102 protein-coding genes, 1 pseudogene and 1 riboswitch (2 of these 104 only partly in view) are annotated in these 113,996 nt (G+C 70.9%); of the genes and pseudogenes, 36 read left to right on the top strand and 67 right to left on the bottom strand.

Annotated features, from left to right (window positions below; all coding sequences use genetic code 11):
* The 3 genes in view from AC3RX1_RS11320 to AC3RX1_RS11310 are tightly spaced (at most 1 nt apart) and all read left to right on the top strand, a layout consistent with a single transcriptional unit that may run on beyond the window.
* A protein-coding gene (locus tag AC3RX1_RS11320) for an alpha-ketoacid dehydrogenase subunit alpha/beta (protein WP_491501335.1) crosses the window boundary here: on the top strand, nt 1-1,688 show its 3' portion. 268 nt of this gene lie to the left of the window's left edge; only the last 1,688 of its 1,956 coding nucleotides appear in the window; its start codon lies off the left edge, out of view; the stop codon is at nt 1,686-1,688.
* A 1-nt stretch (nt 1,689) separates the two neighbouring features.
* The gene (locus AC3RX1_RS11315) at nt 1,690-2,001 is read left to right on the top strand and encodes a hypothetical protein (protein ID WP_491501334.1); all 312 of its coding nucleotides are present in this window, start codon (nt 1,690-1,692) and stop codon (nt 1,999-2,001) included.
* A 1-nt stretch (nt 2,002) separates the two neighbouring features.
* On the top strand, nt 2,003-2,647 hold the full coding sequence (locus tag AC3RX1_RS11310) for a DeoR/GlpR family DNA-binding transcription regulator (protein ID WP_491501333.1): 645 nt from the start codon (nt 2,003-2,005) through the stop codon (nt 2,645-2,647).
* Between the two features lie 70 nt (nt 2,648-2,717).
* Here the strand turns inward: AC3RX1_RS11310 and AC3RX1_RS11305 are convergent, their stop codons facing one another.
* On the bottom strand, nt 2,718-3,563 hold the full coding sequence (locus tag AC3RX1_RS11305; RefSeq protein WP_491501332.1) for an alpha/beta fold hydrolase: 846 nt from the start codon (nt 3,561-3,563) through the stop codon (nt 2,718-2,720).
* 157 nt (nt 3,564-3,720) lie between these two features.
* Between AC3RX1_RS11305 and AC3RX1_RS11300 the strand changes: the two genes are divergently transcribed.
* From AC3RX1_RS11300 to AC3RX1_RS11275, 6 genes are all read left to right on the top strand, one after another.
* Nucleotides 3,721-4,107 (top strand): MarR family winged helix-turn-helix transcriptional regulator, encoded by a 387-nt coding sequence (locus AC3RX1_RS11300; RefSeq protein ID WP_491501391.1) that lies wholly within the window; start codon nt 3,721-3,723, stop codon nt 4,105-4,107.
* A gap of 5 nt (nt 4,108-4,112) precedes the next feature.
* Entirely contained in the window at nt 4,113-5,486 is a 1,374-nt protein-coding gene (locus AC3RX1_RS11295; RefSeq protein ID WP_491501390.1) for an MFS transporter, read from the top strand.
* A gap of 7 nt (nt 5,487-5,493) precedes the next feature.
* A complete protein-coding gene (locus AC3RX1_RS11290; protein ID WP_491501331.1) occupies nt 5,494-6,426 on the top strand; it encodes an alpha/beta hydrolase in 933 nt (310 codons plus the stop codon).
* A gap of 123 nt (nt 6,427-6,549) precedes the next feature.
* Entirely contained in the window at nt 6,550-8,028 is a 1,479-nt protein-coding gene (locus AC3RX1_RS11285) for an MATE family efflux transporter (protein ID WP_491501330.1), read from the top strand.
* Nucleotides 8,029-8,078: 50 nt separating this feature from the next.
* Nucleotides 8,079-9,626, top strand: a complete 1,548-nt coding sequence (locus tag AC3RX1_RS11280; protein WP_491501329.1) for a molybdopterin-dependent oxidoreductase — start codon at nt 8,079-8,081, stop codon at nt 9,624-9,626.
* Between the two features lie 122 nt (nt 9,627-9,748).
* A complete protein-coding gene (locus AC3RX1_RS11275; RefSeq protein ID WP_491501328.1) occupies nt 9,749-11,752 on the top strand; it encodes a prolyl oligopeptidase family serine peptidase in 2,004 nt (667 codons plus the stop codon).
* 178 nt (nt 11,753-11,930) lie between these two features.
* Here AC3RX1_RS11275 and rocD read toward each other — a convergent pair whose 3' ends face one another.
* The 6 genes from rocD to AC3RX1_RS11245 form a co-directional block, all read right to left on the bottom strand.
* A complete protein-coding gene (gene rocD, locus AC3RX1_RS11270; protein ID WP_491501327.1) occupies nt 11,931-13,154 on the bottom strand; it encodes an ornithine--oxo-acid transaminase in 1,224 nt (407 codons plus the stop codon).
* Entirely contained in the window at nt 13,151-14,032 is an 882-nt protein-coding gene (ddaH, locus tag AC3RX1_RS11265; RefSeq protein ID WP_491501326.1) for a dimethylargininase, read from the bottom strand. Before ddaH ends, rocD begins: the two co-directional genes overlap by 4 nt.
* Before the next feature lie 172 nt (nt 14,033-14,204).
* Nucleotides 14,205-14,615 (bottom strand): type II toxin-antitoxin system VapC family toxin, encoded by a 411-nt coding sequence (locus AC3RX1_RS11260; protein ID WP_491501325.1) that lies wholly within the window; start codon nt 14,613-14,615, stop codon nt 14,205-14,207.
* 20 nt (nt 14,616-14,635) lie between these two features.
* Nucleotides 14,636-14,905: a ribbon-helix-helix protein, CopG family gene (locus AC3RX1_RS11255; protein WP_491501324.1), complete on the bottom strand. Its 270-nt coding sequence runs from the start codon at nt 14,903-14,905 to the stop codon at nt 14,636-14,638.
* A gap of 70 nt (nt 14,906-14,975) precedes the next feature.
* On the bottom strand, nt 14,976-17,954 hold the full coding sequence (locus AC3RX1_RS11250; RefSeq protein ID WP_491501323.1) for an alpha-mannosidase: 2,979 nt from the start codon (nt 17,952-17,954) through the stop codon (nt 14,976-14,978).
* A 370-nt stretch (nt 17,955-18,324) separates the two neighbouring features.
* Nucleotides 18,325-22,026 (bottom strand): proline dehydrogenase family protein, encoded by a 3,702-nt coding sequence (locus AC3RX1_RS11245; protein WP_491501389.1) that lies wholly within the window; start codon nt 22,024-22,026, stop codon nt 18,325-18,327.
* A gap of 134 nt (nt 22,027-22,160) precedes the next feature.
* Between AC3RX1_RS11245 and AC3RX1_RS11240 the strand changes: the two genes are divergently transcribed.
* Nucleotides 22,161-23,042, top strand: coding sequence for a LysR family transcriptional regulator (locus AC3RX1_RS11240; protein WP_491501388.1), 882 nt, complete (start codon nt 22,161-22,163; stop codon nt 23,040-23,042).
* 167 nt (nt 23,043-23,209) lie between these two features.
* Here AC3RX1_RS11240 and AC3RX1_RS11235 read toward each other — a convergent pair whose 3' ends face one another.
* Entirely contained in the window at nt 23,210-23,770 is a 561-nt protein-coding gene (locus AC3RX1_RS11235; RefSeq protein ID WP_491501322.1) for an acyl-CoA thioesterase, read from the bottom strand.
* 98 nt (nt 23,771-23,868) lie between these two features.
* Nucleotides 23,869-25,341 carry an HNH endonuclease signature motif containing protein gene (locus AC3RX1_RS11230; protein ID WP_491501321.1) on the bottom strand — a complete coding sequence of 491 codons (1,473 nt, stop codon included), beginning with the start codon at nt 25,339-25,341 and terminating at the stop codon, nt 23,869-23,871.
* A 144-nt stretch (nt 25,342-25,485) separates the two neighbouring features.
* Between AC3RX1_RS11230 and AC3RX1_RS11225 the strand changes: the two are divergent.
* From AC3RX1_RS11225 to AC3RX1_RS11215, 3 genes and pseudogenes are all read left to right on the top strand, one after another.
* Nucleotides 25,486-26,348 (top strand): annotated as a pseudogene (locus tag AC3RX1_RS11225) (restriction endonuclease); the annotation flags it as partial.
* Between the two features lie 383 nt (nt 26,349-26,731).
* Nucleotides 26,732-27,238: a GNAT family N-acetyltransferase gene (locus tag AC3RX1_RS11220; RefSeq protein ID WP_491501320.1), complete on the top strand. Its 507-nt coding sequence runs from the start codon at nt 26,732-26,734 to the stop codon at nt 27,236-27,238.
* 1 nt (nt 27,239) lies between these two features.
* Entirely contained in the window at nt 27,240-28,019 is a 780-nt protein-coding gene (locus tag AC3RX1_RS11215; protein WP_491501319.1) for a coenzyme F420-0:L-glutamate ligase, read from the top strand.
* Between the two features lie 137 nt (nt 28,020-28,156).
* Here the strand turns inward: AC3RX1_RS11215 and AC3RX1_RS11210 are convergent, their stop codons facing one another.
* The 6 genes from AC3RX1_RS11210 to AC3RX1_RS11185 form a co-directional block, all read right to left on the bottom strand.
* Nucleotides 28,157-29,041, bottom strand: a complete 885-nt coding sequence (locus tag AC3RX1_RS11210) for a DUF4097 family beta strand repeat-containing protein (RefSeq protein WP_491501318.1) — start codon at nt 29,039-29,041, stop codon at nt 28,157-28,159.
* A complete protein-coding gene (locus AC3RX1_RS11205) occupies nt 29,038-29,715 on the bottom strand; it encodes a response regulator (RefSeq protein WP_491501317.1) in 678 nt (225 codons plus the stop codon). Before AC3RX1_RS11205 ends, AC3RX1_RS11210 begins: the two co-directional genes overlap by 4 nt.
* On the bottom strand, nt 29,703-30,971 hold the full coding sequence (locus tag AC3RX1_RS11200; protein ID WP_491501316.1) for a sensor histidine kinase: 1,269 nt from the start codon (nt 30,969-30,971) through the stop codon (nt 29,703-29,705). Before AC3RX1_RS11200 ends, AC3RX1_RS11205 begins: the two co-directional genes overlap by 13 nt.
* A 183-nt stretch (nt 30,972-31,154) precedes the next feature.
* The gene (locus AC3RX1_RS11195) at nt 31,155-32,237 is read right to left on the bottom strand and encodes a cytochrome b/b6 domain-containing protein (RefSeq protein WP_491501315.1); all 1,083 of its coding nucleotides are present in this window, start codon (nt 32,235-32,237) and stop codon (nt 31,155-31,157) included.
* Nucleotides 32,238-33,004: 767 nt separating this feature from the next.
* Nucleotides 33,005-33,970 (bottom strand): electron transfer flavoprotein subunit alpha/FixB family protein, encoded by a 966-nt coding sequence (locus AC3RX1_RS11190; RefSeq protein WP_491501314.1) that lies wholly within the window; start codon nt 33,968-33,970, stop codon nt 33,005-33,007.
* A 10-nt stretch (nt 33,971-33,980) separates the two neighbouring features.
* Nucleotides 33,981-34,757 carry an electron transfer flavoprotein subunit beta/FixA family protein gene (locus AC3RX1_RS11185; protein WP_491501313.1) on the bottom strand — a complete coding sequence of 259 codons (777 nt, stop codon included), beginning with the start codon at nt 34,755-34,757 and terminating at the stop codon, nt 33,981-33,983.
* Between the two features lie 99 nt (nt 34,758-34,856).
* Between AC3RX1_RS11185 and AC3RX1_RS11180 the strand changes: the two genes are divergently transcribed.
* From AC3RX1_RS11180 to AC3RX1_RS11160, 5 genes are all read left to right on the top strand, one after another.
* Complete coding sequence (locus AC3RX1_RS11180) at nt 34,857-35,393, top strand: MarR family winged helix-turn-helix transcriptional regulator (RefSeq protein ID WP_491501312.1); 537 nt, start codon at nt 34,857-34,859, stop codon at nt 35,391-35,393.
* A 165-nt stretch (nt 35,394-35,558) separates the two neighbouring features.
* Nucleotides 35,559-35,963, top strand: coding sequence for a PadR family transcriptional regulator (locus tag AC3RX1_RS11175; protein WP_491501311.1), 405 nt, complete (start codon nt 35,559-35,561; stop codon nt 35,961-35,963).
* Nucleotides 35,960-36,328 carry a DUF1048 domain-containing protein gene (locus tag AC3RX1_RS11170; RefSeq protein ID WP_491501310.1) on the top strand — a complete coding sequence of 123 codons (369 nt, stop codon included), beginning with the start codon at nt 35,960-35,962 and terminating at the stop codon, nt 36,326-36,328. Before AC3RX1_RS11175 ends, AC3RX1_RS11170 begins: the two co-directional genes overlap by 4 nt.
* A complete protein-coding gene (locus tag AC3RX1_RS11165) occupies nt 36,325-37,143 on the top strand; it encodes an ABC transporter ATP-binding protein (protein ID WP_491501309.1) in 819 nt (272 codons plus the stop codon). Before AC3RX1_RS11170 ends, AC3RX1_RS11165 begins: the two co-directional genes overlap by 4 nt.
* Nucleotides 37,140-37,904: an ABC transporter permease gene (locus AC3RX1_RS11160; RefSeq protein ID WP_491501308.1), complete on the top strand. Its 765-nt coding sequence runs from the start codon at nt 37,140-37,142 to the stop codon at nt 37,902-37,904. Before AC3RX1_RS11165 ends, AC3RX1_RS11160 begins: the two co-directional genes overlap by 4 nt.
* A gap of 27 nt (nt 37,905-37,931) precedes the next feature.
* On the opposite strand, the gene AC3RX1_RS11155 is transcribed toward AC3RX1_RS11160, so the two are convergent.
* Nucleotides 37,932-38,459: a winged helix-turn-helix domain-containing protein gene (locus tag AC3RX1_RS11155; RefSeq protein WP_491501307.1), complete on the bottom strand. Its 528-nt coding sequence runs from the start codon at nt 38,457-38,459 to the stop codon at nt 37,932-37,934.
* Between the two features lie 51 nt (nt 38,460-38,510).
* Here AC3RX1_RS11155 and AC3RX1_RS11150 point away from each other — a divergent pair, with 51 nt between their 5' ends.
* Nucleotides 38,511-39,806 (top strand): MFS transporter, encoded by a 1,296-nt coding sequence (locus tag AC3RX1_RS11150; protein WP_491501306.1) that lies wholly within the window; start codon nt 38,511-38,513, stop codon nt 39,804-39,806.
* 113 nt (nt 39,807-39,919) lie between these two features.
* Here the strand turns inward: AC3RX1_RS11150 and AC3RX1_RS11145 are convergent, their stop codons facing one another.
* From AC3RX1_RS11145 to AC3RX1_RS11120, 6 genes are all read right to left on the bottom strand, one after another.
* Nucleotides 39,920-40,696 carry an enoyl-CoA hydratase-related protein gene (locus tag AC3RX1_RS11145; RefSeq protein WP_491501305.1) on the bottom strand — a complete coding sequence of 259 codons (777 nt, stop codon included), beginning with the start codon at nt 40,694-40,696 and terminating at the stop codon, nt 39,920-39,922.
* Nucleotides 40,697-40,836: 140 nt separating this feature from the next.
* Nucleotides 40,837-41,976 carry an acyl-CoA dehydrogenase family protein gene (locus tag AC3RX1_RS11140; RefSeq protein ID WP_491501304.1) on the bottom strand — a complete coding sequence of 380 codons (1,140 nt, stop codon included), beginning with the start codon at nt 41,974-41,976 and terminating at the stop codon, nt 40,837-40,839.
* A gap of 136 nt (nt 41,977-42,112) precedes the next feature.
* Nucleotides 42,113-43,303 (bottom strand): bifunctional 2-methylcitrate synthase/citrate synthase, encoded by a 1,191-nt coding sequence (locus AC3RX1_RS11135; protein WP_491501303.1) that lies wholly within the window; start codon nt 43,301-43,303, stop codon nt 42,113-42,115.
* A gap of 7 nt (nt 43,304-43,310) precedes the next feature.
* Complete coding sequence (gene prpB / locus AC3RX1_RS11130; protein ID WP_491501302.1) at nt 43,311-44,210, bottom strand: methylisocitrate lyase; 900 nt, start codon at nt 44,208-44,210, stop codon at nt 43,311-43,313.
* Nucleotides 44,210-45,736, bottom strand: coding sequence for an MmgE/PrpD family protein (locus tag AC3RX1_RS11125; RefSeq protein ID WP_491501301.1), 1,527 nt, complete (start codon nt 45,734-45,736; stop codon nt 44,210-44,212). Before AC3RX1_RS11125 ends, prpB begins: the two co-directional genes overlap by 1 nt.
* Nucleotides 45,737-45,754: 18 nt before the next feature.
* Nucleotides 45,755-46,411 (bottom strand): GntR family transcriptional regulator, encoded by a 657-nt coding sequence (locus AC3RX1_RS11120; RefSeq protein ID WP_491501300.1) that lies wholly within the window; start codon nt 46,409-46,411, stop codon nt 45,755-45,757.
* 121 nt (nt 46,412-46,532) lie between these two features.
* On the opposite strand from AC3RX1_RS11120, the gene AC3RX1_RS11115 reads away from it, so the two are divergent.
* Nucleotides 46,533-47,726 (top strand): thiolase family protein, encoded by a 1,194-nt coding sequence (locus AC3RX1_RS11115; protein WP_491501299.1) that lies wholly within the window; start codon nt 46,533-46,535, stop codon nt 47,724-47,726.
* Nucleotides 47,727-47,928: 202 nt separating this feature from the next.
* On the opposite strand, the gene AC3RX1_RS11110 is transcribed toward AC3RX1_RS11115, so the two are convergent.
* Nucleotides 47,929-49,395, bottom strand: coding sequence for a dicarboxylate/amino acid:cation symporter (locus AC3RX1_RS11110; protein WP_491501298.1), 1,467 nt, complete (start codon nt 49,393-49,395; stop codon nt 47,929-47,931).
* A 152-nt stretch (nt 49,396-49,547) separates the two neighbouring features.
* Between AC3RX1_RS11110 and AC3RX1_RS11105 the strand changes: the two genes are divergently transcribed.
* From AC3RX1_RS11105 to AC3RX1_RS11095, 3 genes are read left to right on the top strand one after another with little or no spacing between them, the layout of a single operon-like run.
* Nucleotides 49,548-50,489: an ABC transporter ATP-binding protein gene (locus tag AC3RX1_RS11105; protein ID WP_491501297.1), complete on the top strand. Its 942-nt coding sequence runs from the start codon at nt 49,548-49,550 to the stop codon at nt 50,487-50,489.
* Nucleotides 50,486-52,105: an ABC transporter permease gene (locus AC3RX1_RS11100; RefSeq protein WP_491501296.1), complete on the top strand. Its 1,620-nt coding sequence runs from the start codon at nt 50,486-50,488 to the stop codon at nt 52,103-52,105. The genes AC3RX1_RS11105 and AC3RX1_RS11100 overlap by 4 nt, the downstream gene beginning before the upstream one ends.
* An 11-nt stretch (nt 52,106-52,116) precedes the next feature.
* Nucleotides 52,117-52,590: a GbsR/MarR family transcriptional regulator gene (locus AC3RX1_RS11095; protein ID WP_491501295.1), complete on the top strand. Its 474-nt coding sequence runs from the start codon at nt 52,117-52,119 to the stop codon at nt 52,588-52,590.
* A gap of 133 nt (nt 52,591-52,723) precedes the next feature.
* Here AC3RX1_RS11095 and AC3RX1_RS11090 read toward each other — a convergent pair whose 3' ends face one another.
* From AC3RX1_RS11090 to AC3RX1_RS11060, 7 genes are all read right to left on the bottom strand, one after another.
* A complete protein-coding gene (locus tag AC3RX1_RS11090) occupies nt 52,724-54,811 on the bottom strand; it encodes an ABC transporter ATP-binding protein (protein ID WP_491501294.1) in 2,088 nt (695 codons plus the stop codon).
* Nucleotides 54,808-56,535: an ABC transporter ATP-binding protein gene (locus AC3RX1_RS11085; protein ID WP_491501293.1), complete on the bottom strand. Its 1,728-nt coding sequence runs from the start codon at nt 56,533-56,535 to the stop codon at nt 54,808-54,810. The genes AC3RX1_RS11090 and AC3RX1_RS11085 overlap by 4 nt, the downstream gene beginning before the upstream one ends.
* Nucleotides 56,536-56,641: 106 nt before the next feature.
* Nucleotides 56,642-57,100 carry an NUDIX hydrolase gene (locus AC3RX1_RS11080; protein ID WP_491501292.1) on the bottom strand — a complete coding sequence of 153 codons (459 nt, stop codon included), beginning with the start codon at nt 57,098-57,100 and terminating at the stop codon, nt 56,642-56,644.
* Between the two features lies 1 nt (nt 57,101).
* Nucleotides 57,102-58,109: an aldo/keto reductase family protein gene (locus tag AC3RX1_RS11075; protein ID WP_491501291.1), complete on the bottom strand. Its 1,008-nt coding sequence runs from the start codon at nt 58,107-58,109 to the stop codon at nt 57,102-57,104.
* Between the two features lie 40 nt (nt 58,110-58,149).
* Entirely contained in the window at nt 58,150-59,820 is a 1,671-nt protein-coding gene (locus tag AC3RX1_RS11070; protein ID WP_491501290.1) for a DUF4407 domain-containing protein, read from the bottom strand.
* Nucleotides 59,821-59,887: 67 nt separating this feature from the next.
* Nucleotides 59,888-61,129 (bottom strand): dual-specificity RNA methyltransferase RlmN, encoded by a 1,242-nt coding sequence (gene rlmN / locus AC3RX1_RS11065; RefSeq protein ID WP_491501289.1) that lies wholly within the window; start codon nt 61,127-61,129, stop codon nt 59,888-59,890.
* Nucleotides 61,130-61,357: 228 nt separating this feature from the next.
* Nucleotides 61,358-62,098: a sulfite exporter TauE/SafE family protein gene (locus AC3RX1_RS11060; RefSeq protein WP_491501387.1), complete on the bottom strand. Its 741-nt coding sequence runs from the start codon at nt 62,096-62,098 to the stop codon at nt 61,358-61,360.
* Between the two features lie 63 nt (nt 62,099-62,161).
* On the opposite strand from AC3RX1_RS11060, the gene AC3RX1_RS11055 reads away from it, so the two are divergent.
* Nucleotides 62,162-62,734, top strand: a complete 573-nt coding sequence (locus AC3RX1_RS11055; RefSeq protein WP_491501288.1) for a phosphorylase family protein — start codon at nt 62,162-62,164, stop codon at nt 62,732-62,734.
* Nucleotides 62,735-62,885: 151 nt separating this feature from the next.
* Here the strand turns inward: AC3RX1_RS11055 and AC3RX1_RS11050 are convergent, their stop codons facing one another.
* The 4 genes from AC3RX1_RS11050 to AC3RX1_RS11035 form a co-directional block, all read right to left on the bottom strand.
* Nucleotides 62,886-63,767 (bottom strand): SDR family oxidoreductase, encoded by an 882-nt coding sequence (locus tag AC3RX1_RS11050; protein WP_491501287.1) that lies wholly within the window; start codon nt 63,765-63,767, stop codon nt 62,886-62,888.
* 26 nt (nt 63,768-63,793) lie between these two features.
* The gene (locus AC3RX1_RS11045) at nt 63,794-64,630 is read right to left on the bottom strand and encodes an enoyl-CoA hydratase/isomerase family protein (RefSeq protein ID WP_491501286.1); all 837 of its coding nucleotides are present in this window, start codon (nt 64,628-64,630) and stop codon (nt 63,794-63,796) included.
* Nucleotides 64,627-65,388: an SDR family NAD(P)-dependent oxidoreductase gene (locus AC3RX1_RS11040; protein ID WP_491501285.1), complete on the bottom strand. Its 762-nt coding sequence runs from the start codon at nt 65,386-65,388 to the stop codon at nt 64,627-64,629. Before AC3RX1_RS11040 ends, AC3RX1_RS11045 begins: the two co-directional genes overlap by 4 nt.
* Nucleotides 65,389-65,543: 155 nt before the next feature.
* A complete protein-coding gene (locus tag AC3RX1_RS11035; protein WP_491501284.1) occupies nt 65,544-65,897 on the bottom strand; it encodes a hypothetical protein in 354 nt (117 codons plus the stop codon).
* A gap of 243 nt (nt 65,898-66,140) precedes the next feature.
* On the opposite strand from AC3RX1_RS11035, the gene AC3RX1_RS11030 reads away from it, so the two are divergent.
* Complete coding sequence (locus AC3RX1_RS11030) at nt 66,141-66,686, top strand: Dps family protein (RefSeq protein WP_491501283.1); 546 nt, start codon at nt 66,141-66,143, stop codon at nt 66,684-66,686.
* A 65-nt stretch (nt 66,687-66,751) separates the two neighbouring features.
* Here the strand turns inward: AC3RX1_RS11030 and AC3RX1_RS11025 are convergent, their stop codons facing one another.
* Both AC3RX1_RS11025 and AC3RX1_RS11020 read right to left on the bottom strand, forming a co-directional pair.
* Complete coding sequence (locus AC3RX1_RS11025) at nt 66,752-66,934, bottom strand: CsbD family protein (protein ID WP_491501282.1); 183 nt, start codon at nt 66,932-66,934, stop codon at nt 66,752-66,754.
* Between the two features lie 164 nt (nt 66,935-67,098).
* The gene (locus AC3RX1_RS11020) at nt 67,099-68,373 is read right to left on the bottom strand and encodes an HNH endonuclease family protein (RefSeq protein ID WP_491501281.1); all 1,275 of its coding nucleotides are present in this window, start codon (nt 68,371-68,373) and stop codon (nt 67,099-67,101) included.
* A 108-nt stretch (nt 68,374-68,481) separates the two neighbouring features.
* Between AC3RX1_RS11020 and AC3RX1_RS11015 the strand changes: the two genes are divergently transcribed.
* Nucleotides 68,482-69,207 carry a phosphotransferase gene (locus AC3RX1_RS11015; RefSeq protein WP_491501280.1) on the top strand — a complete coding sequence of 242 codons (726 nt, stop codon included), beginning with the start codon at nt 68,482-68,484 and terminating at the stop codon, nt 69,205-69,207.
* A 52-nt stretch (nt 69,208-69,259) separates the two neighbouring features.
* Here AC3RX1_RS11015 and AC3RX1_RS11010 read toward each other — a convergent pair whose 3' ends face one another.
* The 4 genes from AC3RX1_RS11010 to AC3RX1_RS10995 all read right to left on the bottom strand — a co-directional run bounded on the left by AC3RX1_RS11010 (nt 69,260) and on the right by AC3RX1_RS10995 (nt 73,707).
* On the bottom strand, nt 69,260-70,711 hold the full coding sequence (locus tag AC3RX1_RS11010) for a sugar porter family MFS transporter (RefSeq protein WP_491501279.1): 1,452 nt from the start codon (nt 70,709-70,711) through the stop codon (nt 69,260-69,262).
* Between the two features lie 70 nt (nt 70,712-70,781).
* On the bottom strand, nt 70,782-71,564 hold the full coding sequence (locus AC3RX1_RS11005) for an energy-coupling factor transporter transmembrane component T family protein (RefSeq protein WP_491501278.1): 783 nt from the start codon (nt 71,562-71,564) through the stop codon (nt 70,782-70,784).
* Nucleotides 71,561-73,051 carry an ABC transporter ATP-binding protein gene (locus AC3RX1_RS11000; protein WP_491501277.1) on the bottom strand — a complete coding sequence of 497 codons (1,491 nt, stop codon included), beginning with the start codon at nt 73,049-73,051 and terminating at the stop codon, nt 71,561-71,563. The genes AC3RX1_RS11005 and AC3RX1_RS11000 overlap by 4 nt, the downstream gene beginning before the upstream one ends.
* Nucleotides 73,052-73,059: 8 nt before the next feature.
* On the bottom strand, nt 73,060-73,707 hold the full coding sequence (locus AC3RX1_RS10995) for an ECF transporter S component (protein ID WP_491501276.1): 648 nt from the start codon (nt 73,705-73,707) through the stop codon (nt 73,060-73,062).
* Nucleotides 73,700-73,808, bottom strand: a riboswitch (TPP riboswitch). Its footprint overlaps the gene before it by 8 nt.
* A gap of 33 nt (nt 73,809-73,841) precedes the next feature.
* On the opposite strand from AC3RX1_RS10995, the gene AC3RX1_RS10990 reads away from it, so the two are divergent.
* Nucleotides 73,842-75,383, top strand: coding sequence for a D-alanyl-D-alanine carboxypeptidase family protein (locus tag AC3RX1_RS10990; protein ID WP_491501275.1), 1,542 nt, complete (start codon nt 73,842-73,844; stop codon nt 75,381-75,383).
* A 54-nt stretch (nt 75,384-75,437) separates the two neighbouring features.
* Here AC3RX1_RS10990 and AC3RX1_RS10985 read toward each other — a convergent pair whose 3' ends face one another.
* The 3 genes from AC3RX1_RS10985 to AC3RX1_RS10975 all read right to left on the bottom strand — a co-directional run bounded on the left by AC3RX1_RS10985 (nt 75,438) and on the right by AC3RX1_RS10975 (nt 78,835).
* Nucleotides 75,438-76,370 (bottom strand): J domain-containing protein, encoded by a 933-nt coding sequence (locus AC3RX1_RS10985; protein WP_491501274.1) that lies wholly within the window; start codon nt 76,368-76,370, stop codon nt 75,438-75,440.
* A 65-nt stretch (nt 76,371-76,435) separates the two neighbouring features.
* The gene (locus tag AC3RX1_RS10980; protein ID WP_491501273.1) at nt 76,436-77,536 is read right to left on the bottom strand and encodes a right-handed parallel beta-helix repeat-containing protein; all 1,101 of its coding nucleotides are present in this window, start codon (nt 77,534-77,536) and stop codon (nt 76,436-76,438) included.
* A gap of 231 nt (nt 77,537-77,767) precedes the next feature.
* A complete protein-coding gene (locus tag AC3RX1_RS10975; RefSeq protein WP_491501272.1) occupies nt 77,768-78,835 on the bottom strand; it encodes an enoyl-CoA hydratase/isomerase family protein in 1,068 nt (355 codons plus the stop codon).
* A gap of 161 nt (nt 78,836-78,996) precedes the next feature.
* Here AC3RX1_RS10975 and AC3RX1_RS10970 point away from each other — a divergent pair, with 161 nt between their 5' ends.
* Both AC3RX1_RS10970 and AC3RX1_RS10965 read left to right on the top strand, forming a co-directional pair.
* Entirely contained in the window at nt 78,997-80,925 is a 1,929-nt protein-coding gene (locus AC3RX1_RS10970) for an ABC transporter ATP-binding protein (protein ID WP_491501271.1), read from the top strand.
* A complete protein-coding gene (locus AC3RX1_RS10965; protein WP_491501270.1) occupies nt 80,922-81,746 on the top strand; it encodes an ABC transporter permease in 825 nt (274 codons plus the stop codon). The genes AC3RX1_RS10970 and AC3RX1_RS10965 overlap by 4 nt, the downstream gene beginning before the upstream one ends.
* Nucleotides 81,747-81,807: 61 nt before the next feature.
* Here AC3RX1_RS10965 and AC3RX1_RS10960 read toward each other — a convergent pair whose 3' ends face one another.
* Nucleotides 81,808-82,245 carry a hypothetical protein gene (locus tag AC3RX1_RS10960; RefSeq protein ID WP_491501269.1) on the bottom strand — a complete coding sequence of 146 codons (438 nt, stop codon included), beginning with the start codon at nt 82,243-82,245 and terminating at the stop codon, nt 81,808-81,810.
* Nucleotides 82,246-82,343: 98 nt separating this feature from the next.
* Between AC3RX1_RS10960 and cofG the strand changes: the two genes are divergently transcribed.
* From cofG to cofC, 4 genes are all read left to right on the top strand, one after another.
* Nucleotides 82,344-84,884: a 7,8-didemethyl-8-hydroxy-5-deazariboflavin synthase CofG gene (gene cofG / locus AC3RX1_RS10955; protein ID WP_491501268.1), complete on the top strand. Its 2,541-nt coding sequence runs from the start codon at nt 82,344-82,346 to the stop codon at nt 84,882-84,884.
* Nucleotides 84,885-85,038: 154 nt separating this feature from the next.
* Nucleotides 85,039-86,493: a flavin-containing monooxygenase gene (locus AC3RX1_RS10950; protein WP_491501267.1), complete on the top strand. Its 1,455-nt coding sequence runs from the start codon at nt 85,039-85,041 to the stop codon at nt 86,491-86,493.
* Nucleotides 86,490-87,497, top strand: coding sequence for a glucose-6-phosphate dehydrogenase (coenzyme-F420) (gene fgd, locus AC3RX1_RS10945; protein ID WP_491501266.1), 1,008 nt, complete (start codon nt 86,490-86,492; stop codon nt 87,495-87,497). The genes AC3RX1_RS10950 and fgd overlap by 4 nt, the downstream gene beginning before the upstream one ends.
* A 152-nt stretch (nt 87,498-87,649) precedes the next feature.
* Nucleotides 87,650-88,294, top strand: a complete 645-nt coding sequence (gene cofC / locus AC3RX1_RS10940; protein WP_491501265.1) for a 2-phospho-L-lactate guanylyltransferase — start codon at nt 87,650-87,652, stop codon at nt 88,292-88,294.
* A 377-nt stretch (nt 88,295-88,671) separates the two neighbouring features.
* Here cofC and cofD read toward each other — a convergent pair whose 3' ends face one another.
* From cofD to lysS, 9 genes are all read right to left on the bottom strand, one after another.
* The gene (gene cofD, locus AC3RX1_RS10935; RefSeq protein ID WP_491501264.1) at nt 88,672-89,628 is read right to left on the bottom strand and encodes a 2-phospho-L-lactate transferase; all 957 of its coding nucleotides are present in this window, start codon (nt 89,626-89,628) and stop codon (nt 88,672-88,674) included.
* 13 nt (nt 89,629-89,641) lie between these two features.
* On the bottom strand, nt 89,642-90,448 hold the full coding sequence (locus tag AC3RX1_RS10930; RefSeq protein ID WP_491501263.1) for a uroporphyrinogen-III synthase: 807 nt from the start codon (nt 90,446-90,448) through the stop codon (nt 89,642-89,644).
* A 392-nt stretch (nt 90,449-90,840) separates the two neighbouring features.
* A complete protein-coding gene (locus tag AC3RX1_RS10925; RefSeq protein ID WP_491501262.1) occupies nt 90,841-91,119 on the bottom strand; it encodes a hypothetical protein in 279 nt (92 codons plus the stop codon).
* The gene (locus tag AC3RX1_RS10920; protein ID WP_491501261.1) at nt 91,109-91,519 is read right to left on the bottom strand and encodes a phage holin family protein; all 411 of its coding nucleotides are present in this window, start codon (nt 91,517-91,519) and stop codon (nt 91,109-91,111) included. Before AC3RX1_RS10920 ends, AC3RX1_RS10925 begins: the two co-directional genes overlap by 11 nt.
* A gap of 2 nt (nt 91,520-91,521) precedes the next feature.
* Nucleotides 91,522-91,878: a hypothetical protein gene (locus AC3RX1_RS10915; RefSeq protein WP_491501260.1), complete on the bottom strand. Its 357-nt coding sequence runs from the start codon at nt 91,876-91,878 to the stop codon at nt 91,522-91,524.
* Between the two features lie 76 nt (nt 91,879-91,954).
* A complete protein-coding gene (gene hemG / locus AC3RX1_RS10910; RefSeq protein WP_491501259.1) occupies nt 91,955-93,436 on the bottom strand; it encodes a protoporphyrinogen oxidase in 1,482 nt (493 codons plus the stop codon).
* A gap of 53 nt (nt 93,437-93,489) precedes the next feature.
* Nucleotides 93,490-94,950 carry a cardiolipin synthase gene (gene cls / locus AC3RX1_RS10905; RefSeq protein ID WP_491501258.1) on the bottom strand — a complete coding sequence of 487 codons (1,461 nt, stop codon included), beginning with the start codon at nt 94,948-94,950 and terminating at the stop codon, nt 93,490-93,492.
* A 105-nt stretch (nt 94,951-95,055) separates the two neighbouring features.
* Nucleotides 95,056-95,244, bottom strand: a complete 189-nt coding sequence (locus tag AC3RX1_RS10900; RefSeq protein WP_491501257.1) for a hypothetical protein — start codon at nt 95,242-95,244, stop codon at nt 95,056-95,058.
* Nucleotides 95,245-95,304: 60 nt separating this feature from the next.
* Complete coding sequence (lysS, locus tag AC3RX1_RS10895) at nt 95,305-96,828, bottom strand: lysine--tRNA ligase (RefSeq protein ID WP_491501256.1); 1,524 nt, start codon at nt 96,826-96,828, stop codon at nt 95,305-95,307.
* 175 nt (nt 96,829-97,003) lie between these two features.
* Here lysS and AC3RX1_RS10890 point away from each other — a divergent pair, with 175 nt between their 5' ends.
* A complete protein-coding gene (locus AC3RX1_RS10890; protein WP_491501255.1) occupies nt 97,004-98,638 on the top strand; it encodes a phospholipase C in 1,635 nt (544 codons plus the stop codon).
* Between the two features lie 201 nt (nt 98,639-98,839).
* Here AC3RX1_RS10890 and AC3RX1_RS10885 read toward each other — a convergent pair whose 3' ends face one another.
* The 12 genes from AC3RX1_RS10885 to hpt form a co-directional block, all read right to left on the bottom strand.
* The gene (locus tag AC3RX1_RS10885) at nt 98,840-99,541 is read right to left on the bottom strand and encodes a DUF2520 domain-containing protein (protein WP_491501254.1); all 702 of its coding nucleotides are present in this window, start codon (nt 99,539-99,541) and stop codon (nt 98,840-98,842) included.
* Between the two features lie 44 nt (nt 99,542-99,585).
* A complete protein-coding gene (locus AC3RX1_RS10880; RefSeq protein ID WP_491501253.1) occupies nt 99,586-100,725 on the bottom strand; it encodes a flavin-containing monooxygenase in 1,140 nt (379 codons plus the stop codon).
* Between the two features lie 75 nt (nt 100,726-100,800).
* Nucleotides 100,801-102,456, bottom strand: a complete 1,656-nt coding sequence (locus AC3RX1_RS10875; RefSeq protein ID WP_491501252.1) for a LuxR C-terminal-related transcriptional regulator — start codon at nt 102,454-102,456, stop codon at nt 100,801-100,803.
* Between the two features lie 8 nt (nt 102,457-102,464).
* Nucleotides 102,465-104,321 carry a PH domain-containing protein gene (locus tag AC3RX1_RS10870; RefSeq protein ID WP_491501251.1) on the bottom strand — a complete coding sequence of 619 codons (1,857 nt, stop codon included), beginning with the start codon at nt 104,319-104,321 and terminating at the stop codon, nt 102,465-102,467.
* A complete protein-coding gene (locus AC3RX1_RS10865) occupies nt 104,318-104,995 on the bottom strand; it encodes a PH domain-containing protein (RefSeq protein ID WP_491501250.1) in 678 nt (225 codons plus the stop codon). Before AC3RX1_RS10865 ends, AC3RX1_RS10870 begins: the two co-directional genes overlap by 4 nt.
* Nucleotides 104,913-105,434, bottom strand: a complete 522-nt coding sequence (locus AC3RX1_RS10860) for a DUF3180 domain-containing protein (RefSeq protein WP_491501249.1) — start codon at nt 105,432-105,434, stop codon at nt 104,913-104,915. Before AC3RX1_RS10860 ends, AC3RX1_RS10865 begins: the two co-directional genes overlap by 83 nt.
* Nucleotides 105,431-105,952 (bottom strand): 2-amino-4-hydroxy-6-hydroxymethyldihydropteridine diphosphokinase, encoded by a 522-nt coding sequence (folK, locus tag AC3RX1_RS10855; RefSeq protein ID WP_491501248.1) that lies wholly within the window; start codon nt 105,950-105,952, stop codon nt 105,431-105,433. The genes AC3RX1_RS10860 and folK overlap by 4 nt, the downstream gene beginning before the upstream one ends.
* Nucleotides 105,949-106,320: a dihydroneopterin aldolase gene (gene folB / locus AC3RX1_RS10850; RefSeq protein ID WP_491501247.1), complete on the bottom strand. Its 372-nt coding sequence runs from the start codon at nt 106,318-106,320 to the stop codon at nt 105,949-105,951. The genes folK and folB overlap by 4 nt, the downstream gene beginning before the upstream one ends.
* A complete protein-coding gene (gene folP / locus AC3RX1_RS10845; protein WP_491501246.1) occupies nt 106,317-107,120 on the bottom strand; it encodes a dihydropteroate synthase in 804 nt (267 codons plus the stop codon). The genes folB and folP overlap by 4 nt, the downstream gene beginning before the upstream one ends.
* Nucleotides 107,117-107,707: a GTP cyclohydrolase I gene (gene folE, locus AC3RX1_RS10840; RefSeq protein WP_491501245.1), complete on the bottom strand. Its 591-nt coding sequence runs from the start codon at nt 107,705-107,707 to the stop codon at nt 107,117-107,119. Before folE ends, folP begins: the two co-directional genes overlap by 4 nt.
* Before the next feature lie 10 nt (nt 107,708-107,717).
* Nucleotides 107,718-109,712, bottom strand: coding sequence for an ATP-dependent zinc metalloprotease FtsH (gene ftsH, locus AC3RX1_RS10835; protein WP_491501244.1), 1,995 nt, complete (start codon nt 109,710-109,712; stop codon nt 107,718-107,720).
* 270 nt (nt 109,713-109,982) lie between these two features.
* Complete coding sequence (gene hpt / locus AC3RX1_RS10830; RefSeq protein WP_491501243.1) at nt 109,983-110,534, bottom strand: hypoxanthine phosphoribosyltransferase; 552 nt, start codon at nt 110,532-110,534, stop codon at nt 109,983-109,985.
* Nucleotides 110,535-110,619: 85 nt separating this feature from the next.
* On the opposite strand from hpt, the gene AC3RX1_RS10825 reads away from it, so the two are divergent.
* On the top strand, nt 110,620-111,114 hold the full coding sequence (locus tag AC3RX1_RS10825) for a DUF937 domain-containing protein (RefSeq protein ID WP_491501242.1): 495 nt from the start codon (nt 110,620-110,622) through the stop codon (nt 111,112-111,114).
* 15 nt (nt 111,115-111,129) lie between these two features.
* On the opposite strand, the gene tilS is transcribed toward AC3RX1_RS10825, so the two are convergent.
* A complete protein-coding gene (gene tilS, locus AC3RX1_RS10820) occupies nt 111,130-112,119 on the bottom strand; it encodes a tRNA lysidine(34) synthetase TilS (protein ID WP_491501241.1) in 990 nt (329 codons plus the stop codon).
* Between the two features lie 158 nt (nt 112,120-112,277).
* Between tilS and AC3RX1_RS10815 the strand changes: the two genes are divergently transcribed.
* Nucleotides 112,278-112,760 carry an inorganic diphosphatase gene (locus AC3RX1_RS10815; RefSeq protein WP_491501240.1) on the top strand — a complete coding sequence of 161 codons (483 nt, stop codon included), beginning with the start codon at nt 112,278-112,280 and terminating at the stop codon, nt 112,758-112,760.
* Between the two features lie 74 nt (nt 112,761-112,834).
* Here AC3RX1_RS10815 and AC3RX1_RS10810 read toward each other — a convergent pair whose 3' ends face one another.
* Nucleotides 112,835-113,996, bottom strand: partial view of a peptidoglycan DD-metalloendopeptidase family protein gene (locus AC3RX1_RS10810; RefSeq protein WP_491501386.1) — the 3' portion only. Its footprint extends 245 nt past the window's final position; only the last 1,162 of its 1,407 coding nucleotides appear in the window; the start codon falls outside the window, past its right edge; its stop codon occupies nt 112,835-112,837.

Here is a 113,996-nt window from a genome sequence, read left to right as displayed (position 1 = left end):
GTGGCTTGAACGGAGGGCGGGCAGGTTCACCCCTGTTGTCGGACCCGGCACATGGCTTCATCGGCGAGACCTCCATCGTCGGCGCCGGCAGCACAATCGCCACCGGGATCGCGCTCAGCCAGAAGCGATTGGACACCGGCGGCGTCACGGTCGTGGTCTTCGGCGACGGGGCGATGAATCAGGGGGCCACGAACGAAGGGCTCATCTTCGCGGTCGCCCACCGCCTGCCGGTCATCTTCGTGTGTGAGAACAACGAATGGTCCGAGATGACGCCCACCGCGAGCATGGTGCACGGCGAACTCGTCGATCGCGCTCGGGCGTTCGGGATGCCGGCCCACGTTGTCGATGGCTGTGACCCGCTCGCCGTCACCCGCGCCGTCGGTGATGCGGCGAACGCGGCGCGGGCGGGCGAAGGCCCCGTCTTCCTCGAGTGCCGCACGATCCGCCTTTCCGGGCATTACAACCGCGACATCCAGCACTATCGCCCGCGGCAGGACCTCGAGAGCGCACGGCTTCGAGAGCCCCTCAGGCGTCTGCGTGACGAGGGCCGGGTCAGCGCCGAGGCCGCGGATGCCGCCGTTGCGGATGCCGAGGCGCGCATGGCCGCGGTCGCCGAGGCCGTCAGCCGAATGGCGGAGCCCGATCCGGCGACGGTGTTCGATCATCTCTCGGCCTCGGCTCCGGCCACCGATTGGGGCTCCACTGACACCAGGGAGCTGACCTTGCAGCGCGCCCTCAACGCTGCTCTCAGCGATGAGCTGGAGACCCGCTCCGAAGTACTCGTGTACGGCGAAGACGTGGGTGTTGCCGGCGGCATCTTCGGCGTCACCCGCAGCCTGCAGAAAAGATTCGGCGCCGACCGTGTCTTCGATACGCCGATCGCGGAGAACGCGATCCTCGGCTCAGCCGTCGGCGCCGCGATCGGCGGGCTTCGGCCTATCGTCGAGATCATGTGGGCGGACTTCGCCTATGTCGCACTCGACCAGATCGTCAATCAAGCATCCAATGTGCGGTACATCAACCGGGGCGCGCTCACCGCTCCACTCGTCGTGCGCATGCAGCAGGGCGTCACCGACGGCGCCTGCGCGCAGCACGCGCAGAGCATTGAAGCGGTGCTCTCGCACATTCCTGGGATCAAGGTCGGCCTCGTCGCGACGCCGCAGGACGGCTACCGGATGCTGCGAGCGGCCATCGCAGACCCGGACCCTGTGGTACTCATCGAACATCGCGCGCTCTACCAGGTCGCGGGCCCGGTGACCAGGGGCGGCCGAGGCGAGTCGGTCGGCGGTGCGCGTCTGCACCGCGATGGCACACACGCCGTGGTCATCACTTGGGGCGCGACGCTGCCTTCCGCGCTTCAGGCAGCCGACGCGCTCAGCACGAAGGGAATCGACGTTGCCGTGCTCGACCTGCGCTGGTTGCGTCCGCTCGACGACACCGCCATCGCCGAGGTCGTCGCGAATGCGAGCGGCCGCGTGCTCGTCGTGCACGAGGATGTGCAGACAGGTGGATTCGGTGCTGAGATCGCTGCGCGCATCTCCGAGCAGCACTTCTCGATCCTCACAGCACCGGTCGCTCGGCTCGGCACACCGGACATCCGAATACCGGCTTCTCCCGCACTTCAACATGCGCTCGTCCCCAACGCGACGGCGATCGCTGCCGCCCTGCGAGAGTTGATCGGAGACTGACATGGCGCACCGCACGATTCAGCTGCGGCGCTACCGGATCGCAGCCACCGATCTGCCTTCGTATATCTCGTGGTTCCACAGCGAGTTGGTGCCGCTGCGTCATCGATACGGGTTCTCCATCGAGTTCGCGTTCGCTCTCCCGAGCGCCGGCGAGTTCGTCTGGGCAGCCTCCCATCCAGGAGGCAGAGCGCGGTACAGGGCCGCGGACGTCGCATACTTCGAGTCTGATGCGCGACAGCAGATGATCTCGCGACTGCCCTGCGAGGTCGACGTCCAGTCCGCCGACTTCGTGCACGCCGTGGTGTGGCCCTGACATGTCGATCGATCGCGACCTGCCGACAGCGACGGTTAGCGATGAACCGGACGAAGCGCCCCGCCCCGGCGGGTCGGTGATCGACCGCCGGTCGTTCCGGGAGCGGTGGGAGGTGAACCGGCGCGCGAAGGACATCATTCGCGACAAGGCACTCGCGCTGGTGCCGCGGCGCGGCTGCATCGCCCTGGACGCTTCAACGACGGTCGGCACGATTGCACCGGCGCTCACGCGCCGCTCAGGGCTCACCGTGGCGACGAGTTCGTACGAGACATACCGCACGCTTCAGTTTGCCGACGGAATGGATCCGATCCTGATCGCCGGTCAGTCAGAGTACGAGACGGAGAGCTTTGTCGGCCCTCTGGCCGTTCAGATGGCGCAGTCCCTTCATTACACGCGCTTCTTCGCGAGCGCCTCCGCGCTCAGTTCGACGCATGGCACCTCGGAGGTCTCATTGCATGAGGCAGAGCTCAAGCAGGCGTTTCGTCGGGTCGCAAGTGAGCTCATCCTGTGTATCGATTCGTCAAAGCTCGGGCAGATTGCTACCGCGATGTGCTTCGCTCTGGAGCGAGCGACCCTGCTCATCACGGAACTTGCGCCCACCGACCCGCGCCTCGAGGCAATGAGCGACAGAGTCGAGCTGCGCTGATGCGGTCGAATAGGTGCCGAGCGGTCCGCAACGGGCGTCCCCGCCTGTCTACCGCACGCGGAAACCGTCGTCACGCGCGCACGGAGTAGCGGGCATCGAGCCACGCGACCACGTCGGCGCGCACTTCGGCCTGGCACACCTCGTTGAACAGCTCGTGCCGGGCGCCCGGATAGACGAGGGTCGTCACGTCCGTGAACCCTGACCGCGTGCGGTACGCGTCGGCGAGCTTATGCACGCTGCGCGGGCCACCGACCGAGTCGTCCTTGCCCACGAGGAGCAGCAGCGGAATGTCACGACCGAGGTCCTTGCGGGGGCGGCCGAACAGGCGCGCGGCATCCACCGGACCGAACAGCCGCAGCAACGGGACCTCGACGGTCAGCGGGTCGGCGTGGAACGCCTCCCCGACGCTCAGGTCGCTCGAGAGCCACTCCAGACCCGAGGCATCCTTCGTCTTCCATCGGGCGTTCAGATCGCCCGCGTTCAGGGATCCCGGCATGCGCAGCGCCGAGCCGGAGAGGATGATCCCGTCGTACGCCTCGGGGTGCCGATTGACGAGGATCTGCGTGAGGAACGAGCCCCAGGAATGCCCCAGGATCACCAGCGGCAGTCCGGGGTTCTCGGCGCGGATGAGCTGCGTGAACTGCCAGCAGGCGTCGACGGCGGCGGGGTGTCCCCCGGGTCCGAGCCGGCCGAGCCGCGCGGCGTCACCGTGCTGGGTCATGCCGGTACGGCCGTGCCCGCGATGGTCGTCGGCGTAGACCGTGAAGCCGGCGGCGGTCAGCGACTGGATCAGCGCGACGTATCGGCCGGCATGCTCGCCCACGCCGTGCAGCAGCTGCACGACGCCGCGCGGGCTCTGCGCGGGATGGACGTCGTAGACGATCGCGATGCCGCGTGCGTCGGTGAACTCGGGCATGGCGCGAGCATATCGCGTGCCGATGCCGCCACCGAGATTTACTTAGCGAAGCTAATAAGCTAAGCTAAATATCTGTATGAGTGATGCGCGCGTGAGACTTCCGGAGACCGACGACGGCGTACCCGAGGAGGATGCCGCCGCAGCCCGCGACCTGCGCATGGCGACCTTCCGGCTCAGCCGCCGCCTGCGTTCGGAGCGCGCCTTGGACACCATGAGCGACGCCCAGTTCGCCGTGCTCGCGACGCTGCGCAGCCACGGTCCGCTCACGCTGGGCGAGCTCGCCGACCGCGAGCGTGTCACCGCTCCCTCCATGAATCGCACCGTGAACTGCTTGGAGGAGTTCGGCTGGGCCACGCGCACGCCCGACGAGAACGACCGCCGCAAGGTCAACATCGAGATCACCGCACAGGGGCGGGACCTGGTCACCGAGACCGTGCGGCGGCGCGACCTGTGGCTCGCGCACGTGGTCGCCGGCCTGACCCCCGCCCAGCGGCGCACGCTCGCCCAGGCGGCCACGATCATGAGCGAGGTGGCGGCCCGATGAAGGCGATGTTCCGCTCGCTCGGCCTGTTCAACTACCGCGTCTGGTTCATCGGTGCGCTGATCTCGAACATCGGCGGATGGATGCAGTCCACCGCGCAGGACTGGGTCGTGCTCACCGAGCTGACCAACAACGATGCCACCGCGATGGGCGTCACGATGGCGCTGCAGTTCGGCCCGCCGCTCGTACTCGTCAGCATCACCGGCTGGGTGGCCGACCACTTCGACAGACGCAAGCTGCTCATGTGCACTCAGTCGGCGCTCGGTCTCCTGGCGGTCACGGTCGGCGTCCTGCTGCTGACCGACATCATGACGCTGCCGCTCATGTGGATGTTCGCAGGCCTCTTCGGCATCGCGAACGCGTTCGACTCGCCGGCCCGCCAGGCGTTCGTCTCCGATGTCGTCTCGCGCGAGAATGCCGCGAACGCCGTCGCGCTGAACTCGGCATCCTTCAACACCGCCCGCCTCATCGGCCCCGCCGTCGGTGGCGTGATGATCGTGCTGGTCGGCACCGGCTGGATGTTCCTCATCAACGCCGCGACGTTCCTCGCGATGCTCGTCGCCCTGTCGATCATGCGGCTCGATGAGCTGCAGCCGCGGGTGCGGGCGACGGATGCCACCCGCCTGGCCGACGGCTTCCGCTACGTCGCACGACGCAAAGACCTGCTCGTCCTGTTCGTGATGGTCTTCCTGATCGGCGCGTTCGGCATGAACTTCCCGATCTTCGCATCGACCATGGCGTTGGAGTTCGGGTTGAAGGCCGACGGCTACGGGGCCCTCAGCTCGCTGCTGGCGATCGGGTCGCTCGCCGGCGCGCTCATGGCCGCGCGACGCGAACGCGCACGACTCCGGGTGGTGATCTTCGCGACCGGAGGCTTCGGCATCGCCTCGCTCGTCTCATCGGTCATGCCGCAGTACTGGATGTACGGCGTCACGGTCGTGTTCGTCGGGTTCACCACCGTGTCGATGCTCACGACCGCGAACGGCTACGTGCAGACCACGACGGATGCGCAGCTGCGCGGACGCGTGCTCGCGCTGTATATGGCGGTGATCATGGGGTCGACCCCGATCGGCGCGCCCATCACCGGATGGGTGGCGACGACGTTCGGGCCGCGGACGGCGATCCAGGTGGGCGCCGCCGCCGGGATCGTCGCGTGTGCCATCGGAGCGGTCTGGCTCGTGACATCCGGCCGCTTGCATCGCAGCGAGACGAGCCGGTTCGCGCTCACGATCGACGAGACCCGGCCGATCCGCGTGGTGGAGCGGATCGCACCGGAGGAGTTCAGCGACGAGATCGCACAGACGACGCCGATCGCGCTCCCCGGCCGCGACGACGGTGACGCCGCGCCGCGCGGCAAGCCGCTGCCCGGGCCGGCGCGATGATGGTGGGATGCTGACCCCCGCCGACATCGTGGTGCGCATCATGGCGCACCACCTCGCGCGCAAGGGCCTGCCCGTCGACCCGCGCTCCGACATCGATACCGCATCGCTGCAGCGCCGCTTCCCGCGGCTGGCGAAGGTGGAGGTGCGGGACGTGCCGGTGGCCGGCCCGCACGGCGCGGTGCCGGCGCGGCTGTATCGTGGCCCCGCGGTCCAGGCGCGGAATGCCCTCGTCTGGACGCACGGCGGCGCGTTCGTCGGCGGCGACCTCGACATGCCGGAGTCGAACTGGGTTGCGCTCGAGCTCGCCGCGCAGGGGATCCCCGTGCTCGCGGTGGACTACCGCAAGGCGCTGCGCGGGGTGAGGCATCCTGTACCGGTGGACGACGTGCACGCCGCCTGGCTGCACGCGACCGGCGACGCGGACGCACTGTTCGGCGTCGATGCGGCGCGCGTGCACCTCGGCGGCGCGAGCGCCGGCGGGACGATCGTCTCCGGCGTCACCATGCGCCTGCACACGCAGCATGGCCCGATGCCGGCATCCGTCGTGCTCGCATACCCGATGATGCATCCGACCCTTCCGCCGAACACCCCGGCGACCCTCGATCTCATGAAGAAGATGCCGTCGCGCCTGCGGTTCCGGCCGCCTGTGGTGCGCGCGCTGGCGAAGCATTACGCCGCCAGGGCTGTGGCGACCGACCCCGAGGCGTTCGCGGGAACCGCGCGCGACCTCGCCTGGTGGCCGCCGACCTACATCCTGGTGGCGATGATCGATGACCTGCGCTCGTCCGGCGACATGTTCGCCCGGCAGCTGCGCGACGCCGGAGTGCGCGTGGAGCTGTTCGCCGAGCGCAGCGCGACGCACGGCCACCTGAACCATCCGGAGGCGGCGTCCGCGCAGCGCAGCGTGAAGCGCATCGCGCAGTGGATCGAGTCGGTCTGAATCAGGTCTTGCCCAGTCTGCGCCGAATCGATTCGATAGACTGAGAGGGATTTCGGCGACCGCAGATCTTCGCGGTCGCCTTCGCCTTCTCCCCCGCTCGTCCTCGTCCTTCCGAGAGATCTCATGGCCACCACTCTCACCACGGGCCGCCCGTGGCGCGTCATCCTGGCGTTCGCCGTTCCGCTGCTCATCGGGAACGTCGTGCAGCAGCTCTACCAGTTCGCCGACACGATCGTCGTCGGCCGCCACCTCGGCGTCGACGCCCTCGCCTCGGTCGGCGCGACCGGCAGTCTGCTGTTCCTGCTGCTCGGCTTCGCCTGGGGCCTCACGAGCGGATTTGCGATCCCGACGGCGCAGGCGTTCGGCGCGCGGGACTACGCCGCCGTGCGACGCTCGGTCGCCGCCGGCACGATCCTCACGGCCGCGACGACCGTCGTGCTCACGGTCGTCGCCCCGCTCATCGCACGTCCGGCCCTCATCGCGCTGCAGACGCCGGCCGAGCTGCTCGACGGCGCGACGGTGTTCACCCAGGTGAGCTTCCTCGGCGCCGGCGCGACGATGTTCTTCAATTACCTCGCGGCGATCATCCGGGCGATCGGCGATTCGCGCACACCGCTCGTGTTCCTCACGCTCGCGTGCGGGCTGAACGTCGGCCTCGTCATCCTGTTCGTCGGCCCGTTCGGGTGGGGCGTGGCGGGCGCCGCGCTCGCGACGGTCGTCTCGCAGGCGGTCTCGGTGCTGCTGTGCCTGGAGTTCGTCCGCCGCCGCGTGCCCGCACTGCACGTGCACCGCGGCGACTGGCGCGTCGACTGGAGCGACCTGAAGGCGCACTTGCGCCTCGGCCTTCCGATGGGGTTCCAGGCATCGATCATCGCGATCGGCACCCTCACCGTGCAGGTCGCCCTGAACATGATCGGGGCGGATGCCGTGGCGGCGTACACCACGGCCTCACGCGTGGACTCGATCGCCGTCGCCTTCCTGCAGTCGCTCGGCCTCGCCGTGTCGATGTACGTCGCGCAGAACCTCGGCGGCTGCCGGCCCGACCGCATCCGCCGTGGCGTGAAGCAGGCGACCGTCATGGCGGTGATCGCCTCGATCGCGCTCGGCGTGGTGCTGGTCGCCTTCGGCACGAACCTCGTGCGCATCTTCATCGGCGACGGCTCCGACGAGGTCGTCGAGCTCGCCCACCTCATGCTGATCATCAACGGTGTGAGCTACTCGGCGCTCGGCGTGCTGTTCGTGCTGCGCGGCGCGCTGCAGGGTCTCGGCGATGCGCTCATCCCGACCGTGACCGGCGTCATCGAGCTCGTGATGCGTGTGGCGGCCGCCGTCGTTCTCGGCGGTGCGATCGGCTACGCCGGCGTGGTGCTGAGCAATCCGCTCGCGTGGCTGGGGGCAGCGCTCGTGCTGATTCCCGCCTATCTGCGCGCGCATCGGCGGCTCGCGGCGATGCCGGTCGAGCCGGAGTTCGCGACCGAGACCACGCCCATCCCGATCGTCGGGCCGACCGACGGATCGATGGTGGTCGACGCCGTGCTCACCGCGCCGGTGCCGATCATGGTGGCGCCGCCGCGCCGGCGGCGACTCCTGTCCCGCCGCTGAGCCGGAACCCGACCGATCCCGAGGCCCCGGCACGGTCGTAGGCTCGCATCGTGAGCGGGTCGACGAGACTGCGAGCGGGGCTGGCGGGAATCGCCGCCGTGGTGCTGGGGGTCGGCCTCGGCGAGCTCGTCGCGGCGGCGTTCGCGCCGTCGTCGAGCCCGGTCGCGGCGGTCGGCGATGCGCTCATCGATCTCGCCCCGGGGTGGGCGAAGGAGACGGCGATCACGCTGTTCGGCACGGCGGACAAGACCGCGCTGATCGTGGGCATCGGCGTCGTGCTGGTCGCCGCTTCTGGCGGCCTGGGCCTGCTCGAGGCGCAATACCCGCGCGTGGGTGCTCTCCTGTGCGCCGCGCTCGGCGTGGTCGGGATCGCAGCCGCTGTGACGCGGGCGGATGCCGGCGGCCTCGCATGGGCGCCGTCGGCGGTCGCCGGTGCCGTCGCGGCCTTCGCAATCGGCCCGCTCGCCCGCCGCGCGACCCGCGCCTCCCGAACCGCTGCGGATGCCGGCGCGGCCCCGCCCGGCGCCGGCCTCGATCGCCGGCGCTTCTTCGTGCTCGCGGGCGCCGCGGCGCTGATCGGCGTCGCCGCGACGGTGGGCGGCACGCTGCTGCAGGCGGGCGCCCGCACGGCTGCTGCAGCGCGCCGAGCCCTCCGCCTGCCGGCGCCGACGCATCCGGCGGCACCGATCCCCGCGGGAGCCGCACTCGATGTGCCGGGCCTCGCGCCGCTCGTGACGCCCGCCGGGCGGTTCTACCGCATCGACACCGCGCTGCTCGTGCCCCAGGTCGACCCGGCACAGTGGTCGCTACGCATCCACGGGCTCGTCGACAGGACGATCACGCTCACGTGGGACGAACTGCTCGCCCTCCCTCTCGAGGAGAGCTACACGACGCTGACGTGCGTCTCGAACGAGGTCGGCGGCGACCTCGTCGGCAATGCACGATGGCTCGGCTACCCGATCCGGCACCTGCTCGCCCGAGCGAGCCCGCATCCCGATGCCGACATGGTGCTGTCGCGCTCGGCCGACGGCTTCACCGCGTCGACTCCCCTCGCGGTGCTCACCGACGACCGGGCTGCGATCCTCGCGGTCGGCATGAACGGCGCACCGCTTCCCCCGGAGCACGGCTTCCCGGTGCGGATGGTGGTCCCCGGCCTGTACGGCTACGTCTCGGCGACGAAGTGGGTCGTCGATCTCGAGGTGACGCGGTTCGATCGTGCCACCGCGTACTGGACGACGCAGGGATGGGCTCCGCGGGGCCCCATCAAGCTCGAGTCGCGCATCGACGTGCCGAACGCCTCTCAGACGGTCGCCGCAGACGATGCGGTGATCGCCGGGGTCGCCTGGCAGCAGCACGTCGGGGTGTCGAAGGTCGAGGTGTCGGTCGACGGCGGCCCCTGGCGCACCGCACAGCTCGCTCCTGCGATCTCCGTCGACACCTGGGTGCAGTGGCGCCTGCCGTGGCGCGCGGAGCCCGGCGACCACACCGTCCGATGCCGCGCGACGAGCCGCACCGGCGAGGTGCAGACGGCGCAGCAGGCGCCACCCGTGCCGGATGGGGCGACGGGGTGGCACGAGGTCACGGTGCACGTCGCGTGAGCGTCGGCGCCGCCCTTCGACTCGTCGCTGCGCTCCTCGCTCAGGGACCTGACGGGACTGAAGTCGAAGGGCCGTGAAACGATGAGGGGATGCATCCCTCCCCTTCCGCACATCGTGGTGACGTGACAGAGACCCTCCACGGACACACCGTCGACGACCCGTACCGCTGGCTCGAAGACGCCGACGCGCCCGAGACCGCGGCGTTCGTCGCCGCGCAGAACGCCCACGCGCGACCGGTTCTGGATGCGCTGCCCGGCCGCCCCGGCTTCCTCGCGTCGGTGTCGGCGCTGCTGCACGCGCCCACCCGCGGCTGCCCGTTCGAGAAGGGCGGGCGCGTGTTCGCCTGGCAGAACGACGGGCAGAATCAGGACGTGCTCGTGGTCGCCGACACCGTGGACGGACTCGAGGGCGGGCGCGTGCTGCTCGACCCGAACACGCTCTCGGCCGACGGCACCCGGGCCGTGACGACGGCAGCCGTCAGCCCCGACGGGGCGCTGCTCGCCTACGGCGTGGCCGACGGAGGGTCCGACTGGCGCACGATCCGGGTGCGGGATGTCGCGACCGGCGAAGACCTTCCCGACGAGATCCCGTGGACGAAGTGGAACCGCCCGGTGTGGCTTCCCGGCGCCCGTTCGTTCACGTACTGGTGCTACGACGAGCCGGCGGGCAACGCGCTCACCGACGAGCAGGGCGCCGGACGGCTGCAGGCGCATGTCATCGGGCAGGATGCGTCGGCCGACGCCGTCGTGTTCTCACGGCCGGACGAGCCGCGCACGTTCGCACGGCAGTGGCCCGGCGACGACGACTGGTTCGTGCTGCTCACCGACGGCGGATCGTCGTCCGGCAACGACCTCGCGGTGCGGCGGCACGACGAGAACGACCTGCGTCAGCTGGTCCGCGGTCGTGAGCACGACTGGCACACCATCGGCATCCACGACGACGTCCTGTACGTCGTGACCGACGAGGGAGCGCCGCGATACCGGCTCGCGGGATTCGACCTGTGGACCGGCGATCAGCGCACCGTCGTCCCCGAGCACGAGGACGACGTTCTCCTGAACGCGCACCTGACGGCATACGGGCTCGTGCTCGAGTACTCCCACGACGCGTCGCATCGCGCGCAGCTCGCGACGTTCGACGGCGTTCTCGGCGAGGACCTTCCTCTCGGCGACGGCGTGAGCATCACGGATGTCTCGACCGACGACGAGACCGGCCGCGTGTACGTGCGAACCGCGAGCTTCGTGGACCGGGGGACGCGGCACGTACTCGAAGTGGACGACGCATCCGTTCTGCAGCATCGGACCCTGCCGACGCCCGGGCCGGCGGCGCCGGACGCCGTGACCGACCGCATCCGCGTGGCGAGCACCGACGGCGCCGATGTGCCGGCGTTCGTCGTGCGTCCTGCCGACGACGGGGAGGGGGAACCGCGGCCGACGCTCATCTGGGGATACGGCGGGTTCAACATCCCGATGAACCCCGGCTTCCGCCCCATCCTCGCGGCATGGGTGGCGGCCGGCGGTGTGCTGGTCGTGCCGAACCTGCGCGGCGGCGGCGAGTTCGGATCGGACTGGCATCACGCCGGAACGAAGGAACACAAGCAGCAGGTGTTCGACGACCTCTACGCCGTGGCCGAGCACCTCGTCGCGACCGGTGTCACGACGCGCGAGCAGCTCGCCCTGCACGGCAGGTCGAACGGGGGCTTGCTCGCGGGCGCCGCTGTGACGCAGCGTCCCGACCTGTGGGCGGCCGTGCTGCCCGGGGTCGGCGTGCTCGACATGCTGCGGTTCCACCGCTTCACGATCGGGTGGGCGTGGACCAGCGATTACGGCGACCCCGACGACGCCGACGCGTTCGCCTCCCTGCGCGCCTACTCGCCGCTGCACAACGTGCGGCCGGGCACGGCGTACCCGCCGACGCTCATCACCACCGGCGACCACGACGACCGCGTCGTGCCCGGGCACTCGCTGAAGTTCGCCGCGGCGCTGCAGCATGCGCAGGCCGGCGACGCGCCCATCCTGCTCGCCGTCGACACCCGGGCCGGCCACGGCATGGGCAAGCCGAAGGATGCGGCGGCCGCCGAGTTCGCCGACCAGCTCGCGTTCGCCGCGCACCACACCGGCCTGGCGTGAGCGCTCCGGCGGCCCTTCGACTCGTCGCGCAGACCCGCGCTGAGCGAGCGAAGCGAGTCGAAGCGTCCTCGCTCAGGGACCTACCACGCCAGGTCCCTAAGCGAGCGCAGCGAGTCGAAGGGCCTACCTCGACGTGCGTCCCTGAGCGCCCTTCGGCTCGGGACTTCCTCCCGCGGAGTCAGCCCTCCAGTGCGACCTTGAGCTGCTCGATCGCCCAGTCGAGCTCGGTCGCCCGGATCGTGAGCGGCGGCGCGATGCGGATCGTCTGGCCGTGCGTGTCCTTCACCAGCACGCCGCGGGCCAGGAGCCTCTCGGCGATCTCGCGTCCCGTTCCGACGGTCGGGTCGATGTCGACGCCGGCCCACAGGCCCGCCACGCGCACGGCGGTGACACCGTGCCCGATCAGCTCGTCCAGCCGGGCGGCGAGGTGCTCGCCGAGCAGCGCGGCGCGCTTCTGGAACTCACCGGTCGACAGCAGCTCGACGACCTTCAGGCCGACGGCGGCGGCGAGCGGGTTGCCGCCGAACGTCGACCCGTGCTCACCGGGGCGGATGACCCCCAGCACCTCCTCGTCGGCGGCGATCGCCGAGACGGGGAGGATGCCGCCGCCGAGCGCCTTGCCGAGCAGGTAGATGTCGGGGACGACGCCCTCGCGTTCGCACGCGAACGTCGTGCCGACGCGGCCGAGTCCCGCCTGGATCTCGTCCGCGATGAACAGCACGTTGTTGCGGGTGCAGATCTCGCGCACGGCCTGCAGGTAGCCGTCCGGAGGGATGATGACGCCGGCCTCGCCCTGGATGGGCTCGATCAGCACCGCGGCGGTGTCGGGGGTGATCGCCGCCTCGATCGCAGCGGCGTCGCCGTACGCGACGTTGACGAAGCCGGGCGCGAACGGCCCGAAGCTGTCGCGTGCGCTGTCGTCGTCGCTGAAGCCGACGATCGTGGTGGTGCGGCCGTGGAAGTTGCCGTCCGCGACCACGATGGTCGCGGCATCCGGAGCGACGCCCTTGACCCGGTACGCCCATGCACGGGCGGTCTTGATGCCGGTCTCGACGGCCTCGGCACCGGTGTTCATCGGCAGTACGAGGTCCTTGCCGCACAGCTCGGCGAGCGCGGCGGCGAATGCGCCGAGCTTGTCGTTGTGGAACGCACGGCTCGTGAGGGTCAGCCGGCCGAGCTGCTCGGTGGCGGCTGCGACGAGAGCCGGATGCCGATGCCCGAAGTTCAGGGCCGAGTAGGCCGAGAGCAGGTCGAGGTACCGCTTGCCTTCGACATCCGTCACCCAGACGCCCTCGCCCTCGGCGACGACGACGGGGAGTGGGCTGTAGTTGTGCGCGAGGTGCTCGTCTTCAGCGCGGATGATCTTCATCGCGGTGGTGTCGAGGGTGGGAGCGCTGCTCATCGGGTGCCTCCGCGCAGTTCGAGCGTGCAGCACTTGATGCCGCCGCCGCCGAGCAGGAGCTCCGAGAGGTCGACGTGCACGGGGTTGTACCCGCGCTCGCGCAGCTGGGCGTCGTAGCCCGTGGCACGGGGCGAGATGAAGACGTTGCGGCCGTCGCTGGCGGAGTTGAGGCCGAACACGGCGCCGTCGGCGTCGGCCACGCGGATCGCGTCGGGGAAGAGGTCCTCGAGGATGCCGCGGCTGCGGTCGTCGAACGCGCTCGGCAGGTAGGCGATGTTCGCCTTCTCGACGCCGCCGGGGCCCTCCACCGGATCGAGAACGCTGATCGCGGTGTCGAGATGGTAGAAGTGCGGATCGATCAGCTTCAGCGAGACGACCTCGCGGCCGAAGATGTCGGCGATCTCGCGGTGGCTTTCGATCGAGGAGCGGAAGCCGTATCCGGCCAGGATCGTGCTGCCGGCGAGGAGGATGTCGCCTTCGCCCTCCTGGGCGGCGATCGGCTCGACGACCTCGAAGCCGTGGGCGGCGAACCAGTCCATGAACGGCCGCTCTTCGCCGCGGCGCTCGTCGACGGAGAACTTCACACCGAGCGCGGTCCCGTCGACGATGAACCCGCCGTTGGCGGTGTAGACCATGTCGGGGAGGCCCTCGACGGGGTCGATCAGCTCGACCTCGTGGCCGAGCGCGAGGTACGTGTCGTACAGCGTCTGCCACTGCCGGACGGCCTTGGGCGTGTCGGTCGGGTCAGCCTTGTGCATCCACGGGTTGATCTCGTACGCGACGGTGAAGTAGGCGGGCTTGCACATGAGGTACCGGCGGTGCTGCTGGATGCGGACGGAGGCCTGCGCGTCGGCGACTGCAGTTTCGGAAAGGGACATTCTGCTCCTCACTGAACGTGATTGGCGGACGCCGTCCTCGGGCCCGGCGGAAGTTCGACCCAGCATGGTGGGGAAGATGCGACACGGGCACGCCGCATCCATTCTCTCACTGCCGACGCGGTGACCCGGTCAGCCGGCGTTCAGCGTGCCGTTGGGCCTGGTTCCCTCGTGCTCACCGTGCGACGGCGGTCAGAGGGTCGACGCGCGTCAAACCGGGGATGTCGTCGAAGGCAGGGTCAGGCGATGCGATCTTGCCGATGCCGTAGGCGAGTGCGGTCGCCGCGTGCACGGCATCTCGACCGCGGACGTGAGTGCGTTCGATCAATTCGAGCGCGAGATCGAGCACCTCGCGGTCGAAGTGCAGCACGGTCACTCCTCGCGTGACCTCACGGGCATCCGCGACAGCCACCCTTCGATCGCCCAGCGCACGAAGCCGATGGTGGACGACTTCTTGAATCATCTCCGTGCTCGCATAGGCGCGGCCGCGCCCGAGAGCCAGCCCCAGAAGGAATCGTCGACTGGCGGCCTGACGTGGGCTGGGCGCGCCCAGAGCGTGGAGTGCGACGGCGGCATCGATCAGCACCGCATCCTCACTCATCGGGTTCATGGCGCTTCCCCAGGGAGGGAGGGCCGGTCGAGGAGGTTGTCCTTGACCGATTCCCAATCCTCCATGGGCTGCGGACGCTCGTCGCCGCTGGCGAACAATCGGCGCAGCGCCGCCACCGCGTCTGCTCGTCGCCGATTCAACCGGTCATCGACCGCGTCTCGGATCAGGGCGCCGACGCTCATCCGTTCCTCGCGCGCTTCGGCGACGAGTCGCTCATAGAGCTCTTCGTCGAAAAGCACTTGCACGCGTCGATCGAGGGTGGCCATGTGGCCATGGTACACATGCCTACACATCCATGCGCAGAACGGGCGGCCGCTCGCGTCACGATCGCGCGCGTCAGCGGCGCACGCGCAGCGTCGCGATCTCGAACGGGCGCAGCTGCAGGGTGACCGTCGACTCTCCGTCGGCATCATCCACGGCGACCGGCTCCCCGGGCCGCTCCAGCAGGTCGGCGCGCACCACGTCGCCGGACGGCAGCGCCACAACCGCCGTCGAACGGCCGCCGCGCTCCTCGTGCACCCGCACGACGACGTCGCCGGAGCGGTCGTCGGCGAGCTTCACCGCACTCAGCACCGCGCCCGTGACCCGCACGAGCGGCGCCACATCGGCACCGGCGGCCGGCTCGACAGGCGCGACGAATCGGGATGCGGCGGCCGCGGCATCCGTCGCCCCGGCACCGACCACCAGGCCGAACCGCATCCGCTGCACTCCCTGATCGGTGTGCGGATCGGGGTAGCGCGGCGCGCGCAGCATCGAAAAGCGCGCGACGTTGATGACGCGCCCCTCGTGCGTCGCCCGCGTCGCGTCGAAGCCGTAGCTCGAGTCGTTCAGGAACGCCACACCGAACCCAGGCTCCTCCAGGAGGAACCAGCGCTGCGCGTGCTGCTCGAATCGCGCGGCGTCCCACGAGGTGTTCGTGTGCGTGGGCCGGGTGTGGTGCCCGAATTGCGTCTCGGCGACCACCTCGTCGGTGAAGACGTCGACCGGGAACGCGAGCTTCAGGAACCGCTCGCTCTCGTGCCAGTCGATCTCGTTGTCGATCACCACGGTGCGGCCGTCGTCGGCGAGACTCAGTCGCTGACGGATGCGCGAGGCGCCGAAGTCGGCCTCCACGACGATCGCGTCGCCCTCCACGTGCGCCCGACCCCGGATGTCGTCGTGACGGCCGCGGTAATGGGCGTCGACATCCCACGCATCCCACTGGTTCGGGAAGTCCTGGTGCAGCTGCAGCGCGTTTCCCGCGAGCCCGGCGGGGATCGCGTCACGCCCCGTCACGCGATCGACCGCCGACGTGATGCGACCGGATGCGTCGACCGCCACCCGCACGGCATCGCTCACAAGGACGAATCCGTCGCCGTCCCGTCCGACCTGTACCGGTACCGCCAACTCCCAGGGACCCACCGCGCCCGCCGGCACGCCGCGCTGCGGCACGGCGGCTGAGTTCAGGAGGAGCGGCCCGTCCTCCGCCCGTTCGACCCCGAGGGCGGCGAGCGCGTCGCCGATGATCGCGCGCAGCGTCCGCTCGACCCGCGCATGGCGCTCGCGCGCCTCGCGGTGGACCCAGGCGATCGCCGAGCCCGGCAGGATGTCGTGGAACTGCAGCAGCAGCACCTCGCGCCAGGCATCGTCGAGCGCGTCGTAGGGATACTCGACGCCGGTGCGCACCGCGGCTGTCGCCGCCCACAGCTCGGCTCGGCGCAGCAGCTCCTCGTTGGTGCGGTTCCCCTGCTTCATCGCGTGCTGGGTCGTATACGTGGCACGGTGGAGCTCCAGGTACAGCTCACCGCGCCACACCGGCGCATCCGGCAGCTCGGCCCTCGCGCGCGCGAAGAACGCGTCGGGTGTCTCCCACTCCACGTGGGCGCTGCCCTCGAGGTTCCGGAGGCGCCGCGCACGGGCGATCGCCTCGCGGGTCGTTCCGCCGCCGCCGTCGCCGTAGCCGGTCGGGGCGAGTGTGGAGGATGCGACGGCCTTCTCGCCGAACTGACGCGTCGCGCGAGCGATCTCGGCGCCGGTGAGCTGGGCCTCGTAGGTGTCCATCGGCGGGAAGTGCGTGAACACGCGGGTGCCGTCGATCCCCTCCCACCAGAACGTGTGATGCGGGAAGCGGTTCGTCTGGTTCCACGACATCTTCTGCGTGAGGAACCACTCGAACCCGGCGCCGACGAGGATCTGCGGGAGCGCGCCCGAGTAGCCGAAGCTGTCGGGGAGCCAGGCGCCGCGGCACTCGATGCCGAACTCCTCGCAGAAGAAGCGCTGGCCGTAGGCGATCTGACGGACGATCGACTCGCCGCCCGGGAGCACGGCATCCGTCTCGACCCACATGCCGCCGACGGGGATGAACCGGCCGGCAGCGACGGCATCCTTCACACGGGCGAACACCTCCGGCCGCTCGTCGCGCAGCCACGCGAACTGCTGCGCACTCGACATCGCGTACAGGAACTCCGGATGCTCGTCGAGCAGGCGCGTCATCGATGCGGCGGTGCGCGCGACCTTGCGGACGGTCTCGCGCAGCGGCCACAGCCAGGCGGAGTCGATGTGGGCATGGCCGATCGCGGTGATGTGCTGCGCGCTCGCGTCGGCCGGAGCCGCGAGCGGTTCGGCGAGCACGCCGCGCGCGTCGGCGGCAGTACCTGGGATGTCGTTGAGGTCGAGGCGGTCGAGCGCGAGGTCGAGGGCGTGCAGGATGCGTGCGCGTCGCGTGGACTCCGCCGGGAGCTGTTCGGCCAGCTGCAGCAGCACCTCCACGTCATGGACGAGCTCGAACACCTCTTCCTCGAATACGCAGAGGTCGGCGCGCGCGAGGCGGTACAGCGGCTCGTCGCCGGCCGTGGACCACTCGCCGCGCTCGGTGGGGCGGAACGGTGCGGCGAGGTCGAGGATGACGGGGTTCGACGCAGCTTCGAGGTAGAACTCCGCATCGCCGGTGTCGTGGACCGGAACCCACTGGGCGCGCGGGTGCACCGCCCGCAGGGGTGTGCCGTCGGCGCGGTAGGCGAGGCCCTCGGCCTGGAATCCCGGGACGGCGGTGTTGAAGCCGAGGTCGACCACCGCCTCGATGCGGCGGCCGGCGAACGACGGCGGCATCTCGCCGGTGAAGCGGAACCACGTCGTGTCCCAGGCGCGACCCCACGCCGTTCCGACGGCGAACGGCTCGAACGGCCCTTGGATTCCGGCGGCGACGGGGATCGGCTCACCGCCGACGACGTGGGCGGCGACGGCCAGCGGATGCGGGTCCGTGTGGATCGCCGGGCGCAGGCGCTCCTCGAGCACGCGGCGAGCGCGCCCGATCGACAGGGCCTGGGTGTCGTGCATGCTGACTCCTTCGTGCGACGCGCGTGAATCCCACGCTGGCAGATCTCCGGGGCGTCCACGTGGCACGACACCGGTTGTTCGTCCCTTCGCCGTCGGAGAGCCGAACGGCGCCATCGGCGATCGGGGTGCACCGAGCACCGAGCACCGCGCACCGCGCACCGGGCATGTCTTGCTCCGCGTATTGAACTTCCCGTTCACACACCTCTCGTGAGGCGTGTGAACCGGAGGTTCAATACGTCTTCAAGAAACGGTCAAGGGAGCGGGATCATCGCATGCGATCCCGCCTGCATCGGGCTGGGCGCGCCCAGCTCCGCGCGTCCGTCACGAGCGGCGAACGCAGGAAGTGCTGGCCACACCACGAACAGCGGGCTCAGATCACACCCTGCGACCAATCGTCCGGGTTGCCGAAGCGGTGCGCCGTGATGGCGATCGCCTGCTCGTGCAGGAATGGCAGCAGCTCGAGCCGGCCGGCCGTGGTGATCTCGTTGTCGTACACAGCGAGGTCGGGATCGCCGTTCACCTGCGTCGCGAGCGCGCTGTGCAGCGCCGCCACCGACTCGGGCCGGCCGACCAACCGCACCCGCGACGCGGCGGCCGACTCCGTCGCGTCGCCCGCGCCGATCCGCTGCATCCACTGCTCATCCGTCTCGACGAACACCGCGACGCTCTGATCCGACAGCACGCGCCGCACCTCGGCGGGCAGCCCGGCGGCGAGCGACAGGGTCAACTCCGACCCGGCCCGAACCCCCGCGAGCGCCACACGCAGGATCTCCTGAACCGTGGCATCCGCCGTCGCTCGCACCGCGACCGGCAGCGGGCGGTACCGGAACAGGTTGCGCTCGACACCCAGGCGCGAGACATCCTTCACCTGCCCGAACTCGCGGTCCCAGGCCACCGCGTCCGACAGGGCCGCGCGCCGCAGCCACTCGAACGCGGCGAAGTCGAGCGACGGCTGCGCCGCCTCGATCACGTCGGTGATGCGGGAGTCGAGCCCGCGCAGGTGCAGCGTCTTCGACGCCGCGGTCCCCGCCGATGCGCGCCACGAACCGAGCCCCACGAGGTAGTTGGGCCCACCGGCCTTCGTGCCGGCGCCGACCGACGAGCGCTTCCAGCCGCCGAACGGCTGGCGCTGCACGATCGCTCCCGTGATGCCGCGGTTCACATAGAGGTTTCCGGCCTCGACGTGGTCGAGCCACTGCGCCAGGTCGTCGGGGTTCTGCGTGTACAGGCCCGCCGTCAGTCCGTATGCGACCGCGTTCTGGATCTCGATCGCCTCCGCGAGCGTCGCAGCGTGCATGACGCCCATCACCGGTCCGAAGAACTCCTCCCGGTGGAACCGGGAGCCCGGCTGCACGCCGACGCGCACACCGGGGGTCCAGTACCGGCCGGCCGTCTCCGGGCCGAAATCGAGCGGCTTCGGCTCGACGAGCCAGCTCTCGCCCGGCTCGAGGGTGCTGAGCGCCCACGCGAGCTTGCCCTGCGGCGGCTCGATCACGGGGCTGACCTCGGCCGACGGGTCGGTCGGCGGGCCGACGCGCAAGGACTGCACCGAGTCGATGAGCTGCCGGCGGAAGCGCTCGCTGCGCCCCACGGGTCCGACGAGGATCGCGAGCGACGCGGCCGAGCACTTCTGTCCGGCGTGCCCGAAAGCGCTCTTGACGAGATCGGATGCGGCGAGGTCGAGGTCGGCCGACGGCATGATGATCATCGCGTTCTTGCCGCTGGTCTCGGCCAGCAGGGGCAGGTCGGGGCGCCACGAGCGGAACAGCGCCGCGGTCTCGAACGAACCCGTGAGGATGACCCGGTCGACGTCCGGGTGCGTGATGAGCTGCTGCCCGAGGCCGCCTTCGTCGATGTCGACGAGGGCCAGCACATCGCGCGGCACTCCCGCGTCCCAGAGGGCCTCCGCGATCACAGCCGCACAGCGTCGCGCCTGAGGCGCGGGCTTGAACACGACGCCCGAACCGGCGGCGAGCGACGCGAGGACGCCCCCGGTCGGGATCGCGACGGGGAAGTTCCACGGCGGCGTGACGACGGTGACCTTCGACGGCACGAAGACGGCGCCGGCGACGCTGTCCAGCTCGCGCGCGGTCGCGGCGTAGTAGTTGGCGAAGTCGACGGCCTCGCTGACCTCGATGTCGCCCTCGGAGAACACCTTGCCGGTCTCGGATGCGGCGACCTCGATGAGTTCGCCGCGGCGAGCCTCGAGCGTCCGGGCGGCGGCCTGCAGCACGGCGGAGCGCTGGGCGGCGGGCTTCGCTCCCCACGCGGCGCCGGCGTCCCGCACCCGCGCGACGACCGCGTCGAGGTCTGCGGCATCCGTCATCCGCGCCGCCTCGAGGGTGGCGTCGCCGGCCGTCGAAGTGTCGACGCGCGACAGCACCTGTGCCGACCACGCACGGTTCGCGGGGAGAGCGGGGTCGGAGTCGGGGGCGTTGCGGAAGCCAGGAGCGCCTGTCGCGCGCGTTCCCGACTCGCGGGGCGAGAACACCGCGGTCTCGACGAACCGGTCGCCGCCGAAGCTCTGCCCCTCGTTGAGCCCCGACACCGCTTCGGTCTCAGCCATCGCTGCGGTGTCGTCGGCGCCGGCGGTGCGGGCGATCCCGAGCACAGCCTCCGTGAGCCCCTCCTTCAGCGCCGACGGTGCGCTGCGCAGACGACGAGAGGGGGGGGTCGCGACCTCGGCCGTGCGGTCCTGTGTGCGGAACGGCCCGGTGTGCAGCGACGCGTCGACCGCCCGCTCGACCGAGGAGAGGAACCGCGACCGCTCGCGGTCGAACAGCGACACGTCATCGTGCAGCTCGAACGCCGCGGAGAGGAAGTTCTCGGTCGAGGCGTTCTCCTCCAGCCGGCGCACGAGGTAACTGATCGCGACGTCGAACTCCTTCGGCTTCACTACGGGGACGTAGAGGAGGACGGGCCCGACCTCCCGCGAGACCGCTTCGACCTGACCCTGCGCCATGCCGAGCAGCATCTCGAACTCGACGTCGGCGCGCACCCCGCGCTCGCCGGCGAGCAGCCAGGCGTAGGCGATGTCGAACAGGTTGTGACCGGCCACGCCCATCCGCACCGCCCGTGTCCGCTCGGGTCGCAGCGCGGCGTCGAGGCAGCGCAGGTAGTTGGCGTCGGTGTCGAGCTTGCTGCCGTACGGAGCCTGCTGCCAGCCGTGCATCACGGAGTCGACGTGCTCCATGGCGAGGTTGGCGCCCTTGACGAGGCGCACCTTGATGCGCGCGCCACCGGCGTCGACGCGCTGCGTCGCCCAGTCGGTGAGGCGGTCGAGGGCGGGGAGTGCGTCGGGCAGGTAGGCCTGCAGCACGATGCCGGCCTCGAGGTTCTTCAGGCGGGGGTCGGACAGGATGCGGGTGAAGACCGCGATCGTCAGGTCGAGGTCGCGGTACTCCTCCATGTCGAGGTTGATGAAGGTGCCGTTCCCGGCAGCCGTGAGGTACAGCGGCGTGAGCCGGTCGACGACAGTGGCGACGACCTGATCGAACGCCCACATCGACAGGTGGCTGACGATCGCCGAGACCTTGACCGACACGTAATCGACGTCGGGGCGGCGGATGAGGTCGTGGATGCCCTCAAGGCGTCGGTTCGCCTCGTGCTCGCCGAGGACCGCCTCTCCGAGGAGGTTGAGATTGAGTCGGTGCCCGCTGCCCCGCAGCTTCTCGATCGCCGGGCCGAGCTTCTCGGGGCGCGCGTCGACGATGAGGTGGCCGACCATTCCGCGCAGCACGCTGCGGGCGATCGGGACGACGGGGTAGGGCAGCACGGGGGCGACCGCGCCGCCGAGGCGCACCGCGGCCCGCAGATACCAGGGCAGGAATCGCGGGACGAGGGGGGCGACGCGATGCAGATTGGATGCGGCGGCGCCGAGAGACTCGGGCCGCATTACGCCGTCGACGAATCCGATCGTGAAGGGAAGGCCGTTCTCGTCCTGCAGCACGCCGGCCAGGCGCTGCGCGGCGGGGTCGACGTCGGCGGCGGCCGACTCGTTCACCCAGCGCTGCGCGAGAGCGACGGCCTCGTGGGCCGGCTCCGCCGGCACCGGCGGCTGTGCGTGGTTCATCTGCACTCCCGTCTGGCTCATTCCAGACTGCACCCCATCATGGTTCACCCTTCCAGGATGCGTCACCCGACTCATCATGAATAGCGATCATCTATGATGGATTCAGTTCAGGGTCATCGATGAAAGCAGGGCCCGTGTTCGAGTTGCGCCGATTGCGGATGCTGCATGAGTTCGCGCTGCGGGGCACGCTGGCCGCGGTCGCCGAGGCGCTCGCGTATAGTCCGTCGACGATCTCGCAGCAACTCGCCCTCCTCGAGCGCGAAGCGGGGGTGCCGCTGTTCGAGCCGGATGGCCGCGGCGTGCGATTGACCGCCCAGGGCCGGCTTCTGGCGCAGCACGCCGAGCGCGCGCTGGAACTCGACGAGCAGGCGCGGGGCGAGCTGGAGCGCCTGCAACCGGCGGCCGCTCCCGTGCGGGTCGCGGTGATGCAGACGGCAGCGCAGGCCATCCTCGCGCCGGCACTGTCGATCCTCGCCGAGACCGAGCCGGCGCTGCGGGTGGAGGTGGCAGAGGTGCCACCCGAGGAGGGACTGTTCGAGCTGTCGGCGCGGCGGTTCGATCTCGTCATCGCGGAGCAGTACCCGGGGTCGTCTCGGGAGCATCGTGCCGACCTCGACCGGATCGTGATCGGTCACGACCCGATCCGTCTCGCCCTGCCGCCGGATGACGAAGCCGACGCCCTGACTCAGCTCGCGGATCGCGCATGGGCGATGGAACCGCGCGGCACGGCGGCGCGGCGCTGGGCGGTGGAGCAATGCCGGGCGGCGGGATTCGAACCCGACGTGCGGTTCGAGATCGCCGACCTCACGGCCCAGGTGCGGCTCATCACGGCGGGCCATGCGGTCGGGTTGCTGCCCGATCTCGTGTGGTCGGGCGTCGCGCCGACGGCGCGCCTGGTCGAGCTGCCCGAGGCGTCGCGACGCGAGCTGTTCACGGCGGCACGTCGAGCGACGGCGTCGACCCCCGGCATCCGTGCCGTGCGAGCCGCGCTGCACGAGGCGTTCGCCGCCCGCTGACCGCGTCGCTCACTCTCAGCGGCGACCGGATCGCTCACCCGAGGGCGCGGGTCTGATACTCGCCGACGCGGGGCGCAGGTCTGATACTCGCCGACGCGGGGCGCGGCTCTGATACTCGCCGACGCTGGCCGCGGGTCTGGTGCTCGCCGACGCTGGCCGCAGGTCGGCTACTCCCAGACGCTGGGGGCCGGCGACTTGGTGGAGGGCAGCGCCGAGCCGGCCGCCCACGTCTCGACCCAGTCGTCGAGCGGAGGGAGGTCGTCGGGGCGGTAGAGCGCCTCGAAGAGCTCCTCGAGCGGGACGATGCCGCCGCCGCGCCGCAGGAACCGGGCGCGGACGAGCATCTCGGCGTAGATCTCACCCTTCACGACCGCGCGATGCACGAGGTATACCGACTTGTCATCGTGTCCGGCGAGCCGCGACTCGACGGTGAACCGCTGCCACAGCTGGAGCGACTTGCGGAAGGTGACCGTCTCGCTCGCCACGACGGCGTACCAGCCGCGCTCGTTCACGACATCCCACATGCCCGTGCGGATCAGCAGATCGAACCGGCCGAGGTCGAACAGCGAGGCGTAGCGCCCGTTGTTCATGTGGCCGAGGAGGTCGAGGTCGGTCGGCATGGTGCGCAGGCGCACGCGTCCGACGGAGCGGGGAGGGATGGCATCGTGCCGCCGCAGCATCGCCTTCGCACGCAGGATCGTCAGGAGGGTCCGCCACCACACGTTCACGAGGGGCGATGCTAGCGCCTCCCGCACTGCGACCCGGCAATCGGTTGTGGGATCCGGACAGCCGGACGCCGGTTCGCGCCGAGTCTCCCGCTTCCCGTTCACGTGCGTTGTCGCATGAGTTGGAGGAGTCGGGTACGGGATTTGGTGGGGCGGCGCCATCGCCGTGCGGGGTCGAACCAGGCGGGTCCGCGGATCTCGGGGACCCCGTCGTTCATCCGGATCTCCCATGGCCCGGTGTCGATGAACCGGTGATGACCCCAGCACAACAAGACTCCATTATCCGTGTGCGTGGGTCCGCCCTTGGCGTAGTCGAGGACATGGTGGATCTCGCACCAGGCGGCGGGGATCCCGCATCCGGGGATGATGCATCCGCCGTCGCGGACGGTGATCGCCTTGCGCTGGTTCGCGTTGAAGACCCGTTCCGGGGTCCCCAGTTGCACGATCTTCCCGTTGTCTCCCAGGACCACCCGTTGCAGCACCCCGCCGCAGGCGGTGTGCGTCGCAGTGTTGATCGATACCGGTTGCTCGATCCCCTCCAGGAACGCCCACCCGGCCCCGCGGGCAAGGTCGGTGGCGTTCACCGTGACCAGCAGCGTCGGGGCCGCACCGCCGATGGTGGGCAGGGTCCCGGACGCGGCGGCGGCGAACAGGGCCGACGCGAGCGCATCATGCTGCTTCTGCACCCGGGTGCGTGGATCGATCCACGCCCCCTCCGCATCACGCTCTCCCAGGCCGCCCGACCCGTCGGTGTTCGCGGTGAACCGGACACCACCCGGCACGGTGGCCTCGTCCTGCTCAGCCGACGGGTCAGAGTTGACGTAGGGGGAGTTGATGGCGTCGAGGATGCGTTGCATCTGCGCGGCCAGTTCCGGCACGGCGTTGCCGTGGAAGGGCACCAGCCCGTCCTTGGGTGTCCCGAGCACGAACGACCGCTTCCGGGCGGTGTCCCGGTCGGCGGGTTCGTCGCCGTCCTGATCCAACGCGCACGACCAGATCTCCGCCTGCACCCGCAGCAGATCCGCCGATGCCGCCGGTTCGTCGTCTGGGCCGTCGCCGCGGGCGAACGCGGCGATCGCCGTATCGGCGGCCAGCACCTGGAACCGGTCCACCCGGTCCCGCATCCGCAGCATCGGCCCGGCCACCGCCACGACCCCGTCGACGCCGACGTGCCCGTCGCGCAACGCGTCCCGCATCGCGGGCAGCTTCGCCGGCCGGCCTTCCCCACCGACCGGGTCCCACCAGGTGGCGACACCGCGTTGCGCGTTCTCCAGGCGGGCCGCGGTGTGCGGGCCGCACCGGGTGAGGCGCTGCACGAGCTCGTTCACGTCATGACAGCCCACCCGGGTGGTCAGCCGTTCCGCCCGGTCCCGTTGCCGGGACCGTTCCACGATCTCCGCGACACTCTCCACCAGCACCGCCTCCACCAGCCGCTGCACATCCCCCGCGGCCGTGACCGCCTCAAGCAGATCCACATCCGACGCGGCGTGCATCGTGGCGTCGGCGAACACGCCGGCCACGACCGTGGCGAGCTGCTCACGCAACCCCTCCAACATGACCCTCGTGTTCTCCATACCCTCCATTGTGACGACCACCACCGACACCGAAACCGCCGATCAACCCACGGATCCGGAACTGTGGAGAACGTCTCGGATGGGCTCTTCACTCGACATTGGGGAGGCGCGGGTCGGATATCGTTGGCTGCGGAAACGCGGTTGATGCGAAGTCATTCCATTCGCTCTTCGCGTCTTCCAGCAATGCACGACGCGTGTCCGAGGAGAACCATGACCGATCCCGCATCCGGTTTTGTCCCGGTCTCGACGATCCCCCGGTGGCCTGCCTTCATCCGTCCTATCCTCGAAGTGCTCTCCAACGGCGAGACCTGGACCAAGCGCGACATGGAACGTGGCGTCAGCGCGAAGGTTGGACTCACGTCGGATCAGCTCGGTGAGATGCTCGACTCCGGTCAAGGGCGGGCGATGAACCGCATCGGGTGGGCGACCTCGGGGTTGCGCCGAGCGCAGCTGATTGAAGCCCCGGAACGAGCGCGGTTCCGCATTACCCCGGCCGGCAGGCAGTTCCTCGTCGATCATCCCGGCTCAATCGACGAACACGTCTTGAAAGCGGTGCCTGCATACGCAGAGTACGTGCCCACGAAGGTCCGCAAAGCTTCTGAGGTCACGCGTCTCGCCATCGACGTTGAGGACGCCGACCCCGAGGAGCTCATCAGCTCCGGCATCCAACTCATGGCAGAGGACACCAAGTCGACATTGCTGCAACGTCTCAAGGAGAGCGATCCGTTCGAATTCGAACGAGTGGTGCGCACGCTCCTGGTCAAGATGGGTTACGGACGGGACGGAAGGATGGCCCCATTGGCCGGGTCAGGTGACGGCGGATTGGACGGTGTGATCGACCGGGACGAGCTCGGGCTCAGCAAGATCTACGTTCAGCAAAGCGTTATGCGGAGGCAACCGTGGGTCGCCCCAAGATCCAGGAGTTCGTCGGTGCGCTTGCCACGCGCGGCGCAAGCGTCGGAGTCTTCTTCACGACCAGCCACTTCTCGGCTGAAGCCATCGATGCAGCGAGGCGAGTGCAGCAAGACGTCGCACTCGTCGACGGCGACCGGTTGACCTCTCTTATGATGCGTCACAAGGTCGGCGTTCAGACCGCGCGCGTCATCGAGATCGTCAAGGTCGACGAGGACTTCTTCGCCGGAGAATAGTCTCGATACTCCCTGCGTGTGACGGCTTCCTACGAGTGTCGCCAGCTGGGGGTTTACCTTCCACTCTGGTCGCTTAGGTACCTGTGAAGCGTCGTACCTGGCGGTCCCGAGCTAATCGGGCGCACAATCCACCCCGGCCGCTGGCAGCCGAAACGCCGCATCCGTCCGCCCCTGAGCGCGGCGTCCGGACGCATCCCGACACCCGATTTCCTCCCCACGCCCTCCCCGCGTAGAGTCTCGACATGGATGCGCAACTGGAGACCGACATCGTCGTCCGTCCGGTCCGCGATGTGGATGCCGAGGCACTCGGCCGGGTCCACGCGACCTGCTGGCACGAGACGTACGACCACCTCATCAGCGAGGCCGCCCTCGAGCGCGTCTCCCCCAAGCGGCTCGCCGAGCTGTGGACCCACTGGGCCGTGCAGGGGCCGGAGTTCAAGATGAGCGCCGCCCTCGTCGACGGCGAGATCGTGGGCTTCGTCGGCTCGGGTCCGGCCCGTGACAAGGACGCTCCCCGCAACCGGGAGCTGTACTTCATCTATCTGCTCGAGAAGTTCCACGGCACGGGCATCGGCAAGCGTCTCTTCGACGCGGCGGTCGAGGAGGGCGAGCCGCTGTACCTCTGGGTGGCCGACGACAACCCGCGTGCGCACCGCTTCTACGAGCGCAACGGATTCCGCCTCGACGGCGCGAGCCACACCGAGCCGTTCCTCGGCGAACAGCTCACCGAGGTTCGATTCGTCCGCTGACGTGCTGCAGATCCAGGCCCTGGCGGGCATCCCCGAGATCACCGAGGGCGACGACCTCGTGCAGGTCATCGCCGTCGCCGCGGCGGGCAGCCTGCAGGACGGCGACATCCTCGTCGTGACGTCGAAGATCGTCTCCAAGGCCGAGGGCCGCACCGTCGCGGCCGACGACCGCGAAGACGCCATCACCGCCGAGACCGTGCGGGTCGTCGCATCCCGCACCTCCGATTCGGGGCACACGACGCGCATCGTCGAGAACCGGCTCGGCATCATCGCGGCCGCCGCGGGAGTGGATGCGTCGAACACCCCGGTCGGAACAGTGCTGCTGCTTCCTCTGGATCCGGATGCGTCGGCACGCGCCATCGCCGAAGGGCTGCACGAGCGGCTCGGCGTGCGCGTGGGCGTGATCGTCTCCGACACCCTCGGCCGCGCCTGGCGCGAGGGCCAGACCGACATGGCGATCGGCGCCGCCGGCGTGCGCGTCTTCGAAGACCTGCGCGGGCGGGCGGATGCCGAGGGCCGGCCCCTCGTCGTCACGATGCCGTGTGTCGCCGACGAGCTGGCGGCAGCCGCCGACCTCGTCAAGGGCAAGGCCTCGCGACTCCCCGTGGCGATCGTGCGCGGACGCGCCGATCTCGTCGGCGACCTCGACCTGCCCGGCGCCCGGTCGATCGTCCGTCCCGCCGAGCGGGACATGTTCCGGCTCGGCGCCGACGAGGCCTACGACCTCGGCTACGCCGCCGGCGTCGAGGAGGTGTGGGAGGAGAACGGCCCCGGCCGCTGACATCCCTCCCCCTCCCCGGGCATCGAGACGCCCGGTGGCCGACAAGGGCGTCGGCGCACCGGGACCTTCACTCGATCTCCTCTGCGGTCGGCAGGGTCAGCCGGACCCTTCGGCCGGCCTTCTCAACGGGCCCTCTCTCAATCGGCGGAGTCGAGCACCACTCGACCGGCCGAGACATCCACCTGCACCGTGTTCGCCGCGCCGGGCGTCGAGCCGATCCGGTTGTCGAACGAGCCGGCCGAGGTGTCGGCCGTCACGTCGTACTCGCCCTGCGGGACCGTGACCTGCATCGATCCGGCGCTCGCCGTGAGCTGCAGGCGGTCCGGACGGATGCCGGAGAGGGTCGCGTCGAGGTCGCCTGCGCTGACCTCGAGATCGGCCCGGCGCACGTCCGACAGGTTCAACTCCGCACGACCGGCGTTCATGTCGGCGGTGAGCTCCTGAGCCGAGCCCTCGGCCGTGAGACGCCCGGCCCCGGCGGTGAGATCGAGGCGCCCGAAGTCGCCGTTCACCGTCAGCTCACCTGCCGACACGTCGAAGGAGGCATCCACCCCGCGCAGCCGGTACGGGAGCTGCAGCACCGCCCGGCCGTTGTGATCGCCGAAGCCGCCCCAGGTGAAGCCGAACGTCCAGCCCCACAACGAGCGGTCGGGAGCGTGCACGTCGAGTTCGCTCCCGTCCCGGCGCAGGGTCCACCGGTCGGCGCCGAGGCCCGACGTGACCGTGAGCGTCGCCTCGGGAACATCGGCGTACTCCACGCGCAGCGATCCCGCGTTCTGGTCGACATCCAGCTGATCGATGCCGACGACGTCGACCGTACGGCTGCTCGTGTGCACGGCGCTCGAGACGAGGGTCGTCGCCGCGGCGGACGCCACTCCTCCCACGGCGATGACCGAACCCAGCACGATCGCGACGATCGCGACGGTGCGGGCACCGCTCGACGGGCGTTGCGGAGGCGGGGCCGTCGGCGAGGTCGTGGCCGGCGGGACGGGCGGGACGCCCATCGTGTCGTTCGTGCTCATGAGAGGTCTCCTGACTGCGGCGCGTCGCCGCTGTGCGCGATGTGCGCGAGTGCTGCGAGCACCCGCCGGTTGCCCGCCTCGTCCTGTTCGAGGTCGAGCTTCTGGAACACCGAGGTGATGTGCTTCTCGACGCTGCCCTCGGTGATGAACAGCGTCTGCGCGATGGCCTGGTTCGACTTGCCCTCGGCGATCAGAGCGAGCACCGTGGACTCACGGTCGGTGAGCCGCTGCATCCGCTCGTCCTGCGCCCGTCGGCTCAGCAGCTGCGCGACGACCTCGGGATCGAACACCGTCGCCCCGGCCGCGATCTGCTCGACGGTCTGGACGAAGTCGGCGACGTCGGCCACCCGGTCCTTCAGGAGGTAGCCGAGCGCTCCCCCGCGGCCGGCGATGAGGTCGGACGCGTACCGCTCCTCGACGTACTGCGAGAGCACGAGGATCGGCAGGTCGGGCCGGACGGAGCGGATGCGCAGTGCCGCCCGGATCCCCTCGTCGGTGCGCGTCGGCGGCAGTCGCACATCGAGGACGCACAGCTCCGGGTCGGTCGCGTCGATTGCCTCGTCGAGGTTCTCGGCGTCGGAGAGGGCGGCGACCACGGTGTGGCCGGCGTCTTCCAGCAGCCGCACGAGACCTTCGCGCAGGAGGACCGAGTCCTCGCAGATCAGAATGCGCACGGGACGCTCACCTCCACGCTCGTGGGACCGCCGGCGGGGCTGTCGAGGCGGAACGTGCCGCCCACTCCCAGTACCCGGTTCGACAGTCCGTCCAGTCCTCCGCCGGGGACGATCCTCGCCCCGCCGATGCCGTTGTCCTCGATGCGCGCCCACAGCGTGCCACCCTCGCGCTGTCGCACGACCACGCGGCATTCGGCGGCTCGGGAGTGCTTCGCGGCGTTCGTCAGCGTCTCGGCGATCACGAAGTACACGGCGGCCTCGGCCGGCTGACTGCACCGTTCGGTGAGGCGCGCGTCGAGCATCACCGGCACCGGCGAGCGGGCCGCGAGGGCCGACAGCGCCGCGTCGAGGCCGCGGTCGTCGAGCACCGAGGTGTGGATGCCGCGGGCGAGCTGACGCAGTTCGGTGATGGCGGCCTTCGTCGAGGTGTGCGCCTCGGCGATGAGCGCCCGCGCAGCGTCGGGGTCGGAGTCGATCTTCTGCTGCGCCAGGCCGAGCGTCATCCCCACCGAGACGAGTCGCGGCTGGACGCCGTCGTGCAGGTCGCGTTCGATGCGCGTCCGCTCCACGTCGGCGGCGTGGACCGCGCCGACGCGCTGCGCCTGCGACGTGCGGGCGACCTCCGCCAGCTGCGCCTCGCGTGAAGGGACGAGGATCGCGCGCGAGATCACCCCGTGCAGTGCGGCGAGGCCGATGAGTCCCGCGATGGCGGCCACGGCGGCGATGATGCCGACACCCACGGCCCACGCGGCGGGGATGTCGAGTCCGCTGCCCTGCAGACGCACGGCTTCGCCGTCACCGTGCAGCAGCGGCGTGAACGCCATGGCGATGCCCGATGCGCCGATCGAGATCAGCGAGAGCGTCGCCCAGCCGAGCACCGCGGCGACGGCGGCGTTGGCGATGCCGCGCCACATCGATCCGTCGATGAACTGCAGCCAGACGGTGCGCAGCCAGCCGGCGAACCCCGGCTGGCCGCTGCTGCGAGGACGCAGCGGGGTGATGCCGAAGCCGTACAGGCCGTCGACGCGTGCGGTCTCGATCCAGGCGAAGCCGTACAGCGCGTACACGAACGCGAGCAGGACGAACACGCCGATGCCGAGGGCGAACAGCAGGCCGACGCCGGCGGCGAGCATCGCGATGAGCACGCCGAACACGGCCGCCCAGACGACGCCGACGAGCGCGAGCTGCGCGATGGCGCCGAAGACGCGCATCGGGGTAAACACGCGCGGTGTCGTTGCGGTCATGGTTGTGGTCATGACTCCACGCTAGGGGCGACGCATCCGTCATCACAGCGCGGCGATCACCCCAACCTGTGTCGGGTTATCCCCCGGTCGGCCTCGGTTCCCGGACCGTTCGCCTGTCGCACATCGACCTTCCCTCGTGCGATGGAGGTCGATCTGCGACAGGTGAGCAGTCCCCGGGCAGCGTCAGCGCCGGGGTCAGCGCCCGCTGACGCGGCCGAAGAGCTTCGCGATGGGTGCGAGAACGAGCGGACGCGCGGCGATCCAGCCGATCGCGACGATCACCATCGCGCCGACGAAGAACCAGAACCCGATCCACGTGCCGCCGCCGTTCGCCGCGAACATGCTGTTGAGGTTGTGCAGCGCCCCGGTCGCGAACACGAGGGTGACGTGGCCGACGATGAACAGCACGAAGAAGAGCATCGTCGGGAAGTGCACCGCGCGGGCCCGCTCCACCGGGTACGCCTTGTTCAGCGCCTTCGCGTTCTTCGGCCAGACCCCGCTCATCCGCACGCCCGTGATCGCTGCGAGAGGGGCGGCGAGGAAGACGACGGCGAAGTAGGCGAGCTGCTGCAGGCTGTTGTAGTTGACCCAGCCGTCTTCGATCGGCCAGTCGAGCGAAACGTACTGCAGAGCCGCCGACACGGCGTTCGGGAACACCGCCCAGTTGGTGGGAATGAGCCGCATCCATTGCCCGGTCGTGAACAGCAGCACGATGAAGAGCACGCCGTTGACGAGCCAGAGGATGTCGAGCGACTGGTGGAACCACAGTGCGAGGCTGATCTTGCGCTTCGGATCGGTGCGCGGGCTCCAGAACACGTCGGGGCGCTTCTGATGACGCACGGTGAGGCCCGAGCGGATGATCAGCACCATGAAGAAGATGTTGAGGAAGTGCTGCCAGTTCAGCCAGGCCGGGAAGCCGACGGGTGCCGACTCCGGCAGCTCGTAGGCCCCTGGATACGTCGCGAGGAAGTCGCGCATGAAATCGAGGCTGAGGAACCAGCGGGTCGCGAGCACGAGCATGCCGAAGGCGCCGATGAGGGCGATGAGCGCGACGATCGCCGCGCCGACCCACTGACCACGGGTGAAGGGGCCGTAACGCTGAGGCTCGGGCGGTGTGATCGGGGTGCGCCGGGGGATCGTGCGCGCCCGGTCGGCCTGCCACTGCTCGGCCGCCGCGCCGACGAAGACCGTCTGCTCGAACGGCAGCGGTGCACGTTCGACGGGTGCGGGTGCGGGCGCCGGTGCGGCGACGGATGCGGCGGCCCGGCCGGTGCTCACCGAGGGGGTGGCAGAGGGTTCGGCCGGAGCGGGTGCCGCGGGAGTCGGCGCGGCTCCCGGACGCGGGAGACCCCGACGAACCGCCGGAGCGTGGTGAGCCGTTTCGACCTCCTGCGGTCGCTCGACGGCCGAATCTGTCTCAGCGGGAGTCGCCTCGACTCGCTGCGCGGATTCGACGCGGGCGGAGCGCGGGACGAAGTCGGCGGGCGGCCACGGCTCCCCGCCGGGCGTGCGCGGGAGACCGCGGCGGACCGCGGCTTCCGACATCGAGGTCCCTGAGCGGGGGACGAAGTCCCGAGTCGAAGGGCGCTCAGGGACCTGAGCGGGCGCGACCGGCCCTTCGACTCGCTGCGCGGTTCCTGAGCGAGGGACGAAGTCCCGAGTCGAAGGGCGCTCAGGGACCTCAGTCCCGAGGGGCGGCCACGGCTCCCCACCAGGTGTGCGCGGGAGGCCCCGACGCAGCGCGGTCGCCGATACTGAGGTCCCTGAGCGAGGGACGGAGTCCCGAGTCGAAGGGCCGCCACCGGGCACCGCCACGACCGGCTCGTCGACTCGCTGCGCGGTTGCTGAGCGAGGGGCGAAGTCCAAAGTCGAAGGGCGCTCGGGGACCTGAGCAGTCTCAGGGCCCACGCCGTGCACGGCCTCGGCCGTCGGCTCGACCCGCGGCGCGGGCTCGGCGACCGGGGATTCGCTGGCCGGGGGCCACGGCTCGCCGCTGGGGGTGCGTGGAAGACCGCGGCGGAGGCCGCCACCGTATGTCGCCACGGCTACTGCTTCCGCGCCTTGAGCGTCTCGATGAGCTGCGGCACGACGGTGAAGATGTCTCCCACGACGCCGAAGTCGGCGATGTCGAAGATCGGCGCGTCGGCGTCCTTGTTGATCGCGACGATCGTCTTCGCCGTCTGCATCCCCGCCTTGTGCTGGATCGCGCCCGAGATGCCCAGCGCGATGTACAGCTGCGGCGACACCGATACCCCGGTCTGGCCGACCTGGTACGACTGCGGCACGTATCCGGCGTCGACCGCGGCGCGCGAGGCGCCCACCGCAGCGCCGAGCACGTCGGCGAGCTCGGCGACGAGCGAGAACTTGTCGCCCGAACCGAGTCCGCGTCCGCCCGAGACGACCTTCGCGGCCCCGCGCAGCTCGGGGCGCGACGATGTCTCGGTGGCTTCCTGCACCGACTCGACCACCGCGGCCCGCCGGCCGGACGGGGTCACCTCGAGCGCCTCGACGGCGACGGGCTGCGCCTCGGCGCGGGCGTCGACCGCCCCCTGTCGCAGGGTGATCACGGGAGCGCCGAACGTGGCGGCGGAGTCGACGTTGTACATCCCGCCGTACACGGAGTGGTGGGCCAGGACCCCCTCCTCGTCGCGCGAGACCCCGACGGCGTCGACGGCGAGCGCGGAACGGGTGCGAGCGGCGTAACGGCCGGCGACGTCGCGGCCGTCGACGGAGTGCGACAGCAGGATCGCGTCGGGCTGCACGAGCTCGGTCGCCGCCGCGAGGGCATCGACGACGGGAACGGTCAGGCCGTCGCGGGGGCCCGCGACCAGCACTCGTGCCGCCCCGAGGCCGGCTGCCGCATCCGCCAGCTTCTCGTCGCCGACGACGAGCGCGACCGGCGTGCCGATGCCCGCGGCTGCGCCGAGGAGCGCGGCCGACGACTTCGCGAGTTCGCCGGAGGGGGTCACGTCCAGCAGGACGAGGATCGAGTCTGCAGCGTAATCAGCCATCTGGGTCACCTCAGGCGAGTCGGTTCTGGATCAGGAACTCGGCGAGCTTCTCGCCGGCATCGCCCTCGTCGACGATCTTGGTGCCCGCCTCACGCGCGCGCTTCTCGGCGATCGCCGTCATGATCGAACGGGATGCCGCGGCATCCTGTGCATCGATGCCGAGGTCGGCGAGCGAGCGCGTCTCGTACGGCTTCTTCTTCGCGGCCATGATCCCCTTGAAGTTGGGGAAGCGCGCGTCGGGGAGGCGCTCCGTGATCGAGATCACGGCGGGCAGGTCCGCGGTCACGCGAGCGGTGCCGCCGTCGATGGCGCGCTCCCCGGCGACCTGGGCATCGGTGATCTCGACGGAGTTGAGGCTCGTCGCCTGCGGCACATCGAGGATCTCGGCGATCATGGCGGGAAGCACACCCCCGTTGCCGTCGGTCGACTGGTTGCCGGTGATCACGAGGTCGAAGCCGATCTCGCGGATCGCCGCGGCCAGCGTCTCGGCGGTGAGCCCGAGGTCGGCGCCCAGCAGGTGCTCGTCGACGACCTGCACGGCCGATCCTGCGCCCATCGCGAGTCCCTTGCGGATCGTGGCCTGCGCCGACTCGGGCGACATCGACAGCACGACGACGTCGGTGCCCGCGTTCTTGTCGGCGTACGCCAGCGCGACCTCGAGCGCGCGCCCGCCGATCTCGTCGAGCACGGGTTCGCTCGCGCTGCGCTCGGCCAGCCCCGTCTCGAGGTTGAGTTTGCGGTCCCCGTAGGTATCCGGGACTTCCTTGACCAGGACGACGATCTTCATGGCTCTCCTTCGTCTTCTCCGAGTCTATGCAGGGCGCCCGCCCGTCACAGTCGGCAGTGGGGAACCGACTACGGTGGGATCGGATCCCCGGAGGTGATTGTGGCTCGCGTGAAACGGTTGCCCGTCGACCCCATCGCCGAGGCGAAGCGCCAGTGGCTCGCCCACGGATGGACCGACGCGGCGCCGGGGATGACCCTCGTGACGTCGATCATGCGGGCGCAGCAGATCCTCCTCGCCCGCGTCGATGCGACGCTCAAGCCCCTGGGGCTGACCTTCGCGCGTTACGAGCTGCTCACGCTGCTGCGCTTCACGCGCGGCGGACGGATGCCGATGGCCTCCGCATCCGCTCGTCTCCAGGTGCACCCCACCAGCGTGACCAACACCGTCGACCGTCTCGAGGCGTCGGGTCACGTGCGCCGGGAGCCGCATCCCGAGGACGGCCGCGCCACGCTCATCGTCCTGACGGAGGCCGGGCGCGACCTCTCCGAACGGGCGACCGCCGCGCTGAACACCGAGGTCTTCGAGCATCCCGGCCTCGAACGGGACGAGGTCGAGGAGCTCGTCGGTCTCGTCGCACGGATGCGGCAGAACGCGGGCGACTTCGACGACCCCCGCCCGACACCCGATCCTCTCTGACCGGAGCCCTTCGACTCCGTCGCGCTGCGCGCGCCGTCGCCCAGGGACCTCAGCGTTCCCGAACGTCGTCGTCGCGCTCCTCGGTATTCAGTGTTGCTATCTACCGGTACTCAGTGTTACTGTCTACCGGTAGTCATCATCACTGAGTAGCAAGGGGAGGTTCCGATGGGCAAGCAGGCCACCGAGATGCTCAAAGGGGTCCTCGAGGGCATCGTCCTCGCCATCCTGTCGCGCCGGCCCGCCTACGGCTACGAGATCACGGCGTGGCTCCGCGACCAGGGCTTCGCCGACATCGCCGAGGGCACCGTCTACGCACTCCTCGTGCGCATCGAGCAGCGCGGCCTCGTCGACGTCGAGAAGGTGCCGTCCGAGAAGGGGCCACCGCGCAAGGTGTACTCCCTCAACGCGGCGGGACAGACACAGCTCACCGAGTTCTGGGCGACATGGGGCTTCCTCGTGAATCGCCTCGAACAGCTCCACGGGACTGATTCAGACGGTGCCGATTCAGACGGTGCCGATTCAGACAGTGCCGATGGGCACAGGGACAACAAGCAGGGAGAGAAGCAATGAGCAACTTCATCGAGAAGATCATCGGCGACTTCAGCGAGAAGCGCCGGTGGAAGGAATACAAGGCCCGCGTCAAGGCGCTGCCGGCCCCGTACCGCACGGCTGCCGAGGGCGTCGAGCGGTACGTCATGTACACCGGCGCGATCACGAAGGGCGACACCCTGGTGCGGATGCTGGAGGACCTCGCCGACCTGTTCGAGCAGGCTGCTGCCGACCAGACGCCGATCCGCACCATCGTCGGAGAGGACCCCGTCGAGTTCGCGACCGAGTTCCTCGCGAACTACGCGGAGGACGCGTGGGTGAGCAAGGAGCGCAAGCGCCTGAACGAGACCATCACCCGAGCCGAGAAGGAGGGCGAAGGATCATGACCACTCCCGCAATCGCCGTTCGCGGCATCACCAAGGCCTATAACGATCTGTCGGTGCTGCGCGGCGTCGACTTCGACGTCGCACCCGGCACGATCTTCGCGCTGCTCGGCTCCAACGGCGCCGGCAAGACGACGCTCATCCGCATCCTGTCCACACTGCTGAAGGCGGATGCGGGGACCGCTGTGGTCGCGGGCGTCGACGTGGCGGCCGACCCGGCGCGCGTGCGTTCTGCCATCAGCCTCACCGGACAGTTCGCCGCGGTCGACGAGATCCTCACGGGGCGAGAGAACCTCGCGCTCGTCGCCCGCCTGCGGCACCTCCCCCACCCGGAGCGGATCGCCGACGAGCTGCTCGAACGCTTCTCGCTGACGGAGGCCGGCGCCCGCAGGGCCGCCACGTACTCCGGCGGAATGCGCCGACGGCTCGACATCGCGATGAGCCTCGTCGGCGAACCGTCGGTGATCTTCCTCGACGAGCCGACGACAGGTCTCGACCCGCAGGCGCGCATCGAGGTGTGGCAGACGGTGACGACGCTCGCCGCCGGCGGCACCACGGTGCTGCTGACCACGCAGTACCTCGAGGAGGCAGAGCAGCTCGCCGACCGCATCGCCATCCTGCACAAGGGCCGGATCATCGTCGACGACACTCTCGAAGGCCTGAAGAAGCTGCTCCCGCCGGCGGAAGTCACGTACGTCGAGAAGCAGCCCTCGCTGGAGGAGATCTTCCTCGCCCTCACCGGCGAGACCGGCGACGAAGGAGACGAGACGGCGGATGACGCATCCGCCACCCCGGCACAGAAGGAAGCACGATCATGACCACGGCGCATTTCTTCGGCGACACCGCCGTCCTCACGGGCCGCTCGCTCAAGCACATCACGCGCAGTCTCGACACGATCCTCACGACGGTGATCACCCCGATCGCCCTCATGCTGCTGTTCGTGTTCGTCCTGGGAGGCGCGATCGACACCGGCGGGCAGTCGTCGATCGACTACATGGTGCCCGGGTTCCTGCTGATCACCGTCGCGTCCGGCGTCTCGTACACGTCGTACCGGCTGTTCATGGACCTGAAGGACGGGATCTTCGAGCGGTTCCAGTCGATGCCGATCGCGCGCAGCGGCTTCCTGTGGTCGCACGTGCTCACGTCGCTGGTGGCGAACCTCATATCGGTCGTCGTCGTGATGGCGGTGGCGGTGCTCTTCGGCTTCCGCAGCGGCGCCGGTATCGGGGCATGGCTGGCGGTCGCGGGCATTCTCGTGCTGTTCATCCTCGCCCTGACCTGGCTCGCGGTGATCGCGGGACTGACGGCGAAGTCCGTCGACGGCGCCGGGGCATTCGCCTATCCGCTGATCTTCCTGCCGTTCATCAGCTCGGCGTTCGTGCCGACCGCCACGATGCCGGGGCCGGTGCGCTGGTTCGCCGAGAACCAGCCGGTCACCTCGATCGTGAACTCGATCAGGGCGCTGTTCGCCCAGCAGCCGGTGGGCGCGGACATCTGGATCGCCCTCGCCTGGTGTCTCGGCATCCTCGTGGTCGCGTACGCCGCCGCCATGGCGGTGTACCGCCGCCGGCGCGGTTAGCCGCGGTCGGCGGGCGCAGCGCGACGCTCAGCCGGTCGGATGGACGCCCTGGATCCAGAAGATCTCGTGCTCGGGCCCCTCCTCGTCGCCGTCGAAGTCGTCGATCACCTCGTGGATGCGCCGGTGCAGCTCCTTCGCGCGCTCCTTCGTCAGATGCAGCTGGGTGTGCGTGAAGGACGAGGGCCAGGGCGTGCCGTCCGGGCTCGTCGGCGGACCCGCCGAGAACAGCCGCGTGATCTCGGCGAGGACGTTCTGCATCATCGCGCGGCCCATCGCGGCATCCGGCTGCGCCGAGATCTCCAGGCCGCTCCCCCGTGCCCGCCAGGGGCGCTCGCGCGCATCCCCCGAGTCGTCGCGCTCGATGAATCCGGCGCGCGCGAGCTGATTGAGGTGATAGCTCATGGCAGACGGCGTCAGTCCGGTCAGCTCGGCGGCTTGGGTCGCCGTCAGCGTCTCGGTCCGGTCGAAGAGCTCGGTGAGCACGCGCCAGCGCACGGGATGCATCGCCGCGCGCATCTGCCCCAACTCGGTCACTTTGATCGGATCGCCGCGCACGATCGCAGTCTACTTGTGCCGGCGCCTCGTGAAGCATATGCTTCATAAATTGTGAAGCGATCCTTTCAGAACTCGGTCTGGGCCATCCGGGATGCGCGCATCGCGCTCGGCGCCCGCGCGCTGAGCACCGCCGGCACCTCGGTGACGTCGATCGCCGCGATCCTGCTGCTGCACAACGGCGGCGCGGGAGCGCTCGGTGTCGCGGCGTTCCTGGCGGCACTCGTGCTCCCCGCGATCGCGACGATGGGCGTCGCAGGACGCGTCGCCGACACGATGGATTCGCGCGTGGTCCTCGTCGCCGCATCGCTCGTGCAGGCCGCAGCCGTCACCGCGTTGGGCTTCGCCCCAGACACGGTGATGATCTTCGTCAGCGGCGTCGTCATCTCGCTCGCGCAGGCGTTCGCCCAACCGACGTGGAGCGCCCTGGTCCCCCGCATCGTGGGCGAGGAGCGCATCGGCAAGGCCGTCTCCTGGCAGCAGGGGCTGGCCGCTGTCGCGTCGCCCATCGGCGCCGGCCTCGGCGGACTCCTCGTCACGCTCGACGACGTCGCCTGGGGCTTCTGGGCGGATGCTGCGACCTACCTCGTGCTCGCCGCCGCGGCCCTGGTCATCCGCACCCGCCGCCACGGTGCGATCGCGCCCGCGCCGGAACCAGCGCCGGACGCACCGGACGCGACGAACCGCACCGACACCGGCTGGACGGCGGGACTGCGGATCGTGGCACGCGACCGCATCCTGCTGCCGCTGTTCGCGTCGATCCTGGTGTTCGTCGTCCTCGTCGAGGGCGTGAACCCGGTCGAAGTGTTCCTCGTGCGCGACGCACTCGGCGCCACGAACTGGCAGTACGGGCTCAGCGAGTTCTTCGCCGGCGCGGGCGGCCTGATCGGCGCGGCGATCGCGGGACGGCTGGCGAGCGACACGGTCCGCGGACGAGCGGTGGCCGTCGCGTTCGGATCCGCCGGCGTGCTCCTCGTGGCAATGGGCGTCGCGCCGGGCTTCTGGCTCTACGCCGTCTGCCTCACCGCCATGGTGGCGGCGTTCGGCACCGGCAATGCGGCCACGGGCGCGCTCCTCATGTCACGGACCGCCGATGCCCAGCGCGGTCGCGTGTCGGCGGCGCTGGGCGGGCTCGCCCGCACGGCGTCGCTCATCGCGCTCGGCCTCGGCGGCGTGGCGAACACCCTCCTCGGTCCGCGCCCGACGTTCATCGTCGCCGGCATCGCGGGAGCCGCGACCATGGCCGTGGCGGGGTTCGCGATCCTCCGTGCGCAGCGGGCCGAGGCATCCGCCCTCGCCGACGTCGCCGACCGCTCACCTGTCGCGAATCGACCTTCCGCGGCCGAGTGACGGTCGATCTGCGACAGGCGAGCGGTCCGACGCGGCCGTGCCGTGCGGCGGCGGGCCAACGGCTCAGTCGGGCGGTGCGGCGACGGGAATCGCCCCGACGGATGCGGGCCGCGTCAGCGGTTCTCGAAGGAGGGCGCGCGCTTCTCGCGGAAGGCCGCCATGCCCTCCTTCTGGTCGTGCGTGTCGAACAGGCTCGCGAACACGTGGCGCTCGAGCCGCAGCCCCTCCGCCAGCGGCGTCTCCATCGCGCCGTCGAGCGCCGCCTTCGCCGCGAACAGGCTCGGCAGCGACTTCGACGCGATCGTCTCGGCGACCTTCCCCGCTTCGTCGAGCAGGTCGGCGGCCGGCACGACGCGCGACACGAGCCCGGCGCGCTCCGCCTCCTCCGCGCCGATGATCCGCCCGGTGAGCACGAGCTCGGCGGCCTTGTAGTACCCGACCGCGCGGATCAGGCGCTGCGTGCCGCCCATCCCCGGGATCACCCCGAGGTTGATCTCGGGCTGGCCGAACTTGGCCGAATCGGCGGCGAGGATGATGTCGCACATCATCGCGAGCTCGCACCCGCCTCCCAGGGCGTATCCGGCGACGGCGGCGATCACCGGCGTGCGGACGGCGGCGAACGCCACCCATCCGCCGAAGTGGTCGCCCATGACCATGTCGAGCCCGGTCTTCGACTCCATCTCCTTGATGTCGGCGCCCGCCGCGAATGCACGCTCCGAACCGGTGACGACGATCGCGCCGATCTCGGGGTCGGCGTCGAACGCCGTGGCCGCGGCGACGACGTCGGCGCACACCTGCGAGTTCAGCGCGTTGAGCGCCTCTGGGCGGTTCAGCGTGATCCAGCCGACGCGCCCTCGCGTGGAGACCAGGATCGTGGAGTATTCAGTCATGACTTCATCGTGTCACGCGGGGGCGGCGACGCGCGCAGCTCGTCTCGACTCGCTCCGCTCGCTCAAGGGCCTGTGGCGGGTCGCTCGCTCCGCGACCTGTGGCGGGTCGCTCGCTCCGCGACCGGCACGCTCCGCGCGGCTCACGCGCCCATCAGCTCGCGGCCGATGATCACCCGCATGATCTCGTTCGTGCCCTCGAGGATCTGGTGCACGCGCAGGTCGCGCACCACCTTCTCGATGCCGTAGTCCTGCAGGTAGCCGTAACCGCCGTGCAGCTGCAGCGCCTCGTTCGCGACCTCGAAGCCGGCGTCGGTCGCGTAGCGCTTGGCCATGGCGCACTGCATCGCCGCGTCGGGCGCGTGCGCGTCGAGGGCGGCCGCCGCATCCCGCACCAGCGCCCGCGCGGCCTGGAGCTTCGTCGCCATGTCGGCGAGCGCGAACACGACCGACTGCCGCTCCGCCAGCGGCTCGCCGAACGTGAACCGCTCGTGCACGTAGCGGATGGCCTTGTCCATCGCCCACTGCGCGCCCCCGATAGAGCACGCGGCGATGTTCAGACGGCCGCCGTTGAGCGCCTGCATCGCGATCTTGAACCCCTTGCCCACCTCGCCGAGCACCGCCGAGGCCGGTACCCGCACCTCGTCGAAGATCACCTGGCGCGTCGGCTGCGCGTTCCAGCCCATCTTCTTCTCGTTGGCTCCGAATGACAGGCCCGGCAGCCCGTCGGGCACGATGAACGCCGTGATGCCGCGGGCGCCCGGCTCGCCGGTGCGCGCCATGACGACGTAGACGGATGCCTCGCCTCCGCCGGAGATGAACTGCTTGACGCCCGTCAGCACGTAGTCGTCGCCGTCTCTGATCGCGCTCGTCGTCAGGGCTGCGGCATCCGACCCGACCCCCGGCTCGGTGAGACAGTAGCCGCCGAGCTCGCCCATCGTCACGAGGCGCGGCAGCCACTCGCTGCGCTGGGCGTCGGTGCCGAACGTGTCGATCATCCACGCGACCATGTTGTGGATGCTGATGTACGCCGCGATCGACGGGTCGCCCTGAGCCAGCTGCTCGAAGATCGCCACCGCTTCGCTGCGACCGAGACCGGTCCCGCCGACGTCCTCACGCACATAGATGCCGCCGAGGCCCAGCTCGCCGGCGCTCCGCAGGGTCTCGCGCGGGAAGTGCTTGGTCTGATCCCACTCCTGCGCGTGCGGGGCGAGGGCGCTCTGCGCGAAGTCGCGCACCGCCTCGAGGATCGCCTGCTGCTCTTCGGTCGTCGTCATGCTCATGGTGGTTCCGCCTGTCGATCGTCACGCGGTTCGCTTGTGGCTCGGCCGCGCCGATGCCCCCATCGGCATCGCCACCATTTTACATGGACGTCCGACTATCTCACCGGTCGTCCACCATTCGCCGCCGGTGCGCCGGTCAGTCGGCGGCCTCCTCGGGGCGCTGCGCGGCCTCGACCGCGGCGTCGTCCGCGACGTACCCGGCGATGTGCCGCTCGTCGGGTCCGTTGTACGCCGACAGCGGGCGGATCAGCGCGTTCGACGCCTGCTGCTCCATGATGTGCGCCGTCCACCCGGTGACCCGCGCGGCGACGAACAGCGGCGTGAACGTGAGGGTGTCGAACCCGATGAGGTCGTAGGCCGGACCCGACGGGTAGTCGAGGTTCGGATAGATGCCCTTGCGGCTGACGAACTCCGACTCCAGGGCGTCGTAGAGGGCGAGCACGTCGGGGCGGTCGTAGTGCTCGACGAGCGAGTCGAGCGCCGCCTTCATCGTGGGCACGCGAGAGTCGCCGCGCTTGTAGACGCGGTGCCCGAAACCCATGATCTTGCGCTTGGCGGCGAGCGCCTCGTCGAGCCAGGGCTTCACATTGTCGGCCGACCCGATCTCGGTGAAGATGTGCAGCACCGCTTCGTTCGCGCCACCGTGCAGCGGGCCCTTCAGGGCGCCGATCGCGCCGACGACGGCCGAGTACAGGTCACTGAGCGTCGAGGCGATCACGCGCGCCGTGAACGTCGACGCGTTGAACGAGTGCTCGGCGTACAGGATCATCGAGCGGTTGAACGCGTCGACGACGACCTCGTCGGCCTCGGTGCCGAACGTCATCCAGAGGAAGTTCGCCGCGTAGTCGAGGTCGTCGCGCGGGGCCACCGCATCCTCACCCCGGCGTCGACGCTGACCATACGCGACGATCGCCGGCAGGGCCGCGAACAGGCGCACGCTGCGCGCGAGGTTCTCCTCCGGGGTGCCGACGGCGTCGAGCACGTTGCTGATCCCGGCGGTGTCGTCCGCGCCGATGACGGATGCCGCGGTGCGGACCTCGTCCATCGGGTGCGCCGCGACCGGCAGCAGGTCGATCGCCTGCTTCACGTTGTCGTCGAGCGCGCGATACCGGCGCTCGGTGGCCCGCAGCTCGGCGAGCTGCTCGTCGGTCGGCAGCTCGCCGTGCCAGAGCAGATACGCGACGGCCTCGAACGGCTGGGTCGCGGCCAGCTCCTGCACGGGGTAGCCGCGGTACAGCAGCGAGTTCGTCTCCGGGTTGACCTTGCTGATCGCGGTGTAGTCGGCCGTGACCCCGGCGAGGCCCTTCTTGATGTCGGTGTCGGTCATGACGCTCCTATCGGGCGATCTGGAAGTTGAACACGCTGGTGTCGAAGTGGTTGTACGCCTCGTAGTCAATCAGGTCGTACAGGTCGGCGCGATGCTGCATCTCGCCGAGCCGGGGGGTGAGGTGGCCCTCGCCGAGCAGCGTGTCGAGGCCGCGGTCGGCGGCGCCCATCGCGAGGCGCAGCAGCGACACCGGCCAGATGACGATGTTCACTCCCACGTCGCGCAGCTGGTCGACGGTGAACAGGTCGCTCTTGCCGAACTCGGTCATGTTGGCGAGGATCGGCACGTCGAGCGCCGCGCGCATCGCCGCGAACTCGTCGAGCGTGCGCATCGCCTCGGGGAAGATCGCGTCGGCTCCCGCGTCGACGAGCGCCTTGGCACGGTCGACGGCGGCGTCCATGCCGTCCACCGCGCGGATGTCGGTGCGCGCCATAATGAGGAAGTTCGGGTCGCGCCGGGCGTCGACTGCCGCACGGATGCGTTTCACCGCCGTGTCCTCGTCGACGACCGCCTTTCCGTCCAGGTGCCCGCAGCGCTTGGGGTTGATCTGGTCCTCGATGTGGGTGCCGGAAAGCCCCGCATCTTCCAGGGTCTGGATCGTGCGGGCGACGTTCATCGGCTCGCCGAACCCGGTGTCGGCGTCGATGATCGCGGGGAGGTCGGTCATCCGTGCGATCTGCTGCCCGCGGCCGGCGACCTCGGTGAGGGTCGTCAGTCCGATGTCGGGCAGGCCGAGGTCGGCGCTCAGCACGGCGCCCGAGATGTACACGCCCTCGAAGCCCTTGCGCTCGATGAGGCGCGCGCTCAGCGGGTTGAACGCGCCGGGGAACCGCAGCAGTTCGCCGCTGTCGAGGCGCTCGCGGAACAGTCGTCGCTTCTCGCCCGCCGGCGTCGGGCTGTACAGCATCAGAACAGTCCCTTCGGCGCGGGAGACGTGGCGAGCACGCCGTGCTTGGCGACGATCGAGAGCTGCTTGACCTCGTCGGCGTTCAGCTCGGGCAGCCGCTGGGCGAGGTCGAGGAAGCGCTCGATCTCGTCGGGCTCGAGCACGGGCTCGGCGAGCATCCGGAACTTGCGGATGTAGTCCTCGCGGGCGAACGGCCGTGCGCCGAGGGGGTGCGCGTCGGCGACGGCGATCTCCTCGACGATCGTGCCGCCGTCGGCGAACGTGATCTCGACGCGCCCGCCGAAGGCCTTCTCGTTCGGGTCTTCGGAGTGGTACCGGCGCGTCCACTCCTCGTCCTCGGCCGTCGTGACCTTGCGCCACAGTGCGACGGTGTCCTCGCGCGCCGCGCGCTCGGGGAGGTACGACTTGACGTGGTGCCACGCGCCGTCCTGGAGCGCGACCGTGAAGATGTACGGGATGGAGTGGTCGAGCGTCTCGCGCGACGCGGCCGGGTCGTACTTCTGCGGGTCGTTCGCGCCCGAGCCGATCACGTAGTGCGTGTGGTGGCTCGTGTGGAGGACGATCGAGGCGACGTTGTCGGGGGTGAAGGCGCCGGGGTGCTCGTTGTGCAGCTTGCGGGCGAGGTCGATCCAGGCCTGTGCCTGGTACTCGGCGGAGTGCTCCTTCGTGAACGAGTCGAGGATCGCCCGCTTCCCCTCGCCGCCCGCGGGGAGCGGCACGTCGTAGGACGCATCCGGACCGTCGAGCATCCAGGCGATGACGCCGTCCTCGCCCTCGTAGATCGGCGAGGGGCTGGTCTCGCCGCGCATCGCGCGGTCGACGGCTTCGACCGCCATCTTCCCGGCGAACGCGGGGGCGTGGGCCTTCCACGTGGAGATCTCGCCCTTGCGCGACTGGCGGGTGGCGGTCGTCGTGTGCAGCGCCTGGCCGACGGCCTGATAGATCGTCTCGACCGGCAGGCCGAGGAGCGTCCCGATGCCGGCGGCGGCAGAGGGGCCGAGGTGCGCGACGTGGTCGATCTTGTGCTTGTGCAGGCTGATCGCCCGGGCGAGGTCGATCTGGATCTCGTAGCCGGTGGCGATGCCGCGCACGAGCGCGGCGCCGTCGCATCCCGCGTGCTGTGCGACCGCGAGGATCGGCGGGATGTTGTCGCCCGGGTGCGAGTACTCGGCGGCGAGGAACGTGTCGTGGTAGTCGAGCTCCCGCACGGCGACGCCGTTGGCCCACGCCGCCCATTCCGGGCTCGTGCGCCGCTCGAGGGCGCATCCGAAGACCGTCGAGCCGTCGCCGGAGATCGACACGGCGTGGTCGAGGGCCTGCTGGCGCGCGGCGCTGACGGGCGCGCGGGTGAGGGATGCCGCCGCCACCGCCGCGTTGTCGATGACGCGGTTGATGATCATGTCGACGACGTCGTCGTCGACGGGGATCGGGTCGGCGGCGACTTCGGCGATCTTGTAGGCGAGCTGCTCCTCGCGGGGCAGGCTCTCTTCGCTCTTGTAGACGCGAACGTGGTGCGTGACGGTCATGCTGCTCCTTCTGATGCTTCAGACGGCGGCGACCGGTGTCGGCCGCGTGCCCTCGACGGAGGCGAGGATGCTCTCCAGGGCGTTGTGCAGGTGGATGTGGGTGGCGTGTGCGGCGAGCTCGTCGTCGCCGGCGGCGATCGCCTCGGCGATCAGGCGGTGCTCGGCGACGGCGGAGGCGAGACGCTCCGGGTTCTCGCGGGCCATGCGCCGCACGCGCACGAGATGGGTGCGGATCGTGCGCATCGCGGAGGTCAGGTAGTCGTTGGCGACGGCGCCGTCGAGTGCGGCGTCGAACCGGGCGAAGAGCTCGCGATACGCATCCGGCGCGTCGGTCTCGTCGAGACGGACGGCGGCGAACCCCGCCGCCAGCGCGGCGAAGGTGGCGGAGTCGGCCCGCTGTGCGGCGAGCCGGGCCGCCGTCTCCTCGAGCGCGCGGCGCACTTCGAACAGCTCGCGGATGTCGCCCGCGTCGATCTCGCTGACGACGGTGACGCGCGGCGACTGCTGCACGACGAGGCCGTCGGCGGCGAGCCGGCCGATCGCCTCGCGCAGCGGAGTGCGGCTCACGCCGAGCCGCGCCGCCTGCTCGACTTCGCCGAGGACCGCGCCAGGCGCCAGGAGCCCCGATTGGATCTCGTCGAGCAGGGTGCGGTACGCACGATCACTGGCCCGCATGCGCACTCCTTTCGACCCGACTGCCCTCTTGCGGGCTAGTGTATACATAAAGCGCGCAAGTCGTGACAGTGTGCCGATCGCACCCCCGCACCGTATACAAAGCTTGACACTGGAGAGAGACATGAGCACTGCAGTCATCGTCGATGCCGTTCGCACTCCATCGGGGCGAGGGAAGCCGGGTGGTGCGCTGTCCGGTGTGCACCCGGTCGATCTGGGAGCACTGGTGCTGTCGTCGCTCCTCGAACGCAACGGGCTGGAGTCGGCACAGGTCGACGACGTGCTGATGGGATGCGTCAGCCAGACCGGCGACCAGTCGACGAACATCGCCCGCAACGCCGTGCTGGCGGCGGGGTTCGACGAGTCGGTGCCCGCGACCACCATCGACCGGCAGTGCGGGTCGAGCCAGCAGGCCGCGCACTTCGCCGCGCAGGGCGTAATCGCGGGCGCTTACGACGTCGTGATCGCCGGCGGCGTGGAGTCGATGAGCCGGGTGCCGCTGGGCTCGTCGACCGCCGGCGGAACGGCCGTGTCACCGCAACTGCGGGAGCGGTATCCCGACGGGCTCGTGAATCAGGGCGTCTCCGCGGAGCTGATCGCCGCGAAGTGGGGCTTCGATCGGGCGGCGCTCGACGCGTTCGCGGCCGAGTCGCACCGTCGCGCGGCGTCCGCGCAGGAGGCGGGCCGGTTCGAGCGTGAGCTGCTCTCCGTCCCGACGACGGGGGCCGACGGCGAGCCGACCCTCGTGACCACCGACGAGACCGTGCGCGCGGGAACGACCGTCGAGAAGCTCGCCGGGCTGCCGGCATCCTTCCGCGACGACGCGATCGCCGCCCGCTTTCCGCAGATCGCGTGGAACATCACCCCCGGCAACTCCTCCCCGCTCACCGACGGCGCGTCCGCGCTGCTCATCATGAGCGAAGAGAGGGCGGCCCAGCTGGGGCTGACTCCGCGGGCGCGGTTCCACTCGTTCGCGGTCGTGGGCGACGATCCGCTGTACATGCTCACGGGGCCGATCCCCGCGACCCGCCGCATCCTCGATCGCGCGGGACTGACGATCGACGACATCGACGCATACGAGGTGAATGAAGCCTTCGCGCCCGTGCCGATGGCGTGGGCGCAGGAGGTCGGCGCCGATCCCGCGAAGCTCAACCCGTGGGGCGGCGCGATCGCGCTCGGCCACCCCCTCGGCGCCACCGGCGCACGGCTCATGGGCACCCTGCTGTCCTACCTCGAAGCCACCGGCGGTCGGTTCGGGCTCCAGACGATGTGCGAGGGCGGCGGGATGGCGAACGCCACCATCATCGAACGCCTCTGACGCACCGGGCGGGTCACAGGCCGGGCGCCGCCCGAACGCCGTCCGGAATGGTCGCATCGGCTGCACGAAGCGACAGCCAGGGGCGGCGATCTGAAGCGACGCGAGGGCGCTGCGTCGCCGGGAATCCCGCCCCTGCTCCGGGACCACAGAACCGCGACGACCCACGGGACATCCCGTGGGTCGTCGCGGTTCACTGCGGTGCTCAGCCGACCGGGACGCGCTCGCGCTCGTCGTCGGAAGCCGCCTCCGGACCGGAGTCCGCCGCGTCGTCGGCCGAGGCATCCGCCGGCTCGTCGTCGCTGTCGTCGGCGAACGGCAAGCCGTCGCGCGAGGCGTTGTACAGGTCGAGATCGAGGATCCCCTCGCGCTTCGCGACGATCGTCGGCACGAGCGCCTGCCCGGCGACGTTCAGCGCCGTCCGGCCCATGTCGAGGATCGGGTCGATCGCCAGGAGCAGGCCGACACCCTCGAGCGGAAGGCCCAGCGTCGACAGCGTGAGCGTCAGCATGACGGTCGCGCCCGTCGTGCCGGCGGTGGCGGCGGAGCCGAACACCGACACCACCACGATGAGGATGTACTGGATCGGGGTGAGGGCGATCCCGAAGAACTGCGCGACGAAGATCGCGGCGATCGCCGGGTAGATGGCAGCGCAGCCGTCCATCTTCGTGGTCGCGCCGAACGGCACGGCGAACGACGCGTACGCCCGGGGCACGCCGAGGTTGCGCTCGGTGACGCGCTCGGTCACCGGCAGGGTGCCGATCGACGACCGGCTCACGAATCCCAGCTGCACCGCCGGCCACACACCGGAGAAGTACTGCCGGATGGACAGTCCGTGCGTCTTGACGAGGATCGGGTAGACGACGAACAGCACGAGCGCGAGGCCGACGTACACCGCGACGGCGAACCAGACGAGCGACGCGAGCTTCTCCCATCCGTAGTTGACCACGGCGCTGGCGATGAGGCCGAGCGTGCCGATCGGCGCGATGCGGATGATCCACCACAGCACACGCTGGATGACCTTCAGGAACGACTCGACGAACGCGAGGAACGGCTCCGCCTTGCGCCCGGCCTTCAGCGCGGCGATGCCGATGGCCGCCGAGACGACGATGACCTGCAGGATGTTGAAGCCCACGGTGGAGGTGACGTCCTGGCCGTCGAGCGAGCTCGAGACCTGGAGACCGAGGAAGTTCTGCGGGATGAGTCCGATGAGGAAGTTCCACCACGACCCGACGGTGTGCGGCTCGCTCGGCTCCAGCCCCTCGCCGGCGCGGGCGCCGGGCTGGATGACGAGTCCCAGGACGATGCCGATCGACACCGCGATGAACGCGGTGATCGCGAACCACACGAGCGTCTGTCCGGCGAGCCGCGCCGCATTGCGCACACGACGCAGATTGGAGATGCTCGCGACGATCGCGGCGAAGATCAGGGGTACGACGGCGGCCTTCAGCAGCGTCACGTACGACGAGCCGATCACCCCGAGGGTGGCGGCGAGTCCGTTGGCGTTGCCGGCGCTGTCGTCGCCGATCGACAGCGCCCACAGCCCGAGGACGATGCCGAGGACGAGGGCGACGAGGATCTGGAATCCGAAATTGGTGAGCAGTCGCCGCACCGGGCCGCGCGGGGCCCGGTCTGCTGCTCGCGCGTCGCGTGACGCTGTCTGGGTGCTCATGGTGTCTCCTGTGAAAGTGCGGGGATGGCACGATGCTAGGGGCGTGAAGCGCGGCCGCCGCGGGCGTGACGAACGGTGACGACACGCAGCGTCACAAACCGGCCATTTCGGAGTGTTCACAAATTCATGAACTCGGCGTACGCTTGCCGCTCATGACCACAGTGATCGACACCCGCGGCCTGCACAAGCACTACGGCCGCACGCACGCCCTGGACGGGCTCGACCTGTCCGTCGAACCCGGGCAGGTGCACGGTTTCCTCGGCCCGAACGGCGCGGGGAAGACGACGACGATCCGCATCCTCCTCGGGCTCGCACGCAAGACCAGCGGCGACGCATCCGTCTTCGGTGAGGACCCGTGGCGCGATGCGGTCGCCATCCACCGGCGCACCGCATATGTGCCGGGCGATGTGAGCGTCTGGCCGAACCTCTCCGGCGGCGAGGCCGTCGACCTGCTCGCGCGCCTGCGCGGCACGGCGCGCTCGGATCGCATCTACCGCCGGGAGCGCGCACGGCTCATGGAGGAGTTCCAGTTCGATCCCCGCAAGAAGGGCCGCAGCTACTCGAAGGGCAACCGGCAGAAGGTCGCGCTGATCGCGGCGTTCGCGGTGCCCGCCGACCTCTACATCCTCGACGAGCCGACGAGCGGCCTCGACCCGCTGATGTCGGTCGTGTTCCACCGCGAGGTCGACCGGGTGCGCGACGCGGGGGCGACGGTGCTGCTGTCGAGCCACATCCTCTCCGAGGTCGAGCAGCTCTGCGACCGCGTCTCGATCATCCGCGAGGGACGGATCGTCGAGTCCGGCACGCTCAGCGAACTGCGCCACCTCACCCGGACCGAGGTCTCCTTCGCCGCCGACGGGTTGGCGCCCGAGCGCCTCGCCGCGCTGCCCGGCGCCCATGACGCCACCGTGCAGGACGGGCGCGCCCGGTTCACCGTCGACAGCGACCGGATCGCGCAGACCCTGCCTGCGCTCGCGCAGCTCGGCGTAGAGGGCCTGCGCGTCGCGCCGCCGTCGCTCGAGGAGCTCTTCCTGCGCCATTACGGCGACGAACTGGCCGACCTCGAGACCGCGGAAGCGGGGACGAAGCGATGAGCAGGATGACGGCCCTCCTGCGCCAGCGTCTGCGCCGCGACTGGCTCCAGCTGCTGCTCTGGATCGTCGGCACGGCGCTCATGGCGTACGCAGGATATGCGGGAGTGACGCAGTCGTACGCGACGGTTGCCGACCGTCAGAACATCCTCGCCGCCGCGGTGGCGAATCCGGTCATCCTGATGTTCCGGGGGCTGCCGTCGGGATCCAGCGAGGGAGGGTTCCTCGCGTTCGAGATCCTGCCATGGCTCGCGATCCTCGCCGCGCTGATGTCGACGTTCCTGGCGGTGCGCCACACGCGCGCCGACGAGGAGGCGGGTCGCGCCGAGCTGCTCTCGGCGACCCCCGCCGGCCGGGCGCTGCCCACCGTCGCCACGATCGTGCATGGCGTGCTCGCCGACGTCGTGCTCGGCATCCTCACCGCCGCGGCGCTCATCTCGACCGGCCTCGGCGCCGCCGGGTCGTGGCTGACGGGTGCGGCTGCCGCTGCGACCGGCATCGCGTTCCTCGGCATCGGCCTCGTGGCCGCACAGCTCGTGCGCACCTCGCGGGCGGCGAACGCGCTGACGATCTGGGTCCTCGTGGCGACGTTCCTGCTGCGCGGCATCGGCAACGCGGCGGGCACCCCGAGCGACGACCTCACGCACATGCGGAGCGCCTGGCCGGCGTGGATCTCGCCGTTCGGCTGTGCCGAGCAGACGCGTCCGTTCGATGAGAACACGTGGTGGCCCGTGCTGCTCGCGGTGGCCGTCGGACTCGGGCTCGGCATCGCCGCGACGGTGCTGCAGTCGGTGCGCGACATGGGAGCGAGCTTCCTCACCGGCCGGGCCGGACGGGTGCATGCGCGGCCGGCCCTGGCGTCGTCGCACGCCCTGGTCTGGCGTCTCGCATCGGGCTCGATCGTGGGCTGGGCGATCGGCGGAGCCCTCACCGGTCTCCTGGCGACGACGCTGGGGAGCGTCGTCGATCAGGTGGCCGGTGATAATCCAGCCGTCGTGGACATCATCACCAAGCTGGCGCAGTCCGGTTCGCTGGACGAGGCCGTCATCACGGTGTTCTTCACGATGCTGGGGATCGTGGCCGGATGCTGCGCTGTGCAGACCGTCGTCCGCGCGCGGCAGGAGGAGGCGCACGGGACCGCGGAGCCGGTGCTCGCCGCCCTCGTCGGGCGGGTGCGCTGGCTCGCCGACTACCTCATCGTCGCGACGTGCGCCGTGCTGATCATCGTCGCCGCGGCCGTGGGTGCGGCGTCTCTCGGCCTCGCCGCGAACGGCGGAGGTGCCGACCTGTACCGCACGGTCGTCGTGGACGGCACCGGACAGTTCGTCGCGGCGACGGTGTTCACTGTGGTCACGGCGCTCATCTTCGTGGTCGTGCCGCGAGCGACGATCGGCCTCGCCTGGGCGCTGGTGCTGGTCGCGACGACGCTCGGCATGTTCGGTCCGCTGTTCGGTCTCCCGGAGTGGACGACGAACCTGTCGCCGTTCGGCGTGACGCCCGTCGTGTCGGGCAGTGATGTCGACGTGCGGGGGCTGTGGTGGCTCATCCTCGCGATCGCGGTCGGAGCCGCCGCATCCCTCACTCTGATGCGCCGACGGCAGCTCACGGCCGACGGGTAGATTCGTCGATGATGACCGAGCACCACGCGATCGAGTCCGCCGAGCGCGCCGCGGCCGTGATGACGGCGGCCGGGATGCCGCGGATGCCGGCGCGCGTCATGATGGCGCTCATCGCCGCGCCCGCCGACGGGTATACGGCCGGCGAGCTGTGCGAGCGGCTCGGGGTGAGCGCGGCAGCCGTGTCGGGAGCGGTGCGCTACCTGCAGCAGCTGCATTTCATCCACCGGCGCACTGTTCCCGGCGAGCGGCGCGAGCGGTATGTGCTGCTCGAGGACGCGTTCTACCGGTCGGTCGTCGACAACTCGCCGGTGTACGTCCGGTCGGCGGCGATCCTCGAGGAGATGGCCGCCGACCTCACGGCCGATGCTGCCGCACAGACGCGCGCGGCCGACATCGCCGCGTTCATGCGCTTCCTCTCACGACGGATGCCGCAGCTCATCGGCGAGTGGGAGGCCGAGCGGAGTTCGACCGCCGAGCCCGCGTGAGGTCCCTGAGCGAGGACGCGCGGAGCGCGACCGAGTCGAAGGGCGCTCAGGGACCTGAGTGGTGCGGCCCTTCGACTCGCTGCGCGGTTCCTGAGCGAGGAGCGAAGCGACGAGTCGAAGGGCGCTCAGGGACCTACGCCTCCTCGGGCGGCTGCACGACTCCGGCGAGCTCCGGAGCCACCACCGGCACCGCGCCGGTCGCGGTGACGAGCACCTGCTCGGCGTCGACGTCGGCCGCCGCCTGCTCGAACTGCGACTGGTACAGCCGCCAGTACGCGCCCTGCTTCGCGATCAGCTCGTCGTGCGTGCCCTGCTCCACGATGTCGCCGTGCTCCATCACGAGGATGAGGTCGGCGTCGCGGATCGTCGAGAGCCGGTGCGCGATCACGAACGACGTGCGCCCCTGCCGCAGCGCCGCCATCGCGTGCTGCAGCAGCAGCTCCGTTCGGGTGTCGACCGAGCTCGTCGCCTCGTCGAGGATCAGCACCGACGGCTGCGCCACGAACGCCCGGGCGATCGTGATGAGCTGCTTCTCCCCCGCCGACACGTTCGACGCATCCTCATCGAGGACCGTGTCGTACCCGTCGGGGAGGGAGTGCACGAATCGGTCGACGCGCGTCGCCCTCGCGGCGGCCACGATCTCCTCGTCCGTGGCGGACTGCCGACCGTAGCGGATGTTCTCGCGGATCGTCCCCGCGAACAGCCACGGGTCCTGCAGCACCATGCCGGTGCGGCTGCGCACATCGTCGCGGGTGAGCTGCGACACGTCCTGTCCGTCCAGCAGGATGCGTCCACCGTCGAGCTCGTAGAACCGCATCAGCAGGTTCACGAGCGTCGTCTTGCCGGCGCCCGTCGGGCCGACGATCGCGACGGTCTGCCCCGGTTCGACTCGGAACGACAGATCGCGGATCAGCGGCTGCGCCGGATCGTACGAGAACTTCACGTGATCGAACTCGATCACCCCGCGACCGGGCCGCAGCTCGGGCGCATCGGCCGCGTCGGGCTCCTGCTCGTCGGCGTCGAGGAGGTCGAACACCCGCTCTGCCGACGCCGTGCCGGACTGCACGACGGCCGCCATCCCGCCGAGCTCGCTCAACGGCTGAGTGAACTGCTGGGAGTACTGGATGAACGCCTGCACATCGCCGAGCCGCAGGTTGCCCGAGGCCACCATGAGGCCGCCGAGCACCGCGATACCCACGTAGGTGAGACTGCCGATGAACATCATTCCGGGCATGATGATGCCCGACAGGAACTGCGCCTTGAACGACGCCTGGAAGAGCTCTTCGTTCTCCTCGGCGAACTTGGCGCGCGAGTCCTGCTCGCGGCCGAACACCTGCACGAGGGCATGCCCCGAGAACGACTCCTCGACGCGCGCGTTGAGCCGTCCGACCTTGCGCCACTGGATGCTGAAGGCCTTCTGCGACTTCGGGCCGATGATGCCGAAGATCACGGCCATCAGCGGCAGCGAGACCAGGGCGACGAGCGCAAGCTGCCACGAGATCGTGAACATCATGACCAGCACGCCCACCACCGTCAGCACGCTCGTGAGCGCGCCCGACAGCGACTGCTGCATCGTCTGCGTGATGTTGTCGATGTCATTCGTGACCCGGGAGATCAGCTCGCCGCGCTGCACCTTGTCGAAGTACGACAGGGGCAGCCGGTTGAGCTTCGCCTCGACGTCCTCGCGCAGCCGCCACATCGTCCGGACCATGATCACGTTGATGACGTAACCCTGCACCCAGCTGAGCAGCGCCGACACGACGTAGATCGCGAGGACCGCGACGATGACCATGCGCAGCCGGTCGAAGTCGACTCCGGCGCCGACCTGGAAGTCGCTCATCGCGGCGACCATGTTCGCGATGTCGGTCTGTCCCGATTGCCGCAGCATCTCGACGACCTGCGCCTGTGATGTGCCGGCCGGGATGTGCGCGGCGGCGAGCCCGAGCGACACCACTCCCTCGAAGATGATGTTCGTCGCCTCGCCGAGCACCTTCGGCGCGATGACGGCGAGGACCACGCCGATGGCGCCGGCGAGCGACACGAGCGAGAATCCGATCCAGTGGGGCTTCAGCAGCCCGATCATCCGGCCGAAGCTCTTGCCGAAGTTCGCGGCCTTCCCGGGTGCGACCCCGCCGCTCCAGTCGTCGGCGTTCAGCCGCGCCTGCTCGGCGAGCTCGAGTTCGAGCCGCTCCTCCTCGGTCTGCAGGTCGGGCGCGCTCATGCCTGCACCCCCAGCTGCGAGTCGACGATCTCTCGATACGTCGGGCACGTCTCCAGCAGTTCGTCGTGGGTGCCCACGCCCACCACGCGACCACCGTCGAGCACGACGATGCGGTCGGCGTCGGTGATGGTCGAGACGCGCTGCGCCACGACGATCTTCGTGACCTCCGGCATCCGTTGCCAGAGCGCGTGTCTCAGGCGCGCGTCGGTGGACAGGTCGAGGGCCGAGAACGAGTCGTCGAAGACGAGGATGTCGGGCTGGTGCACGATCGCGCGGGCGATCGCAAGCCGCTGCCGCTGCCCGCCCGACACGTTCGTGCCGCCCTGCGCGATGCGCGCCGACAGCCCGCCCTCCTTCTCGGCGACGAAGTCGCGAGCCTGGGCGATCTCGAGGGCGTCCCACAGCTCGCCGTCGGTCGCCTCCTCGCGGCCGAACCGCAGGTTCGACGCGATGGTTCCGGTGAACAGGAAGGGCCGCTGCGGCACGAGGCCGATGCCCTGCCACATGGTCTCGAGGTCGGCCTCCCGCACGTCGACCCCTGCAACGCGCACCGCGCCGTCCGTCACATCGAACAGGCGCGGGATGAGCGACACGAGAGTCGTCTTGCCGGAGCCGGTGGATCCGACGATCGCAACGGTCTCGCCCGGCTCGGCGCGGAATGTCACGTCGTGCAGGACGGGCTCCTCCGCTCCGGGGTAGGCGAAAGTGACGTGGTCGAACTCGACGGCACCGGGACGCGCGAAGTCGCTCACCGGCCGGGTGGGACGGGCCAGCGAGCTGTCGGCATCGAGGACTTCGCCGATGCGCTCGGCCGAGACGGCCGCGCGCGGAATCATGATCGTCATGAACGTGGCCATCAGCACACCCATCAGGATCTGGCCGACGTACTGCATGAACGCGAACAGCGTGCCGATCTTCACATCGCCCTCGTTCACGGCGATGCCGCCGAACCAGATGACGCCCACCACCGTGAGGTTCAGCACGAGCATCGCGAGCGGGAACAGCAGGACGAACAGCGTTCCCACATTGCGGCCGACGACCATGATGTCGGTGTTCGCGCCGCGGAAGCGGTCCTCCTCGATGCGCTCGCGGACGAAGGCGCGCACGACGCGCACCCCGGTCAGCTGCTCCCGCATGATGCGGTTCACGGCGTCGAGCCGCACCTGGTAGCGGCGGAACAGCGGGACCATCCGGCTGATCACGAGCGCCGCGATGATCAGCAGCAGCGGCACCGACACGGCGATCAGCCAGCTCAGCCCAACGTCCTGCTGCAGCGCCATGATGATGCCGCCGATCGCCAGGAGCGGCGCGGTGACGAGCATCGTGGCGCCCATCATCGCGAGCATCTGCACCTGCTGCACGTCGTTCGTGTTGCGGGTGATGAGCGACCCGGCGCCGAAGCTCGAGATCTCACGCTCCGAGAAGGAGCTGACCCGGTCGTAGACGTCGCGGCGGATGTCGCGCCCGGCCGCCATCGCCGACCGCGCGGCGAAGTACGTCGCAACGATGGATGCAACGATCTGGGCGAGCGAGATCAGCAGCATGAACCCGCCGTGCGACCAGATGTAGCCGGTGTCGCCGCGAGCGACGCCGTTGTCGATGATGTCGGCGTTCAGGCGTGGCAGGTACAGCTGCGCGATGGCCGACGCGAATTGGAAGACCAGCACGCCGAGCAGCAGCCAGCGGTAGGTCTTGAGGTAACGGAAAAGCACTTTCGCAAGCACGAAGAACTCCAAGGGGGGATCGCGCGAATGCGCGGAGAGACCAGAGTGCCACGAGCCTCCGACACTCTGCCACCGATTCCTCTCTCAGCGGACGATCATCGTGCTCTCAGCCGGCCTCCAGCGCCTCGAGCGCCGGCCGCTGCCCCTTCACGAGACGAGGAAGCGCCTCCGCCACCGGCATCCACTCGGCCCTGTCCACCTCCGGGAACGCGACGGTCTTCCCGGACCGCGGGGGCCATTCCATCTCGAATGTGCCGAATTCGAAGCCGGATGCGTCGAACCCGCTGCCGTCGGCGGCGAACACCGTGACCCGCTTGCCCGAGGAGTACGCCCACGTTCCGAGCTCACGGTAGGGACCGGGCGGCGGGGCGACCCCGAGCTCCTCACGGAACTCGCGGGCCGCCGCATCCGCCGCCTGCTCCGTGGCGGGGTCGAACTCGCCCTTCGGAATCGACCACGCGCCCTCGTCCTTGCGCGCCCAGAACGGGCCGCCCATGTGCGCGATGAGCACCTCGATCCCGTCGCCCGAGCGGCGATGCAGGAGGAGCGCGGCACTCGTGATCACGTCAGGGGCGGCCCTTCGGCGACACCTCGTACGTCTTCTGCGGGTCGCGCACGACGACGTCGCCGAGCGCCTCGTCGATCGCGGTCATCACGTCGGACTCGAGCTTCACGCCGGAGGCGGCGACGTTCGAGGCGATCTGCTCGGGGCGGGATGCGCCGACCAGGGCCGCGGCGACATTGGGGTTCTGCAGCACCCATGCCACGGCCAGCTGGGGCATCGTGAGCCCGCACTGCTCGGCGATCGGCTCGAGCTTCTGCACCGCCGTGAGCACGTCGTCGCGGAGGAACCGCTTGATGAACGCGGCGCCGCTCTTCTCGTCGGTCGCACGCGAACCCTCCGGAAGCGGCTGACCGGGGACGTACTTGCCGCTGAGCACGCCCTGCGCCATCGGCGAGAACACGATCTGGGAGAGGCCGAGCTCCTCGCTCGTCGGCACGACCTTCTCCTCGATCACGCGCCACAGCATGGAGTACTGCGGCTGGTTGGAGATGAGTGGCACATGCAGCTCCTTCGCGAGGGCGGCACCCTCGCGAAGCTGCTCGGCGGTCCATTCGCTCACACCGATGTACAGCGCCTTGCCCTGCCGGACGACATCGGCGAACGCCTGCATCGTCTCCTCGAGGGGCGTCTCGTAGTCGAAGCGGTGCGCCTGGTACAGGTCGACGTGGTCGACGCCGAGGCGCTGCAGCGAGCCGTTGATCCCCTCGAGGATGTGCTTGCGCGACAGGCCCGCGTCGTTCGGCCCCTTCGGGCCGATCGGCCAGTACACCTTGGTGAGGATCTCGAGACTCTCGCGGCGCTGGCCGGCGAGCGCCTTGCCCAGCACGACCTCGGCCGCGGTGTTGGCGTAGGTGTCGGCGGTGTCGAAGGTCGTGATGCCGGCGTCGAGCGCCGCGTGCACGGTGGCGATCGCGGCGGAGTCGTCGACCTGCGACGCGTGCGTCACCCAGTTGCCATAGGTGATCTCCGAGACCTTGAGTCCGCTGTTTCCGAGGTAGCGATGTTCCATTCCTCCACGCTACTCGCGCAGAGAGACGTGCTTCGCCGCGTCAGGCGGTGCTCTGGCGGACGATGTCGGCGCGCTCGTTCCAGCTGCGGGTCGCGACGCGGTCGAGCGCGACCTGACGGCGCATCGCGTCGGCCTGTTCGTACAGAGAGGGATCGCCGTAGCTGGTGAGCACCTTCACGAGCACGGGCAGCAGTTCGATCATGAAGAACAGCGCCGCGATGAGCCAGTGCGCCCACGCGAGGGTCGGCTCCTTCTGCGAGAGGCGATCCAGCCCGCTGATCTGGCTGAGGAGGCCGACCGCGTCGGCGTTGCCACCGGCGACCGAGGCCGCGCGCTCGTTGTACGCGGCGAGCGCGTCCTGGTACGTCTGGCGCGCCGTAGGCAGCTGGTCCTGCGCCTGCTTCTTGTTCTGGACCTCCGAAGCGCTGATCGCCGCGGTGCCGCTCGCGTCGGCGGCGGCGAGCGCGGCGTTCGCGTCGCGCAGCTTCGCGGCCAGCGCGTCGTACGACGACTGGGCCGCGGCGAGCTGATCCTTCGCGGCCGTCGAGCTCGCTCCCGTGCCGACGACGCCGGTGCAGCCCGGAACGGTGCCCTGGCCCTTGCCGGTGAGTTCACACTGGTACAGCGCGCGGGCCTGGTCGATGACCTTCTGCTGCGCGTCGAGTTTCTTGTTGAGGTCGTCGACGGTCTGCTGCGCAGCGACGGATGCCGCCGACTTCGTCGACGTTCCCGCCACCACGCCGGTCGCGGCCTGGTTCTCCAGGTCATTCACCCGGGCGGTCGCCGCATCCAGAGCCTTCTTCTCGGGGCCGTCGGTCACGCCCTTCTGGTCGGCGAGGGCGTGCGAGATGTTCGTCGAGGTGACCTCGCGGGCGATGTCGTTGTGGAACACCTGCAGGACGAGCGGCTCGGCGACGACGATGCCGATGATCGCCGCCATGATGACCCGGGGCAGGGCGAGGCCGATGAGCTTCAGGATGCTGTGGGTGGCCCGCATCGTCGAGGTGAGGAAGCGGTCGAGGTTGAAGATGACCAGCGCCCAGACGAGGGCGATGGGGACGGCGATCCACGCCGAGACCCGGACTCCCGTGACGAGAGCGAAGAACATCGACAGCGCCGAGACGAGGGCGGTGCCGGCGAGCACGAAGAACATCTGCACGAACCGCGGCGTCTCGATCGGCACCTCGGCGAGCACGTCGGCGTCGGCGCCGCCGAGCACTGCGAGCCGCCGCGTCCACGGCATGCGGGGCCGGATGCGTCGGGGGGTGCGGCGCGGCCCGGTGGCGCCAGGCGCCGGGGCGAGGATCGCGGTGTCGCCCGGCGCGGCGTCGTCGAGCGCGGCGTCACCGGGCGCGGTGTCGCCCGGCGCGGTGTCGCCCGGCGCGGTGTCGTCCCGCGGGGACCGGTCGGCGCGCGGAGACCTATCGCCGCGCGGGGACCGTTCGCCTGTCGCAAATCGACCCTCATTCGACTCCGGAAGGTCGATTTGTGACAGGTGAGCGGTCCGGGGACCGGGAGTGGGGGCTGGCTCGGCGGCGGCATGGAGCTCCGCGGCGTCGGCCGAGTCGTCGATGTCGGCGAGAGCGTCGGCGTCGACCGCCCGGAGGTCGCTCAGGTACAGCGGCTCGGTCTCGTCGAGGTCGTCGGCCTCATCGAGTTCGATGCGGCCGTCGGAGCCGAAGCGGCCGGGGCGGTGGACGGAGAACGACATCGTGCCAGAGTAGACGGGCGCGGCTGGATGACAGTTGAGGGATCGTTGTGTGCGCGGTGAGCACCGGTCACGCCTCGACGGGCGTCGCCGCCGCGGCCTCCTGGTCGGATTCGGTCGCCACGAGCTGGCCGCACGCGCCGTCGATGTCCTTCCCGCGGGTGTCGCGGATCGTCGTCGGGATGCCGTGTGCCTCGAGCCGGCGGACGAACTCGTCCTGCACGGCCTTCTCGGAGGAGGTCCACACCGATCCGGGCGTCGGGTTCAGCGGGATGGGGTTCACGTGCACCCATCCGTGCCCGCGCGCGTTGAGCTTCTCGCCGAGCAGGTCGGCGCGCCAGCCATGGTCGTTCATGTCCTTGATGAGGGCATACTCGATCGACACCCGGCGACCGGTCTTGTCGAAGTAGGCGCGCGCCGCATCCAGCGCCTCGTCGACCTTCCACCGGGAGTTCACCGGGATCAGCTCGTCGCGCAGCTCGTCGTCGGGCGCGTGCAGCGACAGGGCGAACGTGACGGGGATGTCCTCGTCGGCGAGCTTGCGGATCGCCGGCACCAGGCCGACCGTCGACACGGTGATGCCGCGGGCGCTCATCCCCATGCCGTGCTTCTTGTCGGTCATGACGCGCACGGCGTGCATGACGCGGTTGTAGTTCGCGAGCGGCTCCCCCATGCCCATGAAGACGATGTTCGAGACGCGCTCGCCCTCGTGGCCGACGCGCTTGGGGTCGCCGAGCTCGCCGTCGGCGATGGCGCGGTTGGCGCGCACCACCTGCGCGATGATCTCGGCGGCCGACATGTTGCGGGTCAGCCCCGCCTGGCCGGTGGCGCAGAACGGGCAGTTCATGCCGCACCCGGCCTGCGACGAGACGCAGAGCGTGATGCGGCCGGGGTAGCGCATGAGCACCGACTCGACGAGCGCGCCGTCGTGGAGCTTCCACAGGAACTTGATCGTGTCGCCCCGGTCGGTCGACAGCCGCCGCACCTCGGTGAGCAGCGGCGGGAGCAGCGTGTGCACGAGCCCCTCGCGCCCCTCGGCGGGGAGGTCGGTCATCTCGGCCGGGTCGTGGGTGTAGCGCGTGAAGTAGTGCTTCTCGAGCTGCGCGGCACGGAACCCGGGAAGGCCCAGCTCCGTCATCTTGTCGACCCGCTGCTGCGGAGTGAGGTCGGCGAAGTGGGCCGGCGGCTTGCCGCGGCGCGGACTCGCGAACTGGAGGAGCGGCCGCCCCTCGGCATCCTTCTTCTGGGTCCAGCCCTCGGTCTTCGGCCGCACCTGCGGTGCGCGCGGGGTGGAGGAGGGCGTGGAGGTCATCCCCCCAGGGTATTCGGCGCTCCTGCACAGATGCCGAGTCGCCCCTCGGTTCGCCGAGTTGCCCCTCGGTTCGCCGAGTCGCCCCTCGGTCCGCCGAGTCGCCCCTCGGTCCGCCGAGTCGCCCCTCGGTTCGCCGAGTCGCCCCTCGGTTCGCCGAGTTGGCCCTCGGTTCGCCGAGTTGGCCCTTGGTTCGCGAGCAGTACCCGCCGGATGCGTCGATCGTGCCAGTCAGACGAGGAGGTAGAGCGATCCGGCGATCGTGAGCACGATGATGACGCGATCGAACAGCTTCTGACTGATCCGTCCCGCGATCGTCCGTCCGCCGAATGCGGCCAGGACGACGACGGGCACGAGCACCAGATCGAGCGCCACTCCCGGCCACGTGATGAGCCCGAGCGAGATCGAGAACGGGAGCTTCGCGATGTTGACGATCGCGAAGAACCACGCCGACGTGCCGAGGAACGCCTTGACCGGGAACCGCGCCGCGAGGAAGTACATCGACATCACCGGCCCCGCGGCGTTCGCGACCATCGTGGTGAAGCCGCCGAGGCCGCCGTAGACGCCCGCTGCGATCCGATGCGAGCCCCGAGTCGCGGCATCCGCTGCACGGCGTCGCCGCCAGAGCGTCACGCCCACGACGGCGAGCAGGATGACCGCGATCATCCGGCGCACCCACTCGTCCGAGGCGAACGCGAGGAACACGGCACCGGCGACGAGCCCGACGATCACAGCCGGTGCGAGGCGCAGCAGTGTGCGCAGGTCGGCGTGCCGGCGGTAGGCCGCGAGCGCGAACACATCGCCGACGATCAGCAGCAGAAGGATGACGCCCGTCGACTGCTTCGCCGGCAGCACCGCCGCGAACAGTGCCACGGCGAGCGTCGCCGCTCCCGGCAGCGCCGCTTTGGAGAGCCCGATGATCGCCGCCCCCGCGACGAGCGCGACCCAGGCCAGGACGGTCAGATCGGGCAGCGGCACCCGCCCACGCTACCGAAGCCCGGCGGGATGGCCGCGCCGGGCTGGAAGAATAGGCGGGTGAAACTTCTCGTCGCAGCGCTCGAAGCCGAACTCGTCGCATTCCCGGAGGAGCTGCCCGGCTTCGACCGGCTCGTGACGGGCCCCGGCAAGCTGCAGGCGACATACGCGCTGACGCGTGCACTCGACGCAAAGGAGTACGACGAGGTCCTCGTCGTCGGCACCGCCGGTGCGATCGACGCGCGGCTCGACGCCGGCGTCCACGACATCGATGTCGCGATCCAGCACGACGTCACCGACATCGACGGCGTGGTCGGACAGCATGTCTCGCTTCCCGCGCAGGTGCTCCTCGCGCCGAGGAGCGAACGCGGCGAAGGAGTGACGATCGCGACCGGCGACCACTTCGTCGACGACGCCGAGGCGGTCGAGACCATCCGGCCGCTCGGGGCGCGCCTCGTCGACATGGAGACCTACGCCTACGCGTGGGTCTCCGAGCAGTTCGGCGTGCCGATCCGCGTGCTCAAGGCGGTGTCGGATCGCGCCCAGGACGACGCCATCACCGACTGGCGCGCGACCGTCGCAGCCTGCAGCGCCGAGCTGCGCGATGTCGTGCGAGCCGAGTACGGCGTCTGAGGGGCCCCACCCTCCGGGACTGAGGCGCCAACCGAGGGGCAACTCGACGAACCGCGGGGCAACTCGCGCCCGAGAAGCGCCCGAGAAGCGCCCGGGGAGCGCGCCAGCCGGAGAGCGCGCCGGCCGGGGAGCGCGTCAGCCGGGGAGCCTGTCAGTCGAGGAAGATGTCGGGGAAGAGCTCGGCGTCGGGCGTGCCGGGCACGGCGGCGTAGCGCGCGAAGTCGGTGACTCCGGCCGCCTCGAGCACCTCCTCGACCACGAGCGTCTGTCCGGTGAATGAGCGCGACGGCTGCGTGAACACCTCGTACGCCGCGTCGGCGTAGATCTCCGGTGTGCGGCTCGCCCGCATCATCCGTTCGCCACCGAGCGAGTACTGCACGGCGGCGGTGGCGATCGTCGTGCGGGGCCACAGCGTGTTCGCGGCGATCCCGTCGCTCACGAACTCCGCCGCCATCCCGAGGGTGGCCATCGTCATGCCGTACTTCGCGAGCGTGTAGCCGGTGTGCGCGCCGAGCCAGCGCGGCGTGATGTTCAGCGGCGGCGACAGCGAGAGGATGTGCGGGTTCTCGGCATCCTTCAGCACCGGAATCGCGGCCCGCGACAGCATGAACGTGCCACGGACGTTGACGTCCTGCATCAGGTCGTACTTCTTCGCGGCGAGCTCGAGCGACCCGGAGAGGTCGATCACGCTCGCGTTGTTCACGACGATGTCGATCCCGCCGAACTCGCCACGGGTGGTCAGCACCGCCTCGGCGACGTCGTCGTCGTTGCGCACATCGCCGACGATCGGCAGCGCCTGCCCTCCGGCCGCGCGAATCTGCTCCGCCGCCGTGTGAACGGTGCCCTCGAGCTTGGGATGCGGGGTGTCGGTCTTCGCGAGCAGGGCGATGTTCGCGCCGTCGCGAGCCGCGCGCAGCGCGATCGCCAGACCGATGCCGCGGCTGCCGCCCGACATCAGGATCGTCTTGCCCGCGAGCGCCCCGGGTCGGCCCGAGGCCGCGTCGGCGGGCGGCGTGATGCTGCTGTCGGTCATGTCGTGCCTCCTGCTCGTCGGACTGTTCAGCGCTTCGTGAACGCGCGGATGCGCGCCTGTGCTTCGGGGGTGTCGAACGCGGCGCCGATCGAGCGTGCCTCTTCGCTCAGCTGCTCGGCGAACGAGCGCGCCGGTTGCGACCGGACCAGCCGCTTGGCCTGCCCGTACGCCCCACGGGCGCCGGCCAGCCAGAACCGTGCCACCGCTTCGGCCCGCCGCCCGACCGCGTCGGGTGCGACGACCTCGGCGACGAGTCCCCAGTCGAGCGCCTCGTCGGCCGACAGCATCCGATCCTGCAGCACGAGCTGCAGCGCCCGCCGTTCGCCGACCGCCCGCGCCAGCTGCGCCGTCACCGACAGATCGGGCGTCAGGCCGACGTTCGCGTACCGGCTGCCGATGAGGGAGTCCGACCCGATCACCGCGTAGTCGCTTGCCATCAGGATGCCGAGGCCCCCGCCCGCGGTGGTGCCCTGCGCCGCGGCGACCACCGGGACCGCGGACTCGACGAGGGCGCGGATGCCGGTGTTGATCACCTCGGCCAGCTCGGTGATGTCGGCGCCGGACCCCATCGTCTCCGCCATCTCGCGCACGTCGCCGCCCGCGCAGAACGCACGGCCGGCGGCGTCGATGACGATCGCGCCGACGTCGTCGCGGCTCGTCGCCTCGCGCGCGATGTCGGCCCACGCGCGGGCCGAATCGGCGTTGAACGCGTTCAGCCGCGCCGGGCGATTGAGGGTGATGCGGGCCAGACCGTCGTCGACGCGCAGCAGGATAGCGTCGCTCGGCTCAGCCGCATCCTGTGCACGCGGCGGGGCGTCGCCCGTCGCAGCCGGGCCCTGGGCGGACGGTGTCGCGTCGCTCACCGCGGCGCCATCCGGATCGCCCCGTCGAGCCTGATCGTCTCGCCGTTGAGGTAGCCGTTGTCGATGATCGACAGCGCGAGACGGGCGTACTCGTCGGGCGTGCCGAGTCGCTGCGGGTACGGCACCTGCTCGCCGAGCGACGCCTGAGCGGCCTCGGGAAGGCCGGCGAGCATCGGCGTCTCCATGATCCCCGGCGCGATCGTGCAGACCCGGATGCCGTAACGCGCGAGCTCCCGGGCGATCGGGAGGGTCATGGCGTGCACGCCGCCCTTGCTCGCGGAGTAGGCGGGCTGCCCGATCTGCCCGTCGAAGGCGGCGACCGACGCCGTGTTGACGATGACGCCCCGGTCGCCCGACTCGGTCGGGTCCGTCTTCGACATGACGGCGGCGGCCTGCGAGATGACGTTGTAGGTGCCGATGAGGTTGACCTGGATGACCTTCGCGAAGCCGGCCAGCGGCGACGGGTTGCCGTCGCGGTCGAGCACCTTGGCGGGCGGGGCGATGCCCGCGCAGTTCACGACCACGCGCAGCGGGGCGGGGGTCGCCGCGATCTGCGCCGCGGAGGCGACCTGCTCGGAGTCGGTGACGTCGGCGGCGGCGAACGTGCCGCCGAGCTCTGCGGCGATCTCCGCGCCGGCCGACGTCGGCAGGTCGACGATCGTGACGTGCGCTCCCTGCGCGGCGAGGCGTCGCGCTGTCGCGAGGCCCAGACCGCTCGCACCGCCGGTGACGAGGGCGGATGCTCCGCTGATGTCCATGTGTTCTCCTTCGAACGACCGAGTCGGCATTCAGTGTCAGCCTACGCGAGACTCCGTCTCGCAGTCGCCGACGGCGACGCAAGCGCCCGCGCCGGCCCCCCCAGGCTAGTGCGCCGTCCGCCGGGCTGCCCGGCGGACGGCCATTCCCCGCTCGGTCAGTCCGATTCCTCGTCGATGGACTCCAGAAGCTGCTTGAGCGCCTTCTCGATGCTCGTGTGGTCGTACTGCCCGGCCCGGCTCTCGCCGGAGATGACCGCGCACCGGTGCACCGTGCGGAAATCGCCGGACGGGAAGAGGTAGCGGCCCTTCGTGCCCTCTGTCTTCTCGGTGTCCTCCCCGAGGTGCCAGAGCGTGAACTCCGCCATGCCGTTCTTGTCGATGAAGCGGTTCTCGTCATCTGTCGACGGGGCGTGCTCGCTCCAGTCGTCGCGCTCGTCGTGCGTGATCTTCCCGTCACGGACGAGTTCGCGCGCGTGCGCGAGAGCGTCGTCGTTCAGCTTGACCGTCATCCTTCTCCCTTCGTCTGCCGCCAGCACCGTGCTCGATCGCGCGGCGCCCTACCCGATCGCCGGTGGCCCGGCCCTCTTCGCCGCGACCGTGGCGGATCGACGACGACGATAGGACGGTCCGCCGGGCGTGGCGACGGTCTTGACATGCGCCTAGCGTCGGGCGAGACGGCGGGGCAAGCCCGTGCCGGCCGGTGCAGCCGCCGCCTATCCTCGGGGCCAGTACCCATCCCCTGAGGAGGAAACATGGCCGATCAGCCCACCAAAAACCGCCGCCGCGCCGCCGGTGACACCGGAGCCAAGCTCACCAAGGAGCAGAACGCCGAGAGCGGCTTCCGGGCATCGGCGCAGCTGAGCAAGAACATGCAGGCGGTCCTCGTGGACCTGCTCGAGCTGTCGCTGCAGGGCAAGCAGGCGCACTGGAACGTCGTCGGGACGAACTTCCGCGACACCCACCGCCAGCTCGACGAAATCATCGAGGCGGCTCGCCGCTTCAGCGACGTGATCGCCGAGCGGATGCGTGCCCTGCACGCGCTGCCCGACGGACGCAGCGACACGATCGCCGAGACCACGACCCTGCCGGAGATCCCGCAGGGCGAGATCGCCACGACGACGGTCATCGACCTCATGACCGAGCGCCTCGACGCCGTGATCGGGACCGTGCGGGGAGTGCACGACGCCGTCGACGAGGAGGACCCGACGACCGCCGACCTGCTGCACGAGATCCTCGAGAGCCTCGAGCAGTTCTCCTGGATGGTGAGCGCCGAGAACCGCGTGCCCGAGAAGAAGTGACCTGACCGCCGGTCAGCGCACGGCGAAGCGGCCGGAAGTCCCGGCCGCTTCGTCATGAGTGCAGGTCAGTCGAAGCTGTCCTTGACGTCGTCCTTCACGTCCTCGGCCGCCTTCTTCACGCCGGCCTTGGCCTGGTCCATCTTGCCTTCGGCTTCCATGCTGTGGTCGTCGGTTGCCTTGCCCATGGCTTCCTTGCCCTTGCCCTTGAGGTCTTCCGCCTCATTCTGAATCTTGTCGTCGATGCCCATCATGGCCTCCTTCGTCTGGACGGGGACTCGTGATCCCTCTCGATGGGTCCATCCCAGCCGAGCGAGCACCGCCGGAACAGGGGCTTGACGTGTGCCCGTCGTCCTGGCACAGTCCCGTGAGCGCGGCCGCTCCGCCGGAGGCTCATCCCGACGCTGCGGGACGATCAGCCGCGACGCCAGCGAGCGCGGTCCTGTCCAGCCTTGACGCTGCACACCATGGACGTGCCCTTCGACGTCACGCCGTGCGCGCCGACCGGCGCACAGAACGCCCCCGGGTGCACCACGCGCGGCGCCGCCGGTTTCGGCGCTGCGGGCTTGGTCGGGGCCGGCTTCGGCGCGACCGTCTTGTGCGGGACAGGCTTGCTCGGCGCGGCCTTCGGGGCGGGCGCCTTCGCCACGGCATCCGGCATCAGCACGATGCTGCCGGCCGACGCGACCTTCTGCTCCGGGCAGGTGTGCAGGATGCGGGCGATCGCATCGTGTTCGGCCGCCGTCACCCACAGCCCGTACTTCGCCTTGACCGTCACCTGGCGCGCGACGTACGCGCAGCGGTAACTCTTCGACGGCGGAAGCCAGGTGGCGGCGTTGCCGGCCCCCTTGCTCGCGTTCACCGGGCCCGAGACGGCGAGCAGGTTCACCGGGTCGTTCGCGAGCTCCTCGCGCCGGTCCTGGCTGAGCTGCTGCGCACCGCTCTGCCACGCGTCCATGAGCGCCACGACATGGTCGATCTGCACGGCCGTCGACGTGCCCTGTCCGCGCGTGAACGCGATGCTCCTGCCGCTGTACGGGTCGGTGAGCGTGCCGGTGAGCACGACGCATCCGTGCGTGTTCGCCTTGACACCTACGCTCTTGAGGTCGCGGCGCAGGATGTCGTTCCGGGTGTCGCAGCCGTTGCGGTCGACGTCCTGCCAGGCGGGACCGAAGACGACGGCGCGCTCGTACCCGGTCTTCGGCGCCCGCCCCTTCACGGGCAGGGTCTCGAGCAGCGCGAGCGCGGTGTTCGCACCCGGCCGCGGCGTCGCCGTCGCGGCGGTCGGCGTCGGGGAGGGAGCCGACGCGACGCGCGACGGCGCGGGCGAGGTTGCCGACGCCGCGGTGGGGCCGCTCGAGACGGGACGTTCCGTGGCATCGCCTGCGGCGACGGCAGACGGATGCGTCGCCGGTGCGCGGCCCTCGCCGGTGGCGGCGTACACCCCGCTGCCGACGCACGTGACCACGAGAGCCGCGATGGCGACGCCCGCTCCGGCCTTGCGGCCCGCGAGGGCCAGCCAGGAGCCCCGGCGCGTGACGAGCGTGTAGACACCCGTGCCGAGGCCGATGAGGCCGGCCATGATGAGCATTCCGCCGACGCCGGTCGAGGTGCCGGCGATCACGAGGAGCAGGGCCGACAGGCCGAAGCCGATCCACGTCGACGGCCGGCGAAGGAATGGTCTCTTCATGTGTGGTGGGCGTGCGACGCCCCTTCTCCGCTCTGTTCCTGCTCGCAATCCCGGAAATGAGACGCTTCTCATAATAGGTGCTTCGCGGCCAGCGGGCAGGATGGAGCCATGTCGATCCCGCTGGAGGCAGTGGCGGTGCCCGATGCCGTGGCGCTCATCGCCGGCACGGCGGCACTTGCCCCGGTGTGGCGCAACGATCTCGGCGGAGTGACGTTCCGCACCGACGACGACCGCTACATCAAGTGGGGGCCGCGGCATCCCGAACTCGACGTGGCGGCCGAGGCCGAGCGGCTGCGCTGGGCCGGCTCGCACATCCGCGTACCGACGGTGCTCGACGTCGGGCAGGACGGGGCGCAGGGATGGCTCGTCACGGCGGCCATCGAGGGGCGCTCGACCGTCGACCCGCACTGGATCGCCCGGCCCGAGGTCGCCGTGCCGGCGATCGGTCGCGGGCTCCGCGCGCTGCACGACGCGCTGCCCGTCGCGGAGTGCCCGTTCGACTGGAGCGTCGCGCACCGCGTCGCCGACGCGGCGGGCCGCGGCATCCTGCTTCCCGAGAAGCTGCGCACTCCCCCGCCCGACGACCTGCTCGTCGTGTGCCACGGCGACGCGTGCTGCCCGAACACGCTGCTCGACGACGCCGGCGACCCCGTCGCCCACGTGGACCTCGGCTCGCTCGGCGTCGCCGATCGCTGGGCCGATATCGCCGTCGCGTCGATGAGCACCGAGTGGAACTACGGCCCGGGGTGGGACGAGGCCCTCATCGCGGCGTACGGCGTCGCGCCCGACGCGGCACGGCTGGCGTACTACCGCGCCCTGTGGAATGCGACCTGAGGGGGAACGCGACCTGAGGGTGGAACGCGACCTGGGGGTGTGAGGCCCGGGCTCAGACCGTGACCGACGGCCGCGACGGATCCTTCCGGTTCACCGGGCCGTCGAACAGCGCGACCACCTCTTCCACCGACTTGCCCTTGGTCTCGGGCAGGAAGAAGTAGACGAAGAAGACGCCGATCACGCACAGCACGGCGAAGATGATCATCACCCAGCCGAGGCCGAGACCCACCTGCATGATCGGGAAGGCCAGCACGAGTCCGTAGTTGGCGAGCCAGTCGACCGCCGCGCCGATGCCCGACGCGCGCCCCCGCACCGCCGTCGGGAACACCTCGCCCTGCAGCAGCCACCCGGTTCCGCCGATGCCGATGGCGAAGCACGAGATGAACAGCGCGAACCCCACCATGATCACGATCAGCTGCGGCACCCCGGACATGAAGGATGCGCCGTACGCGCCGACCAGGAGGAACACCGCCATCCCGATGTACGCGCCGATCGCGAGCCGCCGCCGCCCGACGCTGTCGATGAACCGGAAGGCGAAGTACGTCGCGATGACGTTCACCACGGCGAGGATGCCGGCGGCGATGACCCCGAAGATCTCCGCCTGTACCGCAGTGGTCCCCGGGCCGGTGAAGTACGGCTGCAGCAGGTGGGGGCCGTAGTAGAACGCGACGTTGATGCCGGTGATCTGCTGCAGGATGAAGAACACGCACACGATGACGAGCGCGCGCTTGACCGGCTTCGTCCACTTCGTCCGGGCTGCGAGCCGCTCCTGCTGCGCGGCCACGGCGACCGCCTCCGCATGCACCTCGTCCGGGGTGGCGTCGAGACCGAGCGTGTGGAACGCCTTCAGGGCCTTCTCCTCCTTGCCGTGCTCGAGCAGCCACCGCGGCGATTCCGGCATCCGTGCCCGCATGAGCAGGGAGACGATCGCGGGGATGAACCCGATGCCCAGCAGGATGCGCCAGTCGACGGTGGAGGCGGCACCGGGCGCGATCCAGAGCACGACGACGGCGATGACGTACGCGGCGAGGATGCCGATCGTGATCATCCACTGCTGGATGATGGCGAGCGAACCGCGTCGCCCCTTCGGCGCGAATTCGGAGATGTAGGCCGTCGCGATCGCGGAGTCGGCTCCGATCGCGACCCCGATGATCAACCGTCCGATCGTGAGGGTCGTGGGCTCGAACGCGAACGCCGAAACGAGGGAGCCGATCGCGAACAGCGCCGAGTCGGCCAGCAGCAGCGACTTTCGGCCGAATCTGTCCGTGAGCGGGCCGGCCACGAGCGCGCCCACGAACGAGCCCAGCGATGCCCCGCCGACGATGATGCCGATCGCCACGGGTCCGAGCTCGAACGGGAGGAACACCAGCGCGGAGCCGATGTTCGATGAGTCGAAGCCGAACAGGAACCCGCCGATCGTCGCAAGGATCGCGAGGTAGATGTAGAACCGGCCGATGTCGCGTGTGTCGAGCGTCTCGAGGAGCCCGGCCTTGGTGCTCTCCATAAGGCGGACGTTACGCCGATGCCGGCCGCTGCGACAGGGGTTCTCCGACCCGGTTCTGCGACGCGGAGCGTCAGAGCGCCCAGACGAACGTCCACGTGCCGGCTGCCACGGCGAGGGCGGCGGATGCGGCGGCCACCGCCAGCGCGATCAGCAGCAGCACGCCATCCCGCGGCCGCAGCCGCGACGGTCGCGCCCACGTGCGGGCGACGGGTGCGCCGAAGCCGCGCGCCTCCATCGCCGTGGCGAGCTTCGTGCCGCGGCGGATCGCAAGGACGAACAGGGCGAACGACTGCCCGAGGAACCGACGCACCCGCCCGGCGTCGGCCACTCCGCGGGCGCGGCGTGCGAGCGACAGCTCCCGCCAATCCTCGACGAGCAGGCCGACGAGCCGCAGTCCGGCGAGGCCGCCGAGCACGAATCGGGCGGGGAGCCGGAGGATCTGCGAGAGGCCGTCGGCGAGGTCGGTCGGATCGGTGGTCGACAGCAGCACGACGGCCGGCAGCGCGATGGCCAGCACGCGCAGCAGGATGGCGAGGGCGAGCTGCAGCGAGCCGTCGCTCACGTGCACGAGCCCCCACTGCAGGTACGTCTGCCCGGACGGCCGGCCGTAGAGCACCGTCACCACGGCGCCGAGCACCGCGGCCAGCAGCAGGGGCCACGACCGCAGCCACAGCGTGCGTGCGCTCAGCCCGGTGAACGGCATGAGCGCGAGCACGCAGACGAGCGTCACTCCGGCCGAGACCGGGTCGATCGACAGCAGCAGCGTGACCGTCACGACGAGGGTCGCGCCGAGCTTCGCGACCGGGTTGAACGAGGCGACCCGCGCCGTCGGGTCGGCGGCGAGCACGCTCATCGGCTCGTCCCCACGACGGCGACGCCGCCGAGCCGCAGCTCTCGGTCGGCGAGCGCGTCGACGAGGTCGCGGTCGTGCGTGACGAAGACCACGGCGGTCCCGGCATCCCGCACCTCGTCGATCAGGTCGGCGAGCTCGCGCCATGTGCGGGCGTCCTGCCCGTAGGTCGGCTCGTCCAGCACGAGCACGCGCGGCCGGGTCGCGAGAGCCGCGGCCACGGTGAGCCGCCGCTTCTCGCCTCCCGACAGGGTGAAGGGGTTCACCCCGGCGAGCCGTGCGAGCCGCAGCCGTTCGAGTAGCGGGTCGACGACAGCGGCCACCTCTGCGTCGCCGTGTCCGAGGGCCCTCGGCCCCACGGCGAGCTCGTCGCGCACGCGCGCGGTGAGCAGTTGATGCTCGGGCTCCTGGAACACCATCCCGATGCGGCTGAGCAGCTCGCGGGAGCGCCACCGCGTCGGATCGGCGGCCTTGAGCCCTGCCCGCAGCTCCTCGGTGGCGGCGAGGCGTCCCGCGGCCGGTTCGAGCAGGCCGGCGAGCGTCATCGCGAGCGTCGACTTGCCGGCGCCGTTCGGCCCGGTCACGGCGAGCGCGCGCCCCGTCTCGACGCGGGTGGCGATGCCGGATGCGGCAGCCTGCGCCGTGCGGGAGCCGAACGGCCGCCGCCCCACCGCGAGATCCTGCGTCTCGAGCAGCGCCGGCGCGGGTCCGACCCGGTGCGGGCGGGGCGAGCGCCACGGCGCGGCGCCCGGCACCCAGACGCCGGCGGTCGACAGCGCCGCCGCGTGCCGGCCGAACACGTCGTCGGGCGTGCCGTCGGCGATGAGTCCCTCGTCGCCGAGCACGATCACGCGGTCCATCTGCGCCGCCCAGAGGTCGACGCGGTGCTCGACCACGACGAGCGTGGCTCCCCGAGCGGCGGCGAGCACGGCGTCCCGCACCTCGACCGCCCCCTCCGGGTCGAGGTTCGCCGTCGGCTCGTCGAGCAGCACGAGCCCCGGACGCATCGCGAGCACACCCGCGAGGGCGAGCCGCTGCTTCTGCCCGCCGGAGAGCTTCGCGGTGGGATGCTCGCGGGGAAGCGCCAGCCCGACCGCGTCGAGCGACGCATCCACTCGCCGCCAGATCTCATCGCGCGCCACGCCGAGGTTCTCGCACGCGAAGGCGACGTCGTCGCCGACCCGCGCGAGGACGACCTGCGCGTCGGGGTCCTGCAGCACGAGCCCGACCCGTCCGCGGGCGCCGGCCGGCGGCATCCCGTCGACCCGCAGGGTTCCTGCCTCGTCGCCGTCCTCGGCATCGCCGAGCACTCCGGCGAGCCCGCGCAGCAGCGTGCTCTTGCCGGCGCCGCTCGCTCCCAGCAGCAGCACGCGCTGACCGGCGGGGATGTCGAGGTCGAGCCCGCTCAGCGCCCAGCGGCGGCGGCCGGCATGGCGCCAGCCCCAGCCCCGGGCGGCGACCGAGGCGGGGCGAAGCGACGCGTCTGCCACGGCGGGCCCTAGGCCGCGTCGGGGTCGTCGGCCTCGCGGGCGCGCGCTTCGCGCCCCGCGCCGAACCTGTCGAGCGCGCCGGTGGCCGCGAGCGCCCGCACGATGAGCCACGACACGAATCCCGCGATCACGATGCCCGAGACGATGGCCGAGGCGAAGTAGATCGCGCGGAAGCCGAACGACTGCGCGGCGATCGAGCTGAAGTTCGTGTCGAGGATCGCCGTGGAGAGCCCTGCCACCGCCCCCGAGACGAGCGCGCCGACCAGCTTCCAGTTGCCGTACAGCAGCAGCGCGAAGCCGAGCTCCGCGCCGATCCCCTCGACGACGCCCCAGAGGAACGTCAACGGGCCCCACTGCGTCCCGACCGCCATCGAGACGACGGAGGCGACGATCTCGGTGTAGAGCGCGGCGCCCGGCTTGCGGATCACGAGGCCGCCGAGGACCCCGGCGAACAGCCAGCCGCCGGCGAGCAGCCCCTCGAGGCCGGGCAGGAACGCGAGGCCGGTCGACAGCGGCGTCCACGCCTGACCCCAGACCCAGAAGATGACGCCCGCCGCGACACCGATGACACTGGCGACGACGATGTCGACGACGCGCCAGCGGTGACGGCGGACGGATGCGGCAGCCTGCGGCTGCGCGGACACGGATGTGTGCATGATGCTCCCTTCCTGCGCTGGCATGACCCAGATCAGGTTCGACGGTCGAAGCGTGTTCGCTTCCTCTCAGCCCGGCACACCGGACTCCCGTGGTTTGCCGATGAGTATAGTCGCCGGTCGGGTACCGTGGGCTGGTGAGCACCGCCGATTCGACGCCCGACCAGCCGGTCGACGCGCCGACGCCGGCGATGGGCGCAGCGCCGGCGTCGACGGAGAGCGGCACTGCGACGGCGGACGCCGCGCCCCCGCTGGAGGACGCGGATCCGGGCGCACTCGAGGTCGAGCCGCCGACCGCTCAGACCATGACGTCCACGGCGACATCGCAGGCCGCGCTCGACTGGTGGGACGGCGGCACGCTCTCGGCGGTGCACGCCTCGACGAGCACGACCGCGACGCCACAGCCGTCGCTCGACGTCACCACGACCCTCGTGCCGGCCACCGTGCCGCTGCTCGCCGGTCTTCCACGGCGCTCGCCGCTGCGCGCCGGCGTGCTCGTGCCGATCGGGATCGTCGTCCTGCTGATCGCGGCGTACTGCACGAGTGCCGCGGTGTGGCCGCTCACCTCGGTCGCCCCGACCGTTGCCGCGAGCAGGATCGCCCCGATCGCGGCGCCCGCCGCATCCGTCACCTGGCCGAAGGCCGGCTCGGCGGCCGTCGGTGTCGACGGCGTGGGGGCCACGACCGCCTCGGCCACCGAAGCCGTCACCATGGCGAGCATCACGAAGGTCGTGACCGCGCTCCTCGTGCTCGACGAGATGCCGCTCAAGGTCGGCGAGCAGGGGCCCGAGTACCGCTTCACCTACCGCGACCGCGACGAGTACTGGCAGTTCCTGCGGCGCAACGAATCGGCGCTCGACGTGCCGGCCGGCGGCGCTCTCACGCAGTACCAACTGCTGGAGGGCATGCTGCTGGGCTCGGCCGGCAACTACGCCGCGCGGCTCGCGTGGAACATCTGGCCGAACAACGAGGTGTTCTCATCGGCCGCCGAGAAGTGGCTGACCGCCCATGGCGTGACCGGCATCCGGATCAGCGACCCGACCGGAATCGATCCCGGCAACGTCGCGACGCCCGCCGCCCTCGTGCAGCTCGCGGAGCTCGCAATGAGCGACCCGGTGATCGCCGAGATCGTGGCGAAGAAGTCCGTCGAGCTGCCCGGCGCCGGCACGGTGAAGAACACGAACACACTCATCGGCGACGCCGGCGTCATCGGGCTGAAGACGGGGACGCTCGACGGGTACAACCTCCTCGTCGCGAAGGACGTGACGGTCGGGTCGACGACGGTGCGGGTCGATGCGGTGACGCTGCACCAGCCGAACGAGAAGACCCGCACCGCCGCCACGCGCGCCCTGCTCGCGCAGGTCACGGCGCAGCTGCAGAACTCCCCCGCGCTCGCCGCCGGCACCCGCGTCGGCACCGTGCAGACCGCCTGGGGCGAGACCGTGCCGGTGGTGACCGCCGAGCCGGCGCAGGTCGTGCTGTGGAACGGAGCGACGGCGACGACGACCGCGAAGCTCGCGCTCGGCGACGAGTGGGACAAGGGCACCGCAGCGGGCACGGTGACCGCCACCGGTCCCGTGAACGCCACCACGGTCACGGCGACGCTCGCCCGGGACGTCGAGGGTCCTGACTTCTGGTGGCGGGCGACGCATCCGCTCGACCTGCTCGGCGTCAACTGACGCTGACGACGCCGCGGCGCTCCGCCCGCGGGTAGGTGGAGCGCACGGTCTCCGTCAGGCGAAGCGGACGGTCTGGTTCAGCCGGGTGCGGACGTCGAAGATCTCGTTGCCGCCGATCTCCCGTGCACCGGCGACGCCGCGGCGGAGCACTGTCGCGAGCGCGCTGCGAGCGCAGAGGACGGTCCGCGTGCCGCGGATCTTGCCGAGCTCCTCGATCGGCTGCAGCACATCGTCGTCGGGCACCACGACGATCGCCGCACCGAACCGCACCCGCGCGGCGCGGGACACGGTGCGCATTCCCGCGATGAGGTCGGCGATCGGCGTGCCGACGACGCCGTCGCCGACGAGCTCCCCGCGGCGCACCTGCACCGGTCCGCCGGAGTCCTCGGAGAGGATGCCGTACAGTCCGCTCGGGGCGAGGACGATGTGGTCGATCTTGTCGTCAGGCCCCGCGCCCGCCGCCACGTCGTGCCAGACGGTGTAGCCCATGCCGAGGTCGGCCACGATGCGGGCAGTCGCCTCCTCCGCGAGGGCGTCGGCGAGCAGCCGCCGGATCTCGACCGGGGCCGAGCGCACGAGGGCCGGGTCGTACGGGTCGGGCAGGTCGACTCCCCGGCCCGCCCATTCCCGGATCAGGGTGAGGAACTGCTCGCGCCGCCGACCGCCGGGCTGTCCTTGCGAGCGGGCGCGCGGACGCGTGTCGCGGGGAGCGCTCCGTGCGCGCCATCCGCTCCACTCCGCGGCGCTTCCCTCCGTCGCCGCGTGCCGACCGAAGCCGTGGCCCCGGTCGTACGCCGCCCGCGCGTCGGCAGTGCCGATGAGCTCCCAGGCCCGCTGCACCTGAACGAAGTGCGCGGCGTCGCCGCCGGTGTCGGGATGCGTCTGCCGCAGCCGCAGGCGATACGCCTTGCGCAGGGACTCGTCCGTGGCTTCGGGGTCGACCCCCAGCACGTCGTATGCCGAGGCCGACAGCGGACTGTCGAACACCACGCCTCCTCTGCACCGGACCGGGACCAGAGTAGCCGGTCCGGTGCAGGGGACTTCTCAGCGCGTCACTGCATGTGGATCGGCTCACCCCCGGCCGTGACCGTGATGTCGTTGCGCGACAGGGTCGGCGAGTCCGGACCCTGTGCCCAGATGCCGTAGAACTCGTTCGTGATCGCGTTGCGGGTCACGACGGTGTTCATGTTCATCTGACCGAGGTCGGCCGGGATCAGCCGCGAGTCGACCACGACGCCCATGGTCGCCGGTGCGGTCAGCCAGCCGTTGCCCGAGAGCTCGTTGCGCTCGACGGTCACGTTCTTCGTCATCGAGCCGGGTGCCGCAGCGTGCACGATGACGCCGCCCTCACCCGAGTCCGTGACGGAGTTGCGGCTGATCGTGATGTCGCTGACGACGCTGTCCGCGCCGTTGCTCTGCGCCACGATGCCACCCACGTCGGGACCGGTGGGACCGAACGGGGTCGCGCCCTGCCGGATCGTGTTCCGCGTCACGGTGACGTGGTCGGTCGTGTTGCCGGCGTTGAACGCGGAGACGACGATCGCGCAGCCCGCGTAGTTCGACCACAGCGTGTTCCTCTGCACCGTGACGTCCGTGACCGGGATGTTCTCCGGATACGTCGGCAGCCCGACGACGCGGCCGGGGTCGAACGGCCCGTTGTCCATGATGCCGATGCCACCGCGGCCGTTGTTCCACACGGTGTTCTGGCTGATGGTGGAGTGCGAGACCCCGAACAGGCTGATCGCGAACGCCTGGTCCAGCTGCCCCTCCACCGGAGGCGTTCCCGGAGGGTTGGGCGCCGCGGGTGCGTGGAAGCCGTTGCCGGTGACAGTGGACCTGCCGACCACGAGGTTCCGCGTGTTCTCGGCGAGAATGCCGGCGGCGTTCGCGCCGGTCACCGTGACCCGGTCGATCGTGACGTTCGGGACATCCACGTAGATGCCGACGTCGCATCCCGTCGCGTTGACGGTCCGTTGCGAGATGGTCTGCCCCGCGGTGGCGACGACGGCGGCAGTGAAACCGGAATCCCCCGCCGTCCGACAACCGGTGTCGGCCACCGCCGCCCCCGCGCCGATGATCCCCAGGGCGCCGACGGTCGCCGCGGCGGCGACCCCGCCGAGCGCCCGCATTCCCCAGTTGGATGACATCTTCATCAGTCCCTCTTTCGTTGTTGCCCGATGTGTCGACACCGGCTGGGCCGTGGCGACGTAGGCGATCAACGTGGGCGTCGGAGAGCGACCGTGCGCTGAGCGCAGTCGTCGATGTCCCTGCTGCGCGAACGACGCGAAGTCCCAGGAACGGAATCCCCAGAGCGCGCACCCCAGAGCGCAGACATCTGGAGTGTAGACCCGAGCCAGGCCCGGGCGATAGGGGCGGCCCTCCGATCAGTCCCAGAGCGGGACGGGCGGCGTGTGCGCGAAGGCAGACCCCAGCGTCTCGCGCGAGACCTCGGCGATGTCGGACGGCTGCCAGCGAGGGTTGCGGTCCTTGTCGACGAGCTGCGCGCGGATGCCCTCGACGAGATCGGGCTGGGTCTGACCGAACCAGAGCACCAGCCGGTACTCCTGCTCGAGATCGGCGCGCAGGTCGGGCAGCTCGCGGGCGCGCCGCACGGCCTCGAGGGTGACGGCCATCCCCGTGGGCGACAACCGGCTCATGGCGTCGGCGGTGGCGGATGCGTCGGCCTCCGGCCGCGCACGGAGCCGCTCGATGATCTGGGCGACGGTGTCGGCGCTGAACGCATCGTCGATCCATTCGCGGGCGGATTCGAGCTTCGATGGGGCCGGGGTCTCGTCGAAGAGGAGGACGATGCCGGTCGGGGTGGGCGGGTCGGCGCGGGTCTCGAGCGCTTCGCGGAGGTCATCGAGGCGCTCGGAGGGCACGTAGTGGTCGGCGAAGCCGGCGTAGATCGCATCGGAGCCGTCCATCGTGGCTCCGGTGAGGCCGAGGTACTCGCCGATGCGGCCCGGTGCCCTGCCGAGGAGCCAGGTGCCGCCGACGTCGGGGGTGAAGCCGATGCGGGTCTCGGGCATCGCGAGCTTGGAGCGCTCGGTGACGATGCGGATCGCGGCGTGCCCGGCGAGCCCGATGCCGCCGCCCATCGTGATGCCGTCGGCGAGCGCGACGATGGTCTTCGGGTACTCGGCGATGCGGGCGTTGAGCGCGTACTCGGCGCGGAAGAACACGGTGGTGTCCTCCGCGTGCCCGGCGGTGATCTGATCGTAGAGGCTCCGCACATCCCCGCCCGCGCACAGGCCGCGGTCACCGGCGCCGTCGAGCACGACGAGTTCGACGTCGGGGTCGTCCTCCCACTCGTCGAGGATCGCGGCGATCCGCCTGATCATGTCGGTGTCGAGCGCGTTGATCGCGCGGGGACGGTCGAGGGTGATGCGTCCGAGCCCGCCACGGGAGCGGGCGATGACGGTGGGCTCTGCGGCGGGCGACTCTGTCACCCTCGCAACGTTACCCGGGTCGCCCGAGTCGGGCGTCTCCGGACGAGCGGCTGCGGCCGTGTGGGGCGACACGGAGGGCCGATCGTGGCGCGGACCCGCATCCGGCGGCGGTTTTCCGCAAAGATAGGGAAGACACTGCCCGCGAGGACGAGAGGTTCGGCATGCCCGAAGGACAGGTGCTGGAGTTCGCTGGGCTCTCGAAGCGATTCGGCTCGGTCGTCGCGGTCGACGGATTCTCCGCCCGCGTCGAGCCGGGAGTCGTCACGGGCTTCCTCGGCCCGAACGGCGCCGGCAAGACGACGACGCTCCGGATGCTGCTCGGCCTCGTGCGCCCCTCGGCGGGGCACGTCACGATCGGCGGCGTCCCCTACGCGAAGCTCCGCCGGCCGATGCAGGAGGTCGGCGCGGTGCTCGAAGCGGCGAGCTTCCACCCCGGCCGCACCGCCGCCAACCACCTCAAGGTCTACGCCCGCGCGGCCGGGCTCCCCTCCTCGCGCGTCGACGAGGCGCTCGGCGCCGTCGGGCTCGCGGATGTCGGCGGACGCAAGGTCGGCGGGTTCTCGCTCGGAATGCGCCAGCGGCTCGGCCTCGCTGTGGCACTCCTCGGCGACCCCGGGGTGCTCGTGCTCGACGAGCCGGCGAACGGTCTCGACCCCGAGGGCATCACCTGGATGCGTGGGCTGCTGCGCGAGCTGGCGCATCAGGGCCGTACGGTGCTCGTCTCCTCCCATCTGCTGGCCGAGGTGCAGCAGACCGTCGACCGGCTGCTGATCATCTCGCAGGGCCGACTCGTGTTCCAGGGCGATCTCGATGAGCTGTCCGACCCCTCCGAGTCGGCGACCGTCGTCGATTCCGCCGACCGAGCCGCGCTTGCGGCGGCTCTGCAGTCCGCCGGCATCGCCGCCGAGCTGCTGCGCTCGGGACTCACGGTGCGCGGCGCCGACCCCGCCACCGTCGGACGTGTCGCCGCCGACGGCGGCATCCCCCTGACTCTGCTGCACAAGCGCGGACCGGCGCTCGAGGAGGTCTTCTTCGACCTCGTCAACGGTCTCCGCGTCCACCCGTCCGCACAAGCGGCGCCCGGTGACGCCGTGGCGACGGCTGCTGCGGCTGCTCTCGAGGTCGAGGACGAGACGACGGATGCTGCTGCCCCCGCAGCGGAGGAGTCCGGCGCCGGCACACCTGCGGCAGACGTCGCGGAGCCGGGCGCGGAGGCGGCGGTCGCCTCAGCGGCGAGACCCGAAGAGGCAGAGGCCGTCGCGGCGGAGCCCGAAGAGGCAGAGGCCGTCGCGGTGGAGCCCCAAGAGGCGGGGCCCGGGACCGCCTCGGCCGAAGACACTGCGGAGTCCGACGAATCGGCGGCCACAGCTCCCGCGGACGAAGCGATCGAGGACGCCGACACGGCGGCCCGGAGCGGGTCCGCCGAATCGGAGACCGCGGGTACCGCCGAGATCGCGGATGAGCTCGAGGCGAGCGCCGGCGCCGCCCCCGCTGCCGCCGGGACCGCGGCCTTCGCCGTCGCGGCGACGGGCGTCATCGACATCGTTCCACCCGAAGACCTGGAGCCGACGACCGCGACCACGCAGGCGGACGCCGCCGGCGGATCGGAAGAGGCAGCCGGGTCCGAAGCGGCATCAGAAGTGTCTGCCGACACGGAAGCGGCCACCGACGAGGGCATTGCGGTGACCGCAGACGAGGGCCGTGGCGCGACCGACGACATCGCGGACTCACCCGAGCAGGCGGAAGAGGACGACTGGCGCCACGAGGAGAAGACGGAGGCCGACGTGGCCGCCGACGCGTTCTTCCACCTCTATGACGGGACGGCCCCCGACGCCGACGAACCGTCTGCTGCTCCGCAGGCCGACGCATCCGCCGGCGAGACGTCCGCCGCCGCGGGCGACGCATCCGCAGACACATCCGCACCCGACGGCGACGCATCCGCCACCGAGCCCTCCGCACCACAGGGCGGCGACGTGGCCGACACCGACGCATCCGTCGCATCGGCAACGCCGGAAGACAGCGGATCGCACGCCGAACCGGAGGGCACCGCCCCGGAAGCATCCGACGACGAGGGAGGTGACCGGCGATGAGCCTTGCCGCAGCGACTCGTTCGGAGTCGACCAAGCTGTTCACCACCGCGATGTGGTGGATCCTCGCGCTCGTCCTCGTGGTGTACGTCGGTGCGACCGCCGCCGGGCTGAGCTTCGTGCTCGGGGCATCCTCGACGGGGTCGCTGCCCGGGCAGTCGCAGGCGCCGCAGCTGCCCGCGTCGGGCATCGCGCCGGTGCTGTACAGCATCGCCGCGTCGATCGGCTATGTGTTCCCGCTGCTGATCGGCACCCTGATGGTGACGAGCGAGTTCCGGCACAAGACCCTCACGCCGACGTTCCTCGCGACGCCGCGCCGGGGCCTCGTGCTGTGGGCGAAGGTCGGCATCGGCGTCGTGATCGGCGTGATCTACGCGGTCCTCGCGCTCATCGCCGTGGTCGGGCCCGCAGCAGGCCTGCTCGCCGTCTTCGACCTCGACACCGAGCTCGGTGCCGCCGGCACGTGGGCCATGCTGGGCCGCATCGTCCTCGCCTTCGTGCTCTGGGTGCTCATCGGCATCGGCGTCGGGGCGCTCGTACGCAACCAGGTCGCGGCCGTCGTGATCGTGCTGGCGTTCACCCAGTTCGTCGAGCCGATCGGACGCGTCGCCGCGGCCTTCGTCGAGAACCTCGACAAGGTCACCGAGTACCTTCCGGGCGCCGCGAGCGACGCCCTCGTGGGGCAGAGCATCTACACGACGATGGGCCAGGCGAGCGGTGCCGCGCAGCTCGACTGGTGGGCCGGCGGACTCGTGCTGTTCGGCTACGCCGTCGTGCTCATCCTCATCGGGCACTTCGCCAGCTGGCGCCGCGACGTCGCCTGACCCGTCAGGCAGTAGGGGCGTCGGGGCGAGACTGTCGCGATTCGGTCGGTCGCGGCAGCGGTCACGCCGTCGCGGGTCGCGGCTTCGCCGCACGCGGTTTGCGGGCCGGCCGGGCCACGATGTCGACGACATCCACCGGCTCGTCGCCGGTGTCCATGCGCAGCGCCTTCACGAGTGCCACGCCATGACGGGTCGTGACGATCACCCGCTGGAACTCCTCGTGCCCCTCGAGATCGATCACGACGCTCGGCCGGCGTCGCCGGATCAGCGCGAAATCGCGCGCTCCGGCCGATTTCCACGTGCCCATCGCGACGGTCGAGGGGATGAACGTGCCGGGATCCGGAACACCGCGCAGCCACGTCCACGCGTCGTCGGTGAGCTGCACCTTGACGATGTGCGAGCGTTCGATCGTGACGTTCTGCTTCCGCAAGGACAGGGCGTGCTCGGTGAAGGAGAGCACCACCTCGAGCTGACCCGAGTCGAGCAGCAGCGTCACCATGCCTCCAGTGTGCCAGCGTCGGCGCACGGATACCGGACGTTTTGCTCACAGTGCCGCAACGATCGGCCCGAACCTCGAGCCGGTGACAGACTGGAACGGTGACGCTGATCGAGCCCGCTCCCTCACGCGACCTCCCCACCGCCCCCGCCGCTCTGGAGGCCGCCGCATCCGGGGCGCGGCTCGACGCCGCGCATGCGGAGGCCCTGCTGCGCGTCGACGGCAGCGACCTCACGACGCTGCTCGAGCTCGCCGCATCCCTGCGCGACGAGGGCCTCGCCGCTGCCGGACGGCCCGGCGTGATCACGTACTCCCGCAAGGCATTCGTGCCGCTGACCACGCTGTGCCGCGACCGCTGTCACTACTGCGTCTTCGTCGACTCGCCGGGGCAGCTCGCGAAGCTCCATAAGCCGCTGTACATGTCCGAGGAGCAGGTGCTCGCCGTCGTGCGACGCGCGCAGGCCCTCGGGTGCAAGGAGGCGCTGCTCACCCTCGGCGATCGTCCCGAGGAGCGCTGGCCACAGGCGCGCGACTGGCTGCACGCGCACGGCTACTCCTCGACGCTCGACTACGTCGGGGCGATGGCCCGGCTGATCACGGCCGAGACCGGGATGCTCGCGCACCTCAACCCCGGGGTGATGACGCGGGCCGAGCTCGACGTGCTGCGCCCGACGGCGCCGTCGATGGGCATGATGCTCGAGACCACGTCGCGCCGCCTGTTCGAGGAGCCCGGCCAGGTGCACCACGGCTCGCCCGACAAGGACCCGACGGTGCGGCTGCAGGTCATCGAGGACGCGGGTGCGGCCCGCATCCCGTTCACCACAGGCATCCTCGTCGGCATCGGCGAGACGCTGCGCGACCGCGCCGAATCGCTCATCGCGCTCCGCGACGCGCAGGAGAGGCACGGCCACGTGCAGGAGGTGATCGTGCAGAACTTCCGCGCGAAGCCGGGGACGGCGATGCGGGATGCGGCCGACGCCGACCTGCGCGAGTACATCGCCGCGATCGCCGTGGCACGGATCGTGATGGGGGCCCGGATGCGGATCCAGGTGCCGCCGAACCTCTCCGACCCCGACGAGCTCGACCTGCTCGTGCGGGCGGGAATCGACGACTGGGGCGGTGTGTCGCCGTTGACGGCCGATCACGTGAACCCGGAGCGCCCCTGGCCGCACCTCGACGACCTCGCCGCGCAGACGGCTGCCGCGGGTTTCGAGCTGCGCGAGCGCCTCACCGCCCATCCCGAGTTCGTGCGCGACGCCGCGACCTGGATCGATCCCGCGCTGCACGACGCCGTCGCGGTGCTGGCCGACCCCGAGACGGGACTCGCCCAGAGCGGCGATCGGTCGTTGAGCGAGCGCAGCGAGCCGAAACGACCTCATCCGGAGGGGGGTCGCCTCGACCCGGTCGCTGCGCTCCCTCGGTCGACGACGGGCGGCGACACATCCGCTGTCGGCGTCGCAGAAGCAGGCTCGGACGCGCCGGACGACGCCGCAGAGGACGATCGAGGCCGATCCAGCCTGCTTCTGCAGCGAGCGACCGGCGGCACGCCCAGGGCCGGGAGCACCGACCCGGCTGCTCGGCGCCTCGCGCAGGCTGCGGCATCCGACCCCCTCGCCCTCGGCGACGACGACTGGGAGCTGCTGCTGCGCGCCACCGGCACGGGCCTCGAAGCGCTCGTGCAGGCTGCCGATGACGTGCGCCGGTACACCGTCGGCGAGGCGGTGAGCATCGTCGTGAACCGCAACCTCACGACGACGGGCTTCCGCACCGCGCCCGACGACGATCCGACGACGTTCACGATCGACGATGTCGCGTTGATCGCCGCCGACGCCCGGGAGCTCGGAGCCACAGAGCTCTGCATCCAGGGGCGGCTGCCGGCAGCGGTCGATCCCGGCGCATACCTCGACATCGTCCGCGCGGCGAAGACCGCGGCGCCCGACCTGCATGTGCACGCGTACCGGCCGCAGGACGTCTGGGACCTGGCCGACCGCGCCGGGCTTCACCTCGACGACGCACTCGCGGCGATGCGTGCGGTGGGCGTCGACACCGTCCCCGGCACCGGTGTGAAGGTCCTCAGCGAACGGGTGCGCGCGCTCGTCGCCCCCGACGACCTCGCGATCGACCGGTGGATCGAGGGCATCGCGGCCGCCCATCGCGCCGGCTTCTCGTCGACGAGCGTGCTGTTCTACGGCCACGTCGAGACCGCCGCCGAGCGCATCGCGCACCTGCGCGCGCTGCGCGGCATCCAGTCGTCGACCGGCGGGTTCCGCGAGTTCGTGCCGATCCCGCTGCCGGGCGAGGCGGGTGGCGTGCCGCTCGTGCCGGGTCGAGCCCCGATCGACGAGCACCGCGCGATGGTCGCGGTCTCGCGGCTGCTGCTCTCGGGCGCCATCAGCCACATCCAGATCCCGTGGCCGCGCGTCGGGACGGATGCCGCGCGCGCGCTGCTGCAGTCGGGCGGCGACGACCTCGGCGGCACACTGCTCGACGGCCGGGTGCGCGCCCGGGCCGGGGTCGAGTACGGACGAGAGCTGCCGCTGGCGGATGCCGCGACCGTCGCGGCGCACCTGTTCCGGCCGTTCCGCCAGCGCACCACCGACTACCGCGAAGTGCCGTCCGGCCGGAAGGCGGGGCTGCGATGAACCGACGCTCCCCGCGCGAGCGCAGCGAGTCGAAGGGCCGAAGGCACGTGGCGTCCGCACTTCGACTCGGTCGCGCTGCGCGCGCCCTCGCTCAGGGACCTGACCGGGTGCGCATCCGCGCTCGGCGGCCCGACGGCACGTCGAAGGTGGCGCCGTGACGCATGCGGAGGTCGCCGTCGTCGGCGCCGGGTTCGCCGGACTCGCCGCCGTCATGGCGCTGCGCGCACGCGGCATCGACGATGTGCTCGTGCTCGAGCGCGCAGCATCCGTCGGCGGCACCTGGCGCGACAACACGTACCCGGGCGTCGCCTGCGACGTGCCGAGCCACCTCTACGCGTTCGAGAACCACCCGGACCCCGGCTGGTCGGGCGTGTTCGCGCGCGGCGACGAGATCCGCTCCTACCTCGAGCGTGTCGCCGCCGGCGAGCGGATCGCGCCGTGGCTGCGCACGCCGGTGCTCGACGCGACGTGGGATGCGTCGGCCGACCTCTGGCGCCTCCGCACCGGCGGCGAGCATGCCGGCGAGATCACGGCGGCCGCGCTCATCCTCGCCTGCGGGCGGCTGACCGAGCCGCGCATCCCCGACATCCCCGGCCTCGAGACCTTCCCCGGACCGCTCTTCCACACCGCGCGCTGGGACCACGGTGCCGACCTCGACGGCGCCCGCGTCGCCGTCGTCGGCACCGGCGCGTCGGCCGTGCAGCTCGTGCCGCAGCTCGCTCGGCGCAGCCGGGTCACGCTCTTCCAGCGCACGCCGGCGTGGATCGTCCCGCGCGACGACCGCGCCTACTCCCCCGACGAACGCGCACGCTTCGCCGCACGACCCGACGAGCTCGCGCGCCTGCGCGCCACGCTGTACGCCGAAGGCGAGGCCCGGTACGCCTCGCGTTCGGGGGATCAGGATGCGGCGGCCGCCGCGCGCTCCGTCGCCCTCGAGCACCTCGCCGCGCAGGTTCCGGATGCGACGCTGCGCGCGGCACTGACCCCGGACTACGCGTTCGGGTGCAAGCGCGTGCTGCTCTCGGACACCTTCTATCCCGCGCTGAGCTCCGGCGCCGCGCAGCTCGAGGCATCCGCCCTCACCGCCGTCGAGGGGTCCACTCTCGTCTCGGGCAGCGGAGCGCGACACGACGCCGACGCGCTCGTGCTGGCGACCGGCTTCCACTCGACACGGCAGCCGTACGCCGAGCTCGTCCACGGTGAGACCCAGACGCTCGCCGAGCACTGGTCGAACGGGATGACGTCGTTCGCCTCCACGGTCGTCGCCGGCTTTCCGAACATGTTCGTGCTCGACGGTCCCAACGCCTCCCTCGGCCACAATTCGTCGGTGCTCATGATGGAGGCACAGGCGGCGTACGCGGCGCGCACCCTCGCCGAACGTGACGGGGTGCTGCGCGTGGACCCGGCGGCCGAGGCGGCGTACACCGCCGAGATCGACGCGGCTGCGGCATCCACCCCCTGGGTCGCCGGCGGCTGCCGCAATTGGTACGTCGACGAGCGATCGAGCCGGCTGACCCTGCTGTGGCCGGGCACGGTCGATGCCTTCCGCGCGCGGCTGGCCGACGCATCCGGTTTCCTTCCCACGAGAATCGAGAGAGGCACACGATGACACTGCGGTTCGGGTACAAGGCGTCCAGCGAGCAGTTCGGGCCGACCGACCTGCTGCGGTTCGGGGTGCTGGCAGAGGAGATGGGCTTCGACTCGGTCTTCCTCTCCGACCACTTCCAGCCGTGGATGCACGAGGGCGGGCACGCTCCGGCCGCGCTGCCGTGGCTCGGGGCGCTCGGGGCGCGTACCGAGCGGGTGCTGATCGGCACCTCCGTGCTGACGCCGACGTTCCGCTACCACCCGGCCGTGATCGCCCAGGCCTTCGCGACGCTGGGCGTGATGTATCCCGAGCGCGTGATCCTCGGCGTCGGCACCGGGGAGGCGCTGAACGAGGTGACGCTCGGGCTCGAGTGGCCGGACTCGCCGGAGCGCTTCCAGCGGCTGAAGGAGGCGATCACGCTCATCCGCGAGCTGTGGCGCGGCGAGCGCGTGAGCTTCGACGGACGGTTCTGGTCGGTCGACGACGCGACGATCTACGACCGGCCCGAGCGGGAGGTGCCGATCTACATCGGTGCGTCGGGCCCGGCCGCGACCCGGCTCGCCGGCCGCATCGCCGACGGCTACATCACCACGAGCGGCAAGGACCCCGCCCTGTACACCGACACGCTGCTGCCGGCGCTGGAGGAGGGGCTCGAGAAGGCCGGGCGGGATGCCGACGAGGTCGACACGCTCCTGGAGGTCAAGGTCTCGTACCACCCCGACCACGACACCGCGCTGGAGAAGACGCGGTTCTGGGCGCCGCTCGCGCTGACGCCCGAGGAGAAGCGCGACGTGCACGACCCGATCGAGATGCAGCGGCGCGCCGCCGAGCTGCCGATCGAGCGCGTGGCGTCCCGGTTCATCGTGTCGACCGATCCCGACGAGCACGTCGAGAAGATCGGCCGGTACATCGACCTCGGGTTCCGGCACCTGGTGTTCCACGATCCCGGCGCCGACCAGGAGGAGTTCCTGCGCATGTACGGCGCCGAGATTCTGCCGCGGCTGCGCGCGAAGTACGGCGCGTGACGGGCGCGTCACCGTCGCCTGGCCCGCAACAACTCAGGCTGAGCGCGGCCGCGACGGCTACGAAGGGCCGGAATCACGCGGAGCCCGCGCCGGCGGCTGACGCCGAACCTGCGTCGTTGCCGGCGCCCGAGGCCGACGCTGAGACTGCGTCGTTGCGCGCGCCGGACGCCGAGCCTGAGTCGCTGCCGGGGTGGACGGTCGTCATCCCGGTCAAACGGACGACGCACGGCAAGTCGCGACTGGCCGCCGCGCCCGTCGATCGGGCCGAGCTCGCCCATGCGATCGCGCTCGACACGATCGAGGCGGCTGCCGGCGTGTGCGCCGTCGTGGTCGTGACCGACGACGCCGAGCTCGCGGCCGCCGCCCAGGCGATCGGCGCGCGGGCGGTCCCCGAGGGTGAGCCGCGGGGGCTGAACGCCGCAATCGCGACCGGCGTCGCGGCTGCTGCAGCGCCGCACCGGGCCGCGCTGCTCGGCGACCTCCCGGCGCTCCGCCCGGAGGACCTTGCCGCGGCGCTGCGGGCGGCGGAGTCGGTGGACAGGGCCGTCGTGCCCGACGCGGAGGGCACCGGCTCCACCCTCGTCACGGCCCGCACCGGCGTCGAGTGGGCGTCGGCGTTCGGTCCGGACTCGCTGGCCCGCCACGTCGCGCTGGGCTACCGCATCCTCGAGGTGCCGGATGCGTCGAGCCTGCGCCGCGATGTCGACACGCCCGCGCAGCTGGGCGCCGCCGCCGAGCTCGGGCTCGGCCGACGGACCGCCGCCCTGTACGCCGCCGCAGTCCGCGCCGCGCTCTGAACCCCCTCCTCGGGCTGTTCCCCTGTCGCAAATCGACCTCCTCATGCGTCGGGAAGGTCGATTTACGACAGGTGAGCGGTCCCCGCGGGCTCGGGTGAGCGGCGCCGGCCGGCGTCGATCACGTTGCCCCTCCCGGCGTCCCGGGGCGCGCCTCTGCGTTCGGGGCGCGTCTCTGCGGACGTGCGTGCAGGAACGCGCCCCGAACCAGCGCCGCGACGCCCGTGAACTCCCCGGCACCGGCCGGGCGGCGGCCCCGGCGTTCGGGGCGCGTCTCTGCGTTCGGGGCGCGTCTCTGCGTTCGGGGCGCGTCTCTGCAGACGTTCGTGCAGGAATGCGCCCCGAACCAGCCCCCGCCGCCCGAAGCCCCGACGCCCGCGTCAGGCGTGGAGCGCGGCGTCGGCGATCGCGGCCGACGCCGCGACATCCGTCATCCACAGCGGCGCCACGACAGGACGGATGCCGAGGCCCTCGACCACCGGCGCGAGAGCGGCGTCCTCCTCGGCCACGACCCAGGCGTCGAGCAGCCCGCCGTCCGACCGGGCGCCATAGTGCGCGGCGACCGCATCGGCTGCGGTGCGCACGCCGATCGCGGTCAAGCAGACGTCTGCCATGCCGCGGACGACCTTGCCGCCGATGACCCCCGAAACGCCGACGACGCGAGCCGGCGTGGTCCGCAGCGCCTCGCGCACCCCCGGCACGGCGAGGATCGGCCCGATCGACACGACGGGATTCGACGGCGCCAGCAGCACCACATCGGCGGCGTGGATCGCCTCGACCACTCCCGGTGCCGGCCGCACCTCGGCGATGCCGGGGTTCTCGAACGCGACGGGTGCCAGCGCCGCGCGGTGCCGCGTCCACCACTCCTGGAAGTGCATCGTCCGGTCGGCCAGCACCACGTGCGTGTCGACCTCGCTGTCGGTCATCGGCAGCAGCCGCACACCGAGCGGCCACCGCGCCGACAGGCGCTCCACCACCTGCGACACCGTCATCCCGTCACGCAGCCAGCCGGTGCGCGCAAGGTGGGTGCCGAGGTCGAGGTCGCCGAGCGTGAACCACGGCCATCCCGCGCCCCACGCCTGCAGCTCGGCGTTCACGCGTTCGGTGTCGCCGGCACGCCCCCAGCCGCGCTCGGTGTCGTTCTGATCGGCCAGGGCGTACAGGATCGAGTCGACGTCGGGCTGCAGCCGCACGCCCGACAGCCACAGGTCGTCGCCGGTGTTCACCACCACGGTGGCCTCGTCCGCGGCTGCCCGGGCCAGCGCCGCGCGCACACCGAGCGTGAACTTCGCGCCGCCCACGCCTCCGGCGAGGACGACGACGCGGGGGGATGTCACAGCCGGCGCCGGATCAGAAGTGGAACTCGTCGGTCGCGTGCGGCAGCGGGAACTGCGACACCGCCGCGATGAGCGCGTCGACGGTCTGATGCGGTGCGACGACGTCCACGCTGAGCCCGGCCTTGCGGGCATCCTTCGCGGTGCGCGGACCGATCGCCGCCACCAGCGTGCCCTCGGGGATCTCGGGGAACTGCTCGCGCACCTGCTGCGCCACCGAGCCGCTCGTGACGAGGATCGCGTTGATGCGGCCGTTCGCGACGTCGCGGGCGATCCGCTCCGTCACCGGCACCCCGACCGTGCGGTAGGCGACGACGGAGCGGACGTCGTGGCCGGCGGCGATCAGCCGCTTCGTGAGCACCGGCTTGGCGATCTCGCTGCGCAGCGTCAGCACGCGGCGCGGCTCCGGCTCCCGGGCGATGAGCTCCTCGGCCATCCCGGCGGCGGAGTTGTCCTTGTCGGGCACGAGGTCGACGCGATAGCCCACGGCCTGCAGCGCGGCCGCCGTGGTCTCGCCCACGGCCGCGACCTTCGTGGTGGCCGGGATCACGGCCCGGTACGCGAACAGCACGTCCACCGTGGTGGCGCTCGTCAGGGTCACCCAGTCGAAGGCGCCGGCGGCGAGATCGGCGATCGCCTTCTCGAGCGTCGTCAGATCTTCGGTGGGAGCGAAGTTGATGAGGGGCGCCACGACCGGCACCGCTCCCTGCGCGCGCAGCGTCGCCGCGACTCCGTCACCCCAGGGGCCGCCGCGCGGCACGAGCACGCGCCATCCGTCGAGGGGCTTGCCTGCTGCGGTGTCTGCGGGATGCGTTGAGTTCATAGGTGTGGTGTTCGGTTCGGCTTCGGGTGTGCACGTCGGCCGCTCCGTTCGAGCAGCCGACAGGCTTCGATCCCGGCGCACGAAGTGCGCGGTTCGGGTTCGCGCCGTCGGCAGCACTCGCACCATTGCCACTGCCTAACCTCCGAGCATACCCCGCCCCGAGCGATGAGGACTGTGCCCGCCCTACAAACCTCGGCGGGCTCCGGATGCCGCGGCCCGGCGGCACGCCACAATCAGCGGCTGAACCGCCATGGCTCGGGCGCCACCGTCGACGCACGGGCCGCCGCACTCGCGAGTCACGGCAGTCGCGCGCGAGCAACCGCGTTGTCGCCGCGACCGGGCTCACCGCGATGCGACCACGCTCAGCCCGCGAGGCCGCGCGCTGCGCGCGCTCAGCGCGTGTACAGCCGCACGAGCCCCCACACCGTCAAGCCGACCGCGGCAGCGACGCCGGCCACCGCGACGATCGCCAGGCCCGGGTTCTTCCGCGAGAAGGCCCGGGCATCGGCGATGCCGCGCTCGGTCGCGCGCGTGACCCGCTTGGGGACGTTCGCCTTCTCCTCGATCGCGGCGAGGGCCGCCTTCAGCTCGGCACGGGCCCTCTCGACGGGATCGTCGATGCCCAGCGGCACGGCGGTGCGCGGAACGGGGACGGGGGTCTCAGAACTCATCGGCGGCTTCCTTCACGATCCTCACGTCTTCGGCGACGGCCTTGCCCGGGTTCTCTCGCGAGGTCAGGCGCTTGAACCGCAGCACGCCGAGCACGACGAACACCGCGGCGATCACGAGCAGGATCCCGAAGACCACGAGCGCCGAGAGCCACACCGGCCACCACGACGAGAGGCCGGCGATGAAGAAGGTGCCGAGCGCGGGCACCGACCAGAACAGGAAGAACAGCGCGACGACCATCCAGCCGGCGCCGAATCCGGCGTCCTTCGCCGTCTTGGCGACCCAGGTCTTCGCCGCCGCGACCTCCGCCACGACGAGGTTGCGGATGAGCTCCGGCAGCTCGCCGATGAGCGTGAGCAGCCCCTCGTCGGAGCGGTCGCGGAAACCGCGTGGCGTCGTCATCGTCAGCTCCCGTCGCGGGCGGCGTCTTCCGCCGCGTCGACGGCCTCGTCCACCGCGCGCGCCACATCGCCCGCCGAACTCTTGCCCGCTTGCACCGCGGCATCGAACCGGTCACCGGCGCTGCCGCGCGACGCGGCGGCCTTCGTGACCTTGACGGCGCCGTCCCAGAGCGCGGTGGGCACCGCCATCGCGGCGGTCTTGCCGAACGCCTTGGCCTTGTCGACCTGCTTCTGCACGGGTGGGAGGTTCCAGATCTTCTCGGCCTGCACCTTGATCTGCTCGTAGCGCTCGCGGCCCGCGCGCGTGCCCAGCACGTATCCCGCGGCCAGTCCGATCACCAGTCCGACTTTGCCTCGCATCGGGTCTCCTCACCTTGTCGACTTCCCCCAGGGTAACGCTGTATGCCGTTTCCGGCATCCACCCTTCCGACCACGGTCAGGACGCGGTATCCTCCCCGAACAGCGCGCGCCGGCGGAGCCGATCGGCTGCGGCCACGGCATCGGGGACGACCTGCGCGAGCCCGCTTCCGGCCAGCCATGCGCCGGTCGCCGCGAGCCGCGGCGTCGCCTCGATGGCGTTGCGCGCGCGCTCTGCCAGCGCGCGGCGACCCGTCATCGCGCGCGACGGCGCGAGCGTGAACCGCGCACGGTCGAAGCCCCGCACGGCGCCCGCATCGATCTCGACACCGAGCAGAGCGGATGCCTCGGCCCGCGCGAACTCCGCCGCCTCGGCGTCGGCCATCCCGGCCGTGGCGGGCCGAACGCCCGGGCCGCCGAACATGACGCGCACGGCGTGGTGCCCGGCTCGGGCTGTCCCCCACTTCGCGGTCAGGTGCAGCACGCTCGCGGCCGCCCGCGTGCCCGGCATCGCGAGCACCTCGGCGCCCCGGGGGCCATCGTCGAGGGCCGGCGACTCCACGACCAGGGTCACCGTCTCGAGGGGCGTCCCGGCGGGCTCGACCGGAGTGAGGGACCCGACGACGGGAGCGAGCAGTCGCCGTGCCTGCGCCTCGGGGGTCGCGACCACCACCGCGTCGAACACCTCGAGCTCCGAGCCGCCGGTGCTCGTGTCGAACTCGGCGTCGGGAGTGTGCACGACCCAGGCGTCGCCGCCGGCCGACTCGAGGCCCGAGACGGCCGACCCGGTGCGCACGTCAGCGCCGAGCTCCCCCAGGCGCACGGCTAGAGCGTCGACGAGCTGCGACATCCCGCCCTTCAGCGACCTGATCGCCGATCCCGCGGGACGCTCCGCCCGGAGCATCGCGACGGCTCCCGAGAGCGATCCGGCTCGAGTGAGCGCGGCGTTCAGCCCCGGCGCCGCGACGTCGACGTCGATCTCGCCGGGGAGTGCGCCGTAGACACCGGTCGTGACCGGTGTGACGAGACGGTCGAGCACCTTCTGCCCCATCCGGGTGCGCACGAGAGTGCCGAGGCTCCGCTCGTGCCCGATCGTCAGCGGCGGACGCAGCCGGTCGAGGTACGCCCGCCACATGCCGCCCGTGCCGAGGATCTCCCGCGTCGCGTCTCCGAACATGTTCTCGGGGATGCCGAGGACCGTGTCGTCGGGCAGCGGCGCAGCCTGCTGCGGACCGGGCAGACCGGCGATCCAGCGCGTCTCGGTCGCCGGAGCTGTGAGCGCGTCGCCGAGCCCGAGCGCGTCGACGAGTGGGGCGAGTTCGCCGCGAAGGGCAAGGCAGTCGGCGCCGGTGTCGACGCGCATGCCGTCGATCTCGACGGTGCGCACGGTGCCGCCGAGGCGATCGGATGCCTCGAACACCGTCACGTGCAGGCCGACCTTCGCGCACTCGAGCGCCGCGACGAGACCGGAGATGCCTCCGCCGATCACGGCGACGCGGACGCGTCCCGCCGCTCCGGCGAGCTCATCGAGGGGAACCGGATCAGGGTCGTCGACAGCCACGCATCCATCCTCCCATTCGCACGTTCACCGCACGACGGCGCTCCCGGCGGAGCTCACTGCAGCGCGGACGTGAGCCGCGCGATGTTGTCGAGCACCGTCGACCGCAGGGGCTGCGTGAGCCATTCCTCGAGCGTCAGCTCGCGGGAGAGCTCGCGGTACTTCTGCTCGACCTCGCGCATCTCACGCACGAATTCGTCGCCGCGTACGAGCATCGAGACCTCGAGGTTCAGGCCGAACGAGCGCATGTCCATGTTGCTCGACCCGATGATCGCGACCTCGTCGTCGATCGTCATCGACTTCGAATGCAGGATGAACGGCCTGCGGTACAGCCAGATCTTCACCCCGGCCCGCAGCAGCGCCTCGTAGTAGCTGCGCTGGGCGTGGTAGACCATCGCCTGGTCGCCTTCCTCCGAGACGAACAGCTCGACCTCGAGCCCCCTGTGGCACGCCGTCGCGACGGCCAGCAGCAGCGCCTCGTCCGGCACGAAGTAGGGACTCACGATGATAATCTTGCGCTGCGCGGCGTACAGGAGACCGAGGAACAGCTTGAGGTTGTTCTCGAACCGGAAGCCGGGTCCGCTCGGGATGATCTGGCAGTCCAGGTCGCCGGGACCGGTCGAGATGTCGAACAGGTCGACCTCGTCTTCGAGGGTCTCGTCGGTCTCGCTGTACCAGTCGGAGAGGAACACGGCGTTGACGGAGGCGACCACCGGGCCTTCGATGCGCACCATGAGGTCGACCCAGTGCAGCCCGCGTCGGATGTTCTTCGGCAGGTTGTAGCTCGAGTCGGTGACGTTCTGCGAGCCCATGAACGCGACGTCGCCGTCGACGACGAGCAGCTTGCGGTGGTTGCGCAGATCGGGGCGCTGGTACTTCCCGCGCAGCGGCTGCACCGGGAGCATGAGCTGCCAATGGGCGCCCATCGTGCGCAGGCGCTTGAGGGTGCGGCGGTAGTACGGCTTGCCGCGGTTCGCCCAGTGATCCAGCAGCACGCGCACCGTCACCCCGCGGCGTGCGGCCTCCTCCATCGCCCGGAAGAAGTCGTCGGTCGCCGCATCCGCCTGCAGGATGTAGAACTCCACGTGCACGTACCGCTTCGCCGCCCGGATGGCGGCGGCCATCGCGTCGATGCTCGCCTGGTAGTCGGAGATGAGGTGGGCGCTGTTGTCGCCGGCCAGCGGCATCGCGCCGAGCGTGCGGTTCATCGTGACGAGCGAGTTGAACCAGTCGGGGGCGTGCGGCCGCAGCGTGCCGAAGTCGAGGTGCGCGCTCGTCTCGCGGATGTAGTCGTTGATCGCGTCCTGCTTGCGGCGGCGCTTGCGCGGCAGCCGCGGCGTGCCGATGAGCAGGAAGAGCAGCACTCCCACGAGGGGGATGAAGTAGATCGCGAGCAGCCAGGCCATGGCCGCCGTGGGGCGCCGGTTGCGGGGGACGATGATGATCGCGGCGATGCGGATCGCGATATCGAAGACGAGGATGACGATCGGCCACCATGTCGCGATGAACGCCGTCATCCCGCCCCCTCTGCCCGTTATCGGTCCAGCGTAGCGGGAGGCGCGGACGCCGCCGACCAGCCGCGGCGCGCGTCAGCGCGGGCGTGGGGCGGGATCAGCGGGTGCTCAGCGCTCGGCGGCCGGCGGCGCTGCAGGAAGCCCGCGCTTGGCGCGCTCCTCGGCCTCGACCTTGGCGTAGACGCGCCGCTCGTTGCGGTCCATCCGGACCACCGACCGCAGGATGAAGACGAACAGCCCGAGCACCACGACGGTCGGGATGATCGACCAGAACGCCGCGACCCAGAAGTTGTCCATGCCTCCATCGTACCGGCGCCGGTGCCGGGCCGGCTGTGCCGCCATGGGCGCGGGCGGCGGCTACTTCACGAGCGGGAAGAGGATCGTCTCGCGGATGCCGAGGCCGGTGATCGCCATGAGCAGGCGGTCGATGCCCATCCCCATTCCGCCCATCGGCGGCATCCCGTGCTCCATCGCGCGGAGGAACTCCTCGTCGATGCGCATCGCCTCCACGTCGCCGGCCGCCGCCAGCTTCGCCTGCGCGACGAAGCGCTCGCGCTGGATGACGGGGTCGATCAGCTCGGAGTACCCGGTGGCGAGCTCGAATCCGCGCACGTAGAGGTCCCACTTCTCGACGACGCCGGCGATCGAGCGGTGCTCGCGCACGAGCGGGCTCGTGTCGACGGGGAAGTCCATCACGAACGTCGGGCGCACGAGGTCGCCCTTGACGAAGTGCTCCCACAGCTCCTCGACCCACTTGCCGTGCGTCGCATGCGGCGGGGTGTCGACGCCGTTCGCGGCAGCGAGCTTCTCGAGATCGGCGACCGGGGTGTCGGGGGTGACGGCGACGCCGGATGCTGCGGACAGCGAGTCGTACATCGAGATGCGGTCCCACTGGCCGCCGAGGTCGTAGACGGTGCCGTCCGCCCAGGTCACGGTGGTCGATCCGGCCACGGCGATCGCGGCGTTCTGGATGAGCTCCTGCGTGAGGTCGGCGATGCCGTTGTAGTCGCTGTACGCCTGGTACGCCTCGAGCATCGCGAACTCGGGGCTGTGCGTCGAGTCGGCGCCCTCGTTGCGGAAGTTGCGGTTGATCTCGAACACCCGGTCGATGCCGCCGACCGCGGCGCGCTTGAGGTAGAGCTCCGGCGCGATGCGCAGGTACAGCTCGGTGTCGAAGGCGTTCGAGTGCGTGACGAACGGTCGGGCCGACGCGCCGCCGTGCTGGACCTGCAGCATCGGCGTCTCGACCTCGACGAAGTCGTGGTCGGCGAAGGTCCGCCGCAGGCTCGCGTTGACCTTCGCGCGGGCGCGGACGGTCTGCCGCGCCTGGTCGCGGACGATGAGGTCGAGGAAGCGGCTGCGGACGCGGCTCTCCTCGCTGAGCTCGGTGTAGAGGTTCGGAAGCGGCAGCAGCGCCTTCGACGCGATGGCCCAGTCGTCGACCATGATCGAGAGCTCGCCACGACGGCTCGAGATCACCTCGCCGCGGACGTACACGTGGTCGCCGAGGTCGACGAGCTCCTTCCACCGCTGCAGCGACTCGTCGCCGACGGCGGCGAGCGAGACCATCGCCTGGATGCGGCTGCCGTCGCCCGACTGCAGCGACGCGAAGCAGAGCTTTCCGGTGTTGCGGCTGAAAACGACGCGGCCTGCGACCGCGGCGGTGACGCCGGTCTCGCTGCCGGCCTCGAGTTCGCCGAAGCGCTCGCGCAGCTGCGGGATCGTGTCGGTGACCGGCACGGTGACCGGATAGGCGCCGCCGGCGGCATCCGTCCGCTCCGCGATGAGCCGCTCGCGCTTGGCCATGCGCACGGCCTTCTGCTCGATGACGTCGTCTTCGGTCGTCTCGTCGGCGGGCGCGGGTGCAGGGGTGTCGGTCATGCGGCGGGGCTCCTCGGAAGTCCTGTCCAGTCTATCGGCGGGCTCCCGGCGTCCTGAGTCGAAGGAGATTCGGGCGGGGAAGGAGATGCACAGCGCCGAATTCCTTCTGCCGACGGAAACTCCTTCTCCCACGGCGCGCGTGCGGCGTGCACACTGAGAAGCGAGGGCGAATGAAATGACTCGAAGAGGCCGGTGGTGGAGCGCGGGTGGGATCGCCGCGCTCGCGCTGACCGCCTGCGCCCCGGTCGCGGCGCCGAGCCCCACCGTCGCCGAGCCACCGCCGTCTGCGCCGGCCACCGCATCCCCCTCTCCGGTGCACGCGGCGACCGCCACTCCCATCCGGCACCTCGTCGTGATCTTCGGCGAGAACGTCTCGTTCGACCACTACTTCGGCACCTACCCCGTTGCGGCGAACACCGACGGCACCGCCTTCCACGCGGCATCCGGCACCCCGCACGCCGACACCCTGGCGGCGGCCCGTCTCCTCCACCGCAACCCGAATTCCGCCGTGCCGCACCGGCTCACCCACGAGGAGGCCGTGACCTGCGACCAGGATCACGGCTACACCGACGAGCAGCTCGCGATGAACGCCGGCCGCATGGACCGCTTCGTCGAGCACACCTCCCGGGACGAGTGCTCGGGGGCGTTCGGCGAGCCCGGCCTCGTGATGGACTACTACGACGGCAACACGGTCACGGCGCTGTGGAACTACGCCCAGCACGGCGCGATGAGCGACAACTCCTGGGACACCGTGTTCGGGCCGTCGACCCCCGGCGCGATCGACCTCGTCGCCGGGCAGACGTCGGGAGCCGCGCTGGTCGACCCGCACACCGGTGGGATCGTCCGCGACCCGGCACGGGTGCTCGCACCGGGTGCGGACGGGCGCGGCGCCCTCATCTCCGACGTCGATCCGGCGTTCGACGACTGCAGCAACCGGTCGTCAGGCAAGCCGCTCGGCCGGTTCGCCGCATCCTCCCGCACGATCGGCGACCTCCTGGATGCGAAGGGCGTCACGTGGGGGTGGTTCTCCGGCGGCTTCCGGCCGACGACGGCGTGGCATGCGTCGGCCGGCACGCCGGCGCGGTGCGGCGCGACGACGACCAACGTCGCCGGGGCGGCGGTGTCCGACTACATCGCCCACCACGAGCCCTTCCAGTACTTCCCGCAGACGGCGAACCCGCACCACCTCGCACCGAGCTCGACGGGCATGATCGGCCGCAGCGATCGCGCCCACCACCAGTACGACCTGCGCGACTTCGACGCGGCACTGGGCGCCGGCATCCTTCCCGCGGTGTCGTTCCTGAAGGCACCGGCGGCGCAGGACGGACACGCCGGGTACTCCGGTCCGCTCGACGAGCAGCGCTTTCTCGTCGCGACGCTGAACCGACTGCAGCAGTCGCCGGAGTGGGCGTCGACCGCCGTCGTGATCGCGTACGACGACTCCGACGGCTGGTACGACCACGTCGCCCCGACGATCCTGAACTCCTCGCACACGACGGCCGACGCCGCGATCTGCGCCGACTCGGGGGCTCCCGTCGCGCGCGATGAGCCGGGCCGCTGCGGGCCGAGCCAGCGGCTGCCGCTCCTCGTGATCTCGCCGTACGCACGGCAGAACCAGGTCGATCACACGGCGACGGAGCAGACCTCGATCCTCCGCTTCATCGAGGACAACTGGCGGCTCGGCCGGCTCGGCGGCGGCAGCTTCGATGCCCGCGCGGGGACGCTGGACGGGCTGTTCGACTTCACCGCCCCGCCGCACACCGCGCCGCTGCTGCTGAACCCCGACGGATCCGTCCGGAAGGGCGGCTGAGCGGCACGCGACTTCGGTCGACGTGAACGGCGAGGTCGGTGCATTCAGGAGCGGCCACGGGCGTCGACCGAGCAGAGAGCCCCGATCGACCGTCCCGTTCCGCCGCTTCGCCCCCGTCCGTGCGACGATTCGGGACGGAATTCCGCATGAGGCCTCGAAGCGGGATGCGTCGGCCGACGCGCCTCGGAGGGCAGCGTCGGCTCAGTCGTCGGGCAATTCGAGATCCGGTTCGCCGGGATCGGCGAGCGCCTGGTCGACGCTGGAGTGCACGATCGTCGACAGGAACGCCCGCGGATTCTCCACCCCGGCGGAGGCAAGCAGATCGGACGCCTGACGCACGATCGAGAGCGAGAACTCCGTCGCGGTCGCGATCGCCTCGGCGTACGCCGGGCGATCCGCGTCCGCCACCACCACCGGCTCGCATCCGAGCTCGACGGCGAGCGCCTGCGCGATCGGCAGCACCGCGGCGGGTGCCGTGACGGCGGCGAACGCATCGGTGAGCTGGCGCAGATCCATCGACGTGCCGGTGAAGGAGATCGCCGGATGGATCGCCAGCGGGATCGCGCCTCGGGACGCGGCAGGGCCCAGCACGTCGAGCCCGTACCCGGGATCGGTGTGCAGCACGAGCTGCCCGAGCTGCCAGGCCCCGACTTCGGCGAGGCCCTCGACGAGCCCCGCGAGCTCGTCATGCGGCACCGCGAGGACGACGAGCTCGCTGCGCCGGACGACCTCCGCAGCGTCGAGGAAGGGCACGCCCGGCAGCACCGACTCGACCCGGTCGTCGTCGGATCCATGCGTGATGCCGATCACGGCGTGCCCGGCGCCGGCGAGGGCCGCTCCCACGACGGGCCCCACGCGTCCGGCGCCGATGATCCCCACGCCCAGCCGTCCGTCGCGCGTCACCCTCACCCCGTCCCGCACCCGGCACGCCCGGGCACCGCACGATGCTACCTCGCGGCCAGCAGCCGGCGGACGACGCTGCGCGCATCCTGCGGCATGCCCTGGATCGTGCCCGAGGCGGCGGAGTACTGGAAGTCGAGTCCGACGTACCCGATCCCGCGCACCCCGACGCCGCGGTCGTGCACCGGCTCGCCGTCGGCGTCGAGCGCACCCTCGACATCGAGCCACGACAGCTCGGGGCGCGATCCCGTGCACCAGACCACGGTCGCGGCGTCCAGCGCTCCCTCGGCGGTGAACGGCCGTCCGTCGCGGACGCCGGCGATCCTCCCGACGCGCACGATGCCCGCGGCATCGAGGTCGGCGAGGCGGTTCCGGATGAGCATGAGGCCGTGGCCCCGCATCGCGTCGCGCACGGCGCGGCCGCGGCGGCTGCGCACCGTGAGCACGCGCCGCATCGCGAACAGGATCACGTGCGACAGCACGAATCCGCCGACTGTGTCGATGTCGAGCGGCAGCTGACCGGGGTGCCGGCCCGCGAGCACGGTGGAATGGCCGTGCGCGGCCGCCTCGAGTGCGATGTCGGTCCCCGAGTTGCCCGCCCCGACGATGAGCACCGGCCCGGCCGCGAGATCGCCCGGCCCGCGGTACTGCGTCGAATGCAGGGAGCGGATCGAGGGGTCGAGCAGGTCGGCGAACGGCGGCTCGATGCGCCGCGCGTGCGCCCCCACGGCGACGAGGAGCCGCGACGCGTGCAGCTCGCCCTTCTCCTCGGCGCCGGTGGCGCCCGGTGCGCCGGTCCACCGGACCAGGAATCCGTCGCCGTCTCGCACCACCCGGGTCACCCGGCGCCCCAGCTGCACCGGCACCCGCGTGCGCCGGGCGTGATCGGCGAGGTAGTCGGCGAACTCGTTGCGGGTCGGGCAGTCACGCCGGCCGATCGGCATCCGATCGCCCGGCAGACTCGCGTAGTGCCGCGTGCTGAACAGCCGCAGCGAGTCGTACCGCTCGCGCCAGCTGTCGCCGATGCGCGTCGCGGCGTCGATCACGGCGAAGTCCTCGCCGGCGCGGCTCAGCTCGTGCGCCGCGCACATCCCGGCGACGCCGGCGCCGATCACGAGGGTCCCCACGCGCCCGGTCGACGCCGTCGCCGTCCCGGCACCGCGCCGGGCCGTCATCGTCTCGTCCATGTCCGTTTCCTTCCGTCATGGCCGACGGTAGGCGGGCGGGCACAGGGCCGGCATCGGCCGGGATGCCCATTTCGGTCAGGAGCCGGATGGCGCGGAATGACCAGAACGGACGAGCCCGTGCTCGTATGCGTACGCCGTCGCGGCGGCGCGGTTGGCGAGCGAGAGCTTCGCGAGGATGTTGCCGACGTGACGGGCCACGGTGCGCTCACTGAGGAACAGCCGCTCGGCGATGGCGCGGTTCCCGAGGCCCACCGCGACGAGCGCGAGCACCTCGCGCTCCCGCGGGGTGAGCGGTTCGCCGTCCGCCGTGCGGCCACCGGTGGCGCGGCGGAGGTGCGCGGCGGCCACGGATGCGTCGGCCGCCGCGCCGACCACCTCGAAGACGTCGCGTGCCGCCTCGAACTCCGCAGCAGCGGCGTCGCGATCGCCGTCGTCCAGACACACGTCGCCCAGCAGCATCCGGGTGCGCGCCCCTTCGTACAGGGCGCCGATCTCACGCCACGCGGCGAGGGCGGTGCGCAGGTTCTCGTGCGCGGCGGCGCGGTCGCCGGCTGCGGCCGCGACGACCGCCGTCGCACGCGCCGCGAGGGCCCGCGGATACGCTGTGCCGAGCCGGTCGGCCCACCCCTGCAGCGCGTCACGCGCAGAGCCTGACCGGGAGGCGTCGCCGCTCTGCACGCTCAGGTCGACGAGCGCACCGAGCACGTCGCATGCGATCTCGGGAGCGGGTCCCGCGGCGAGGGCGCGCTCGAGACCGGCGCGTGCGAGCGCGGTGTCGCCCTCGGCCGCCCGGATGATCGCGAGTCCCGGCTGAGGCTCCCCGCCCGCGCGCGCGGCCGCGTGGTATTCGTCGAGCGCGGCGGCGATGTGGCCGCGCAGCCGTTCGATGTCGCCGAGCAGCCGCAGCGCGTCGGGTCGGGGGTCGTCCATGGGCGACACCGGCCGCGTCAGGCCGTCGCGGGCCAGCACTGCCGCTTCGTCCCAGCGGCCGTGGACGAAGGCGAGCCGCGCTTCGTGCACGAGGCACACGCCGCGGAACGGGACGAGTCCGCGCTGGGTCTCGCACCACGCGGCGAGCGCCGCCGTCCACTCCGCCGCGCGCGCCCAGTCGCAGCGCGCGAAGCAGCTGCCGATCACGCCGCAGAACGCCGCCCCGGCGACGGGCTCGAACAGTCCGCCGGCGCGCGTGCGCAGCATGACGTCGTCCATGAGGGCGAAGCCCGGCGCAGGCTGACCCGTCAGCACGAAGAGGTGAGCGCGCTGGAGGGTCGCGAGAACGAGGACATCGTCGTCGGCCGCTGCGGCGGCGAGCGCGCGTGCCCGATCGAGCAGCTCGGCGGCGACGGCGGGATCGGGCTCGCGCCCGGCCCCGGCGAGCGCGGCGAGGGCTGCGACGACCGGCTCGTCGGGATGCGCCTGGGCGAGTGCGCCGAGCCGCGCGGCCCAGGCGCCGGCCCGGGCGGGTTCGCCCGCTCCGGCGAGCGCGAACGCCGCCCAGAACGCGCATCGCGCGGCGTCGACGTGCGCCGCCACGTCGGTGAAGGCATCGAACGCGCGGTTCCACGCGTCGACCGCCTCGCCGGTGTCGGCGAGGAGATAGGCCGCGAGGGCGAGGCGCGCCCACCCGTGCGCATCGGGAGGAGCGGCGCGCAGGCGCGCGCGCTCGGCGATCCAGTCGGTGCGGCCCGGTGTCAGTGCTGTCTCCACGGTGGCCCCCTCGTCCGCGGGCACCCGGAATCCTAGTCCTGCCGCGTCGGCGGGGCTACGGTGTCGAGACCCGCCTGCGCGTCGAGTGCCGCGGGCGGGGCTGCGGTGTCGGATACGACAGGCCCGCCCGGTGCCACGGGCGGGGCTGCGGTGTCGGCACCCGTCAGACCGTCCGGTGCCGCGTGCGGGGCTGCAGTGTCGCGATCCATCGGGGCCGCCGAGTCCGAGGACGCCGGCGGGACGATGGTGTCGGATGCCTCGGCCGGCGTGGCGAGATCGGGCACCTCGGGCTCCCCCGCCCACCGGTGGCTGCGGTCGGCGGCGCCCGCGACGATCGCAGCCGCCTCGACCTGGGCGAACAGGCCGAGGGCGGCATCCCGATCGACGGCACCCAGCCGGCCCGAGACGCGCCCGCTGATCGTGTCGGCGTGGACACCGGCGACCCGGAGCGCGCGGTCGACCGGCCCCTGCCGCACGTGGAAGCTCTGCAGGCGCGCGAGCGGGAAGACGCCGAGGCTGCGCCAGATCACCCCACGCCGCAGGAACAGCGCCGGCGCCGTGAGCAGGAACCCGTTGCGCCGCCACGACAGCGGCCGCAGGATCCGCGCGCGGCGCGGGGTGTTCGTGTACGGGTCGTCGGCGGCCGGCCCGAGGATGCCGTGCTCGAACACGAGCGGCCATCCGTCCTCCGGCATGCCGGGCATGAGCAGCCGCAGCACGCGCTCGACGTCGGCGCGGTCGCCGACCGGGAGCACCTCGGCGAACTGGTCAGCCTCTCCCGACGAGGCGCTCTTGCCGCTCATCCGGTTCACCCGCACCGCCCACCAGCCCGCCGGGCGCCACAGCAGGGGCTGGCTCACCTCGATCGCGTGGATGCGGCCCGGCGGCAGGATCTCGGTGACCGTCGTGAACAGGCCGAACGTGATCCGCACGCCGTCGGGCGTGGGAGCGATCGCGTAGCGCAGCGCCTTGGTGACCGACCGCACGAGCACGGCGCCGAACGCGAGGAACATCGGCACGATCGTGAAGAGGATCCAGGGGGTGCCGACGATGGAGCCCCAGATCGCGGCGACGATCAGCCCGAGGAGCACGAGGGTGCCGCTGCCGAGCACCCGCGACAGCACGATGCGGGCGACGGGGATGTGCACGACCGACGCGGGCTCGGCCACCGGCTCCTCCGCGCCGAGCACGAGGCCGGTGACGGCGTCCGTGACGACGGATGCCGCAGCCTGCACACGCGAGCCGGCGCCGGCCGCCGCATCCTTCGCCCGCGCCTCGGCGAGGCGCCGCCCCGACGCGAGCCGCAGGATGTCGGCGCGGACGGCCTCGGCGTTGGCGGTCGAGAGGTACTCGAGCTTGACGTTCGCGTCGGCCCCCGCGCCGACGACCTCGAGCTTCGCCATCCCGCACAGCCGCGCGATCATCGGCCGGGTGAGGTTGACGCCCTGCACCCGGTCGAGCGGCGCCCGGCGGTGGCTGCGGAACAGCACGCCGCTGCGCACCTCGACGTCGTCGCCGGTGATCCGGAACGTGTGGAACCGCCACGCGAGGTAGAACAGCCCGGTCAGCACGACGACGACCAGGAGCACCGCGGCGAGCGCGACGAGCACGAGGTTGTTGCGCAGCACGAAGTCGACGGGATCGCCGGTGTCTTCGAACTCCCGGGCGCCGGGCACGAAGCCGCCGATGAAGAAGTCGATGATCCGCTCGCGGAGGTTCGAGATCACGATGCCGGCGACGATGACGAGGGCAAGGCCCCCGCGGAACAGCGGCGTGAGCGGGTGCATGCGGTGCCACTCGCCGTCGCTGAGCGGCGAGCGCGCGCCGGGCAGCGGCGTCCCGGACTGCGCGGCGCCCGGCGCCGGGGGCTCAGAGGCGGGAGTGGTCACAGGCCGGTCCGGCGGGTCTCGGCGACCGCGATGAGCGTGTCACGCAGCTGCTCGGCGGCCCGCTGCGTGAGCCCGGGGATCACGACCCCGGTGGCCGCGGCGGCGGTCACGAGCTTGAGCTGCGCGATGCCGAATGCGCGGTCGAGCGGACCGTGTGTGATGTCGACGAGCTGCATGCGCCCGTAGGGCACGGCGACCATGCGCTGCCACAGGATGCCGCGGCGGAACACGAGGTCGTCCTCGCGGAGGCGATACCCGAACGAGCGCGCCTGGCGTGGCGTGATCGCCGCCGTCCACGCGAGCACGACGGCGGCGATGCCGCCGGGGATCCAGATCCAGCTCTCGCCGCTCAACGCGGTGATGACGCCGGCCGCGACGAGCACGATGACGAGCAGCGCCGTGACGGAGATCAGCCGCACCCACACGTACGCGCGGGCAAGCTGGTGCCATGCGCCGTCGCCGAGCGGCAGGCGGTTGTCGCTGCGCGGCTCGAGCACGCGGTCGAACGTCCGGTCGTCGAGCACGTCATGAGCGACGGATGCGTCGGCCGCCAGCGAGAAGGATGCGTCGGCCGACGCATCCGGAATCGCGTCAGCGCCCGGAGTGGGAGCCGAAGGCGTTGTGGGGGCCGTCGGTTCCGTCGGCTCCGGACCCGCCTGAGGGGTGTTCGTCATCGTCGTCCTTCCGGATGGTGCAGAGGTGCTCGGCGACGAGGCCTCCCGTGACCAGGAGCGCCGCGCACACGACCGTCGCGATGAGTGCGCCCAATGAGCCTACCGAGGGGTCGGCCGGCCGGGTCAGGACGAAGAGGATGAGACCGAGCCCCAGGCCGCCGAACACCGCGCCGACAAGACTCGACGCCTTCGCGAGCATCGCGATGCGCACAGCGCGGAAGGGATTGACGGGGTTCTGCGAGCTGCCGTGCGTAGCCCGATGGATCGGGATCGCCAGCACGACGACGAGCACACCGAGCGCGGCCAGCAGCACCGGGAGCGAGATCATCGGGACGAAGCTCGGGCGCCCCGCCGCGGTCAGCAGCTGGTCGATGAGATAGCCGACGCCGACGCCGAGCACCGCGGCGACGACGAGCGCCGCAGGGTTCGTGCGCTTCATCCCTGCGCCCCCGTCAGCCCGTCCAGCAGATCGCGCACGCTGCCGGCTCCGGGCAGCACCGCCTCCGGATCGAGCGCCGCCCACGGTTCCAGCACGAACGTGCGCTCGGCGGCACGCGGATGCGGCAGCGTCAGGTCGGCGTCGGAGCTGCGCACCTCGCCGTAGGCGATGATGTCGAGGTCGAGCGTGCGATCGCCCCAGCGCTCGGTCCGCACCCGGCCGTGCGCATCCTCGATCTCGTGCAGAGCCGCCAGCAGCACCGACGGAGCGAGCCGGGTGCGCAGCGTCGCGACGGTGTTGAGGTACGCGGGAGCATCGGCATCCGGCCCGTCGAGCTTGACCGCGACCGAGTCGATCGCATCGGCGACCTCGACGCCGTCAGTCAGCGGCAGCGCGCGCAGCGCATCGACGGCGGCGGCGATCGTCGCCCGGCGGTCACCGAGGTTCGCGCCCAGCGCGATCACGACGAGGACACCGTGCGCCGGTGGCGTGAATCCCTGGGCGAGACGACGGCTCATGCGCTCCCCCGGTGGATCGTGACGGCCACGTCGTCGAACGGCACAGTGATCGGCGCATCCGGCTTGTGCACCGTCACGGTCACTCCCTGCACGCCGTCGAACGCGAGCACGGCGTCGGCGATGCGCGCGCACAGCGTCTCGATGAGGTTCACCGGGTCACCGGCGATGATCGTGGTGATCGCCTCGGCGACCTCGCCGTAGTGCACGGTGTCGAGGACGTCGTCGGATGCCGCGGCCCGGCGGGTGTCGACGTGCAGCGTGACGTCGGCAGTGAAGACCTGGCCGTCGCGCCGCTCGTGCGGGTAGACGCCGTGGTAGCCGAACGCGCGGAGGCCTTGCAGCGCGATCTCGTCGAGTGAGCCCATCATCCCTTCCAAGCCTGCGCGACCCGGAGCGCGTCGCGGGTCGCGGCGACGTCGTGCACGCGCACACCCCACACCCCGGCCTGCGCGGCCAGCACGCTCGCGACCGCCGTCGCGAGGTCGCGGCGCTGCTCAGTGGCGGGGCCGGCGTCGCCCTGTTCCAGCAGGTCGGCGAGGAACCGCTTGCGGCTCGTGCCGACGAGCACGCGCGGTCCCACGCCCACGAGGGCCGACAGCCCCCGCAGCGCCTGCCAGTTCTGGTCGCCGTGCTTCGCGAAGCCGATGCCCGGGTCGAGGATGACGCGCGACGGGGCGATGCCCGCGGCGGCGGCAGCCTCCATCCGGTCGACGAGCTCGGTGACGATCTCGCGGGAGACGTCGCCGTACTGCGCGTGCGCGTACATGTCGTCGGAGTGGCCGCGCCAATGGCTGATCACGAGGTCGGCGCCGCTGCCCGCCGCGACCCGGAGCATGTCGGGGTCGGCGAGCCCGCCGGCGACGTCGTTGATGATGCGGGCGCCGGCTTCGACCGCTGCACGCGCCGTCGAGGCGTGCATCGTGTCGACGCTGATCACCGCGCCCGCCGCGGCGAGCTCGCGGATCACCGGGAGCACGCGCTGCTGCTCCACGGCCGGGTCGACGCGCTCGGCGCCGGGGCGGGTCGATTCGCCGCCGATGTCGAGGATGTCGGCGCCGTCGGCGCGCAGTTGGAGTCCGTGCGCGATCGCGGCGTCGGTGGAGGCGTAACGCCCGCCGTCGCTGAACGAGTCGGGCGTCACGTTCACGGCGCCCATGATGACCGTCACGCCGCCTCCCCGGTGATCAGCGCCACGAGCTCGGCACGGGCGACGGGCTCGGCGAGCTCACCGCGCGCGGCGATCGTCACGGTCGACGCATCCGGCTGCTTACCGCCCCGCATCGTGACGCACTCGTGCACGGCGTCGAGCACGACCAGCACGCCCCTGCAGTCGAGGGCCTGCGCGAACGCGTCGGCGATCTGCTCGCCGAGCCGTTCCTGCACCTGAGGCCGCGCGGCGACGATGTCCACGACCCGCGGCAGCGCGCCGAGGCCGACGACCTGCTCACCGGGCAGGTACGCGATGTGCGCGAGCCCGGCGAACGGGAGCAGGTGGTGCTCGCACATCGAGCGGAAGCGGATGCCGCGCACCATGACGGCACCCGACGGGACCGTGTCGGGGGCGGGGCCGGACGAGACCGAGATGGTGCGCTGCAGCGGGGCCGACGCATCCTGATCCACCCCCGCGAAGAACTCGGTGTAGGCGTCGGCGACGCGCTGCGGGGTCTGGCGCAGCCCGGGTCGGTCCGGGTCCTCCCCGATCGCGACGAGGAGCTCCCGGACCAGTGCGCTCACGCGCTCTCGGTCCACGGCCACAGGCCCGAGCCTACGCCGTCGCGGGTCGCGCCTGCCCGGTCGGCCGATGGCGCGGCTTGCTCGGCGCGCCCTGGTCTTCGACCGAGGCGGCGATGCCGGTGCTGCGGCGCGGCACCTCGATCGGGGGCAGCGGCGACACGGGACGGTTCTCGCTCGAGAGCCACTGCGGGCGCTCGGGCAGCTTCGTCACGTCGCTGAAGATGTCGGCGATCTCGGTGTGGTCGAGCGTCTCCTTCTCGAGCAGCGCGAGGGCGAGCTTGTCGAGGATCTCGCGGTTCGCGTTGAGCACCTCGTACGCCTCGTTGTGCGCCTGCTCGAGGAGGGCGCGCACCTGCTCGTCGACGGTCTCGGCCATCGTCTCGGAGAAGTCGCGGCCGTGACCCATGTCGCGGCCCATGAACACCTCGCCCGACGACTGGCCGAGCTTCACCGGACCGATGGCGGCGGTCATGCCGAACTCGGTGACCATCTTGCGGGCGATGTTCGTCGCCTTCTCGATGTCGTTCGACGCGCCGCTGGTCGGGTCGTGGAACACGATCTCCTCGGCGACGCGGCCGCCCATGGCCCACGCGAGCTGATCCTGCAGCTCGTTGCGGGTGACGGAGTACTTGTCCTCCAGCGGCATGACCATCGTGTAGCCGAGGGCCTTTCCGCGCGGCAGGATCGTGATCTTCGTGACCGGGTCGGAGTGGTTCAGCGCCGCGGCGGTGAGGGCGTGGCCGCCCTCGTGGTACGCGGTGATGAGCTTCTCCTTGTCCTTCATCACGCGGGTGCGACGCTGCGGGCCGGCGATGACGCGGTCGATGGCCTCGTCGAGCGCGCGGTTGTCGATCAGCTGCGCGTTGGAGCGGGCTGTCAGCAGCGCCGCTTCGTTCAGCACGTTCGCGAGGTCGGCGCCGGTGAACCCGGGGGTCTTGCGGGCGACCACCTCGAGGTCGACGCTGTCGGCGAGGGGCTTGCCGCGGCCGTGCACCTGCAGGATCTTCAGACGGCCCTGCAGGTCGGGCGCGTCGACGCCGATCTGCCGGTCGAAACGGCCGGGGCGCAGCAGCGCCGGGTCGAGGATGTCGGGGCGGTTCGTCGCCGCGATGACGATGACGTTCGCCTTCGGGTCGAATCCGTCCATCTCCACGAGCATCTGGTTCAGCGTCTGCTCGCGCTCGTCGTGCCCGCCGCCCATGCCGGCGCCGCGGTGGCGACCGACGGCGTCGATCTCGTCGATGAAGATGATGGCCGGCGCGTTCTCCTTGGCCTGGTTGAACAGGTCGCGCACGCGGCTCGCGCCGACGCCGACGAACATCTCGACGAAGTCGGAGCCCGAGATCGAGTAGAACGGCACACCGGCCTCACCCGCCACGGCGCGAGCGAGGAGCGTCTTTCCGGTTCCGGGAGGGCCGTACAGCAGCACGCCCTTGGGGATGCGCGCCCCGACGGCCTGGAACTTGGCGGGGTCCTTGAGGAAGTCCTTGATCTCCTCGAGCTCCTCGATGGCCTCGTCGGCGCCGGCGACGTCGCCGAACGTGACCTGCGGCATCTCCTTCGTCACGAGCTTCGCCCGCGACTTGCCGAACTGCATGACCTTGCTGCCGCCGCCCTGGGCCGAGGCGAGCAGGATCCAGAACAGCACGCCGAGCAGCAGCATCGGCAGGAGGAGCGAGAGGAATCCGTCGAACCAGCTGGGCTGCGGCACGACGTCATTGAAGCCGTCCTTGAGCTTCGCGTCGTCGACCGCGGTGATCACCTGGTCGGCGCGCGCGGAGACGTAGTAGAACTGCACGTCGGTGGAGTCCTTGTACGGCGTCGAGAGCGTCATGTCCACGCGCTGGTCGTTGTCGGTGTTGACGACCTTGGTGACAGTGGTGCCCTTGAGCAGGTCGAGACCCTCCTGCGTCGTGATCTGCTTGGCACCGCCGAGGCTGGAGATGAGCGAGAAGCCCACGATCAGCAGGAGCCCGATCAGCAGCACGTACAGCAGCGGATTGCGGGTGATCTTCTTGAAATCCATGGTGCGAGGTCGGCCCCCGAGCCCTTTCGTCCGGTCCGCGCGCGTGCGGACTGTCGTTTCAGGGTATAACGGGCCCACTATGCGGGGTCTGTGCATTCGCCCACGGCGTAGTCGACGCCGGCTGGGTCAATCCTGCGAACGGCCGGGGCAGGTCCCTGAGCGAGGGAGCGCAGCGACCGCCCTCCGCCAGGTCCCTGAGCGAGGGAGCGCAGCGACCGCCCTCCGCCAGGTCCCTGAGCGAGGGAGCGCAGCGACCGAGTCGAAGGGCGCTCAGCTGTACACGTGCGGCGCGAGGATCGCCACGTCGCGCAGGTTGCGGTACTTCTCCGCGTAGTCGAGGCCGTAGCCGATGACGAATTCGTTCGGGATGTCGAAGCCCACGTACTTGCAGTCGACCTCGACCTTGGCCGCCTCCGGCTTGCGCAGCAGGGCGAACACCTCGATGGACGCGGCACCGCGCGAGGCGAAGTTCTCCAGCAGCCAGCTGAGGGTGAGGCCGGAGTCGATGATGTCCTCGACGATGAGCACGTGCTTGTCGTGCAGGTCGACATCGAGGTCCTTGCGGATCTGCACGACGCCGCTCGACTTGGTGCCCGCACCATAGGAGGAGACGGCCATCCAGTCCATCGGCGCGACGACGGGCAGTGCACGGGCGAAGTCGGCCATGACCATGACGGCGCCCTTGAGCACGCCGACCAGGAGCAGCTCCTTGCCCTCGTAGTCGGTGGCGACCCGGGCGGCGATCTCGTCGAGCTTCTGGACGATCTGCTCCTCGGTGACGAGGACTTCGGTGATCTGATCGGAGATGTCCGCCGCGCGCATGGATCGAGTCTACCGTCGAGGCGAAGGGCCACCGTAGGATCGCGGTGAGCCGGGCGACGAGGCCCGCGGAGCGATCGGAGAGATCATGGCGGGCATCGACGACATCCTCAAGAACCTTCCCATCGGCGACATCGCCGCGAAGCTCGGGATCGACCGGGATGTCGCGACGAAGGCTGTCAGCGAGGGCGGTGCGGCGATCCTCGGCGGGCTGCAGAAGAACGCGCAGACGCCCCAGGGCGCGTCGGCGCTCGAGCAGGCGCTCGACAAGCACGCCGGGACGGTGAGCGAGGACGGGATCGACCTGGACGCGGTCGACACCGCGGACGGCGAGAAGATCCTGGGCCACGCGTTCGACGGGAAGCAGCAGGAGGTCACGCGGCAGCTGAACGACTCGCCGCAGACCGCCGGCATCGACTTCGGCAAGCTGCTCCCGATGCTCGCACCGCTCGTGATGGGCGTGCTCGCCAAGAAGAAGTCGTCCTCCCCAGAGCAGGGCTCAGGCGCCGGCGGGACCGGCGGAGGGCTCGGCGGTGTCGACATCGGCGGGCTGCTCGGCGGCCTCTTCGGCGGGAAGAAGTAGTCACCCGCCCCACGCTCAGCGCGCGGTGAACTCGAGCCGCGCGCCGGCCCGGCGCACGGCGCAGCCGGGAAGGTCGATCGGCCCCTGTCCGGCCCAATCGGTGACGAGGCGTGCGACCTCGAGGGTCTGACTGCGGGTGAGGCTCTGGCCGAACTCGCTCGCGACGACATGCCGGATGATGCGATGGCGCAGCGCGGCGGGGTTCGCGGCGAGCGCGCGAACCGACACCGCGATGCCGGCTTCGGCGTGCTCCACGATGTCTTCGATCGTCTCGTCGATCATCTCGGCGAAGGCCGCCGCATCCTCTCGCAGCTGCTCGGCGGTGCGGGCGAGGGCGTCGGCGATGCCCGGGCCGAGTTCCGCCTCGAGGACCGGCAGCACCCGAGCGCGTACGCGCACGCGGGCGTACGAGGGGTCGTCGTTGTGCGGATCGTTCCAGGGCTCGAGGCCCTGTGCGGCGCACGCCGCCGCGGTGACGGCACGGGGGACGTCGAGGAACGGCCGCAGCAGCGGGATGCCGCCCAGGTCTGCGACGGGCGACATGCCCTGGAGGCTCGCCGCACCCGACCCGCGCGCCAGGCCGAGGAGGACCGTCTCGGCCTGATCGTCGCGGGTGTGACCGACGAGGACGGCTGCAGCATCCGTCTGCCGCGCGATGCGCGCGAGCGCCTCGTAGCGGGCCGCGCGGGCGGCGGCTTCGGGGCCGCCGGAACCGGCGACGTCGACACGGGCGATGCGGGCGTCCATGCCGAGGTCTTCGGCCTGGCGGGCGGCGGCTTCGGCGACCTCGGCCGAGCCGGGCTGCAGGCCGTGGTCGATCGTCGCACTGATGAGCGTCATGCCGCGCTTGGGCGCCTCGAAAGCCGTCGCGGCCGCGAGGGCGAGGGAATCGGCGCCGCCGGAGAGGGCGACGACCACGGCACCGGGGCGGATGTCGGCCAGTGCCGCACGAACGGCGCGGCGGGTCTGGGCGACGGCGGGGTCGAGGCTGGGGCGGTGCTCCACGACCCCACGGTACCGCCGGCGAGCGCGGCAGAAGCAGGCTGGATCCGCGCGCTGGCCTCGGCGCGGCGGGGAATCCGTCGATCCAGCCTGCTTCTGCGACGCGAAGGGCACGCGACTAGGCTGGTGCGCGGAATTCCCGCCATCCGAAGGAGCACAGTATGGGCGCGTACGACGCCGTCATCGAGATCCCGCGCGGCAGCCGCGTGAAGTACGAGGTCGACCACGAGACCGGCAACGTCCACCTCGACCGCATCCTCTATACGGTGTTCGGGTACCCCGCCGACTACGGCTTCTTCGACAAGACGCTCGGCGAGGACGGCGACCCGCTCGACGTGCTCCTGCTGCTCGACCAGACGCTGTTCCCGGGGGTGCACGCGACGGTGCGTCCCGTGGCGGTGCTGAAGATGAGCGACGAGGCGGGCGGCGACGACAAGGTCGTGGCAGTGCTCGCGAAGGACCCGCGGTGGGCGCACATCCAGGACGTGGGCGACATCCCTGAGCACACGAAGAAGGAGATCTCGCACTTCTTCGAGCACTACAAGGACCTCGAAGAGGGCAAGTGGGTCAAGGTCGACGAGTGGGCGGATGCGGCGGAGGCCGAGCGCCTCGTCGCCGAGGCCACCGAGCGATACGGCCACTGACGCGCTGACGTGAGAAGGGGAGGGATGCGTTCGCATCCCTCCCCTTCTCAGTGGCCGGTTCTTCGCGGCCCTGCCTAGACGGAGATGCCGCGGGCCGCCATGAAGTTGATCGGGTTGACCGGTGAGCCGTTCACGTACGTCTCGAAGTGGAGGTGGCAGCCGAAGGAGTTGCCGGTGTTGCCGACGCCGGCGATGACCTGGCCGGCGCGGACGTGCTGGCCCGAACGCACGTAGAGGCAGCCGTTGCGGATGTGGCCGTAGCCGGTGCCGATGCCGCCGCCGTGGTCGATCTTGATGTAGTTGCCGTAGCCGCCGTTGTAGCCGGAGTAGACAACGGTGCCGGAGTGGGCGGCATAGATGTTGGTGCCGCAGCCGCTCGCGAGGTCGACGCCGTAGTGGAAGCCGCTGGAGCAGTAGCTGTTGCCGCACTGCACGGTGCGGCGGCCGTAGCCCGAGCTCTGGTAGCCGTTGGAGGGCCGGACCCAGCCGCCGGTGCCGCCACCACCGCCTCCGCCTCCTCCGCCCCCGCCGGAGCTGGCGGGGGAACCGCCGCCGGAGTTGTGGTGCTTCGCCGCTTCGCGGCGGGCCGCCTCTTCGCGGCGCCGGCGTTCGGCTTCCTCGCGGCGCTTGCGCTCCTCCTCTGCCTTGCGGCGCACCTCGACGCCGACCTTGTACTGGGTGACGGTCTTGGCCGTGGTGTCGTGCAGGGCGGCGAGCTGGGCCTTCAGGTCGTCGAGGTGGGCGTTCTGGTTGGCGACGGCGGCCTGGGCGGCTTCGGAGGCCTCCTGGGCGGCGACCATCTTCTGCTGAGCGATCTGCTGCAGCTTGTCGCGTTCCTGACGCTGCTTCTTCGCGAGGTCGCTGAGGTTCTGGGCGGAGTCGCGGGCGGCGACCGCGTCGGCGTAGACGGCCTTGTTCGCCTCGAGGAGCTTGTCCATCGTGCCGAGGCGGGCGAGGAGGTCGTCGGCGCCTGCGGCGGAGCCCGAGAGGAAGAGCTGGAGGGAGGTGTCGTCGCCGCCGTTGCGGTAGAGCTGGGCGGCGACGCGGCCGGCCTTGTCGGCGGCGTCGTCGGCCTTCTTGGCTTGTTCGTCGGCCTGGGCCTGGAGGTCGTCGGCGCGCTGGGCGGCGTCGAAGTACTTCTGCTGGGCGTCGTAGAACTCGGCGCCACGCTGCTCGGCGAGCGCCTGAGCCTGGGCGGCGGCGGCTTCCAGGCTCGCGATGAGCTGACGGATCTTG

This window comes from Microbacterium altimontanum, assembly GCF_058349865.2.
This window is presented reverse-complemented; position numbering and strand designations above follow the sequence as displayed.

What these genes read in the sequence shown, in the direction of transcription:
- AC3RX1_RS11315 (WP_491501334.1), top strand. Translation starts at nt 1,690, where the DNA reads ATGGCGCACCGCACGATTCAGCTGCGGCGCTACCGGATCGCAGCCACC.
- AC3RX1_RS11310 (WP_491501333.1), top strand. Translation starts at nt 2,003, where the DNA reads ATGTCGATCGATCGCGACCTGCCGACAGCGACGGTTAGCGATGAACCG.
- AC3RX1_RS11305 (WP_491501332.1), bottom strand. Translation starts at nt 3,563, where the DNA reads ATGCCCGAGTTCACCGACGCACGCGGCATCGCGATCGTCTACGACGTC.
- AC3RX1_RS11300 (WP_491501391.1), top strand. Translation starts at nt 3,721, where the DNA reads ATGGCGACCTTCCGGCTCAGCCGCCGCCTGCGTTCGGAGCGCGCCTTG.
- AC3RX1_RS11295 (WP_491501390.1), top strand. Translation starts at nt 4,113, where the DNA reads ATGTTCCGCTCGCTCGGCCTGTTCAACTACCGCGTCTGGTTCATCGGT.
- AC3RX1_RS11290 (WP_491501331.1), top strand. Translation starts at nt 5,494, where the DNA reads ATGCTGACCCCCGCCGACATCGTGGTGCGCATCATGGCGCACCACCTC.
- AC3RX1_RS11285 (WP_491501330.1), top strand. Translation starts at nt 6,550, where the DNA reads ATGGCCACCACTCTCACCACGGGCCGCCCGTGGCGCGTCATCCTGGCG.
- rocD (WP_491501327.1), bottom strand. Translation starts at nt 13,154, where the DNA reads ATGAGCAGCGCTCCCACCCTCGACACCACCGCGATGAAGATCATCCGC.
- ddaH (WP_491501326.1), bottom strand. Translation starts at nt 14,032, where the DNA reads ATGTCCCTTTCCGAAACTGCAGTCGCCGACGCGCAGGCCTCCGTCCGC.
- AC3RX1_RS11255 (WP_491501324.1), bottom strand. Translation starts at nt 14,905, where the DNA reads ATGGCCACCCTCGATCGACGCGTGCAAGTGCTTTTCGACGAAGAGCTC.
- AC3RX1_RS11250 (WP_491501323.1), bottom strand. Translation starts at nt 17,954, where the DNA reads ATGCACGACACCCAGGCCCTGTCGATCGGGCGCGCTCGCCGCGTGCTC.
- AC3RX1_RS11245 (WP_491501389.1), bottom strand. Translation starts at nt 22,026, where the DNA reads ATGAACCACGCACAGCCGCCGGTGCCGGCGGAGCCGGCCCACGAGGCC.
- AC3RX1_RS11230 (WP_491501321.1), bottom strand. Translation starts at nt 25,341, where the DNA reads ATGGAGAACACGAGGGTCATGTTGGAGGGGTTGCGTGAGCAGCTCGCC.
- AC3RX1_RS11220 (WP_491501320.1), top strand. Translation starts at nt 26,732, where the DNA reads ATGGATGCGCAACTGGAGACCGACATCGTCGTCCGTCCGGTCCGCGAT.
- AC3RX1_RS11210 (WP_491501318.1), bottom strand. Translation starts at nt 29,041, where the DNA reads ATGAGCACGAACGACACGATGGGCGTCCCGCCCGTCCCGCCGGCCACG.
- AC3RX1_RS11200 (WP_491501316.1), bottom strand. Translation starts at nt 30,971, where the DNA reads ATGACCACAACCATGACCGCAACGACACCGCGCGTGTTTACCCCGATG.
- AC3RX1_RS11190 (WP_491501314.1), bottom strand. Translation starts at nt 33,970, where the DNA reads ATGGCTGATTACGCTGCAGACTCGATCCTCGTCCTGCTGGACGTGACC.
- AC3RX1_RS11185 (WP_491501313.1), bottom strand. Translation starts at nt 34,757, where the DNA reads ATGAAGATCGTCGTCCTGGTCAAGGAAGTCCCGGATACCTACGGGGAC.
- AC3RX1_RS11175 (WP_491501311.1), top strand. Translation starts at nt 35,559, where the DNA reads ATGGGCAAGCAGGCCACCGAGATGCTCAAAGGGGTCCTCGAGGGCATC.
- AC3RX1_RS11170 (WP_491501310.1), top strand. Translation starts at nt 35,960, where the DNA reads ATGAGCAACTTCATCGAGAAGATCATCGGCGACTTCAGCGAGAAGCGC.
- AC3RX1_RS11165 (WP_491501309.1), top strand. Translation starts at nt 36,325, where the DNA reads ATGACCACTCCCGCAATCGCCGTTCGCGGCATCACCAAGGCCTATAAC.
- AC3RX1_RS11160 (WP_491501308.1), top strand. Translation starts at nt 37,140, where the DNA reads ATGACCACGGCGCATTTCTTCGGCGACACCGCCGTCCTCACGGGCCGC.
- AC3RX1_RS11145 (WP_491501305.1), bottom strand. Translation starts at nt 40,696, where the DNA reads ATGACTGAATACTCCACGATCCTGGTCTCCACGCGAGGGCGCGTCGGC.
- AC3RX1_RS11140 (WP_491501304.1), bottom strand. Translation starts at nt 41,976, where the DNA reads ATGAGCATGACGACGACCGAAGAGCAGCAGGCGATCCTCGAGGCGGTG.
- AC3RX1_RS11135 (WP_491501303.1), bottom strand. Translation starts at nt 43,303, where the DNA reads ATGACCGACACCGACATCAAGAAGGGCCTCGCCGGGGTCACGGCCGAC.
- prpB (WP_491501302.1), bottom strand. Translation starts at nt 44,210, where the DNA reads ATGCTGTACAGCCCGACGCCGGCGGGCGAGAAGCGACGACTGTTCCGC.
- AC3RX1_RS11125 (WP_491501301.1), bottom strand. Translation starts at nt 45,736, where the DNA reads ATGACCGTCACGCACCACGTTCGCGTCTACAAGAGCGAAGAGAGCCTG.
- AC3RX1_RS11120 (WP_491501300.1), bottom strand. Translation starts at nt 46,411, where the DNA reads ATGCGGGCCAGTGATCGTGCGTACCGCACCCTGCTCGACGAGATCCAA.
- AC3RX1_RS11115 (WP_491501299.1), top strand. Translation starts at nt 46,533, where the DNA reads ATGAGCACTGCAGTCATCGTCGATGCCGTTCGCACTCCATCGGGGCGA.
- AC3RX1_RS11110 (WP_491501298.1), bottom strand. Translation starts at nt 49,395, where the DNA reads ATGAGCACCCAGACAGCGTCACGCGACGCGCGAGCAGCAGACCGGGCC.
- AC3RX1_RS11105 (WP_491501297.1), top strand. Translation starts at nt 49,548, where the DNA reads ATGACCACAGTGATCGACACCCGCGGCCTGCACAAGCACTACGGCCGC.
- AC3RX1_RS11100 (WP_491501296.1), top strand. Translation starts at nt 50,486, where the DNA reads ATGAGCAGGATGACGGCCCTCCTGCGCCAGCGTCTGCGCCGCGACTGG.
- AC3RX1_RS11095 (WP_491501295.1), top strand. Translation starts at nt 52,117, where the DNA reads ATGACCGAGCACCACGCGATCGAGTCCGCCGAGCGCGCCGCGGCCGTG.
- AC3RX1_RS11090 (WP_491501294.1), bottom strand. Translation starts at nt 54,811, where the DNA reads ATGAGCGCGCCCGACCTGCAGACCGAGGAGGAGCGGCTCGAACTCGAG.
- AC3RX1_RS11075 (WP_491501291.1), bottom strand. Translation starts at nt 58,109, where the DNA reads ATGGAACATCGCTACCTCGGAAACAGCGGACTCAAGGTCTCGGAGATC.
- AC3RX1_RS11070 (WP_491501290.1), bottom strand. Translation starts at nt 59,820, where the DNA reads ATGTCGTTCTCCGTCCACCGCCCCGGCCGCTTCGGCTCCGACGGCCGC.
- rlmN (WP_491501289.1), bottom strand. Translation starts at nt 61,129, where the DNA reads ATGACCTCCACGCCCTCCTCCACCCCGCGCGCACCGCAGGTGCGGCCG.
- AC3RX1_RS11050 (WP_491501287.1), bottom strand. Translation starts at nt 63,767, where the DNA reads ATGACCGACAGCAGCATCACGCCGCCCGCCGACGCGGCCTCGGGCCGA.
- AC3RX1_RS11040 (WP_491501285.1), bottom strand. Translation starts at nt 65,388, where the DNA reads ATGGACATCAGCGGAGCATCCGCCCTCGTCACCGGCGGTGCGAGCGGT.
- AC3RX1_RS11035 (WP_491501284.1), bottom strand. Translation starts at nt 65,897, where the DNA reads ATGACGGTCAAGCTGAACGACGACGCTCTCGCGCACGCGCGCGAACTC.
- AC3RX1_RS11030 (WP_491501283.1), top strand. Translation starts at nt 66,141, where the DNA reads ATGGCCGATCAGCCCACCAAAAACCGCCGCCGCGCCGCCGGTGACACC.
- AC3RX1_RS11025 (WP_491501282.1), bottom strand. Translation starts at nt 66,934, where the DNA reads ATGGGCATCGACGACAAGATTCAGAATGAGGCGGAAGACCTCAAGGGC.
- AC3RX1_RS11020 (WP_491501281.1), bottom strand. Translation starts at nt 68,373, where the DNA reads ATGAAGAGACCATTCCTTCGCCGGCCGTCGACGTGGATCGGCTTCGGC.
- AC3RX1_RS11015 (WP_491501280.1), top strand. Translation starts at nt 68,482, where the DNA reads ATGTCGATCCCGCTGGAGGCAGTGGCGGTGCCCGATGCCGTGGCGCTC.
- AC3RX1_RS11010 (WP_491501279.1), bottom strand. Translation starts at nt 70,711, where the DNA reads ATGGAGAGCACCAAGGCCGGGCTCCTCGAGACGCTCGACACACGCGAC.
- AC3RX1_RS11005 (WP_491501278.1), bottom strand. Translation starts at nt 71,564, where the DNA reads ATGAGCGTGCTCGCCGCCGACCCGACGGCGCGGGTCGCCTCGTTCAAC.
- AC3RX1_RS10995 (WP_491501276.1), bottom strand. Translation starts at nt 73,707, where the DNA reads ATGCACACATCCGTGTCCGCGCAGCCGCAGGCTGCCGCATCCGTCCGC.
- AC3RX1_RS10980 (WP_491501273.1), bottom strand. Translation starts at nt 77,536, where the DNA reads ATGAAGATGTCATCCAACTGGGGAATGCGGGCGCTCGGCGGGGTCGCC.
- AC3RX1_RS10970 (WP_491501271.1), top strand. Translation starts at nt 78,997, where the DNA reads ATGCCCGAAGGACAGGTGCTGGAGTTCGCTGGGCTCTCGAAGCGATTC.
- AC3RX1_RS10965 (WP_491501270.1), top strand. Translation starts at nt 80,922, where the DNA reads ATGAGCCTTGCCGCAGCGACTCGTTCGGAGTCGACCAAGCTGTTCACC.
- AC3RX1_RS10960 (WP_491501269.1), bottom strand. Translation starts at nt 82,245, where the DNA reads ATGGTGACGCTGCTGCTCGACTCGGGTCAGCTCGAGGTGGTGCTCTCC.
- fgd (WP_491501266.1), top strand. Translation starts at nt 86,490, where the DNA reads ATGACACTGCGGTTCGGGTACAAGGCGTCCAGCGAGCAGTTCGGGCCG.
- AC3RX1_RS10930 (WP_491501263.1), bottom strand. Translation starts at nt 90,448, where the DNA reads ATGAACTCAACGCATCCCGCAGACACCGCAGCAGGCAAGCCCCTCGAC.
- AC3RX1_RS10925 (WP_491501262.1), bottom strand. Translation starts at nt 91,119, where the DNA reads ATGAGTTCTGAGACCCCCGTCCCCGTTCCGCGCACCGCCGTGCCGCTG.
- AC3RX1_RS10920 (WP_491501261.1), bottom strand. Translation starts at nt 91,519, where the DNA reads ATGACGACGCCACGCGGTTTCCGCGACCGCTCCGACGAGGGGCTGCTC.
- AC3RX1_RS10915 (WP_491501260.1), bottom strand. Translation starts at nt 91,878, where the DNA reads ATGCGAGGCAAAGTCGGACTGGTGATCGGACTGGCCGCGGGATACGTG.
- cls (WP_491501258.1), bottom strand. Translation starts at nt 94,950, where the DNA reads ATGACGGCGTTCATCGCGACATGGTGGCCGATCGTCATCCTCGTCTTC.
- AC3RX1_RS10900 (WP_491501257.1), bottom strand. Translation starts at nt 95,244, where the DNA reads ATGGACAACTTCTGGGTCGCGGCGTTCTGGTCGATCATCCCGACCGTC.
- lysS (WP_491501256.1), bottom strand. Translation starts at nt 96,828, where the DNA reads ATGACCGACACCCCTGCACCCGCGCCCGCCGACGAGACGACCGAAGAC.
- AC3RX1_RS10890 (WP_491501255.1), top strand. Translation starts at nt 97,004, where the DNA reads ATGACTCGAAGAGGCCGGTGGTGGAGCGCGGGTGGGATCGCCGCGCTC.
- AC3RX1_RS10880 (WP_491501253.1), bottom strand. Translation starts at nt 100,725, where the DNA reads ATGGACGAGACGATGACGGCCCGGCGCGGTGCCGGGACGGCGACGGCG.
- AC3RX1_RS10865 (WP_491501250.1), bottom strand. Translation starts at nt 104,995, where the DNA reads ATGACGAACACCCCTCAGGCGGGTCCGGAGCCGACGGAACCGACGGCC.
- AC3RX1_RS10860 (WP_491501249.1), bottom strand. Translation starts at nt 105,434, where the DNA reads ATGAAGCGCACGAACCCTGCGGCGCTCGTCGTCGCCGCGGTGCTCGGC.
- folK (WP_491501248.1), bottom strand. Translation starts at nt 105,952, where the DNA reads ATGAGCCGTCGTCTCGCCCAGGGATTCACGCCACCGGCGCACGGTGTC.
- folB (WP_491501247.1), bottom strand. Translation starts at nt 106,320, where the DNA reads ATGATGGGCTCACTCGACGAGATCGCGCTGCAAGGCCTCCGCGCGTTC.
- ftsH (WP_491501244.1), bottom strand. Translation starts at nt 109,712, where the DNA reads ATGGATTTCAAGAAGATCACCCGCAATCCGCTGCTGTACGTGCTGCTG.
- hpt (WP_491501243.1), bottom strand. Translation starts at nt 110,534, where the DNA reads ATGCGCGCGGCGGACATCTCCGATCAGATCACCGAAGTCCTCGTCACC.
- AC3RX1_RS10825 (WP_491501242.1), top strand. Translation starts at nt 110,620, where the DNA reads ATGGCGGGCATCGACGACATCCTCAAGAACCTTCCCATCGGCGACATC.
- AC3RX1_RS10815 (WP_491501240.1), top strand. Translation starts at nt 112,278, where the DNA reads ATGGGCGCGTACGACGCCGTCATCGAGATCCCGCGCGGCAGCCGCGTG.